Source organism: Pseudomonas sp. NFPP24, from assembly GCF_900112095.1.
GTDB lineage: Bacteria > Pseudomonadota > Gammaproteobacteria > Pseudomonadales > Pseudomonadaceae > Aquipseudomonas > Aquipseudomonas extremorientalis.
In genome coordinates, this window is record NZ_FOKD01000005.1 from 204,692 (window position 1) to 320,034 (window position 115,343).

Genomic DNA, 115,343 nt, shown 5'->3' on the forward strand with positions numbered 1-115,343 from the left:
AGCCAACTCATCAGTGACTGACCCACTGCCATCGGGGGCAAGCCCCCTCCCACACTTTGACCGAGTACCGGCCATACAATCCGGTCGGCTCTAAGGCCGCCGCGCTCTTGCTTTTGATCTGGGATCGCCCCGTCAAACACGCTGGCCGAACCTAGGCGAGGTGCCGAGTGTTGGGGTGAAGGCCTTTTGCTTACTTTTGGCTGGGCCGGCTTCCGGCCTTTCCAAAAGTGAGCCGCTGTAAGAGCGGAACCATAAGTAGCCGTTACCGAAGAAACGGATATGTACTCAACTCCGAGAACAAAACCCAACCCCCTGCAACGGCAACTCATAAGACTTCTTAACCGTCCTAACCACCAACGTAGAAGAATAAGTCCGAATCGGAATATCCCGATAAGTCTCCAGAAACCGATAGATATACTCGGTGTACTCCGCAGCATCCCGAAACTTCGCCACCATCACAAAATCAAACTCCCCCGTCATCAGGTAACAATCCTGAATCTCCGGATGAGTCGAAAGGATGTGCTGCATCTTGCGGTCAATATCCTGGCTATCCCTGTCCAGCTTGATCAGGAAAAACGCCGTCACCTGAATACCCAATTTGCGTTCATCCAGCACCGCTACCTTGGCCTTGATGATCCCCACGCTCTCCATGCGGCGAATCCGCCGATAACAACTGGTGGAAGACAGCCCCACGCTGTCGCTCAACAACTCCAGGCTCTGGTCGCAATCCTTCTGCAACTTGCCCAGGATCTTCAAATCCATGGCGTCTGTCATCGGTTCCGAATCGTCCTTGAAAAAATGCAATGAATACGTCGCAAAGACGGGCCAATTTGCACAAATCCTGCGCAGTGGCTAGTTAACATCGTTCCAGCTTAGCAGCCCGGCCAACACCTGGCCTGAAGGCGGCATGAGAGGGATCTTATGATAGTCGCGAAACCGACATGGACCGGTGATATCAAGGCGCTGTTCAGCGCCCCCTACTGGATACCCGCCCCCCAGCGCGCCGCCGTCGCCGCCACCTGGGTCGGTTGCATGAACGCCTACGAGGTGTTCCTGGAAGACCCGGCCTCGGTCAAGACCTGGTCGCAAACCATCTACCAGCACCTGGCCTCGCGCAACATGCCGCTGACCACCGATCAGCAACAGTTCTGGCCGATGGATGCCCTGGAAACCTTCCGCCTTTGGGTCAACCAGGGTTGGCGCCTGGACAGCATCTCGCCGTTTGACCTGGCCGAGCGCATTCCGCCACCGGCATTGCCACACCCGGTCAAGCGTGTGCGCCAGGACATCCGCTCCCTGAGCGCCGAAGCACTGAACCTGTACCGCGCCAAGCTGGATGACGTAATGCACATCGGCGACCCCGACAGCGGCTCGCCCTGGCAGCGCTATGCCTACATCCACACCAACTGGTGCCTGCATTACCAGGAAGCCTTCGCCCTGTGGCACCGCGCTTACCTGCTGTACCTGGAAGCGCTGATCGACTGCGCGATCCCCTACTGGGACTGGATGGCCGCAGACGCCAGTGTCGACGGCAGCCCCCAGGCCGGCTTGCCCCAGGCGTTCCTCGATGAAACCTACGTGCACCCGCATACCGGTGAGGTGCGGCGTAACCCGTTGCGTTATGCGGCGGCCAAGGATGGCTGCTCCAAGGTCTGCGCCACCGCGCCGGTCGAAGGTGTCGACTGCCTGTACGTGCAGCGCAATCCGCTGTTCTACACCCAGGGCGAAGACTTTCGGTTCGAGCGCACCCAACTGTATGGCATGAGCCGGATCTTCCAGCAGCAGGTGGTCGATGCGCTGGCGTTCACCACCTTCAGCCAGCCCCAGGGTGTGCCAGGCTATCCGTGGGCCAACATCACGGCCTTCGACCCGCCGCAACCGGACAACCTCTACCCCAACCGTGCGCTGAATTTCGACGGGCTCTACGAGCAGCCCCACGACAACTATCACGGCTGGATCGGCGGCGACATGGCCGACAACGCCTACACCGCCTTCGACCCGGTGTTCTGCTCCTATCACGCCAACATCGACCGCATGCTGGAGGTCTGGATCCGCGCCAACCCGGCGGCGCAGTACACCACCCAATGCCTGTTGCAACCCTTCGCCGGGCATCAGGCCGATGACGTGACCTTCACCAGCGCCGACGCCTGGCGCTACACCACCCTCGGCGACATGGCCCAGGACAGCCGGCACATCGGCTACGACTATGGCACGCCAGTCGCCCCGCAGTTCGGCGCGGCCAAGGCAGCGTGCTGCCGTCAGTCGCAGGCGGCAGGCAGCGGTCCGTGGGTGGTGTTCGACCATGTGCGCTGCACCCACGACACCTACCTGATCGACGTCTTCCTCAACCAGCCCGACGCCACCGCGCAACACGCCCGCGCCGATAACCCGCATTACGTCGGGCGCTTCAGCCGCATCGGCATGGGCCTGGTCGACGACAAGGGCCGCTGCGTCACCCAGGGCGTGTCGCGGGCGCTGAACGCTGCGCGCAATGCCCGGGTACTCAAGCTCAAACCGACCGACACAGCGCAGTTATCGCTGGTCGTGACCCACTCCGATAGTGGCCAGGTATTGACGGCCGATGCATACGCGCCGCTGCCTGGCTTTATCGCCGAACTGGTGTGGGACGACCCGCGCCAAACCTCTGCCGGCCCCGCTCCGGGCGCCGGTTGCTGCTCCACCAACACTGATGCTGGAGAACCGACATGAGCACACCCTTCACCCAATTCACCTCCCCCGCCGAACAAGCGCCCAAGGACTACAACAAGCTGGGCCTGGAGGACCAGCTGCCGACGTTCGAAACCGACTGGAACAACAACGTCACCGGCTGGACCCAGATGTCGATCATCGGCAACCCCTGGTCCAACCTCAACGATGCACCGCGCTCGGGCTATTACAACCCGCTGGAGAGCGGCTACGGCACGCTGACGCCAAAGACCATCACCTGGCAGCCCTTCCCCAATCGGCTGTGGACGTTTTTCTATAACGAGGGCGCTGCCGTGGTCCCGCAACTGGGCGGCAAGGCCATGACCCTGGACCAGGTGATGCAACTGACCGACCACGGCCAGATCACCCTCAACGACACCCTCTATTCGCTGTACCCGGACCCCAAGGCCACCCAATTGCAGATCCCCAGCGTGCTGTGCAAATCCATCAACTGGAACGGCCCCTACGCCGACTTTTCGCCCTCGGGCCCACGGGGCTGGCTGGACGAATACTGCGAATGGTCGATCACCCGCGACCCCGACGGCAACATGCGCAGCATCATGTTCACCAGCGAGAACCCGGCGTATTTCCTGACCATGTGGAACATCGACCCGGGTGCCGTGCTGGGCCTGTACCAGGCGTATGTCGACCCGCAGGTGAAACTCGAAGACCTGTACCTGCGCTACACCGCCGACGGCCCGACCGGCAAGGCCGGCGAACCGGTACTCGACCCCACCACCGGCCAGCCCGCCTACGACACCGTGAACAAATGGAATAGCGGCACCGTGCGCATACCGGGCGTGTCGGGCGGCGCGATGCACCTGACTTCCGGCCCCAATACCCTGAGTGCCGAGATCTACCTGGCGGCGGCGGCCACCATCCTGCGGCCACTCACCAGCAGCCAGAACCAGCAGAGCCTGATCTGCTGCGCGCAATACGGGCAGAACTACCGCAACTCCGACCCGCATATCGGGTTCTCCGCGAACCAGGCGGCGGTCAACAACCTGATCTCGTTGACCAACCCTATCGGCCTGTACCTGCAGCAACCCAAGTCCTTCAGCACCTGGAAAGGCCCGCAAGGCCAGGATGTCAGCAGCTACTGGCGCGTTACCCGTGGCACCGCCGGCACCGGCCCGAACAACTCCGACCAGATTCTCCAGGCGGTCTTCGAGGTGCCGGCCAGCGCGGGGTTCTCGATCAATGAGATCACCATCAACGGCACGCCGATCGACTACGTGTGGGTGATCGCCAACGAACTGAACGTGGCCCTCAGCGTGACCCCTGCGCCGCTCACGGCCCAGCCCAAGGAGTGTGCCTGCGTGGCGGCCAACACCACCGATGCGCAACCCTGGCCCGTGCAGTTGCTGCCGATTGACCTGTTCTACGGCCAATCCCCCAGCGACTTGCCGGCCAGCTTTGCCCCCGGCAGCTCAGGCCAGTTCGTATTGGTGGTACAAGGCGCCGACCCGAACACCGCGGCGGCGGATGCACGGGTGCAGTTCTCCAACCCGGGCATCACGGCCCAGGTCACGCAGTTCCTGCCGGATGCCTCGGCGATTCCCGGCCAGACCGACGGCGGCGGCACCCAGGGCTACATCATGACCATCACCGTCAGCAGCAACGCGGCGCCGGGGCTGGTCAGTGTGCGTGCGCTGAACCCCAGCGAAGCGGCCAACCCGAGTGCCTCCGAGCACCCCTGGGAAAGCGGCCTGGCCCTGGTGCCCAGCGCCTGAGTGCCTCCCGGCCGCCCATGCCTGGCCTGGGCGGCCGCCCCTTGAGTCTTGAGCAAGGAATGCGATCATGAACGGATGGCTTCGCCCGCTGCGCCGGGCACGCTTGCGTATTGCCTGCGCAATCACCTGCACCCTTCTCCCACTGCTGGCCCCCACACCGGCCAATGCCGCCTCGGACGCCCAGAGCTGCGTCAGCCAGCTGGTGTTCGATCCCACCAGCGGCGGCTTCCTGCCGGTGAACAATTTCGGCACCGAGCAGGCTTTTCTCAATTGTTTCGGCTGGCAGTTGTTCATCGCCATGAACTGGCCGGTCAATCCCGGCTGGCCGGCCAACCCAAGCCTGGCCGGTGAGCCGGACACCCAAAGCAGCGCGGCCCAGTTCGGCGTGCCGCCAACCCCCGGCCAACCGATGAGCAATGCCCCGGTGTGGGCCAGCTACAAGGATGCCAGCGAAATCTTCCTGCCCGGCGCGGCCAAGCCGTCCGGCTGGGGCGTGGAAACCCTGGTGCCGTCCCATTGCACCGCCACCGGCAACCTCAAGGCGTTTGCCACGGGGGCGCGTAAATTCATCACCGCCACCTCGGAAAGCGCGATCAACCGCAAGCACCGCTTCCACCTGTCCAGCGGCACCCAGGTGACCCTGCCGGATTCGATCATGGAAGCGTCCGGCGGCTGGCTCACGGACCAGTCGGGCAACCTGGTGTTTTTCGAGCGCAAGGTGGGCAAGGCCGAGTTCGACTACATCGTCGACAACGGTTTGTACGACGCCGCCAACCAGCTGATCGTGGCGCAAAACAGCGACAACCGACACCCCGCCGGCCTGTCACTGCCGGCCGGCAAGCCGGTGCGCGAGCTGCCGGCCAAGGCGCTGCCCCAGGAGGAACTGGGTGCCCTGGAACTCAAGGCGGCCTGGCGCGTGCTCACCAACAAGCCCGACCTGTACGGGCGCTACCTGACCACCGTGGCCTGGCTGCAACGCCCGGACACGCTGCAATGCACCCAGGAAGTGATAGGCCTGGTAGGGCTGCATATCATCAACAAGACCCAGACCCAGCCGAACTTCATCTGGACCACCTTCGAGCAGATCGACAACGTGCCCGATGGCGGCGCCGCCCCACCCCAGGGCTACAGCTTCAACAACCCCGAGTGCACCGGCAATGCCTGCGCGCCAAACGTCGCCCGCGTGCAGTGCGACGCCACCCACACGCCGCCCGACTGCACGCCCCTGGACCAGCCGGTGCAGGCCACCCGGCTCAACGCCACGCCCCAGGACATGCAGGCGCTGAACACGGCGGTGCAGCAGACCTTCGCCCAGCAGACCCAGGGCCAGTCGGTGTTCCAGTACTACAAACTGGTGAACGTGCTGTGGTCCAAGACGCCCAACGCCCCCAACGATCCAGGCCCTGGGCCGAACGTGAAGGTGCCGCTGTCCTATGGGCCGTTTGTCAGCGACCAGAGTGTCGTGGTCGCCAACACTACGATGGAAACCTACGTGCAGACAGACAACTGCAATGACTGCCACCAGTACGCGGCGATTGCCGGCAAATCCGGGCTGGCGTCGGACTTCTCGTTCCTGTTCGGCAATGCCGACTCGGCGAAAAATACGCGGCTGATCAAACGCATCGAGTCGTTCAAGACCCTCAAGGACAACCCGTAACCGGCGCAAAAAAAGGGGCGATCATTGATCGCCCCGAACGGTACATCGAGAGGTCCCTTCCAAAGCCTTACAAACTGATCTGCTTGCGCTCCTCATCCGTCAGCCGCGCTCGCGCCTGTTCGCTCAGCGGCCCGGCGCCCAGCACCTGCACCGGGCTGTTGGGGTTGTAGCCGGAGGTTTTCTGCGCCGGCGCAGGCTCCTGCGGCAACGGTTCGGTGCCCAGGCTCAACACTTCCACGGTCATGATCGACGGCCTGCCCTGTTTGGCGGCCGCCTGCTGGCTGCGCGCCGCGTCTTGCGCGGCCTGGGACGCCGCCGCACCGGCCGCGCTGGCCGACGTCATGGCGTTGGTGTTGACCGCAGCAGACACCGGCACCCCGGACGACTTGCCCTGGCTCTGGATATTCGCCGCGTTCACCACGCGCAAGGCGGCAATGTTGACGTTGCCGGACACACGAATGCCCGCCTCGCCGGCATCGATGGTGCCCAGCGGTGCGATCAGGTCGATGTCCCCCGCCGGCACTTCCGGGATCGGGTTGAGCGTGGCGATCCCCGCACCGGTACTCGGCACCGACGGCGACAGGCCGACGTTGCCCCAGTTGTCATACACACGCTTGGGCGGCGTGTACACCACGGTGGTCTTGGAACCGCGCCCGGCGTTGATGTCGCCTTCGCTGGTCCAGCCCATGATCGAGCCGCCGAAGGTGGTCATGATGCGGCTCTGGCCCAGCAGGATGCTGCCCAGGGAATACAGCTGGATATCCCCCGCGCCCTGGGTGATCACCCCCGCCGTCGACGGTGGCGCCGCGCCTTCGATACCGAAGGTCTGGCTGCCGCCCGGCGTGAGCATCTGGATGGAACCCCCGAAGTTGGTGTGCACACCCGCGCCACCGAACATCGTGATGTCGCCTTTGTAGGTGATCGGGTTGCCGGCCACGTCCTTGTCCGGGAACAGCGCCGCAATCGCCGCGCGGCCACGCAGGTAGCTGCCCTGGCGCACGCTGCCAGCGGTGTTGTACTCACGGCCGGCGGCCTTGAGCTCGGCGAAGTACACGTCGCGGGCGAACACCCGTTGTTGCTCGGCGGGGAGCGCCGCGTAGTAAGTGCGGGCCTGTTCGGCGTCTCCGGTAAACCCGAAGCGCTCGACCAGCCAGGCGAGCAATTCACTCTCGTAGGTCTTGGCGACCTTGCTGCCCTGGATCGACTCACCCGGCAGCGCCAGGTTGGCGGGGTTCAAGTAAGCCTCGACAAACCGACGGTAGTCCGGCCCCTTGGGCCCGACACCGGCTTGCAGGGCGATGCTGGCACCCGCTCGGTTGTCGCCGGCCGCCACGGCGCCCAGACTGTTCACGCCCACCTGATCGTCCATCTGGATAGTGCGCCCGGCCGTCAGCTCAAGGGTCCCGGGGCCCGCGACATTGAAACTGCTGTAGAGGATGTCGCGCCCGGCGCTGGCAATGGAGATATCAGTCGCCCCCGTGTGCACGAACAGGTTACCGGTGAACGTGTATTCACCGGTGCTCACGTCCCCGCCAAGGGCACCATTCAAGCGGGTGCCGCTGCTGACGATATCGCGCCCGGCGAGCATCCAGACCGGGCCTGCACCTTCGTAGTAGGTCTGACCGAAGCGTGGATCGTTTGCCCCATAGAGACTGAGCGCCCGTCCACTGTTGACCCCCAGCAGGTCACCGCTGAGCGCATAGAAACGCGCCGGTTCCAAGGCGCCGCCCCATGCCATGCTCGCGGTGTCAGGGCCAAACGCGAACAGCGGGTGAAGCCCCAGGCGTGCGATGTTGCCATCACTGGAAAGATTGCCGCTGCCTGCGACCGGCAAGCTGTTGATGAAGCCCAGGAACGCCGGACGCTGGATCGTCGCCAGGCTTTGCGGACTTGCGCTGGAACGGCTGATGGTCAAGTCGCCGCCGTAGATCGAATCGCCCGCCAGCAATTCCAGTTGACCGTTGGCCGACGGTGCCAGCACCAGCGCCTGCAATGGCTGCGGCACATTCGGGTTACTCGTCGACGCACGGCCGTAGTACAGGCTGCCGCTGGCGGCGACCGCACGCAATGTGGCGGGGTAGACCGCCGCCATATCGGTTTCCAGCGTCTGGGTCAGTGGTGTGAGGTTACCGCCGGAGGAGAACAGATCGACTGCCGTACGGTCGGTCCACAGGCTGAACCAGCTCTGTCCTACCCCGTTGACGCCTTCCTTTGCGTAGGCCAAGGCATTCATCTGCGGTACGCGGCCTGGATCGGCGACATCCTGGAGGACCAGGTCGCCCCGGGTAGCCAGGCTGAAGGTCGAATCCCCTGGCAGCAGGCTCAAGCCGCCGGCCGCCATGGCCGAGGTGGAGCGCAGCGGGTCGTAGGCGCGCACTTCGCTGGGGCTCTGGTCCCTGGACTGGTTGCCGTAACGCAAGGTCAGGCTGCCCAGGCTGCCGCCCGTCACCTGTACGTGGCCGCGCAGGTTCACCAACGAGCCATTGAGGTGATCGACGGTGACATGACTGGCGGGGTTCAGCGCATCGCCCACCCGCAGGTTCAAGTCGCCACCACCGCTCAGTTGCACACTGCCATCGGCCGCGACCCGCCCTGTACCGCCGACCGCCAGAACGAGGCCTTGGCTGCGTGGGCTGACGTTCTGGGCGGTTGACGGCAGCGCACTGATGATTCCCGCATTGCCCCCCACATCAACCGTGAGGTTGCCGCCACCCAGGGTGCCGAACCCGGTAAAACCGACCATCTGGTCCGAACGCACGTTAGCAACGTAAGAACCGAAATTAATCCACCAGGCGGTCGCTTGTGCCTGGCTACCCTCCAGGTTATTACCCTGTCGCCACAGCCAATTGCCGACATTGGCTGAATCCAGCCCCAGGTCGACAGGCACAGGACGCGCAACGCCATTCTGCGCAGGGCTGGTGATATTGCCTGTCAGGTCGCCCCCCACTTTGACCAGCACATTGCCGCCCGTGTCCGGGTACCAGGCGCGGTACAGGCTGTCGGGGCCACCGTTGACCCACTTTTCGTTACCGCCGACGTTACCCAGGACCTTGCCATTGCCGCCAAGGGCACGCTTGAGGTTATACGGGTCGCCAGCCGAGGTGCCCGTGGAGGAGCTGCCGGCGGTGTAGACACCGTACAACGACTCCATGCTCAGGTTGCCGGCTGCCAGCAAATCCAAGTCCGCAGCGCCGGTGCGGATCACACTGAAACGCGTACTGCCGCCCGCCAGCAAGGTGTAGGCATCGCCCTCGGACGAGCAGTATTCCGGCATATCGTCACAAATGCCGGGGTAGGCGTAGCCATCATTCACATCGATGGGCTTGCCCACCATGCTGTTGTCGCCATAGACATCCAAAGAGCCCTGCTCGGTCCAGACCAGCGCACCCTGCCCGTACATCCCATAGTGACTGTCGGCCAACCGAAGGTTGCCGGTGACCGGGTGCGGTTGCAGCAGGCGACTGTCCGCCGCGCCGGTGTCCGCGCCGGCCAACAGCCGAATCGACCACGCTTGCGAGCCTTCCTCCAGCATCGGCGCAATCGCCCAGTTCTTGCCCTGGCGACCGGCATCGGCGACACGCAGCTGTACCGACGCCGCACCGTCCGGCAACTTGACATCGGTACCCGACGGCAACAGCGCGCCACGGGGCAAGACTTTACTGCCTGCCAGCTTGAGGCTGGTAGCCAAAGGCACTCCCTTGGGCCAGATCAGCCCGTTGACGTTGGCCGCACTGCCCAACAAGGTGCCGGCGTCCAGCGTGCTGCCGGCGGCGAGGGTCTGGCTCTGAACCAGCAGCGTGCCCGCAGCGAACAGCACATTGCCCGATGCGTCCCGCACGTCGGCGGCCAACACCGTCCCGGCAGGCAGCACCAAGGACTGGCTGAGCGTTGCCGCGACGGGCAACCGCGTGCCAGCAGGCAGGAACAGCGGCTGCGTCGGCACATCGAAATTGAGCGTCACGCCGCCTGGAAACAGGGTGCCATCCGCCAGGGTCACACCACTGCCCGGCACCACCACCGTGCCGCCGGTGTAGTCGATACCTGCCCGCAGGACCCAGCCATTGTCATCATCGGTTTGCGGCGGCGGCGCAAAGCCGTCGTTGATGCTGCCGTAGATATTCAAGTCGCCACCGGCGCGCAGGGTCAGGCTGCCGGCCTCGGTAGGTTGGGTCGACTTGAGGCTGGCGTAGCGATAGCCGGACAAATCCAGGTCGCCCTGTACCACCAGGTCGCCGTCGGGCGTCTTGCTGATAATCTCCACACCAGGCCGCAGGTGGAAAACATCGCCGTAGGTGGCGTTATTCAGGCCTGCCAGTTTGTTCTGCAGCAGGTTGGTATTGCCGAGCGCAGCATTGATGAACGCCGTGCTCAGTGCGTGCTTGCCGTCGAGGTAGGCTTGGTCGATCGCCTGGTACGGACGTCCGTTCGGGGTGGCATCGGTCCTGGTCGGGGCATCGTCGTAGGTGACCATGCCATTGAGCGCGATGGAACGTGCGCCGGTGATGGTCAGGCGCCCACTGGCATCGATGGCAATGTCATTGCCGCCCAGACGGGGCGCGTTGAGCTCCAGGGTGCCGAGACTGCGTCCGTCATTACCGGCCCCTGCCCCCGTGCCATGGCGCAGGTCGATGCGCACGCCATCGGCCAGGGTCAACTGGCCCTGGCCGGAGCCGAGCACAACGGTGGCGCGGTTCGGCGCGTCGATGACCTTGCCATAACTGTCCACGCGCACTTGCGTGCCATGGGCATCGAGCACCGCCGTACCGTCCAGGACCAGGCCGTTCCTGGCGGCCAGGTTGATGCTGCCGACGCGCTCGCCGCTGGCGTCTACCAGGCCGGTAACGCGCAGGCTGCCATTGTCTAGCGAAACGTTGACGCTGTTGGCCTTCACATCGCTGCCGATGATCAGATCGCCTTGCTTGAGCTGAAAGCTGCGCGAGCCATACACCTGGCCTTGATTGAGGCGTTGATTGAGGGCGGCGAACTGTTCATTCAATGTGCCGCTTGTGCCCAGCCGCTGGGCCTGGATCTCCACCGCGCCCGCCAGGTAAGGCACCCGCGTACCGCCGGCATCGTAGTCGCCGCTGCTGCCAGCGACGATCCTGCCCGCCAGGTCGACGGTGCCCGCCGCGCCCTCTACGGCCACCACCCGCAGCCGGCCCGCCTGGTTGTGCTGCGCCGACAGGTCGATGGTCGAACCGACCGCCTGCAGCACGTTGCCCGCACGGCTTTCCAGCAGGACCTCGCCGCCAGCGCTGTATTTAGTCAGGTCGTTGAAAGCAATGGCCCGGCCGGCCACATCGATCAATGCCGCATCAGTCAACACCACGTCGCCACGGGCGCCCAGGGTGAGCTTGCCGCTGGGCAATACCACCGCGCTGGCCAGGCGGATGCTGTCGCCCTGCAAAGACAACTCGCCGCCAATGCCCTTCGCCTCGCCCACCGGACCCGCCGAGGCGCGCACATTAATCGCGCCACCGGCTGTGATCCGGTTGACTGAGCCGGCTTCACCGCTCATCAACGGTGTGAGGATATTCAGGTTGCCGCCGTTGTAGGCAAAGCCCTTGATCGCGTCATAGGCGCCCTGACGCTGATACACCGAGAGGCTGCCCTTATGGTTGGCGGTGATGCGCTGGCTGGCGTTCAGGTTGACGTTGGCAAAGCCCAGGGCCAGGCGGTCAAAGGACTGGGTGGTGCTTGGCTGGGCAAAATCCCCATAGCCGAACTCGATGCGCTCGGCATGGATATCCAGGCGCCCGCTGCCGCTGCCGGCACCGTCAGTCACTGCCGCTACGGGCGGTGTCGCGGCCCCCTGCCAGATCAGGTTGGCGGTACGGATGGTGGCTACATCGTTGGCGCCGCCCGCACCATAAATAGCCGGCGTGGACAGCATCAGGTTGCTCAGCATCGACTTGCCAGTCGCCGAGTCATAAGTGTCCAGGGTCGTGGTGCCATAGAAGTTGAAGCTGTCGCGTGCCGACAGTTGCAGGGTTTCCAGGGCCGGCGCGCCAAATTGAGTGTCCCCCCGCAGCAGGCGCTCCAGGACTTGCTGGGTGAGGGTCATGCCCGCCGGCAGGCGATTGCCGGCAGCGGCGGCGGCCAAGGCTTCGGGGCTGCCGACGTTGATGCTGGATACGCCCAGGTTCAGGTGACGGGTGCCATAACGCACGTCCGCCCCCATCTGCAGGGTGCTGTCGGTCAAGGCAACGAGTGTGCCTTCGGAATACAAAGCGGTCTGGCCGCTGCACAGCGTGCCAGTGCAAGCCCCCAGCTCGATCCCGCCGCTGGTCACACCTGCCATCGGCGTTGCTGCGACCACGTTGAGCAGGCCGTTGGACACCGCCAGCATATTGGGCATGTTGTACACAAAGCCGTCACGTGCGTCATAACTGGCCTTGCCGCGACCGATGGTGTTGATCGAGGCCCCCTGTTCGACGGTTACCTTGCCGGTAGAGGACACCAGCAACACTTCCGGCGCCGCCAGGTTCGCGCCTTCGCGCAGGTTGATGTTGCTCAAGGCTCCGTTGGCCAGGTTGATGTAGTTGCCGCCCTGACCGTAGGTCACCACGGTCAGGCCACCGATCAACAGACGCGCCGCGCCGAGCGCGTTGAGGCTCTCGGCCTCGACGCTGATGCCGCTGAAACCCGGGGTTGCGCCCTTGCCTGCCGCGACGATCTCAATGTCCTTGCCCGTGCTCCTGTTGCCATTGGTCAACGCCACGGTGCCACCGTAACCGCCGTCGGCGGCCTCGAAGCGACCGATACCCTTGAACGAAAAGGCATTGGCACCCGCCCCCGGGCTGAGGTTCAGTTGCAGGGTCTTGGCATCCACCGGCAACAGCGCACGCGGCACCCCGAGGCGGGCCGCGTCGGCCACGGCGAATTGCGCATAACGGGTCTCGTTGTATTGGGAATATCGGCGCAGGGTGTCGGCGGCGGTGAGGATCACCTGGCTCGCCGTACTGTTGCCGATGCCGGTATTGGCGATGGACAAGCGCCCCGCAGTGGACCATGAGCCGTTGCGCAGCAACTGGGTCGTGCCTTCGCTGCCGAGCCCCGCCAAGCCGTTGATTTCCAGGCGGAAGGCCCCCGGCATCAGGGCATAAGTGGACGGCATCAAGGTGTAGGTGCCCGCTGTCAGCCCCGGCACACCGGCACCGATCGTGATCTGCTGGCCAATCAACGGGTCGGTCGCCCCGCCCTCCGGCCCCACCGGGGCATAGCCCGGTTGCGCGCCCGGCACAATCGCGTAGACCGGGTTGGTGCCCAGCCCCGGCAACACAAAACCGCCGGTTGCCCCGAATTGCACCAGGGGGTTGTAGCGCGCATCGGTAGATCCGCCGCGCCCGGAAATAAACCCGGCCCCAAGCAGCTCGCCGCCACCGGAAAGGTCCACGGTAGCGTCAGGCTGCACCACCACCGATTCGCCACCCAGGACCATCCCGACATTCAGGCTGCCGTTCGCGTTAGGCAACGCCCCCTGCCCAAGGAACGTCACAGTCTTGCCGTTGTATTTGTAGACCTGGCCGTCTACCGTGCCGCCGTAGGGCAACACCAGTCCCTTGCCACTCACCGAGGTCAGGCTGCCGGGCAGCAACTCGACGCGGCTGGCCCCGAGGTTGCCGATTTCGATCAGGCCCAGGGGCGCACGCACCACCCCGCCCTGCTTGATCGTCGGGCCGCCCAGTTGCAAGCGGCCAAACGCCGAGTACGGCATGGCGGCATCAGCAGTCCCCGTGCGCGCGATCGTCAAGGTACGGGTCGGGTCGTACTTGAAGCCAGAGAAGGCATCGATAAAACCGGCCAGCACCCGTGCGCCAACGTCCGTCGCCGGGTACAACTGCGCGGCGCGCAGCGTCATATCGCCTTTGGTCATCAACTGAGTACTGATGCCCTGCGCGATCACGTCCGCCCCGGCACCGGCCAGGAAGCGCAGGTCACCCTGGCTGCTCAACTGCACATCATCGAAGCCACGGCGATCGATGCTCTGCTTGCTGGCATCGCTCAGCGTCAGGTCACTCTGGTTGCCGAACAGCACATTGCCGCGCACGTCGATCAGATTGCCACTGGCCTGGAACAGCGCCTGGCTGGCACGTTGCGACAGGTTGGACGCCAGCACCGGATGCAGGTACTGGTCCTTGCTGGGGTCCAGCGGCGCAAGGATGCCGGCCAGCAGCAGATAAGGCGCAGACAGGTTGATGCGAGCGTTGGCGGCGGCGTTTTCGGCAAGGCCCATGGCGCCGCTGTACAGGCGCAGGCTTTGCCCCATGTTCAGCGACACATCTCCGTCGAAGCTCAACACGCCGTTGCTGAGCAAGGCCAGGTTATCAAAGCCGCCGGTGGTGACCTGGTCCACACCGAGGCGGCCATGGCCGTACTCGAGGGTGTCCGGGAGGGGGCTGGCTTGATGGGACTGGCTGAGCACCAGTTCACGCACCTTGAGCATCGGGTCGGTGACCGCCGCCTTGAGGTAGTAAGGCGTTTCCAGTGCCAGCGATAAACTGCCGCCCGCCGCCGCGGCACCGCCGGCCCGGGCGACCAAGCTGCCATCCAGATACAGGCCATTGTTGGACGCAACGCTGATGCTGCCGCCATTGCTGGCCACCTGCACCCGGCCCTGGCCCGGAATGTCGAGCATCGCCTGGGCACCGGAAGCGTCCAGGCGCGCGCCGTCGCGCACCACCACAAACAGGTCGCTGGCCTTGGCAATGCCGGTGGCCAGGTCAATTTCGCCGCCGAGGCTGATCCTGCCACCCTGGCCGACCTGGCCGTAGAGGCGCCCGCGATTGTCCGCGGCACTGATCGCACGGGCTGCCACATCGATCACCGCGTGGTCGCCGACCCAGATCGAGCGGTTATGCCCGGCGGCATTGGCCACCTCGGAACCGACAGCGGTCAGGCCTCCCAGATTGACGCTGCCGCCCCAGGCATTGAGCGTGCCGTTGACCGTCAACTGGCCGACGCTGCGCAGGTTGATGCTCTGGCCCGGGTCGACGTTGATCACCGCGCCCCGGCCCACTGTCAGGGCCGTGGTAGCCAGTTCGGCCGCCGTGGATTCCTGCCGACCGGCAGTCAGGGTCAGGCTGGCGCCACGGCGCTGGGTCAGCACGCCTTTAGCAGCGTCTTGCTGATACAGCGCAGGGGTCCAGCGCTCCAATACCGTGGCAGGGTCGCCTCCCGTTGGCGCAGCGGACGTCTGCTCGCCAAGGCGATACACCGGCGTGGTGACATCCACCTGGGTGCCGTCAGTGACCAGCAGGCCCTCGTTGCCGGTGATGTCATAGGCCGAGAAGCCCTTGTTGAAGAAGTCTTGCGCCAGTTGCACGGTGCCGGCGTCAGGCGCCCCGGTGCTGTTGCCGATCTGTACCTTGCGGGCCTGCAACGCCAGGGTGCCGCCGCCATTGACACCATAACCGCGAATCTCGCCCTCCAGCCCCAGGCTGCCCAGTGCCCCCAAGGTCACGTCACCGCCCTTGCCGCCGATGAGCTTGCCATCCACGCCGAGCGTGGCGCCGGAAGACGCCTCCACCACGCTGCCTGACGCCAGGTTCAGGTTGCCGGTGCTGCGCAGCGACACCTTGCCGCCGTTCACATAGGCCACGCCTTCACCAAGGCTCGGGTCCAGCGCCAGGTTGTTCCAGCGCCCGGCGGCGTCCAGCTTGACGCCGGTCGCCACATCGACCCGTCCGCTGCCCGCGAGGATCACATCGCCGACGGTGTTGCCCGCGTTGAGGTTGACCTGAGTGAGGATGTTGCCCGCGTTGATACTGCCCCCCCGGGCGGTGAGATTGGCGTTGATATCGACCCCCGGCCCGAACAAGGTGATGTCGCCGCCGTCTGCCACCTTGAGCGCACCATTCACCGTGATCTGCTGCTTGGCGCCCACCTTGATCGCGCCCAGTTGGTAACCGTTGAGCGGGTCGCTGTCGAGCACCATCTGGCCCTGGCGATCGGCTGGCAGCGCCGTGGTGAGGTCCAGGCCATCGGCGATTTTCCGGGTATTGCTATCGATCAGCACCTGGTCGGCGGTGCCGCTCAGGGCATAGCGCAGCGTGCCGGTGGTCTTGTTGTAGATCGGAATGTACTGGCCGATGATCAACTGCGCCCGCTGGGCCATGGCCTTCTTGGATTGCTGGTAGCCATCGAGGTTGATGTTGGGCGCCTGGGTCTGCCGATCGCCCTGGAACACATCACTGATCAACTGACCTTCCAACACCGCACTGGTGGTGCCGACCACCAGTTTGCCGGCGTCGCGGCCTACGGTGTAGCCGGCCTCGTAGCGGCGTTGCGGCGCGATCAGCGGGTTGTAGTAATACTCGGTCTGGCCCCAGCGCGCGCTGGTGTCTTCATAGCCCTTGTAGAACCCCGAATAGAGAATGTCGCCGGGCGCCTTGGACAATTCATACAAGCGGCCATTGGGCCCCTTGAGCCAGGTCTGCTGGATGTAACCGGCCTGCACGTCCACGGTGCCGCCGGACAGGTTGATCTGCGCGCCCGTCTGAGTGACCACATCCTTGCCGGTAAAGGTCACCGTGCCGCCCTGGGCCATCCATTCGCCGACCGAATGTCCTTGAGTACCGAGGTAACCGCCCACTTCCAGCAAGCCGCCGGCGGTGTACCAGCGATCCGTCGCGTAACCGTTGGTGCCTGCCGGTACAAACACCAGCTCGCGCAGGTCGACCCACACATCGTTGTTGATCAGTTGCCCGCCGTCACGGTTCACCGGAGCATCGCGCTGCTCGTTACCCTGCACGTTGATCTTGATCGTGTTGGATGCCATCGACACCTTGACGCCGACCGCGCCTGAGACGTCGATCATCGCGCCATCGCGCACCAGGCTGCGCCCGGTAGCGCTGACCGCCACCTGGCCGCCGGTGGCCAGGGTGATCGAACCCTTCTGGAAGTCCACGGAGCCACCGCTGACGATCTCGACGCGTGATTGGTCGGTACGGTCAGCCACGGCGCTGAGGTGGTTGAACCGGCCGGTGATCAGGTTGGCGGGTGTTCCGTCGAGTTTGACCAGCCCGTTGTCTTTCTGGCTGTTGAGGGCGGTGCTGCCACTGGCGTCCAGCAAGATCGCGGTGATGCTGCCCTCGCCCAGGGTCACGCTACCGGTGCTGTCGCTGGCAGCGTTGAGCAGATGAATCGTGCCGCGAGTGTCCACCGAGGTGCTGGCCAGCGCCACGCCGTTTTGCTGCACCTGGTGGCCGGTGAGGGTGATATCGCCGGTGGAGGCCATGATCAGGCCGCTGTTGGTGACTTTACCTGCGCTGCTGCCAGGGTTGAGGCTGGTCGCCACCTCATTGCCACGCGTGGTGGAGCGGTCGTTGCCCGTGGTGCCGACACCCTTGCGGATGTAGAAACTGTCGCCGGCGGCCAGGGTGGTCTGGCCCTTGGCGGTGATGACGGTGCCGGCGTTTTCCACTTCGGTACCGAGCAGCAAGGCATAGCCGCCGGCGTCGGTGGAGGTGGCCGGATTGTGGGTCTGGATCAACGCACCGCGCTGCACCTGAACCTTGCCTGCCGCATCGGTGAAGGTCGGCTGGGTGCCGTTGGCATCGACGTAGAGGCCGCGTTGGGTGAACTGCTCGTCGGTGATGTTCGCGGCGGCCGCCACCAGGTTGCGCACGTTGACCTGGCTGGTGCCGCCGAACACCACGCCGTTGCGGTTCATGATCATCACCGTACCGGCGCCATTGATCTGGCCCTGGATCTCACTGGGGCGCGCATTGGGATCGTTGACGCGGTTGAGCACCGCCCAACTGGCCTGCTGCTGGAAGTCCACGGTGGTGTTGCGCCCGACGTTGAACGTCTCCCAGTTGAGGATCGCCTTGTCGGCGGTCTGCTCGATGGTCACCGTGGTCTTGCCGCCGGACTGGCTCTGGGTCGGGTTCTTGGCGTGGGTCCAACCCTGGGTCAGGCTGTTGTCGACCTGCAGGCCGCCCTTGCCCAGGCCATCGGGAATCGCCGAGACCTGACCGAACGCCGCCTGGCGCCCTGCCGCTTGCGCGGCCTGCTGGGCCGCAATGGCCGCGACACTGGTGTTCAAGGTACTGATGGAGCGCGCCAACTGCTGCTTGACCCGCGCCTGCTGGTTCAATGAAGGAATCCCCGGCACCTGGCCGGCACCGGTACGCGCTGCCGTGGCCGCCTGGGACGCGCCCTTGTCGGCAAACCAGCCGGAACTGAACGCCGTGGCTGCCTGGGCGTTACCCGCCACCATCAATAAGGCAATGGCATGGGCCAAAGGCTTGAGACAAAGAACGGTCTCGGGGGCTTTCAGGTTGACCGGCGATTTGCAGCGGACCATCGGGAATCTTCCTTCTTTGTTATTACGCAGGGAGCAGGACAGGCTCACGTATGAGGATTAGGCGGTTGGCGAGGGACACGACTGAACTTCTGTCATGCAAAGTTCACATGACGCTGTCGGCGCGGCGGTGAACAGCACAAACGCAAAAATCAGCAACGGCGCAGGCCGTTGCTGATCAGGTGTTGCGGGTCTTTGAAAGCGTGGGTTACAGCGGACGACCGATGCCGTTGCAGACGTTGGTGTTGCCGATGCTCAGGGCATTGGTGGCGGTCAGGAAGCTACCGCGAATAGCGATTTTCCAGTTGTTTGGCAGTGGCACGAACGCGTTGGCTTCGATCGCTGCGTCGTTGTTGGCAGACGAACCGTAGTGCTTGGTGAAGAAGTCACGCACTTGGGTGGTCTGGGTGGCATCGGCGTAGCACTGGCTGAAGATCACGTTGGTGAAGCCCAGGATCGGGTAGCCCGACGTTGGGTAAGGCACCACACCCGCGGTGTTGGCTTTGCCGAACACGGGAACCCAAGCGTCAGGGTTGCCACGGTCAGCGACAGCAGGCAACGGCACGGCATTGATGGCAGCGGATACGTTGCTCGCTTTCGGCGATACACCCTGGACCGCCACACCGTTGACCACGTCCTTGCCCACGCGAGCGACTTTAGTTGCGTCATCCAGACCGGCCAGGGTCGGGGCGGCGAAGTCAGGGCTCATATAGGTGATACCGCCGTCGGTACCGGCCAGGGTGGTCATCACGCCTTGGCTGCCAGTTGCGGAAACCGCGCCGGCAGGCAAACCACCGGTGTAGCTGGTGCCGAAGGTGGTGGTGACATTGAAGGTGCCGGTTTCAGCGCACTTGGCATTCAGGAAGCGCGTGAACAGTTCGGTGGTGCCACTGCTTTCGCTGCGGTAAACCACTTTGATGGCGCCACTGCGACCCGAACCTGTGATACCGCTCCAGTCGGCGATACGGCCGGAGAACACACCGCACAGCTCGTTGATGCTCAAGTCAACGGCCGCAGTCCCGCTTTTGTTGAACGGGATGGCAACCGAAGTACCCACCGATGGCACTTGGATCAGCTTGCCCCAGGCAGGTTGCTTGGCCGACGCATACGTCGACAGTTCAGTAGCGCTCAGCTTGGAATCGCTGCCCGCCCAGTGCACGTTCAGGTTGGAAACGCCAGCCTTCAACTTGGTGTAGTCGTTGGTCAGGAAAGCTGCCTTGCCATTGCCGCTGCCCACACCGATGTACGGGGCAAAACCTGCGGTCAACACGCCAGACGTCTGGTACAGCGCTTGTGGCAGGGTTGCGCCGCCGCCGTTGATGTCAGCCATTGCAGCCTGGGCCGAGCACAGTGCAGCGAGGGTCATGGATACCGCGAGAACGTTGCGCTTAAACATGAAGAATCTCCTTTCGTCGTGTTTGTACGTTTGGGGTAGAGGGCTCTTGCATGACGCCATGGCTTCGGTCCCGAGCCGTGTTCAGGGGGGTGGCCAGGGGTTAAAACCATGGGACAGAAATTCGCAGTTTCCGATGACGTTTATAGGAAAAAACCTCGGGAGGAACACCTTGATTTTTAAAAAGATTCTCGGGTGTTCCGGTCATGATTCCGAGCGCTTTGGGCGCAGGTGACAGTCAGGTTTCAGCGCGTATGGCTGGAGGCGGCATGGGCTGTCGGAATGTGACGGAACGAGGAACCCGAGGTTGGACGGGAGCAGGTGCGGTCAGGTGACCAGTTGGTTGATCTCGATGATCGGCAGCAACACCGCCATGACGATCACCAGCACCACGGCCCCCATCACCACGATCATCAGCGGCTCCAGCAACGCGGTCATGCCCATGGCACGCCGTTCGATATCCCGCGACAGTGTCTGCGCCGCGCGCTCCAGCATGGGCGGCAGCGAGCCGGTTTTCTCGCCGCTGGCGATCAGGTGGATCAGCACCGGCGGGAAGACCTTTTCCACCGCCAGCGCCGGGGCCAGGTTGACGCCCTCGCGCACCTTGGCGGTGGCATCGCTGACGCACTGGTCGAGCCGGTCGTTGGACAAGGTTTGCCGCGCGGCCTCCAGGGCACGCAGCAACGGCACCCCGGCACCGCCGAGAATCGCCAGGGTCGAGGCGAATCGTGCCGTGTTCAGGCCCAGCACGAAGCGCCCGATCAGCGGCAAACGCAGTACGCGACTGTGCCAATTCAAGCGCGCCACGGAATTGCGCAGGTACAGGCGCCAGCTCCAGAAACCACCGACGATCCCGGCAAGACACAGCCAGCCCCAGGCGCGGATGAAGTCACTTGCGTTGAGCATCGCCAGGGTCAGCCCCGGCAGGTCCTGGCGGGCCTGGGAGAACGCGCTGACCACCTGGGGCACCACGTAGCTCAGCAAGAAAATCACAATGCCGATGGACACCAGCCCCACCACACCGGGGTAGATAAACGCGGTGAGGATTTTGCCACGCAGGTTGTTGCGCTCCTCGATGTAGTCGGCCAAACGCTCCATCACCTGGGCCAGGTCACCGGACTCCTCCCCCGCCGCAATCAGCGCGCGGTAGATCGACGGAAAATCCCGAGGTCGCGCCGCCAACGCATCCGCCAGGCGCATGCCGCCCCGCACATCGGCGCGCACGGCGGCCAGGGTCTGGGCGATATGCTTTTTCTCGGCCTGCTCCACCGTGGCACTCAGCGCGGCTTCCAACGGCAGGCTCGCACCCAGCAGGCTCGCCAGTTGCCGCGTGGCCCAGGCCAGGTCGTTGTCCGACAGTTTGGCGCTGAACAGGCTGCTGCCCGTCGCGGCCTGCTGATTGCCTTCGATCTGCACCAGCAACGCGGTCAAACCGCGACTGCGCAGGTTGGCAAAGGCTGCGCTCTGGCTGTCGGCCTCCACATGCCCGGCCTCGACTTTGCCGCTGCTATCGGCGGCTTCATAGCGATAGCGATTCATCAGGCGTCCCGTGTCACACGCAGGATTTCTTCGGGGGCGGTGGCACCGCTGCGCACCCAGCGTTCACCGTCTTCACGCATGCTCAACATCCCGGCGCGGCGCGCGGCCAGGCGCAGGTCCTGCTCGTTGGCGCCCTCATGAATCAGGCTGCGTACCGCATCGTCGACACAGAACAACTCATGGATCCCGGTACGTCCGCTGTAGCCGACCTGGTTGCATTGCGCGCAGCCGACCGGGCGCCAGGTGCCGGGCGCGGCGGGGTCTTCCTGCTTGCAGTGCGGGCACAGGCGCCGTACCAGGCGCTGGGCCAACACCCCCAACAGGGACGACGCCAGCAGGAACGGCTCCACGCCCATATCGATCAGGCGGTTGACCGCCGACACCGCATCGTTGGTGTGCAGGGTCGCCAGCACCAGGTGACCGGTGAGCGAAGCCTGCACGGCGATTTGTGCGGTCTCCAGGTCACGGATTTCGCCGATCATGATGATGTCCGGGTCCTGGCGCAGGATCGCACGCAGGGCCAGGCCGAAGGTCATGTCGATCTTGGCGTTGACCTGGATCTGGCTGATACCCGGCAGGTCGTATTCCACCGGGTCTTCCACGGTGAGGATATTGCTGGTGCTCGCATCCAGCCGCGCCAGGGCGGCGTACAGGCTGGTGGTCTTGCCACTGCCGGTGGGCCCGGTGACCAGCACGATGCCGTGGGGCTGGCGGATCAGCGTATCCAGGCGCGCCAGCAGCTGCGGCTCCATGCCCAGGGTTTCCAACTGCAGGCGCCCGGCCTGTTTGTCCAGCAGGCGCATGACCACCCTTTCGCCATGGCCGGTGGGCACCGTGGACACGCGAATATCGATGGGCCGCCCGGCCACGCGCAGGGCGATACGGCCGTCCTGGGGCAGGCGTTTTTCGGCGATATCGAGTTGGGCCATGATCTTGATCCGCGAGACCAGCGCGCCATGCAGTGCCTTGCGTGGCGAGACCACGTCACGCAGGGTGCCGTCGACACGGTAGCGCACCACGGAATGGGTTTCGTAGGGCTCGATGTGGATGTCGCTGGCTTCGTCGCGGGCAGCCTGGGTGAGCAAGGCGTTGATCATGCGGATTACCGGGGCGCCGTCCTGGGTGTCCAGCAGGTCGGTGATTTCGGGCATGTCTTGCATCAGGCGGTCGAGGTCGACCTCGTTTTCGGCGGCGCCGACGACGGCAGCGGCGCTGCCGGTGTCGGCGTACGCGCTGGTGAGCAGGCCGTCGAGTTCGTCGTCGCGGACCTGTTCGAGGTGGGTTTGGCCGAATTGGCGGTGGACTTCGCTGATGGACCAGCCGGGGGTCGAGGGGCAGACCGTCAGCAGGTGGCCTGCTTCGGTGGGGCGCAGGAGAATGCGTTGGGATTTGGCCCAGGCGTAGGGCAATAGGCTCATTGGGTTGGACCTGTTTTTAGGTGTACATATCCGTTTTTTGGGTAACGGCGGCTTATGGTTCCGCCCTTACGGCGGCTCACTTTTGAAGAGCGCAAAAGTAAGCAAAACGCTCTTGCCCCAACACTCGGCACCTCGCTCAGGCTCGGTGTGCCCGTAATCCGACAGTGATTTGGGGGGCCGCCGCCACGCGCCATCCATGGCGCGGGGCGGCTAAACCGGCATCCCTGCCGGTTTACCCCCCAAATCCCTGCCGAATTCCGGCCAGCGTGTTTGACGGGGCGCCTCAGATCAAAATCAAAAGCAAAGCGCGGCGGCCTGGTAGCCGACCGGATCGTTGAGGCGTGCGCGTTCCCCCTGAGCCGGGCTTGCCCGCGATGGTTGTTAACGATGACGTGGGAAACCAGAATGCACACGGCGCGCTCACTGGTATTAGGGCTGCTTCGCAGCCCAACGCGGGGCAAGCCCGCTCGCCACAGTAAGGCGGCGACACAGAACAAAAAACGTATCCACGATGCGCAGCGAGTCGCTCTTGATCTTGCTCTTCGGCGCCCCGTAAAACCACGCTGGCCGAACGCAGGCTTGAATCCGTGGGTAACCCGGCAGGACGCCGGGTTAGCCGCACTGGGCCATGGATGGCCCATTGCGGCGGCCCACGGATTCAAGCCTTCGTTACGGCACACCGAGCCTAGGCGAGGTGCCGAGTGGTGGGGCGAGGACCTTTTGGTTACTTTTGGGTCCTTCCAAAAGTGACCCGCTGTAAGAGCGGAACCATAAGCCGCCGTTACCGCAGCAACGGATATGTACTCAATCACCGTCTCCCCCCAGAACCAGGAATCGCCTTGTCCACAGAAGGCAACTGCGGCGCCTGCACATCCGGCATCGCCCAACTGTGCTCCGGCTGCAACCCCCCTTGCGCCCTGCGCATAAACTCATACCGATTCAACGTAATACTGCGCCCCGCCCCACTGTCCCGAATAATGTAGGGCCGCAAAAACACCATCAGGTTAGTCTTGTTCACACTGCGCTTCTCATTGCGAAACAACGCCCCCAACCCCGGAATATCCGATAACCACGGCACCGCATCATTGCTCTGGCTATACCCATCCTGCAGCAACCCACCGAGCACCATGATTTGCCCGTCATCCAGCAAAATACTGGTATCGATCGCGCGCTTGTTGGTCACCGTACCCGCCTCCACCGACGCCCGCGCATCCACGGTGCTGACCTCCTGGTAGATATCCAGCTTCACGGTGCCGCCTTCGGAAATCTGCGGCCGCACGTTCAACTTGAGCCCCACCTCTTCACGCTGCACGGTCTGGAACGGGTTGTTGCTGGTGCCCCCGCCGCCGGTCACATAACTGCCGGTGACAAACGGAATGGTCTGGCCCACGAAAATGCTCGCCGCTTCGTTGTCCAGGGTCAGCAGGTTGGGCGTGGACAATATGTTGGTGCCGCCCTTGCTCTTCAACGCACGGGCCAACACCTTGAGGTCGAGCACCTTGCCGATGCCGGGAATATCAACCGTGCCGTTGACCACCCCCACATTCAGCCCCTTGGGCAGCACATCAATACTGGTGGGGCTATTGGGCTTACCATTCACGCCGCTACCGCCGAGGTTCACGCCACCAAACCCACCCTTGCCCCCCAGGTTGCCGGCCTGCCACTGCACGCCAAACTCGGTGGCATCGTCCTCGCCGACTTCCACGATCAGGCTTTCGATCACCACCTGGGCACGGCGCTGGTCGAGCATGTCGATGACTTCGCGCAGGTTGCGGTACAACGGGTCCGGCGCGGAGATCAGCAGGGTGTTGGTGGTGGCGTCGGCCTGGATCGTCACGCCGCCGGCACTGAACGCGGTGTCCTGGTCCTTGGGGGTGCCGTTGGTGCCGGTGGTCGAGCCGGTGGCCTGGCCATAACCCGACTGCACGCCGCTGCCGGTGGTCGTGCCGCTGCTGTTTTGCGCATTGCTCGCGCCTTGGGCGGTGTTCTTGCCATTGCCGCCCATGGCGCTGAGCTTGCCCCGGGCATCGTCGCTCACGCCGGAATCGCTCTCGCCGGTGAGCAAGCCGCGCAGTGACTGGGCCAACTTGCCCGCCTGGGCGTTGCGCAGGTACACCACGTGCATATTGCTGGGGTTGCTCTGGGCGTTGTCGAGTTTATAGATGAGGTTGCGCGCCAGTTCCGTGCGCTCCGGGCTGCCGGAGCGGATGATGATCGAGTTGGAGCGCGGGTCGCCGACCACGTTGATTTTCTGGGTCTGGTCGGCGCCCTGGGTGTCCAGCAGCTCGGAGACCATGGCGGCGATGTCCACGGCGATGCCGTTCTGCACCATCACCACATCGGTGTCGATGGCACTGGGGGTGTCGATACCGTTGATGATCTGCGCCACCCGCGCCAGGTTTTCCGCGTAGTCGGTGATGACGATGCTGTTGTTGCCGGGGTAGGCATTGATCGGGTTGTTCGGCGACACGATGGGGCGCAGCACCGGGATCAGGTTGACGGCGTTTTCGTATTGCAGACGGAAGGTGCGGGTCTGCATGCCACTGCTGCCAGCGCTGTAGATCGGCCCGCCGAGCAGCTTGGCATCGGCCTCGGGCACCACCTGGGCGACGCCGCCCACATCGACCACGCTGAAGCCCTGCATGCGCAACGCCGCCAGCAGCATGTCGTAGGCCTGATGCGCCGGCACCTGGCCTTCGCTGACCAGGGTGAGGTTGCCCTTCACACGCGGGTCGACCAGGAATTGTTGGCCGGTGGCGCGGGAGAGTGCGCGCACCACGGCCTGGATGTCGGCGTCGACAAAGTTGAGCTGCACCGGTTGGTCACCCAGCGGGTTGCGGGCGTTGACGGTTGCCGGGGCATGGCCGCGAGCACTGTTGGTGACGCGGTGCTGTACCGGCGCTTTGGGGGCGGGTTGGCTCTGGCGGTCGAGAACGGTCTCGCCACTGCGACGGGTGTCCGCCAGGGGCTGGCCGAGTTCGCTGTCCACCAGCAGCGGCTTGGACGCGTCCTGGTTGCTGCACGCACTCAGGGCCAGCACCAGCAACGGCGCGACCATACGGAAAGGGGGGACTGACCACTTCATGAAGCTTCCTTAGCGCCAAGCGCCTGATCCATGCGAACGGTCCCGGACACAGTGCCGGCCGAGTTGTCGACGGTATCGAGCACGCGCTGCAAATGCGCCTCGGACACCTCCAGGGAAAACGAACGGGCATTGCCCAGCAGCCAGCCCACCACCGCATCGGCCGGGGCGTTGTCCAAGGTCAGGCGCCACCCAGTGGGTTCGAGCGCCTGCAACTGGTAATGCCCCTGCAGACCGGCACTGTCCAGGGCCTGGCGCAGCGCGGCTTCGTCGCCCGGACTGGGCGCGGCGACGTCCTGCAACAACACTTGCAAGGCGGCGGCCTGAGCGCGCAGCTTGGGGGTTTCGGTCTGCCAGTAATCGATCTTCTTCAACGCGGGTTGCACCAGCACCAGCCAGGTCAACAGGCTGGCCAGGACCAGGCCGGCGCCGCCGAGCATGCGCTTTTCGTGCAGGGCCAGGCCGCTCCAGAACACCCGGGCCTGGCTGCGCAGTCGCTGGACTTTATTCATCGCCAGCTCCGGCTTTTTCTGCGGCTTGCGCGGGAGCAATGGTCCAGGCCTGGCCATCGCGGCTGGCGGTGAAACCGGCCTGGGCCAACGCCGCCTGCCATTCACCTTCGGCGGTCGGGTGACGGCTGTCGGCGAGCAGCTCGACACGCAAGCGTCCCTGTTCAAACGTCAGGTTGTCGACACTGCCGACCATGAACGGCAGGTTGCTGCCCACCAGTTGCAGCAGGCCGGGGAAGCGTTGGCCCGGGTCGGCGGCCGCGCCGGTCTGGCGTGCGGCCAATTGCTGGCGGGCCTGTTGCAAGGGGTTGAGCACCACCGGCAACGCCGGAAACGCCTGGCGCACCTGCTGGCTCATCAGTGCCTTGAGTCGCTGGCCTTGCTCCACCTGACGCGCGGCATACAGGTTGAGGCCCAGGGTCCAGATGGCGATGGCCAGCGCCACGCAGGCCAGTGCCCTGCCCCATCCGCCGGTCGAGGGCTGTGTGAGGCGACCCTGCAACCCCCATGTGGGCACCGGCCCACTCCAACGCTGCGCCGCTGCCACCAATGGCAGGTCCAGCGCCTGCAAACCCAGCGGGTGCACCGTGCCTTGTTGCAGGCTGTCACGGGTCAGCAGGTAGCCGTCATCCAACGCAGCGGCGCCCACCGGCAACGCATAGGGTGCCGGGTACAGGCCGCGCAGCTTGAGCGGCAACTGCGCCAACCGCTCCAGCCCGGCCTTGGGCACCCAGGCCACCTGCACGCGCCCATCGCTTTCACGCGGGCCGTGGGCCACCTGCATCTGTTCAACCGGGCCGAGGATCAACGCTTGTGCGGCACAGGCCACGGCGGCGGCGGTCTTCGCCGCCGGCAATGGCGGCAGTTCCAGGCTGGTCAGCAGGCTGTCCCGCGGATGCAGGAAACAGTCCGCTGCCTGGCGTGACTGGCCCAACTGCGCCAGGCTGGCGTCGCCCTCTTCAATGACCACGCCACGCTCCACCCAGGCAAACCGGACCTGGCTCTGCGCGCTCAATTGATCCAGTGGCGGCAAGCCAATGCGCAAGCGTTTCATACGCCCACCCGCGCCCAGGTCACCCGGGGCTGCCGGTCTTCGGGGCGGTGCAACAAGGCGTCGAGGCTGACCCGCCGCTGCTCGCGCCGCGCCTGGCCCCGCACGCGGAACCACTCGCTGGTGATGCCCACCTGCACCGAATCCACCGCCACTTGCGGCAAGTGCAGGCGGTTGACGAAATCACCCCGGTTGATAAACCACTGCCCGCTGTCACGCTCGGCCACCAGCCCTCGGGCCTGGGACAGACTGAGCTGGGGCACCACCGCACTGAGCACTTCGGCGCTGGCGGTGTTGCCGTTGACCCAGGTCGGGCCGGGCAGCACGCTGATATAGGCCTGCATGCGCTGCAACACCAGGGGATCAAGGCCTTCGATCCCGCTCAGCTCATCCAGGCTGCGCAGCATCGGGGATCTGGCGGGCGGCTCATAAGAGGCAATCACCCGCCGACTGATGCGTTGACTTACCGCAGGGTCGACGCCGATCAGGCGGCACAGCCGTTCAAAACTCTGCAATTGCTCGGTGTCCACCTGCTGGCGGTTGACCAGGTTGCGCAGGTTGAACTTGCCCTGTTCGTCCTCGATCCGCCCCTCGAAGGCCCCCCCTTGGGCACGCGCCCAGGGTTGGTCGAGACGGGTCAGCACGTCCTTCTGGCGAGCGTCCCAGAGCATCTGCCGGCTGCGCTCCAGGCCGCCCTGCAACAACCATTGGCCCTGGATGCGCAACTGCTCGGCTTCGAGGCTGCGGGTAAATACGGTCTGGCGCGTGAGCATGGCGCCGGCCAATACCGCCACCACCGCTGCGATCAGCAAGGCGCTGATAATCGCCATGCCGCGCTGCTTCGCCACTGGGGGCGAACACCGTTTCATGGCGGGCCTTAGAGCTGCCAGGAGCCGATATCGGCATTCACGCCATCGCCATCCGGTTGGCCGTCGGCGCCGAGGGAAAACACATCCACCTCACCATTGGCGCCCGGGTTGAGGTAGTGATACGGGTGGCCCCAGGGGTCGTTGGGCAGGCGATCCAGGTAGGCGCGCCAGTTGCTGTTCTTGGCGTCGGCCGGGCGTTCCACCAACACCTTGAGGCCCTGGTTCATGCTCGGGTAAGTGCCGTGGTCGAGGCGATAGAGTTTCAGCGCCTGCATCAACCCGCCGATGTCCTGCCTGGCCGCCGTGGCCCGCGCCTGGTCCGGCCGGTCAAGCACCTTGGGCACCACCATTGCGGCGAGGATCCCGAGGATGACCACCACCACCATGATCTCGATCAAGGTGAAGCCACGCTGCCTGTGAGGGCCTGGCAATGGGGACGTTAGGCGCGCGATATCCATCTCGACATTCCTTGGCTTGAGTGCAGTTCGTGGCGCAGTGTTGCAAGAACACATGTCAGTCGTATTGAAATTCCTCGGGAGTTTCAGTCGCCAATCGGTCAACTCCCGGCGCTAGTCTGCGGGCCTGTTTCCCGGCTTTGAGAGCGCCATGTACGGCCGTCGCAAGGAGCAAGGTTTCACCCTGATCGAAGTGCTGGTGGCGCTGGCGATCATCGCCGTGGCCATGGCCGCCGCCGTGCGCGTGGCCGGGTTGATGACCCAGAGCAACGGCCTGCTGCGGGACAAATCCATCGCGTTGCTGGCGGCGCAGAGTCGCCTCGCCGAACTGCGCCTGGAAGGCCACCTGCGCAGCGGCAAGAAGACATTCACCTGCGATCAAGGCCGCCTGAAACTGCGCTGCGAACAAACCATCAACGCCGACGGCCGTCTGTTCCAGGTCAACCTGCAAGTGCTCGACGCCAGCCGCGAAGCGCCGCCCCTGGCGCGGCTGGACACCCAGGTCATGGCCGAGTGAGCAGCGGCAACGCAGGCCCCGGCGGCAACTTGTCGAGGTTGACGCGCTGCTTCTCGCCGCCGCGCTCGATCTCCACCCCGTCGCCTTCAATGGCCGTCAGCCGCACACCGGGGCTGAGGCGTTCACCCACTAGAAAGCTGCGCGGCGGGCCATCGTTGAGACTCAGGATCGCCACCGCACCACGGGCACCTGCCAACACGCCAGTGACTTTGACTTGCAGCGCTGTCGGCGCATTGGAAAACCATTGCAGCGCCGGGTTATCGCTGCGCGCCGCCAGTGCCTGGGGCGTGGCTTGCGGCGTGTGGGATTCGGCGCTGGTGAGCAGCAGCGGCGTCCATACCGCCACGCCCGCCAGGGCACCCAGCACACCCAGCGCCTGCACGCCGTGGGCCAGGGTGAAACGAGGGGCAAATGTCATGGGGAGGACCTCCTGTTTGTCCGTCGCACCAGCCTACAGGTCAATTCGCACGCTTTTATTTCACACACTCCCCAGTTCTCCAGGTAGCCCGCGATGAAACAGCAAGGCTTCACCCTGATCGAGCTGATGGTGGTGCTGGTGATCATCGGCATCGCCAGCGCCGCCATCAGCCTCACCATCAAGCCCGATCCGCTGCACCTGTTGCGCAAAGACGCCGAACGCCTGAGCCAACTGCTGCAAGTCGCCCAGGCCGAAGCCCACGCCGACGGCCGCCCCATCACCTGGCGCGCGGATGCCAAGGGGTTTCGCTTCAACCGCCAGCGGGACGACGGCCAGGGCCTCGATACCTTTGAAAACGACGACCCGTTGCGCCCACGCCTGTGGGAAAGCACGCCGATGCAGATCAGTCTCGAGCCCCGGCAAACCCTGGTGCTCAACGCTGAATGGATCAACCCACCGCTGCGCATGGTGCTGTCCGACGGCCAACACAGCGTCAGCCTGCAACGCGACGCCGCCGGGTTGATGCGCGTAGTGAGTCAACCATGAAGCCGTCACAGCAAGGCTTCACGCTGATCGAAGTGATGGTGGCGATCATGCTCATGGCCGTGGTCAGCCTGATCGCCTGGCGCGGGCTGGACAGCGTCACCCGCGCCGATCAGCATTTGCAGGCAAGCACCGAACAGACCGAAGTGTTGCTGCGCGCGCTGAACCAGATGCAACGGGATATCAGCCTGCGTGCCAGCGTCGAACTGACGCCCCCTGAAGCCACACAAACGGAGGGATTGGCCGCCGTGACCGTGCGCAGCTCCGACAGCAAGGGCTTTCGCCTCGACGTGATCCGCAGCGCCCCAATGGCAGGCGACGGCCTGCAACGGGTACGTTGGTGGCTCAAGGGCGACGCACTCTACCGCGCCGCCGCCCCCGCACGGGACCGCTACCCCCTGCCGGCGGCAAAGGACGGCGTGGTGGTACTGACCGGCGTCAGTGACCTGCAGGTACGCGTATGGGAAGCGGAAAAAGGCTGGCGGCAACTGAGCGGCAATCGCCGCGAAGACCCGTTGGGACTGGAGATCAGCCTGGTGCGGCAGACACCGCAGGGGGTGGAAAAATACCGGCAGGTGGTGGGACCCTTGAAATAGAGGCGGCCCTTTGACCGCCCCACCACTGTCATCATCCGCGCTCGCCGGTCTCAAGCCACACTTTGCTGACGCTCAAGGTTGTCGCCAGCTTTTCCACGCGATCCACTGGCAGCCCCCGTGAAAACCAATTGTTGAGGCACTGCGGGCTGACGTGCATCCATTCGGCAAAGGCCGTGGGCGGGATGCCGTAGGTGTTGAGCACCAGACGCAGGCGCTGGCCGGAATGAAGGGTCGGGGGTTGTGGTGGGGTGTGGCGCCGGGGGGATTTTTTCCGGGTATGCATGAGGGGGCGGCTCCCTGCCGTGGTGGATTGCTCCGTGAACTATAAAACAGCGCAGGCATGAAACAGCAGGTGTCTGGGAGGGCTGGAAAAGCATAAAACGAAATGACCTACATATTGCAGGGAGCAATTCCTACGGCTCGATAGGAAGCTGAACGCCGGTCACGGCTGATCGACGTTCGGGTTGAACTGACTTGACCGCGCATTACAACAATCGGCGTTGCACCGCTTCTTCCAGGGTACTGCGGGTCAAGGCATGCACCACGTCCTGCGTGTTCTTCTGGAAAGGAATGGCGACGATCAACACCGCATGCATCCAGGTACGTACCGACTCGCTCTTGCGCACGCGTCCCAATTCCTTGCCGTCCTTGCTCTTGAACACAGTCTCCAGGGTGAAGGTGTTTTTCGCCGTCGAAGGGATGATGAAAAACGTCACCCCGGTGATGAATGCCGACGCCAGGCTGAACTGTTCGTTGTTATACAAGGTGGCTTCGGCATAGATGTCCGACTCGAGCTTATCGGTACTGACCCGCGCAAAGCGCTCGGACTGTCGAAAACCCTCTGCCACCGCCGTCTCACTGGCAACCGCCATCGCCCCCGTCGCCGCACTGGCCGGGCCTCCATTGACCTGATTCAATACCGTGGTTCGCACAACAACCGTTGGCTTTTGCAACGGCGTATGGGCCGTTGGCGGCCAGGACTGCACAACGGGTAGTTCGTTCTGGGAATAGGACACGCACCCCGCTAGCAAGACGATAGCAAGGGTCACAACGGATTTGACAGAACGTTTCATCTTCACTCTCCCTTGGGTGGCACTTGCGCCAAACGCGCGGTCGCGCTGTCCAGCAGGCTTGAAACCAATACATTCAACTTCTTGGCCCCCATCACCGGCGACCAATACTCACGCCCGTACAGGCCCACATTGTGCTCAAACTTGATCTGGTCCTTCGCCGCTGCCAGTTGTTTACCGTCGCGATCGACAATCACGAGATCCCCGGCCAAATCGAAACTGTCCACATAGATCGGACCGTTCACCCAGATCCACAGCGTCAGGGTCAATAACGCGCCGGGTATATAACCTGGGTGCGGAGCGCGATGGCCCTTGAGAGAGGTCATCGTGAACTTGAGCATCACGTCCCTTTCCCCCAAACGCGTGGGGTACTCCGTCACCGTCTTGAAGTAGCCCCCCGCCTTGACGTACTCGTTGAGCTGGGCAGTGAGCGAACGACTGATGGCTGTGCGCGTGGCGTCATCCGTGCCAGGGATATCAATGGCAACATCAGCGATCTGCGCGGCATGAGGATGACTAGCCTCAGCAACATGCAGCGGCTTGCCCAGCGGGCCGGTGACGGTATAAGAGACGCAGCCGGTTATTGACAGTATTGTGACGAGGACAACTAGCGAGAATAGCTTTTTTAGCATGGTAGATCCTTGAGTACGGAAGATTCCCGATTGAGTTGGCGGGGTGTTGAAAAGGGGCAGAATGCGCACCCGGCTTCAAGCCCCGGCTGTTGTTGTTTACTTTATTTAGAGCGCAGCGATTCGCTGCGATGTATTAATCACATAGGTTTACTCGTACACGTTAATCGATGGGAAGCATTCACTTACCGCAAATGAAGCCACTAATTATCTGGAACAGCCTATTAAATAAGTCATTCCAGATAATTTTGTACTTTTATCAAACCTGCTGGATTCGGTTTACCCACCAGCTAAACTTCTATTTCACGTAGAAACATTTCGCCATCCAAATATTGCATCGCGCCCTCTACAATCGACAGGCATTCATTAGACTCAAGAAGGCTAAGTCCATAACCGCCAAAATCCAGATATACCCCAACGCAACCTTCATCGACGCTCTCAATTCTGTATTCGTACACGGCTAAAATCTTCTCCCCTAAAAACTTATCTAGACCATTTAAGGACCTAATCGGGTAGGCGAAATCATCACCAATCTCTGACAACTCGAGCAACATTGGCTCTGAATTGAGCACTTTAAACTTCGATACCCCCTCGCTAATCGTTAGCGACACCCACCCTGTGATAGACAGTTTAAAAAACAGCGCCAAAAACTCACAAACCAAATCTTCACTCATAAAAAAAGAACGAAATCTGATATCGCACAAAACCTCATTAATCAGCATTGACTCTAACCTCCCGACTTAAAACTTCGATGACTTCTCTGGAATTAGTGTATCAAACTCCTATTTTCCGTCCGGCAGCACCCTTAAGCTTGCAGTGTTATTAGTCTTGGAGCTTTGTACATGGACAAGATCGTAATTACCTCGAACGGTTGAACTGGGGATTAATGGGCTCACAAATGTAGCGATCTATAGAGTTACCTTAACCATTGCCTTAGCCTGTTCTACACCAATCTTACTTGCCTCATAGGGTAAGCACCCCTCACCATTTTTTGATCCCAGATCTTTATTGAGGTTAGTCGATTGCAGTCCCTCAGGGTCTGACCCCGTTTTCCTCCCCCCCTTTTCCGCCCAACAAAACAAACGTCAACCCTTCGCTGGCAATTATTTCATCTGGCACCCTATCACAAAAAAAGAGCTCATCCCCTAAATTCAAAATTGATAGAAACGAGTCATATTCAAACAACAACAAAACGCCTATCACTTTACGTTCTACCGAGGACTTTATAGCCGAGACCGAAAGCAATCTAAGCCCGACAACATCAAAAAAATAACCTCCACTAGAAACACAAAAATCAATCAATTTTCCGTACTCACCCAAATCGCATTCAGCAATAGTCGTTTCAGAAAAACATAGCGACACACCATCACTCCCGCAATATAGCCTCCCACTCTCCAAATCTTCAAATCGAAGAGAAACCTCTTGAGGAATCGAGCCTCTATAAGACTCGAACACATGAAGCAATGCATTTACTGAAAGCAGCTTACGTCCTAACGCCCTCACTAACCAAGCATTCATAAGACATGAAAGACTCATTACCTTACACCCCCCTTCAAAGCACTTTTTACAGATGTATTCTGAGTCACCCCATCTTTCAAGATAGTCACAAACGTTCCGTCAGGCTTGGTAACAACAACATCATTACCTTTGATCCTGAAGAATACATCTCCACGCGTACCATTTGTTCCTTGTCCGGAAAAAGTTCCAGGGATAACTTTATCTGGGTTATTCCCAATATCATTAATTTGATCAAGCACCATTTTCCGATCGGCTGAATTGGCCGCATTCCCACCATAGTCTTTAACATGTTTACCGAGTTTTGTACCTAGCTGGTTCGAGTCCACCTTAAAATCGGCATCAGCCCCGAAGCTATTGACGGGTAGAGATGTGCTTCCAGGCTTTGGTAGTAACCCAGCAGCTTCACCTTTCGCCCCCACACCCGCCACAGCCCGCCTATAAGCCACCACCCCCGCCGCAGTCCCCACCCCAACCGCCAGCGCGATCTTCAGGTTGTCCGCAATGTCCTGCGCCTGGGCATCGCTCAGTGCCCACTTCGACTTGAGCGACTCGACCATCGCGCCCACCGAGTGCTCGGTCGTGGCGGTCGCCAGCATTTCCTGAAATTCGTAATTGCCGTTGATCAGGCTCTGTACCGCCTCCCGTGCATCGGGCGAGGCGTAGTCGGCGATGTCGCGGATGGCATTCAGGTCCGCCAGGGTGTTGGCGACTTCTTTGGAGCTTGCCGCGCAGGAGCTGGGGTCGGCCTGGCAGCTGACGATGGCGTCAATGTCCTGCTGGAGGCTCAGTTCCTGGAATTTGCGCGTGGCGTCCTGGATACAGGAGGCGTCGGTGCATCGGGCTATCTGTTTGGCGGCCCGTTCCAGTTGGTTGTGTGACAGGTAGTTGTATTGCGTGGCGTTCTTCGCCACCCAGCTGCCGGTCTCCAGCTTGGCGGCGTCGGTGTCGCTTTGTGCCGCAGCCGCCAGCACGCCGACGATCTGCGAACTCATGGTGAGCAGGGTGTCGTTGCCTTTGACCAACGTATCCAGGTGGCCAACCAGTGCTTCGCTTGCCGCCGCCGCCAATGCGCCGGTCTTGAAGTCGCCGCCGGTGGCTTCGGCCAGCAAGCCACCGACCATGGCGTGGATCGCCACCTTGGGTAACGAGCCGTCCGCCAGGACGTTTTTCGTGTAGTCCCCTACCAGGTTGAAACTGGCCGCCGCCAAGGTGTTGAACAAGGCATTTTTCAGCGCGTCACTGACACTGCCGCCCTGCCCCAGGGCTTTGTTCAGCAACACAGAGGTGCCGTTCTGCAGCGCCTGGTTGGCCGCGAATTGGCCGACGCCGCTCCAGGTGCCCAGCGAGCCGGAGGTGGCCACTTTGCTGATGGTGGTATTGGTCTGCGCTCCGGTCCATGGGTCGAAGTAACCCACCGTCAGGCCGGCAGTGATCGCCGAAACCCCGTAGCCCTTCAGGGCATCGGACGACGTCACGTCCTTGAACACGGCACCGAGATTGCCCCGGTTGTTGACCACGCTGACACTGGCATTGGTCGAGGCGCCGGTCGCAACCGCACCGACCATGGCGCCGCCGACACCGCCGCCTGCTGCGGCCGTCGCCATGGGCCCGATGACCGCCGACATCACGATGGCAATGATCAGTTGCGAGGCCGGCCCCAGCCCGGAGTGGCTGTACTTGAAGCTGTCGTGGACCTCCCTGACCTGGCGCCAGTCCACATCCCCGCGCTGTTCTGCATCCTTGAGCCAAGCCAATTGCGGGTCGGCCTTGACCATCGCATCAATGGACTGGCTGACGCTCTGCTGATTGACCTGCTTGATGTCGATCTGCAAACCGTCGACGGCCTGGATCGCAATGGTGCCCCCGGCAACCAACTGGCTCTGGCGCAGCGTTTCGTCAGTGCTGCCCTTGCCCTTGGATGCCACCCAGAATGCGTTGTTGTTGGTCTTCTCGTGGCTCTCCTGATGCAGGTCTTTCACCGCTTCGAAGGTCACCGCCCCACCACTGGTGATGGCGATATCCGCCGCGCTTTCCAGCCTTGCCCCTTGATACAACTGAGCGCCGCCGCTGATCAGGTCGAGGTTGCCGCCTGTGGTGATCTGGCTGCCCACCGCACGCACGTCGGTGACTTCGTCGCGTTGGGTCTTGAGGGCGCCGAAGCTGCCTTTTTTCTTGTAGTCATACAGGCTGTAGTCGCTGTCATTGGCACTCAGCAGTTGCAACTGCCCACCCGCCACCAGATACGCATCCTTGCCGCTGCTGACCTGGCTGGCGTGCAGCACGATGTCTTGCCCCGCGCTGGCGTTCAGTTTGCCGCCGGCGGTGAGCTGGCTGCCCACGTGACGCACCTGGGTAGTTTGCTCATGCACCTTGGCGCCGCCGCGTTTGCTGTTGACCGCGTGATCGGTTTCGTTGGCGGCGGCCAACAGGTGAAGGTTGCCACCGGCGGCGACGGTCAGGTCTTTGCCGGCGTTGGCGTGGCTGGCCAATAGGGTGATGTCGCGCCCGGCATGCAGGCTCAGGCTGCCGCCGGCGTTGAGATTGGCGCCAAGCTGTTCGGTGCGGCTGTGTTGGGTGACCCGGTGGCCGCCGTTTTCCGTGGTGCGTACCTGTTGGGTGTCGGTGACGGCGATGAGGTTGATGTCGCGCCCGGCGCTCAGGCTGGCATCGCCAGCGCTGTTGATGTCGCCTCGGTTGGTGATGTCGCGCCCGGCGTTGAGCGTGAGCCGCTGTGCGGCGCTGATCTGGCCCGCCTGGTCGAGATGGGTGACAAGGGTGCCGTCCCCCTGGTGCTTGGCATGGGCGGTGCGGTCGTTGACGATGTCGCCGGTGACGCTGGTAAGTTCGATATGGCTGCCACGGATCTCGCCGGCCATCGCGTTGCGGATACTGTCGGTGGCCAGCAGGCTGATGCGTTCACCGGCGCTGAGCGTACCGCCATTGAGCAGGCGGCCGTCGGCGATGGCGGTCAGCTCCTGTGCCGCTTTCAAGGTACCGACATTGACGATGTCGCCACCGCTGACCAGGTTGATGTCCCGGCCTTGCACCAGGCTGCCCCCGCGCAGGTTATTGGCGTCGACCGTCGCCAGGTACAGCACCGGCACCAGCACGTCTTCACCCTGCACCTGGCGTTTTTCCATCCATACGATGTCGTGGGTCAGGGCCGCCACCTGCTGCGCGGTGAGGCCGACGCCGACGCTCAATTGCAGGCTGTCGCGGGCGCTGAGGCCGTTGTCCATCAGGTAGCGGAACTGTTCCTCGTCGCTCTCCAGCCCGGCGAGGAAGCGTTGCCCGGTCTTCGCCAGCACGGCGTCACGGATCAGGCGGCTTTCGTAGTAGCCGTCGCCCAGGCGTCGCCAGGCCACGTCGGTGCTGTAGCCGATCTTGTCGAGCAAGTACTGGGAACTGAGGAAGTTGGCCAGGTGGGTGAATAGAGGATTGGTTTCAATCAGGTAGGGGCTGCCCGGATTCTTGCTGGGGATAAACAGCCCGTATTTACCGCTGGGGAGTTGGAATTCCGGCGGTTGGGTCAGGTCATCGCTGAGGCGATCCGGGCTAAGTTCGAGGTCGTTGGGGTTGTGGCCAATGTCGCCGGTCAGTTGCGCCAGGGTGTTTTCCCGCAGGGTGCCGTTTTGCAGGTACTCGGTGGCCTGCAGGTTGAGGCGGCCGCCGGCTTGCAGCGTGGCGGCATAGACTTCGCGGCCATCCTCGCGCCAGGTGGTGAGGGTGCCGGGGTTGCTGAACCCCTCTCCGGTCGAGCGGGCCTTGAGTTCGGCAAAACGCACGGGGTCGAAGGGTGCGTTATTGAAGGCCGGCAGGTCGTGGAATTCCATCTGGTCCCACAGGGCTTTATCGATGCGACCGGGGGTGCCGATGATGGTGCTGGAGATGCCGGTCTGGGAGGCCGCGCCCTGGTTGATAAGGCGGTTGGCGGAAAGGTGCACGTCGCCATTGGCGGCGAGCAGGCTGTAGCGGTTCTCCAGGGTCTGCGCGTCGATGCGCAGGTCTTTGCCGGCCACCAGTCGCGCCGCCCTGGTGGAGTTGGGCGCGGCGGTTTCGCGCCAGATTTCGCTGATGTAGATAGTGCCGCGCTTGTAGCTGTCGTTGCCGTGGCAGTGCTGGCCGCAGACCCATTGGATACTGCCGCCGACCAGCTCGCGTTCGAGGACAAGGTGGGTGCGGGCGTTTTCAAACTCGCGGGCGTTGATGTGCAGGTTGCCTTCGGTTTCCACGCTGCCGGAGAGGTTGCTGAAGCGCGTGCCGGCGAAACTGAAGTCACCGACGCTGTAGAGGTCACCTTCAAGATTGCTGAAATGCTCGCCACGCACATGCAGGTCGCCGCCGCTGAACAGCAGGCCGCTGTTGGTGACGTTGGCAGTGAGCAGGAGGTTGCCTTGGCTGCCGAGCGTGCCGGGGTTATTCAGTTGAGCCGCATTGATCTGCATATGCCGCGCTGCGCTGAGCACGCCGAGGTTATGCAGTACATCGCGCACGCGCAGTTGGATGTCTTGGCCGCTGAGAATCTGGCCGTGGTCTTGGGTAAGGTTTGATGCGCTGATATGGGCATCGCCTTTGGCGGCGATCAGGCCGCTGTTGTTCAGGTCGCCATCGACCTGCAGGTGCAGGTGGTTGTCGCCGAGCAGTTCGCCCGCGTTGGTGAACGTGCCGGCCGCAATACTCAGCGCAGTGCCTGCCCCCACGATCTTGCCGCTGTTGTCGACGCTGTCGGCGACCAGGCTCAAATCGCCTTCGGCATGCAGCGTCCCGGCATGGTTGATGGCCTGTCCGGCGGCAATTTCAAGTTGGCCGGCGGTGACCACCTGGCCAGTGTTTCTCAGGTCCTGGCGGGCTTCGATCCTGGCGCTGTCGGCGGCGATCTGGCCGCTGTTATCGAGGCTGCCGCTGGTGATTTCCAGGTGGCCACTGGCATTGAGTTCACCCGGGTTATCCAGGCGCTGGGCCTTGATGCTCAGCTGTTTGCCCGCGATACGCCGGTCTTCCAGGATGCCGCTGACGACCTTGCCCTGGTTGCTCACCGTACTGCCTTCGAGGCTGACATTCCCGGCGCTGGCCAGGGTCTGCCGCACCACCAGATCGCCCTGGGCCTGCAGGTCGATATCAGCCATCGCAAAGGTCGGGCCTTGCAAGTCAATCGACGCGGCCTTGGCCGTGAGGGCGCCGACGCTGGTGGTGTGGGACAGGCTCAAGCCGCCATTGGCATTGATCACGATGTCGCCGGCGGTGCTGGCCATATCGCCCGCCAGCCTTACGCCGACGCCCTGCTCAGTGCCCACCAGGCGAATCGTCCCGGCGTACATGCCGCCGAGGGCGCTGGCATCAATGGCCAGTTGCGGTTTGTCCCGGCCATCTTCGGCATGGGCACGGGCCTGCAAGGTGTCGGCACTGACATCGTTACGGCCGGTGATAATGTTGAGCTGGTCGGCATGCAGTTGCGCGTTGAGCTTGGCCGTGCGGGTGATCAGATCGAACTGGCTGACATTGCGGGCATTGAGCCCGGCGCCCTCCAGCGCAATATCGCCGCCGTCTACGCGAAAGTGATCCAGCCGCCCACCTTCGATCACGGGCTTGCCGGTGGTCAGCGTCGCGCGCGGCGTATTGATAAACCCGCAGCCATTGCAGGTGATGCCGTGAGGATTGGCGACGATCACCCGCGCGGCATGCCCCGCCACTTCGGTGTAGCCCCCCAAGTGGCTGCGGTTGCCACCGGTGACTTCGTTGAGGATCACGCTGGCAGGCCGCCCTTGCAGGCCTGGGTTGCCGAGGATCACACCGCCCAGTTGAGTGTTTTGCGTGGCCTGGGTGGCGTTATTGAGGATCAGCCCGTTGCTGCCGACGTTGTAGTCGGTGAACAGGTTATGGGACAGCCCGCTGCCATTGGGCCCGGCGATATTCACCACCGGCACGCCGTTGGGCGCATGGCCGAGGCTGGTGCCGGGGCTGGCCGGGTCCACGCTCAGCTCGGCGGCGGCCGCGACAATCGGGTTGAGGAAGATGATGCCTGCGAGGCTCAGGGCCAGGCACTGGTAAAACGGGCGGCGCACGTCCATAGGCTAGGTTCCTTGTTGTTATTCAGAAAAACAGGTCGATTCGGGCGTAGATCGGGTGTTCGCGACGTTCAACGATGGCCGGGCGCTCCAGGGAGCGGGCGAGCACCAGCGAAGCGGCAAGGTGAGTACCGCGTGCGCTGAGCTCCCAGGCATGGCCGGTAAGGCGCCCGGCAACGTCAGGGTTGTGCGGGCCACGGCGGATCACTCCGACGTCGTAGCCAAAGCCCACGCCCACTTCGTGCACCCAGGGCCGCAGCGCGTCCCAGGCCACCGGTTGGCGCCAGCGCACCTGGCTGCGCCAGTAGCCGCCGCTATTGCCCGAAAGGTTCTGTTGCTGGAACCCGCGCACCGCACCGAGGCCGCCGACGCTCAGGCGTTGTGGCCCATAGAGTTCGTCTTCGGCGTGTTGGCCGGTGGCAAGGCTGTCGACACTCCAGTGCTGGCCCAGCCAGCGAAAGGCCTGCAAATAGCTGAGGGTCAGGGTGTATTTCTGATAGCGCGAGGTCGGCGCGCCGCGCTGTGTAGAGAGATCGCGCTGGGCGTCCAGGGCGCCGATGCCCTGTTGCCAGCCGGCATCGAGGTTGAGAAAGGCGTTGCCGATGCGGCGGCCATGGTTGAAGCCCAGTTGACGCTCCGTGATGCGATGGCTGGAGGTGCGCAGCAACGCGTCTTCCAGGTAGTTGCGGGTCCGCAGGTGGCTCAGGCCAAAGCTGAACGCCGTCTTGCCCAGGTTATCGCGGTGCAGCACGCGCTCGGCGCGCAACTGCTGGCTGGACGTCTCGCCTGACAGTGCGAAGGCAAACCCGGAAAGGTCGTTGCGCGTGCGGTAGAAGCTTTGGCTGTGGCTGACATTGAACGTCCACCAACCATACGGCAGGCTGTAGAACAGGTTCTGGCTGTGGGAATGGCGCCAGCGGTCGCTGACGGTGTCGCGGCTGGCCCGCAGGTTCAATTGATCCGCCAGGCCCAGGGGGCTGTCCCAATCCAGGCCGATACCGGCCTGCTGGCGACCGGTGCTGGCATCGCCATGGTTGTTGCGGTTGGCCGAGACACGCCAGGGTTCGCGGCGCTCACCTTTGAGCGTCACGCGGCTGCCCCCCACTGCCTGCCCCGGCAACACCTCAAGCTGCGGCTGGCGCGAGGGCAAGCGCGACAGTTGATCCACCCACTGCTCCAGCTCGCGCAGGTCGAGCACCTCCCCTACGGTGCCGGGAAAGGTCATGGCGGACTCCAGCGGGCTGGCCAGCGATGAGCTGTCGAGCCCTTCAAGGCGCCCTTCGACCACGATGATGTTCAGTTCGCCATGTTTCAGGTCCTGCTGTGGCAGGTAGGCGCGGGTGGTGACGTAGCCGCGATGCAGGTAGTGATCGGTGAGGCTTTTGAGCACGGCGTTGAGTTGAGGCACCCCCAGGCAACGCCCCTGCCAGGGTTGCAGCAGCGCCTCTCGCTGGCCTTCGGGCAGCAATGTCGCGCCTTCAATGTTGATACGCGTGACGGTGATGCACTGGCCGTCTTCCAGCAGCGCGGGAGCCGTTGGCACAGCGATTTGGCCGGGCAGGTTCTGCAGGTCTTCAAGGCGACGACGCTGCTCTTCCAACACTTGCTGCTGACGCTCACGGGCCAATTCGCGGTCGCCGGGCGACACGGGGGACGCGGCAAGAAGCGGACCTGAAAACAGCGCTATCCCCAGCAGCGCAGGTCGAAAAACAGCCGGCATCCTTTCACCCTCACACAGGTACTCAAATGGAAAGAGCACCCATGCTGCCGAGGCTGAAACGCTTAAGGAAAACAGGAAAGGTTACAAAAAATTCGGCGTTCCTGAGGGCGTCGCCCTGTCTGTCACACAGCCTCTGGAGGGCTGTCAGATGCTTCCGAACAATGTCAGTCGAAGGAAGAAACCGGATAGGAAGTGAGACTTGAAACGTACATTTCCTGGTTTTTTCTTACGCTGAAAGTCCTTTCCCCTACAAACGAGAAAGACAATTCAGAGAGGATAAGAAAGGAGATCTGTCAGAGGAAAAAGACCGGTCGCTCAACCCATGAGCACACAGGCATACCTGAAAGCGACAGGCGTAGATTAGCGTTCTGGCCCGGTCCATTTACATCGTAAAAATTGGAGTTACCCGACGAGCGGCAGCCCCTCAACTCAACAACACCACCCCACCCGGCAACTCCGTGCACTTGGCCCCATACGCATCGCGGATCAACAACGCCACGCCCGCCAACTGCTGCAAACTGAAGCGCGCCTGAACCCGACGCTGGCCCAGTTCCTTGTTCAACAGCAGCAGCATGCCCGGGCGATAACGGTTGATCTCGTCCACCACCGTCGCCAGCGTGGCGTTGTTGAACACCAGCACCTGTTCACGCCAGGCCACCACTGCCTGGGTGTCCACCATTGTCACCTCGCTGACGCCGGACGCGCCGTAGGTGAGTTGCCGGCCGCTGTCCAGGCGCACGCTGCGCCCGGCGATGGCCACCGCGAGTGAACCGTCGATGCAGGTGACGCATACCCGGTGGTCGGTATTGCGCACATTGAAGCGTGCCTGCGCCGCGCTGACCGAGCCCTCGCCAGCCTGGACCAGCAGCGGTTGCGCAACGTGGGTGACCACCTCGACTTCGCCTTCGAGCAGTTCGATGCCCTCGCCCACCCGGCTGATGCGGGTCTGGGTGTTGAGTTCCAGGCTGATGCCTTGGCTCAACAGCACTTGGCGCTGCTCGCCGACTTCGGTGCGATAGTCCGCTGTGAGCCCGGCGAAGCCGCCCGGCACACCGACGCGCACCATCACCACGGCTGCCGAGGCGGCGATGGCCCCGCCGAGGAAGGCACGGCGGCCAAAGCTGCGCGGTTGCGACATTTGATCAAGGGCCGGGGACAGTTGCTGCCACAGCGCCTTGGCCTGTTCGAAAGCCTGGGCGTGTTCCGGGCTCTGCGCGCACCAGGCTTTGAGGGCCTTGGCATCGGCCACGGTGGCGCGGCCCGAGGTCAGCAGGAGCAGCCAGTCGCGGGCTTCATCGTGCAGGGGGCTGGCGGCGGACTGCCGGGCGGTGGAGAGGCTAAAAATATTCAAGCGCGCACGTACTCACGGATTTATCAGGGACTCGACACTAAGACGGTTTTCCGGCCCCGGGACCGAACCGCTGAATCACTTTTCTTTCCAGGCGCTTGGCACAGTGGCCCAGGGCGGCCTTGATTTCCTTTTCGACCATGCGCGTGGAAATGCCAAAACGCTGGGAGATTTCCAGGTGCGGCGCCTCTTCCAGGCGCGCGGCGATAAGGATCTTGCGCCGACGCGCCGGCAGTTCGTAGAGGGCCTTGACCAGGGATTGGATTTCTTTCTGGCCGCCCACCACTCGCGACGGGTCCTGGGCTTCGTCGGCGCTTTGCAGCAGCTCTTCCACCTCGCTGCCGGTGAGCAGGCGCGCATCGGCCTGGCGGCGGTCGGCGGCGATGTTCAGGGCCATGCGGTACAGGTAGGCATTGGGCTGTTGCAGGTTCGGCGGCACGTCCATGCGGTCGACGCGCAGGTAGGTCTCGTGCAGCACGTCGTTGGCCAGGTCCTCCGAGCCCAGGCGCTTGCGCAACCGCACCTTGAAGTCTTCGTAAGAGGCCAGGAACAGGCTGACCATCGTACTGTGCCCGGTATTTTTCATCCCTCCGAGGCTCCTTTTGCGGCTGTGCATTCCATGCGCGTTCCTGTTGTGTCAGGCATCAAAAGTAAAGTCACCGGTTGGCGCAGCGAGCTTGGCGCCGGGCGTTCGACCCGCGCCGCTGCCAGGCTGCGCACCAGTGCTTCATCGCGTTGTTCGTCGCCGGTGGAACTCACCAACCGGCTGTGTTCGACCCGCCCCTCCGGGTTGACCCACACCTGCACCAGCGCGCGAAAACTGCCGGGCCGGGTCAACGGCGAGCGGCACAGGCTGGTCTCGATGGCTTGCTGCAACGCCGTCGCGTAGCTGTTGTTGATCCGCGCAGCGTTGCGTGCCGCCGCACCCCGCGTAGTAGGCGGCGGGCTGACTTGCGGGGTCTGCAAGGTAAACGCATCGCTGCGTGCATAACGGGCCATCAGGCCACTCCCTGTCAGCAACATCGCCAGTGCCTCTTGCGCCGTGAAGCGCCCGCGCACTGCGATGGAGCGCCGCCCGCGCGTCAACTCACGGTCCACCAGCACCGCCATCCCGGTGGCACGGCTGTAGGCTTGCAGTGCATGTTCCAGGTCCTGCGCCGGCAGGTTCAACGGCAGCAGCGGTGACTCTGCCTGCGCCGCGCGACCAGCGGCCAGCAGCAACAGCAAGACCAGGGCGCGCATGACGCGCCTCCAGGCTCCCTGTTCACCCCCTGTTCTGCATCGCTGCACGGCCGACGCGCCCTAGAAAACCGTCATCCTGAGGCCAGTTTATGAACCTGATGTTACGGTGATAGCAAAAAAAACATCACGGTGATGAGAGGCCCGCTGCACTAGACTTCCAAGCCTTACCGGCCCACTCCTTCGGGCCTGCCAGGAGGCCCGATGAAGCAGTTACCGACCCTCGCCAGCCTGTTGCTGTGCGCTGCCCTGCCCCTGTTCGCCCATGCCGAAAACGCTGCCGGCACGTGTGCCGAAGTCAGCGTGGATGGCTACAAGGCGCCCGACTATGGCTGCCTGAGCCAGCAGATGGGCAACCACACGAACGCAACCAAGGCGGCCAAAAAGAACCGCGAGGCGCAGAACCTCCCCATCGAAAAACGCCCGCCGAACGCGGTAGGCCTATCCACCCCGGCGGCGACCAGCGTGCGCATGGGCAATACCTTCGGGACGTCGGTGAAACCGCAGCGGCCCTGAGGGCCAACCCTTTCAAAACGGGCGATAAGTCCCCTGTGGCGAGCGGGCTTGCCCCGCGTTGGGCTGCGCAGCAGCCCCAAAACCAGCGCCCGGAGCATGCCTGATTCACCGCATTCCTCCTTCCAGGGTCGCTTCGCAACCCAACGCGGGGCAAGCCCGCTCGCCACAGTTGCAGTGTTCGCTCTTAACGGGAGGGTTTCAGCCAGAGACTGGGAGCACTGGATCGCGTTTACCCTGCTGGTCGGGCTGGGGCTGCACATGATCTGGTGGGCAAGTGTGCGCAGATGGTCGGTGGTGTGGTGTTGATGTTGGTAGGGGCGACGATTCTGTACGAGCACCTCTCGGTCCAGGCACACCACAAAATAATGTGGGAGGGGGCTTGCCCCGATAACGGCGGGTCAGTCAATTATGCGGTGACTGGCCGACTGCTATCGGGGTGTAAGCCCCCTCCCACAAGGGTTCTACAGCGGTTCAGGGAATGCGTTTCACGCCGCTTGGCTTTCCTTTTTCAAGCTGTCCATATCGATCACGAACCGATACTTCACATCGCCCTTGAGCATCCGCTCATACGCCTCGTTGATACCCTGGATATCGATCATCTCGATGTCCGAGACAATCCCGTGCCTGGCGCAGAAGTCGAGCATGTCCTGGGGCTGCTGGATGCCACCGTTCAACCATGACCAGCATGGACGCTGAATCGTTCAACCGAGCACGTCCGTACAATCCGCCGGTCGGCCCCGTCCCTAAGATCGAGACTTTCTCAAAACGCGGGAGAGTGGGTATGTGTAGAAAAGTCAGGACGGTATCGCTGGCAGTCACCTTGCTGGCCGGGGCCATGATGAACAGCGCCTTCGCCGCTACACCGGCGGTCGCCGTGGCCCCGCAATACGACACCAGCCACGTCTATGTGGCACCGGCCGATGTGGAGCGTTTTACCCAGAGCTTCCTGGCCACATTCGGCGGCACAAGCACGCCCCAAGTGGTGGTGAACGTGTTGCCGGTGCCCAGCAGCACCACGTCGCAACTGCTGCAGACCCCGGCAGGCACAGTGTCGCTGTTCGGTTTCACCACGCCGATCCCGCACCCGTTCGGCCAGGAGCGCAACGGTTACCTGGTCAAGGACATGGACGTCGCCCTCAAGGCCGCCCGGGAGAACGGCGCGGCGGTGATCGTCAGCGACTTTCCCGACCCGATCGGGCGTGACGCGGTGGTGCAGTGGCCGGGCGGTGTGAACATGCAGCTTTACTGGCACACCAAGACCCCGGATTACGCCGCGTTCCAGACCGTGCCGGAAAACCGCGTGTACCTCAGTGCCGAGCGTGCCGACACCTTTATCAAATCGTTTATCGGCTTCTCCCACGGCAAAGTCCTGGCCGATGACAAACATGCCCCTGGCGTGGATATCGGCCAAGCCAACGGCAACTACCGTCGCGTCGACATCGAATCGCCATTCGGGCGCATGGCGGTACTGGTCACCAACGGCCAACTGCCCTACCCGTTCGGCCACGAGACCACCGGGTATCAAGTGGCTGACCTGACGGCCACCCTGGGCAAGGCCACCGGCTCCGGCGCGAAAGTGTTAGTGCCTGCGTTCGACAGCAGAGGCCGTCGCAGTGCGTTGGTGGAATTTCCTGGCGGCTACGTCGCGGAGATCCATCAACTCAACGCCGCAAAATGATGCGCCGCACAGGCTGGGGCCTGGCCGTGCTGTGGCCGGTGCTCGTCGGCAGCGTCCACGCGGACGAGCAAGCGACACGCCCGGCCATCAAGGCCAACCGCTGGCAGGAAGACTGGTCGGTTTTGCAGGACCCGGCGCTGCGCACGCAGCCGCTGGACAGCTTGAAGTACATCCCGCTGTCCAGCGCGAACCCCTACACCTACCTGTCCCTGGGCGCGACGTTGCGCGAGCGTTTCGAGATGAACGATGCCAGTGGCTTCGGCGTGCGGGATGTGAAGCGTGATCGCTACCTGATCCAACGCTTCCAGGTCCACGCCGACCTGCATCTGAACGAGCACTGGCGGGTGTTCACCCAATTGGAAGATGTGCGGGCGTACGACAAGACCACGATCGGCGGCGCCGACCAGAATCGCGTCGATCTGCGCCTGGCCTTCGCCGAGTACGTGAATACCTTCAGCAGTGGGACTCTCAAGGCCCGTGTCGGGCGCCAGGATTTCGCCTTCGACCTGCAACGCTTCATCTCATCGCGGGACGGCCCGAATGTGCGGCAGTCCTTCGATGCGCTGTGGGCCGACTGGGAGACCTCCAACTGGCGTTTTATCGGGATCGCCAGCCAGCCGGTGCAGTATCAGGACGGGCGTCACTTCGACGACAAATCCAACAGCGATGCGCGCTTCCACATGGTGCGTGTGGAGCGACTGGTGGGCGGCAAGAACGAGTTGTCCGCCTACTATGGCGTGTATGAGCGCACCGGCGCCCACTACCTGGACGCCGACGGCGACGAGACCCGCCACCTGTTCGACGCACGCCTGGGCGGCGCGGCCATGGGCTTTGACTGGGACATCGAAGCGATGCTGCAAAGCGGCTCGGTCGGCAACAAGGACATTCGCGCCTGGGCCGGTGGCAGCCGTACCGGCTACACCTTCGACAGCCTGGCCTGGAAACCGCGCATCGGCCTGCAACTGGACATCGCCTCGGGCGACCGCAAAACCGGGGATGGCACCGTCGGCACCTTCAACCCGCTGTTCCCCAACGGCTACTATTTTTCCCTGGCGGGCTACACCGGCTACAGCAACCTGATTCACGTCAAGCCGTCGATCACGGTCAAGCCGATCGACAGGCTCAGCGTGCAAACCGCCATCGGCCTGCTGTGGCGCCAAACCACCAGCGACGCGGTCTACACCCAGCCCAACCTGCCGGTGGCCGGCACCGCAGGCCAGGGCGATCGCTGGACCGGCGCCTATGCGCAAGTGCGCACCGATTATGTGTTCAGCCCCAACCTCACCGGCGCCGTCGAGGCCGTGCACTACGACGTGGGCCAGACCCTGCGCGATGCCGGCGGTGACGACAGCAATTACCTGGGGGTCGAGCTCAAGTTCAGCTGGTAACCCCAAGCAAGCACACCCGTACAAGCCCTCGAGCCGGTTAACGGCAATAGTGATCCTGCGTTTTATCCCCCCCTCGATAAGGAGATGTTCATGAGCACATTCGTCGCCAAAGACGGTACCCAGATCTATTTCAAAGACTGGGGCAGCGGTAAACCCGTGCTGTTCAGCCACGGCTGGCCGCTGGACGCCGACATGTGGGAATACCAGATGGAATACCTGAGCAGCCGCGGCTTTCGCACCATCGCGTTTGACCGCCGTGGGTTCGGCCGCTCGGATCAGCCCTGGACCGGCAACGACTACAACACCTTCGCCGACGATATCGCCCAGTTGATCGAACACCTGGACCTCAAGGACGTGACCCTGGTGGGCTTCTCCATGGGCGGTGGCGACGTCGCCCGCTACATCGCACGCCACGGCAGCGCACGCGTGGCCGGCCTGGTACTGCTGGGCGCGGTCACACCACTGTTCGGCCAGAAAGCGGACTACCCGCAGGGCGTGCCGACTGAAGTGTTCGATGGCATCAAGGCCGGCCTGTTGAAAGACCGTGCGCAATTTATCAGCGACTTCAACACGCCGTTCTTCGGCATCAACCAGGGCCAGAAGATCTCTGAAGGCGTGCTGACCCAGACCCTGCAGGTGGCGATGCTGGCATCCCTCAAGTCGACGGTGGATTGCGTGACCGCGTTCTCCGAAACCGACTTCCGCCCGGACATGACCAAAATCGACGTGCCGACCCTGGTGATCCACGGCGATGGCGACCAGATCGTACCGTTCGAAACCACCGGCAAAGTGGCGGCCGCCTCGATCAAGGGCGCCGAACTGAAAGTCTACAAGGACGCGCCACACGGCTTCGCCGTGACCCACGCGCAGCAGTTGAACGAAGACCTGCTGGCGTTCCTGCAACGCTGAAACACCTGCACCACCCTCTCCTTATTTTGGCCGGGCTTGCCCGGCCTTTTTTTGCTCAGGAGAAACGCTGGCCCAGGACCAGGCGACCGGGCCCGCTGATCAGCAAGGTGGTGAAGATGATCAACAGCAGCCAGCCGAACTGCCCTTCGAACAACGTCCACTCCGGGTGCACCACCAACAAAGCGATCAACAGCACCGCCAGGATCGGCAGGCACGCCAGGCGCACCAGCACCCCGGCAATGATCAGCAGCGGGCACAGCACTTCAGCGAAAATCGCCAGCAACAACGTGATGTTCGCCCCCAGGTGAAACGGGTCTTCGATCAGTTGCAATTGCTCGCTGTAGTTGAGCAACTTGGGCAAGCCATGCACCCACAGCAGGAACAGCGCCCCGCTGATCCGCAGAAACAATAGTCCCAGGTCCTGACGCGTCGATTCGTTCATACGTGCTCTCGGTTGATTGCCACAAACAACGATTGTGTCGACCGAGCCACCGCCGCGCTTGCAAGCCTGTGCTGACCTCACTCCCCGGTGCCGGCAAACGCCGCCACGATCTCATCGATCACCGCCCGCACCCGTGCGGTGTGGCGCAGATCGGCGTGGGTCACCAGCCACACGTCATATGGCAGGGGTCGGGTGCGCTCCGGCCACAGGCGCACCAGCCCGTCGCGCTCACCGGTGCACACCGGGATTTCGCCGATGCCGATGCCGGCAGCGATGGAGCGGCGCACCAGCAGGCTGGAACTCAAGGCAGCAACGATGCGCCCGCGACCGAGGGGCTCGGAGACCAGGGTCATGTCCTTCTGGCTTTGCAGGTGAGGTTGGTAGACCACCAGGTCATGGCCTTCGAACAGGCTGCCCGGCTCAGGTACGCCGTGACGCTCGAGGTAACCCTGGGACGCAAACAACCCCAGCGGCCAGCGCGCAATACGCCGGGCGATCAGGTCGGGGTTATCCGGGCGCTGGTTGCGCACGGCGATATCGGCTTCGCGCTTGGCCAGGCTGAGGATCTGCGTGGAGGCGTCCAGTTGCACGCGCACGTCGGGGTGTTTGTCGTGCAGGCAGGCGATGGCCGGGATCAGGAAGTCGATGGCCAGGGAGTCGGTGGTACTGACCCGCACAGTGCCGGTCAGGCGGTCATCCAGGCCCTGGATCTGGCGCTCCAGGTCGAGGGCCGAGCGCTCCATTTTCTCCACCGAAAGCAACGCCGCTTCGCCGACCGCCGTGAGCGCGTAGCCTTCGGAGGTGCGCAGGAACAAGGTTGCGTTCAAGGACTTTTCCAAGGCGTTAACGCGGCGCCCTACGGTGGCCTGGTCCACGCCCAGTACCCGTGCGGCGCCGCGCAACGTGGATTCGCGGCACACCGCCAGGAATACCCGTGCATCGTCCCAATTCATGCGGCCTCCCATTGATGCAGATATGCATCATCATGACGCTAATTCGCTGCATTATTGCATCGAAAAAGCCCGATATGCTGACCGCCGCAGAAAAAACTTCAGGACAGCCATCATGCTCGACTCCCACGCACCATCCCGCAGCGCGGTCTGGCTGCCGATCTTTGCCGGCCTGTGTGCCAGCCTGGTCAGTATCGGCCTGGCACGCTTTGCCTACACACCGCTGATCCCCAGCCTGATCCAGGCCCAGTGGTTTTCCGCCAATGACGTGGTCTACCTCGGCGCCGCCAACCTGGTGGGTTACCTGATCGGTGCGCTGATCGGCCGGCCCATCGCCCAGCGCACCTCCAATACGACCGCCCTGCGCATCATGATGGTAGCGGTGACCCTGGCCTTCTTCGCCTGTGCCTTCCCGTTGTCGGTGGTGTGGTTCTTCGCCTGGCGCCTGCTCTCGGGGATTGCCGGCGGCGCAATCATGGTGCTGGTGGCCGCGACCGTATTGCCCCACGTACCGGCCGCACGCCGGGGCCTGGCCAGTGGCGCGATCTTCCTCGGCATCGGCCTGGGCATTGCAGGCTCCGGCACACTGGTGCCGCCGCTGTTGAGCCTGGGCTTGCAGCAGACGTGGCTGGGCCTGGGCCTGCTGGCGTTGCTGTTGACGGCGGCCAGCTGGTTCGCCTGGCCCGGCGTTACGCTGCATGAAGCAGCAGCACCAATGGCCACTTCAGCGCGGATGCCGTCCGGCGTGTACCTGCTGTTCGCCCAGTACGCCTTCATGGCCGCAGGCCTGGTGCCGGCGATGGTGTTCCTGGTGGATTACGTGGCCCGTGGCCTGGGTGATGGTGCGCACATCGGCGCGATGGTCTGGGTGACGTACGGCCTGGGCGCGATTGTGGGGCCGGTAAGCTACGGGTTCCTCGCCGATAAACTCGGTGCACGCCTGAGTATCCGTGTGGTGCTGGTGGTGCAGGCGGTTGCCGTCGGCCTGTTGCCGCTGGCCAGTTCGTTCACTGCCCTTGCCGTACTGGCGGTGATCCTCGGTTCGTTCCCGCCAGGCATCGTGCCATTGGCCTTGGCGCGGGTGCATGAATTGCTGCCCAACCATCATCAGCAGCAGGTAGCGTGGAGCCGCGCCACCGTCTCCTTTGCTACCTTCCAGGCACTGTCCGGGTTTGCCTACTCGGCACTGTTCAACAGCAGCGGTGGCCAGCATGCGCTGTTGTTCGTGATTGCCGCTGGCGCCATCGTGGTCGCCCTGGCCCTGGAACTGGGCATGATTGTGCTGAACCGTCGACCGCTCGACACGGTCCCAACCCATACGCTCCCCCTTACAGGATTTGCCAAATGACCCTGCCTACCGACATGACCCTGATTGAAATCACCACGCCCGGGGGCCCCGAGGTGCTCAAGCCGCGCCAGGAACCGGTGCCCTCCCCGGCCTCCGGCGAGATCCTGATCCGCGTGCACGCCGCCGGGGTCAACCGCCCCGACGCCTTGCAACGTGCCGGCAAGTACCCGATGAAACCCGGCTTCAGCCCGATCCCCGGCCTGGAAGTGGCCGGCGAAGTGGTCGCGCTGGGCGAAGGCGTCAGCGAATACGCGATTGGCGACAGGGTCTGTGCCCTGACCAATGGCGGCGGCTACGCCCAATACTGCACGGTGCCCGCCAGCCAGGCGTTGCCGGTTCCCGAAGGCATGGAGTGGATTCAAGCCGCCGCCATCCCGGAAACCTTTTTCACCGTGTGGGCCAACCTGTTCGGCATCGGCGGCGCGCACAAGGGCCAGCGCGTGCTGATCCACGGCGGTACCAGCGGGATCGGCACCACCGCCCTGATGCTGTGCCGCGAATTCGGTATCCAGGCGTTCGCCACCGCTGGCAGCGAAGAGAAATGTGCGGCCATCCGTGCCTTGGGCGCTGAAGCCATCAATTATCGCGAGCAGGATTTTGCCGAGGTGATCGGGGCTCAAGGTGTCGATGTGATCCTCGACATCATGGGCGGCTCCTACCTCAACAACAACCTCAAGGCCCTGGCCATGGACGGGCGCCTGGTGATGCTGGGCTTCCTCGGCGGCGCCAAGGCCAATGACGTGGACCTGCTGACCATCCTCGGCAAACGCGCCGTCGTCACCGGCTCCTTGCTGCGCGCCCGTACCAGGGACGAGAAAGCCGCCATCGCCGATCAACTGCGCGAGCACGTATGGCCGGTGCTGGCAGCCGGGCGCTGCCTGCCGATGATCGACCAGGTGTTCGATTACACCCAGGCCGATCAGGCGCATGCGCGGATGGAAGGTGGCGATCACATTGGCAAGATTGTGTTGCGGGTGGTTTGATTACCCGGCGAACACCGGGTAGTCGACATAACCCGCTTCGCCTCCCCCATACATCCCTTCCGCCCGCAGCGGGTTCAACGGCCAGTCGTTGAAAATCCGCTGCGGCAAGTCCGGATTGGCGATAAACGGCCGCCCGAATGCGATCAGATCCGCCAGCCCCGCTTCAACCAGTGCTGCACCGCGTTCAGCGGTGTAGCGACCGGCATAGATGATCCGCCCGCTGAAGGTGTCGCGTACCGCTCGGCGAAATGATTCGGGCAATACCGGGGCGTTATCCCAGTCGGCTTCGGCAATGGACACATAGGCGATGCCCGACGCTTCCAATACCTTGATCGCTTCAATGTAGGTGTGGTGCGGGTCGTCTTCCACCAGGCCGATGTACACCCGGTCCTGGTCGGTGCCGCTGAACAATGGTGAGAAGCGCACGCCCAGGCGCTCGGGCCCGACCACGGCGGTCACTGCTTCGACGATCTCGCGCAGGAAGCGCAGGCGGTTGTGCAGCGAGCCACCGTACTCGTCGTCACGCTGGTTGGCGTGGGCCGAGATGAACTGGTTGACCAGGTAGCCATTGGCCGAATGGATTTCCACCCCATCAAACCCGGCATCCAGTGCATTGCGCGCTGCCTGGGCGTAGTGCCCGACCAGGTCCTTGACCTCCTGCGTGGTCAACGCACGCGGTACAGGCGGCTGCATCAATTGCCCCTCGCCCGGCGCCGTTTCGATAAAGGCCTTGGCCTGAATTGCCTGGATAGCAGAAGGTGCGACCGGTGCGGCACCCTCAGGCTGCAACGCGCTGTGGGACACCCGACCGACATGCCACAACTGGGCGAAGATCACCCCGCCTTCGGCATGCACCGCCTCGGTGACCTTGCGCCAGCCGTCGATCTGCGCCGGCGTATAAATGCCCGGCGTCCACGCGTAACCCTGGCCACGCGGTTCAATCTGCGTGCCCTCACTGACCATGAAGCCGGCACTGGCGCGCTGGCGGTAATACTCGGCCATCAAGTCAGTGGCGATATCGCCCGGCTGGGCGCTGCGCTGGCGCGTCAACGGTGGCAGCACAATACGGTTGTTCAGTGTGTGGTGACCCAGTTTCACCGGGGTACTTAAAACGGTCATCTCATTCTTCCAGATTACGAGCGCGCGAAAGCATTGGCGACTTATTCAAGTCGCCAATGCATCAAGCGGTTTATTGAGTCAGGCAGTGAGTTTCAGCAGGGCCTTGGCGACATCGCTGGAACTGCCGGGGTTTTGCCCGGTGACGAGCAAGCCATCGGTAATGACAAAGGACTGCCAGTCAGCGCCTTTCTCATACAGGCCACCCAGCTTCTTGAACTCGTCTTCCACCAGGAACGGCACTACATCGGTCAATTCAACGGCGGCTTCTTCCGAGTTGGAGAAACCGGTGACACGCCGGCCCTTGACCAACGGCTCGCCGTTGACCGCCTTGACATGACGCAAGGCACCCGGTGCATGGCAGACAAAGCCGATCGGCTTGCCGGCACGCTCGAAGGACTCGATCAACGCAATGGAAACCGGCGATTCCGCCAGGTCCCACAGCGGGCCGTGGCCGCCTGGGTAGAACACGGTGTCGAAGGCATCGGCGTTGACCGAATCCAGCTTCAGCGTGGTCGCCAGGGCCTGTTGCGCGGCCGGGTCGGCGGCGAAGCGGCGGGTCTGTTCGGTCTGGAAGTCCGGCTGATCGCTCACCGGATCCAACGGCGGCTGGCCGCCGGCCGGGGATGCCAGCACCACCTCGGCGCCGGCGTCCTTGAACGCGTAATAAGGTGCGGCAAATTCTTCGAGCCAGAAGCCGGTCTTGCGGCCGGTGTTGCCCAACTGATCGTGAGAGGTCAATACCATCAATACTTTCATTGTCGAGTGCCTCGGGATGACTGTGGGTTGAAGCTTAGGAGCCCGGGCGTCGCCTCACAACGTCATATCCGCAAGGTTTTCGGACATCGCTCGACGGCAGTTGCCGTTTCTCGCCCAGCCACCGACAATCGCGTCTCCCCTACCCCCTGGAGAAACACGATGCACAGCGTTGCGCTGCTGGTCTACCCGAATTTCGAATGCCTGAGCCTCAGCGTGGGCTCGGTGTTCGAGTGCGCGAACCTGTTGCGCGGCGAGCCGGCCTATGCGTTTCACCTGGTCTCGGAGACCGGCGGCGCGGTGATGACATCCCAGGGCTTTTCGGTGAACACCACACCCATTCGGGCCGAGGGCTATGACACCTTGATCGTCGGCGGCTACATGGAGTTCCGCCTGCCGGAAGCCAACCTGCTGGAACAGGTCAAGGCCGCCTCTGCCCAGTCGCGGCGCGTCGCCTCATTGTGCATGGGCATCTTCGTGCTGGCCGAAGCCGGCCTGCTGGAAGGCAAGCGCACCACCACCCACTGGATTCACGCGCCGGCCTTTCGCAAGCGCTACCCGCACATCCAGCTGGAAGAAGACAAGTTGTTCGTGGTGGACGGCCAAGTGTGGACCGGTGCCGGCATGAGCGCCGGGGTGGACCTGGCGTTGGCCATGGTGGAGAACGACCTGGGCAGCGACCTCGCCCGGCGTATTGCGCGCAAACTGGTGATTGCCCAACGTCGCGGCAGTGAACAATCGCAACTGTCGGCGCTGTTGGAGCTGGACCCCAAGTCAGACCGCGTGCAACTGGCCCTGGCCTACGCCCGTGAGAACCTGACCCACGACCTCACGGTGGAGACCTTGGCCGATGTCGCCCGGCTGAGCCCGCGCCAGTTCAGCCGGGTGTTCCGTGAGGAAACCGGGCAGACACCGGCCAAAGCCATCGAAGCCCTGCGCGTGGAAGCCGCCCGGGCACTGATGGAAACCAGCCGTCACCCGGTGGAGGTGGTGGCCCGCGAAACCGGCTTTGGCGATCGCGAGCGCATGCGCCAGGCGTTCCTGAGGGCGTTCGGGCAGCCGCCGGCGGTGATGCAACAGGCCTTTAATGCAGGGCCGCCCGCGTAACCAGGTAACTGACCAACTGCGGGTCATCCTCCAGCTCTATCGTCTGTACCGGGCGCGGCAGGTTATCCAGCACCGTGCGCCAGAACGCCTGGGACACTTCGTCCTGGTCATAGAACCGCACCAGCCAATTGGCCTGGCCGCTGCACAGCACCTGGCTGGCGATGGCACGGCCGATGCCTTTGCGGCGGTAGCGCTTGAGGATGAACAGATCGGCCAGCTCCAGGGCATCGATGCCTGGCAATTCGCTGCCTTCGATCAGCAGGAAGCCGGCAATGTAGCCATCCACCAGCAGCAGGTTGGCGCTCCATTGCGGGTCTTGCCAGTAGCGGGCCAGGTGTTCGTCATGGATGTAGAAACGGCCGTCCGCCTCCACATCTTCCTGTTCCCAGTCGGACGACTCATAGGCGTAGTACTGGTAGAGATTACGGATCAGCTCGGCGGCTTCGGGGCCGGTCTGGATCAATTCGACGGTGACTTCGGGCATGGGGCTCTCGGTGAAAAAACGCAGGGCGCCATTGTTCACAAAACGCGAGGAGAGGCCAACCTTTCTACTTGCTGAACCGATTGCAAATAGGTGTTGCCTCGCCCAAAACCTTGAAACATTTCGAATAAACTTCGTGAAATTTGCCCCTGCTCTTCAAGGACACCTATTTTGACCAACATGTGTACCGCCGGCCTGGATGTGGGTTTTGCCTCCCTCGATTACCTACAGATCTTCATCCTTGGCGTGATCCAGGGCATTACCGAACTGCTGCCGGTGTCGTCCACCGCCCACATGCGCGTGGTGCCCGCCCTGCTCGGCTGGCAAGACCCCGGCTCGGCGTTTTCTGCGGCCATGCAACTGGCGGCGCTGGCAGCGGTGGTCAGTTACTTCTGGCGCGATGTGCGCCAGGTCACCACCGGCAGCATCGGCGCGGTGCGTCGGGGTGACTACAACGACCGTTGGTTCAAGTTGGCGGTGGCGATTGTGCTGGCGACCCTTCCCATCGGGATTGCCGGCCTGGCGTTGTCGTCGACCTTGAATGCCTGCAACTCGCCGCTGCGTGGGCTGATGGTGATCGGTATTTCCTGCGTGGTGATGGCGGTGCTGCTGGCTGTGGCGGAAGTGCGCGCACGCCACACCCGTGAGGTGAGCGAAATGCGCCTGCGCGATGCGTTGATCGTCGGGATCGCGCAAATTGGCGCGTTGATTCCGGGGGTATCGCGGTCCGGCTCTACGCTGACCGCTGCGTTGTTTCTCAATTTCAAGCGTGAGGAAGCTGCACGCTTCTCCTTCCTGCTGGGCCTGCCGGCCATCGCCCTCGCCGGGCTGAAGGAGTTGTGGGTGTTGCTCCACGCCGACATGCCGGCCCATGCCTGGCCGCATCTGCTGTTCGGTCTGGTGGTGGCGAGCGTCTCGGCGTTCTTTGCGATCTGGGGCCTGATGAAGTTCCTGGAGCGGTTCTCCACCTGGCCGTTCGTGATCTACCGCGCGCTGTTGGGGGTGTTCCTGATTGTGGCGGTCAGCACTGGGTGGCTGAGCTGATCTGACATTAATCTCAAACCACCATTAATCCAATGTGGAAGGGGGCAAGCCCTCTCCCACCTTTGTACCGTGTTGCCTTACAGACTGTCGGTTCGGTCGGCCAGTTCTTCCAGCAGGTCGGCCGAGGGCACGAAAAACAGGCCGCCGGTGACCGCCGTGCTGAAATCCAGCAGGCGGTCATAATTGCCCACCGGACGGCCGACGAACATGTTTTCCAGCATCAATTCCAGGGGCTGCGGCGAGCGGGCATAGCCGATGAAGTAGGTGCCGAACTCCCCGGCACCTGGCCGGCCAAAGGGCATGTTATCGCGCAGGATCTTCACTTCTTCACCGTGCTCGTCGGTGATGACGGTCAAGGCGCTGTGGGAGTTGCTCGGCTTGGCTTCTTCGTCCAACTCGATATCCGACAACTTGGTGCGCCCGATCACTTTCTCCTGGGCCTCCACCGTCAAGCCATTCCACGCCGTCATGTTGTGCAGGTACTTCTGCACCAGCACGTAGCTGCCGCCACGGAATTCGCTGTCTTCGTCGCCGACGATGGTGAAGCCCTCGGCCTTGCGCCCTACCGGGTTCTCGGTACCGTCGACAAAGCCGATGATGCTGCGCATGTCGAAATAGCGGAAACCCTGGACCTCATCCACCACCTTCACGCTGTCGCCCAGGGCCGCCATGAGATGGGTGGCCAGTTCGAAGCACAGGTCCATCTGTTCGGCGCGGATATGCAGCAGGATATCCCCCGGTGTCGACACGGCCATGCGCCCCTCCACGCCGAACTCGCGGAACGGGTGCAGCGCCGCCGGGCGTGGCGCGCCGAACAGGCGGTCCCAGGCGTCCGAGCCAAACCCGCAGACGCAGGTCAGGTTGCCGGCCGGCACGCGCTTGCCCACCGAGCGCACCAGCCCGGCGATATCGGCGCACCAGGCGCGTACCGTGTCCTCGCTGCCGGGGGTAACAGTGGCGACCATGAAAATCGCGCTGCTGGTGATCGGGTGGCACACGGACTGCGGTTCCAGGGGCGGCTGAACGGAAGATGGGGTCATGGTGAAAGTCCAGGCTAAAGGGCGAGATTGAACCCGCGCAGATTAGCAGATCATTTCTGACAACTGCGCCACACCTCACGAATCAGCGCCTGCATCTTCAGCGCTTCGGACCAGCGATCGCTGATTTCGCACCCGTCCGCGCCGGTGATCGCATAAGGCGGCGGGCCGAGTTCGCAGGTAAAGGACAGGCTCTGCGGCGTCTGCGGGCGCGCCAGCCAGTCTTCGATCCCGTAGCGCCACCACTCGGTAAAGCGCCGGACCCAGGCTTGGTGCTGGGGAAACGCCAACGAGACTTGCACCTGCTCGCTGCTGGCTACCCGACCGTGGAAACCCCAGCTGTGGCGCAGGATGCTGCGTATCTGCGCATCGTCCTCGGCGGCGCCCGGCTCCGGCAGTTCGTGCCCGACCACGTAGTGGGACAGGTCGGCCAGCAGCTTCAAGTCGGGCATCTGTGCCAGCAGGTCAAGGGTGAACAGCAGATCATTGGTGAGGCGATAACGGTGGGTTTCCAGCAGCACCGGAAACTCCACCTGTTCGGCCAAGCGCTGCCAGCCTTCGACCAATCGCGCCGCTTCGCTTTGCGTGCGTGGGCGCACGTCGGCTTGCAGGGTGAGGTGGTGGCAGCCGTAGCCACTGATCACCTCCAGCGCGGCGGCCAGGTCACCCACCGACTGCGGGAATAACTGGCCTTCGATCTGCAAGCCTTGCGCCGTGGCGGCGGCGTGCAGGCGGGCGACATCGGCGGGCTTGAAGTAATGATCGGTAATGCCGTCGAACCCGGCGGCCTTGATGCGCTCGAGTTGAGCCTCGAGTGGGCCGGGTTCGGTTTGCATGGCCCACAGGGATTGGAACACCAGGAATTGGCGCATATCAGCCTCGCAGCAGGTGTTTGAGGGACAGCTCGGGGTTGGCCAGGCTGGCGGGATCGAGTGAGCGTCGCGCGCTGATCAGGCGCTCGCAGAGTTTGATGTCCTTGGCCACGCTGTTGCCTGGCGCCCATCCGCACGCGCCTTGCAACTGGTGATCGGCATCGAGATGGAACAGCAACATGCCGCCGCCCGGCAAAGGCCGGCTGACCGTCGAGGGCGTGAGCACGCCGACGGTCTGCAAGCCCCAGTCGTACTGGTCGGACCAGAACCCGGGGAGCGCCTCGAACGGCACATCGCGGCCCAGCAGGTTCAATGCCGCATGCCGGCCCTGGACCTCGGCGTTGCGCCAGGTTTCCTGGCGCTGATAGAGGCCATCCAGGCGAAACTCACACACGTCACCGGCCGCAAAAATATCCGGCGCACTGGTACGCAGGTGCGTATCCACGCGTATGCCCTGGCCCACGTCCAACCCCGCTGCGGCGGCCAATTCGATATTGGGTTGCATGCCGATGCCGACCACCACCAGGTCGCAGGGCAAGCGTTGCCCGTCCACCAGCAGCACGGCGTCGGCCTGGCTCGATTCCAAGGCCACATTCAGGCGAACGTCGACCCCGTGCTGGCGATGCAGGGCCAACAGCGCCTCAGAGATAACGGCCGGCAACACCCGGCCCGCCAATCGCGGCCCGGCTTCGAGCAGGGTGACCTCACAGCCAAGGCCACGTGCCGTGGCCGCCACTTCCAGGCCAATAAAGCCGCCACCGACCACCACCAACCGCGTGCCGGGCTTCAGCGCATCGCGCAGGGCCAGCGCTTCATCGTGAGTACGCAGGTAGAGCACGTTGGCCTGCTCCTGAGGCAAGCGGCGCGCCCGCCCACCGATGGCCAGCAGCAGGCCGGCGTACCGCAGCCATTGGCCATCGGCCAGTTGCAGGCGATGCTGTTGCGGCTGCAACTGCGTCACCGGGTTAGCGGCGATGTGCTCGATACCCAGCTCGGCCAGTCGCGCGCTGTCGCACAGGCTGCAGCCGGCCAGGTCCGCCGTGCCCTGCAACACGCCTTTGGACAGCGGCGGCCGCTCGTAGGGCAAGTGCGGCTCATCGCCAATCAGGATCAGCCGCCCGGTGTAGCCTTCTTCACGCAAGGTCAGCGCCGCACGGCCGCCGGCATGACCGGCGCCGACGATGATCAAGGGATCGTGCATGATCAGGCCGTGACAGCGAGCAACACCCGCCCCGCTTCGACCCGCACCGGGTAGGTCTTGAGGTTGACGCACACCGGCGCGCCGAGGGCCTTGCCGGTGCGGTAATCGAAGCGCCCGTTGTGCTTGGGGCACTCGATCACGTGGTCCATCACCAGGCCATCGGCCAGGTGGATTTTCTCGTGGGTGCACAGCCCGGCGGTGGCGAAGAATTCATTCTCGGCCGAGCGATACACCGCATAGGTGTGCGGCCCATGGTCGAAGCGCAGCACGTCTTCTTCGTCTATTTCGCCCACGGCGCAGACGTCGATCCATTGATCGTTCATGGCGTTTTTCTCTTGTTCTTGGGTGGGGTTCAACCGGCAGCGGTTTCTGCATGCACCGGCGCATGGGCAGCCGGAGGCGTATTCGGGTGAATCGGGCGCTGGACGAAATAGGTGGGATCGCTGCGCTGCTTCCAGATGGTCGGCAGGATCTCCTTGAATGCCTCGAACAGGTTGGCGTACGGCGGCGGGCAGTCGCTGCGGATTTCGTCGTGCAGTTGCGCGAGGGCGTGGTACGGCACCATCGGGTACATGTGGTGTTCGAGGTGGTAGTTCATGTCCATGTAGATAAAGCGCAGCACGCGGTTCATGTAAATGGTGCGGCAGTTGCTGCGGTGGTCGAGTACATCTTCGGCCAGGCCGACATGCTGCGTGAGGCCAAACAGATAGCCGAGCCACGCGCCATAAATACTCGGCAGGCCCACCAGCATCAGCGGCAACCAGCTATGCAGGTACAACGCGGTGCCGATCACCACGGCATAAATGCCGACCCAGATACGCGCGGCACGGAACACCTTGGGCCATTCGGATTCGGGGATGAAGTCCGCTTCCTGGGCACTCATCTTGCCCATGGCATGGCGCGCCACGCCGCTGAAGGTTTTCCAGGCCAGGGGCAGGTTGAACAGGCTCAGGCACATCATCCAGAAGCTCGGCGGACGCGGTTCGACGATCTCCGGGTCACGGCCGACCACGATGGTGTCGGTATGGTGCCGGGCATGGCTCCAGCGCCACACGTGGGGTTCGAAGATGCACATGAAGCTGGCGACCTGATACAGCACATCGTTCATCCAGCGGGTCTTGAAGGCGGTGCCGTGGCCGGTTTCGTGCCAGCGCGGGTTGGAAGCAGTGCCATACAGCACGCCATAGACCAGGAAGAACGGCACGCAGGCCCAGGTGCCCCAGAACCAGTAGCCGCCAAAACCGCTGGCAAACAGTGCGATCACCCAGATCGCGGTGTCGAGCAGTGCCGGGCCGTCACGGCGTTGCATCAGTTCTTTCATGCGTTTACGCGAGATCGGCGATTGGTACCAACTGGCCGAGACCAGGCCTTTTTCAGCGGCGCGGGCGGCTTCGGGGCCGGTTAGGCTGTAGTCGCGGCGGCCGATAGGAGCGGTGTGTTCAGGCATTGTTATTGTTCTCCACAAGCGGGTGGTTTCTGGTGCTGTGTGAAACCCACCTTAGAGAACGGGTTATTCACCCTCAAGGCCTTGAATCCATTCCCTATCAAGCTATCATCCAGGCCCAGCGGGGCTTGATAGTTTTCTATCAAGACGCACAAGGGGCCAGTCATGAACAACAACAAACGCCCAACCATCGCCAGCGTGGCCGCCCATGCCGGGCTGAGTGTGGCCACGGTCGACCGCGTATTGAATGCGCGGGCACCGGTCAATCCCGAGACTGCCGAGCAGGTATTCCAGGCGGCCGAAGCCGTGGGGTATTTTGCGGCGCGGCTGATCGGCCAGCGCATTCGCGAGCGTCGGCCGACCTATCGCTTCGGCATCCTGTTGCTGGCCACCGCCCAGGCGTTCTATGCCAGCCTGGCGCAGGCCATCAGCACCGCCGCGGAACAGCATGCCAACGCCAACCTGACGTGCCAGTTCGAGTACATCGTGGACCGCTCGCCCAACGCCATCGTCGCGCAGATCGAACAGTTGGCCGTGCAGTGCGATGGCCTGGCGGTGGTCAGCTTTGCCCATCCGTCGATCAACGCCTGCCTGGCGCAAATCCGCGCAGCCGGCGTGCCCGTGGTCGCCCTGCTCTCGGATATCCACGAACAGGCGGAGGAACCCTACGTAGGCCAGGACAATAATGTGGTCGGCCGCACCATGGGCTGGCTGCTCGCCCGCACCTGCGGCGCGCGCAAAGGCAGCGTGGGCATCCTGCTCGGCGGCCATCGTTTCCTCGGCCACCAGGCACGGGTCGAAGGCCTGCACAGCTACCTGGCCGAGCACGCGCCGGGGCTCAAGCCGCTGGAGCCGTTGATCAACCTCGACAACTGCGACATTACCGAAGAAGCCACCCTCGACCTGATCAGCCGCCACAGCGATCTGCGCGGTCTATGCGTGGTGGGTGGCGGCGGCGACGGCATCATCAGCGCCCTGGCGCAGTTGCCCAGGCGGCCGGCGTTGTGCTGCATCCTGCAGGAGTCCACCGAGCTGTCGCGCCAGGCGCTGCGCCAGGGTTTGATCGATGTGGTGATGGACTCGCAGCCGGGGCAGACGGCGACGGCGTTGGTGCAGTTGATGGTGGAGTTGCAGACTGCCGAAGGGTTCGATCCGGTGCGGCAGCGGGTGTATATACCGCCGCAGATTGTGACGTCGGAGAACCTCTAGCGGGCACGGCACTGGATGATCAAACCGCCCTCCTCCCGCACGTGACTCTCAATCAGCACGGGCAGGAAGTGTTGGATCACCTGCATGTTGCTGTGCAGATGGTCGCTCATATGCGGTGTGGTGAAACGACCACCGCCGGCCAATGCCATCGGCAACAACAATTGATCGGCCAGATGTTCGCCCACAGCCGTGTCGGTGCCCTTCCATTCCATGACCTGCTCGATCGCCTGGTCAGCCACCGTCTCGGCGCGCACGTTGACCTGGCCAAAAGCGCTGAACACTTCGGTGACGTGCTCATGGACATACTCCAACATCAGCATGTTGCCCGGACCTCGTTCCGGGTCGATCTCAATCGGGCACAACTGGGAGTCATCGAACGACAAGCGCTGGCGCACGCGCTTGAACTCGCGTTCGCTGACCTGCGCAGGCAACCCGGCGTTAAGCGTTATCGCCCGGGCTTCGAGCAGTTTTCCGCGCTGCATCAACTGCAACGGTGCCAGTTGCGCCGGCTGAATAAACGCCTCCAACTCACCACCACCGGCAGGCACAAACCCATACCGGTTCAAGCTCAATTCGATAACCGCGCCCATGCGCCGTAACAGCGGAAGCCAGGCCCGCTGCAAAAAGTCCACCGGCGGCGCCAGCGGATTGTGGGTGCCGCCGCAGATCGTCACGCGACTGGCCGTGGGCGCGCGCAGCAAGGCCGGCAACAGGGTCTGCAACACCAGGGTGCAACTGCCGGCGGTGCCGATGCTGAAGCGGTATTCGCCGCCTTGAATCGGCCCCGGCTCGAACACCAGGGATTGCGAGCCCAATTGCGCACCGTGTACCTGGGCCCCACAGACTCGCGCCGCCGCCAGCACAGCGGTCAGGTGTTGACGCATCAACCCTGGCCGGCTGCGCTTGGCGCGAATATTTTTAATCCGCAGGGTCAGTCCGGTCACCATCGACAAGCTCAGGCCACTGCGCAGTACCTGGCCACCGCCGATGGCGCCGTCGAGTTCAATCACGTCCTGTTTCATCGTCATCCTTAAGCAAAGCGTTTGACCGTGTCCCGCAGGTACTGGTCCAGTTGTTGTGAATCCGCATGAGTTCGTGGCAATCCAGGCACGCTGCGTTCTAATTCAGCTTGTATGTACGCGTGCAGCGCCGGACGCCGAGGCCCGTAGGCCGCTTCCCCGGCATTGCGTTTCAACGCCAGCAGGGTTGCCACTTCATCGAGCAGTTGCGCGTCATCCACGGTGCTCAACAAATCGGCGAACGTCATCGGCGGCCGGCCCAGCCCGAGGTCGATCCAACGCACCGCGAGTAATGGCCGCAGCACGTAGAAGTACTTCTTGAACCGCACCGTGTCGCCTTGCAGGTAACCACGGAAGTTTTTCTTGGCCATTGACAGATAATGACTGCGCGCCGCCGACGGGCTGTAGAACGTCTCTGCCAAGGCGCGCAACGGTTGTGTGGCCTCGACGTGCTGGCGATACACCAGCGGCGAGTCCAACCATTCCAGCAACGTGGGATTGGATTTGCGCAGCAGGCCCAGGGTCTTGCGCAACTCCCAGCCACTGACATCCAATTCGTCATCCAACGGACGCTCGATCACATCGCGCGGCGCATCTACCTGCATGAACCAGTCGGGTTTTTCCACGTAGACAAAGCGCACGTCATAGTCGCTGTCGGTGGACGCAAACCCCCAGGCCCGGCTGCCGGACTCACAGGCATACAACACCGTGACATTGCGTTCGCGCTCTATGCGGTCAAGCTCCTGTAGCACCCGCGCGCGCATGGCGTCGCTCAATGGGTGGCGTTCATCCTTTTGCATCTTGCTTCCCCTCTCAGCCTTTGACGCACACTACCTGGCGCAAGGTGTGCAGCACTTCCACCAGCTCGCGCTGAGCGTGCATAACCTGGTCGATGTCCTTGTAGGCCATCGGAATTTCGTCGATCACATCGGCATCCTTGCGGCACTCGACATGGGCGGTGGCGCGGATCTGGTCGGCCACGGTGAAGGTGTTCTTCGCCTTGGTGCGACTCATGGTGCGCCCGGCGCCGTGGCTGCAGGAGCAGAACGACTCTTCGTTACCCAGCCCACGCACAATGAAGCTTTTGGCGCCCATGGAGCCCGGGATAATCCCCAGTTCACCTTTCTTCGCCGACACCGCACCTTTGCGCGTGACCAGGATTTCTTCGCCGAAGTGCCGCTCTTTCTGCACGTAGTTGTGATGACAGTTCACGGCCTCCAGCGCCACTTCAAACGGTTTGCTGATCACCTGGCGCGTGGACTGGACCACCGCACGCATCATCAACTCACGGTTCTGCCGGGCAAAATCCTGGGCCCAGCCTACGGCTTCCACGTAGTCATCGAAGTGCTGGCTGCCCTCTTCGAAGTACGCCAGATCGCGGTCCGGCAAGTTGGCCAGGTGTTGACGCATATCCGCCTGGGCCAGTTGGATAAACAAGTTGCCGATGGCGTTACCCACTCCACGGGAGCCGCTGTGCAACATGAACCACACACGGTTGGCTTCATCCAGGCACACCTCGACGAAATGGTTACCGGTGCCCAGGGTGCCCAAGTGGTGGCGGTTGTTGCTGCGCTCCAGTTGCGGGTACTTGTCGGTGATCGCCTTGAAGCGCGGGTGCAGCGCCGACCACACCTGATCGGCCTGGGTCGGTACATTTTCCCACGCACCTTTGTCGCGACCTTTACGGCTATGGGTCCGACCATGCGGCACTGCGGCCTCGATGGCGCAACGCAGGCCGTGGAGGTTGTCGGGCAAGTCGCCGGCCATCAACGTGGTACGCGCAGCGATCATGCCGCAGCCGATATCCACGCCCACCGCCGCCGGGATGATCGCGCCCACGGTGGGGATCACGCTACCGATGGTCGAGCCCTTGCCCAGGTGCACATCGGGCATCACCGCGAGGTGCTTGAAAATGAACGGCATCTGGGCGGTGTTCATCAGTTGCGCGCGCGCTTCAGGCTCCACAGGCACACCCTGGGTCCAGAGTTTGATCGGCTTGCCGTTGGCGACTTCCAGCAGTTGGTAGGTGGTCTCTTGCATGATCTCGATTCTTTAATGTGCAGGCCGACACTGCGGCGTTGGCTGAGTGACTGCAGCGGGCGTGCCACGTTTTTCCCCACCTCTAAAATAATTTATAAGCAATTGTTTTATATAGATAATTTAAATAACTGCAGCTTTCGCTTTTGAAAAACGATGACAACTTCGCAGCCAAATTCATATCCTTCCATATCGTCATTTATCTTTTGGTCTAGTCATGAAACACAAGCGCACGGTCGCCATCGGATTTATCGGATCCAAGCTGGATCGCGTCGGCAAGGGCGCCAACCGCTGGAATCACTGGCGCCCCAGCGTCGGTCTGTGCCAGCAGGAAAACTTGCAGGTCGATCGCCTTGAGCTGATCCACGATGTCGACGCCCGTGACGTCAGCCTCGCCGAGCGGGTACGTGCCGACATCCAGCAGATCTCGCCGAATACCGAGGTGCGCCTGCACCCCATGCCGCTGCACAACCCCTGGGATTTCGAAGAGGTCTACGGCGCGCTGCACGATTTTACCGCCGCCTACACCTTCGACACCGACCACGAGGACTACCTGGTCCACATCACCACCGGTACCCACGTGGCACAGATTTGCTGGTTCCTGCTCACCGAGGCACGCAACCTGCCGGCGCGCCTGATCCAGACAGCCCCCAGTCGCCGCCGGGACGACACCGCTCCCGCCACCGGCACCCACACCCTGATCGATCTCGACCTGTCGCGCTACGACCGCATCGCCTCGCGCTTCGCCCACCAACGCCTGGAAGGCCTGGACTTCCTCAAGTCCGGGATCGCCACGCGCAGCAGTGCGTTCAATGCTTCCATCGAACAGATCGAGCGCGTGGCCGTGCGCTCCACCGCGCCCATGCTGCTGATCGGCCCCACTGGCGCAGGCAAATCCTTTCTCGCCCGGCGTATTTACGAACTCAAGCGCAGCCGCCACCAGGTCCAGGGCCGCTTCGTGGAAGTCAACTGCGCCACCCTGCGCGGCGATAGCGCGATGTCGGCACTGTTCGGACATACCAAGGGCGCCTTCACCGGCGCGCAGAACTCCCGCGACGGCCTGCTGCGCGCAGCGCACGGCGGCATGTTGTTCCTAGATGAAATCGGCGAGCTGGGCCTGGATGAGCAGGCGATGCTACTCAAGGCTATCGAAGAAAAACGCTTCTATCCCATGGGCGCCGACCGTGAGGTGGCCAGCGACTTCCTGATCATCGCCGGCACCCACCGCGACCTGCGCGGGCGCGTGGCTGAAGGGCTGTTTCGCGAAGACCTGTATGCGCGCATCAACCTGTGGACCTTCGACCTGCCAGGCCTGGCGGGAAGGCGCGAAGATATCGAGCCCAATATCGACTTCGAACTGGAGCGCCATGCCCGCGAGCAAGGCCGCCGCGTGCGTTTCAACCTGGAAGCGCGCCGCCACTACCTGGCGTTCGCCTGCTCCAGCGAAGCGGCGTGGCCAGGTAATTTTCGCGAGCTATCAGCCTCCATCACGCGCATGGCCACCCTGGCCGACAGCGGGCGTATTGATGAAGTCCTGGCCGGAGAGGAGATCCAGCGCCTGCGCTGCGCCTGGGGGCTGACCGAAACCCATGCACTGCTGCCGCCTGATCTGGACCTGTTCGACCAGCTGCAACTCAAGGCGGTGATCGACGTGTGCCTGCAATCCGACAGCCTTTCCGACGCCGGCCGACGACTGTTCGGGGTTTCGCGCCAGGCCAAGGCGCAACCCAATGATGCTGACCGCCTGCGAAAGTACCTGGCGCGCTTTGCCATTGATTGGAAGCAGTTGAAACCTTAGGCCTTATCCGCGGCGAAAATCGCTGGCACTCAGCCCGAACCGGCTCATTTTGTTGTACAGCCCGCCCCGCGACACATTCAGTTGCCGGGCGGCCAGGCGGATGTTGCCGCCGGTGTTCTGGAGTGCGGCGACGATGGCGTGCATTTCGTGGCTGCTCAGGTCCTGGGCGGGTTGCGGCTCATAGGCGCGCAGCGGCGTGTGCTGCCTGGTTTCCATCGGCAGATCGGCAGGCTGAATCAGCTCACCCATCGCCAGGTTGGTCGCCCGCTCAATACTGTTTTCCAACTCCCGCACATTGCCCGGCCAGCCATAGGCCGACAGCAATGCCATCGCCTCCGGCGAAAAACCCTGCACCGACTTGCGCAACGAGCGTGCACAGCGGGCCAGGAAGTGCCGCGCCAGCAGCGGAATGTCTTCGCGGCGCATGCGCAGGGGCGGCACGGTGAGGTTCAGGACGTTGAGGCGGTAGTAGAGGTCCTCGCGAAACGCGCCTTGCGCCACGGCCTGGCTGAGGTTGCGGTGGGTGGCGGCAATGATGCGCACGTCCACTTGTCGCGAGTTCTTCGCGCCCACCCGGGTGATTTCACCCTCCTGCAACACCCGCAACAGGCTGACCTGAGCATCGAAGGACATGTCGCCGATCTCATCCAGAAAGATGGTGCCGCCATCCGCCAGTTCGAACTTGCCCGCCGAACCGCCACGGGTGGCGCCGGTGAACGCGCCCTCGACATGGCCGAACAGTTCGCTTTGCACCAGGTCACGGGGGATCGCCCCGCAGTTGACCGCCACGAAGGGGCCTTTGTGGCGATCGCTGCCGTTGTGGATGGCCTGGGCGAACAGCTCTTTGCCGGTGCCACTTTCGCCGAGGATCAGCGTGGTGGAGTCGCTGCGACTGGCGATACGCCCCAGGTGCACGGCGTCCTGGATGGCTCGGGAGCTGCCCTGGATGGTTTCAAATGTGTAGCTGGCCTGGGTGCCGATCAGGCGCCGGGTGATTTCGCGGATGCGGCGGTTTTCACGCAGTGACACGATCACCCCGCCCTGCTCCAGCGGGCACACCGACACCAGGCAGGCGAGTTGGCCCCGGTCAGCCAAGTGGAAGGTGCAATCGAGGTCGCGCACGGGCTCGCCAAGGACGTCGCTCAACTCGCTACGGCCCAGTTGCTGGAACGGCCGCCCGATCAGCTCCAGCCCTACGCCGAACAACTGCCGGGCATAACGGTTGAGCGCCTTGATGCAGCCGCGCTCGTCCAGTACCACCAGGCCTTCGTTGAGGACTTCGAGCACCGCTTGCTGCTCCTCCAGCAACACCTGCAACGCCATCTGCCGCGACACCGCCTCGGCGGCCGCCTGCACCGTACCGAGGGTATGGAAGTGAAACCAGCCAGGCTCGGCGGTGAGGGTCAGCATCGCCACAGTGTGGCCCTGGGCATTCCTGATCGGCGCGGCGGCGCAGTGCATGCGGCGCTGGCGCAGGCCGATGCCGAAGTTTTCCTCGGCCAGCACGTACACCAGGCGGTCTTCGGCCAGGGCCAGGCCGGTGCAGTTGGTGCCTTGCACCGACTCCAGCAGGCGGCTGCCGACCGGAGTGATGTCCAGGCCACAGAAATACAGGGTGGTGCCATCGGCATCGGTGAGGTTGATATGGCCGCGCGGGTTGTAGGCCAGCAAGCCGTGCATGACTTGCGCGGCAGCGGCGATCAGCACGCGGTGGGTGGTCAGGGTGGCGGTCAGCGTGTCGGCTGCGACAAAGCGGTACGCGTTGTCGGCTGGATCGATGCCCGCCTCGACGCTGCGCCGCCACGAATCCCAGATCACTTGGCGCACGGACGCCGGCCGGTCGACCTGGCCGGCCAGGCAATCGCGCCAGGCCTGCTCCAGCGCGGCCACCGGGCCGTCATTCAGCGCCGCAGGCCCCAGGGTCGTCAGGTAGTCGAGGTCTTGCACACTGAAGGCCATGCTCATTGGGTGATATCCATGTTCATGTTTTTGACATGTCAGTATAGGCATGTCATCAGAATGAACACTTATTGTTTGTAGATATTAATTAACCCTTATTAATCAATAGGTTAAAAACTGGCACACGCCTTGCTCCCACCCCCTTGCCCATCAGGACTGTCCTGAGGCCAATAACAACAAGGGGTCATTGCATGAGTACACAAAACATCCGCCTGGGTTTGATCGGTGCCGGTCGCATGGGCAGCTTCCACGGCCTGACCGCCGCACGGCACATGCCCGGTGCCAGCCTGGCAGCGATTGCCGACCCGACGCCAGGCCAGGCCGCCCGCCTCGCCGCCGAACTGGGGGTGAGCAAGGTCTACACCGACCCTCAGCAGCTGCTCGACGACCCGGCTATCGACGGCGTGATCATCGCCGCCCCGGCCCGCAGTCATGCCGAACTGGTGATCAGCGCCGCCCGCGCCGGCAAGGGCATCTTCTGCGAAAAACCCATGGCCATCACCCTCGATGAGGCCGACCGCGCCATCGCCGCTGCCGCCGATGCGCGAGTGCCGTTGCAGGTGGGCTTCAACCGGCGTTTCGCCAAGAGCTTTCGCACCGCGCACCTCGACGTCGCCGCCGGCCGCATCGGCACGCCGCAGTTGCTGCGCTCGCTGACCCGCGACCCGGCGCTGAACAACCCGGCCAACTCGCCGCAATGGGTGATCTTCCTCGAAACCCTGATCCACGACTTCGACACCCTGCGCTACCTCAACCCCGGTGCCGAGGCGAAGCAGGTGTATGTGATGGCCGACGCACTGATCGCTCCGCAATTCAAAAGCAAAGGCTTCCTCGACACCGCAGTGGTCGCGATCCGCTTCGACAACGGCGCCATCGCCACCGCCGAAGCCAACTTCCAGGCCGTGTACGGCTACGATGTGCGCGGCGAAGTGTTCGGCAGCGCCGGTATGCTGAGCATGGGCAGTCTCAACGACAGCGACCTGGTGCGCTATCTGGCCCAGGGCATCCAGGCCGACACCCAGCGCCTGGACACCGACCTGTTGCGCGACGCCTACATTGCCGAGCTCAACCACTTTGTCGACTGCCTGCGCAGCGGTGCCAAGCCGATGGCCAGCGGCGAGGATGCGCGCGCGGCCCTGGCGATTGCCCGTGCGTGCATCGAGTCGTTCGAAACCGGCAAGGCGGTGGCGGTATGAGCCCGTTCAAGCTGGCGGTCAGCGCCGAGATGGTGTTTCTCGACCTGCCGTTTGTCGAGCGTGTAAAGCGCATTCACGCACTGGGGTTCAGCGCCGAAATCTGGAACTGGACAGACAAGGACATCACCGCCCTGGCCGCCACCGGCGCCGATTTCACCTCCATGACCGGCTACATCAGCGGCACCCTCACCGACCCCGATGGCATCCGCCAGTTACTCGACAGCGCCCGCGAATCCTTAGGGGTAGCCGCACACCTGAATTGCCCCAGCCTCAACCTGCACGGCACCGGCCTGGGTGAAGGCGGCCTGCCCGTTCAACCGGTGAGCCTGGCCACCGGGCGCATGTGGCTGAGCGCCTGCAGGACCCTGGAAAAAATCGCCCGCCTGGGGGAAGACGCCGGCCGTGTGTTCCTGCTGGAAAACCTCAACACCGAAGTCGACCACCCCGGTACGCCATTCGCCCGCGCCGACGATACCCTGGCGCTGATCGAGGCCGTGGGCAGCCCGTACCTGAAGATGAATCTGGACCTGTACCACGCGCAGATCGGCGAAGGAAATTTGATCGAACTGATCCAGCGCGCCGGCAGCGCCATCGGTGAAATCCAAGTGGCCGATGTACCAGGTCGCAAGGAGCCTGGCACCGGTGAAATCCACTACCCGGCCATTGCCAAAGCCTTGCACGCCATAGGCTACAGCGGGGTGGTCGGTCTGGAAGGCTGGGCCAGCGGCGACAGCGAGCTGGCCCTGGAGCGTTTCCGCCAGGCGTTCACCCTATAACAATAAAAGGATCACCCTTATGAATCGCTATTCGTTGTTTGCTGCCACCTTGTTGCTGCTGTTCAGCCAATGGACCTTCGCGGCTTATCGCATCGGCGTGAGCATTGCCCGGGTCGACGACAACTTCATGACGTACGTGCGCACCGGCCTGGAAGCGGCCGCCAAGCAGCAGGATGTGCAGATCCAGTTCGAAGACGCCCAGGGCGATGTGGTGCGCCAGCTCAATCAGGTCGAAGGTTTTCTCAACCAGAAGGTCGACGCGGTGATCGTGCTGCCGGTGGACACCGCCGCCACCGCCAACATGACCCGCGCCGCCGTCTCCGCCAAGACGCCGCTGGTGTACGTCAACCGCCACCCGGACGAACGCACCCTGCCCAAGGGCGTGGTCACCGTGGCCTCCAACGACATCGAGGCCGGCCAGTTGCAGATGCGCTACCTGGCGGAAAAACTCGGCGGCAAGGGCAACGTGGCGATCATCATGGGCGACCTCGCACAGAACGCCACCCACGACCGCACCGAGGGCGCCAAACAGGTGCTCAAGGACTTTCCCGGGATCAAGGTGGTCGAGCAGCAAAGTGCTGAATGGCAACGCAGCAAGGGCATGGACCTGACCAGCAACTGGCTGCTGGCGGGCACGCCGTTCGATGCCATCGTGGCCAACAACGATGAAATGGCGATTGGCGCGGCCATGGCCTTGCAGCAGGCGGGCAAAGCCAAGGGTGAGGTGGCGATTGTGGGCATTGATGGCTTGCCCGACGGGCTGGCGGCGATCAAACGCGGCCTGCTGACGGCGTCGGTGTTCCAGGACCCGAAGGCCCAGGCGACCCAGGCCTTGCAGGCGGCGGTGCGAATGATCAAGGGCGAGGCGATTGAGCCGCAGGTGTGGGTGCCGTTCGAACTGATCAAGCCCGAGCAGGTGGCGGTGTTCGAGCAGCGCTACCAATAAACTGGAGTATGTTGATCCAAATGTGGGAGGGAGCAAGCTCCCTCCCACATTTTTAGTCCAAGTCGCGAGCGCTATGGCGTTCGGCCAACTGCTCATGGGGCTCGCCGGACACCCGGTTGACCCGCCGCCCACGCTGCACCGCCGGCCGCGCTTCAATCGCGTCCGCCCAGCGCAACACATGCTGGTACTCATGCACCGAGAGGAACTCCGCCGCGCCATACAAACGCCCTTTGACCAACCCGCCATACCAGGGCCAGATGGCGATATCGGCTATGGTGTACTCATCACCCGCGATGTATTCGCTCACCGCCAGGCGCTGGTCGAGCACATCGAGCTGACGCTTGGTCTCCATGGCAAAGCGGTTGATCGCATATTCCATCTTGCTCGGCGCATACGCATAGAAGTGGCCGAAACCACCGCCCAGGTAGGGCGCGCTGCCCATCTGCCAGAACAACCACGACAGGCATTCGGCGCGGGCGGCGGGTTCGGTGGGCAAGAACGCGCCGAACTTCTCCGCCAGGTATTGCAGGATCGCGCCCGACTCGAACACCCGAATCGGCGTGGCGCCGCTGCGGTCCAGCAGTGCCGGGATCTTGGAGTTGGGGTTCACCCCCACGAAGCCGCTGCCGAACTGGTCGCCGTCACCGATCTTGATCAGCCAGGCATCGTACTCCGCACCGCTGTGCCCGAGGGCCAACAGCTCTTCCAGCAGGATCGTGACCTTCTGCCCGTTGGGCGTGGCCAGGGAGTACAACTGCAGTGGATGCTTGCCCACCGGCAATTCCTTTTCATGGGTCGCGCCGGCCACAGGGCGGTTGATGCTGGCGAAAGTGCCGCCATTCTCGGTGTCCCAGGTCCACACTTTCGGGGGTACGTAATCGGTCATGCTTACTGCTCCAAATGTGCTTGCGTTCAACGAAGCGTTCCAGACTAAACCAAAGGTCGATGGCTCGTCACACCGTGAATGCGGCCAATCTCCAGGCTGACGTCAAAGATGCAGCGGTGCACCCACGGCGTCATTGCCGGGCACCGTTACCCGCAGCGCAATCAACAAGGCGGCCAACAGCATCAACACACCGGCGCCGAGAAACACCCCGCTGATGCCACTGAGACTGAACATCGCGCCCCCACCGGCCGCGCCCGCCGCAATGGCCGACTGCACGGACGCCACCACCATGCCGCCGGCACTTTCAGCTTGATCCGGCACGCTGCGGGCTACCCAGTTCGACCACGCCACCGGCACGCCGCCAAACGCCATGCCCCACAGCGCCAGCAGCAACGCCTGGCCTGGCAGCGAGGCCGGCAGCAACACCAGCGCCAGCGCCGCGACGCCCACTAACACAGGCATCAGCACCAAGGTGCCGCGGGGATAACGCACCAGCATCCAACCGGCCAACAGCGTGCCGACGAAGTTGGCCGCACCGAAGCCCAGCAGCATCAAGGCCAGCCCTTCAGTGCCCACGCCCGTGGTGCTTTCCAGGAACGGCCGGATATAGGTGAACAGCGCAAAGTGCCCGGTGTGCACCAACACGCAGCCCAACATGCCGATGGCGATGCCTGGACGCAGCAGCACATCCAGTACCGTGCGCAAGCGTGCAGTCCCCGAGGGCGCCAGGCGGGGCAGCGTGAACAGTTGGAACGCCAGCGTCACTGCACCGACGGCGGCGGCGGCAACGAACGCACTGCGCCAGCCATACAGACCACCGAGGTAGCTGCCCAGCGGCACAGCGACCACCGTGCCCACCGCAATACCACTGAAGATGATCGACAGCGCGCGGGGCAGCAGCGCCGCTGGCACCAGGCGCATCGCCACGGCGGCGGCCATGCTCCAGAAACCGCCCAGGGCAACGCCCAGCAGGATACGCATCAGCAGTAATACCGTCAGGCTTGAAGAGAACGCCACCAACAGGTTGGACGCAATCATCAGCAGGGAGAAACCCAGTAGCACCACGCGTCGGTCGATCCCACGCGTGAGGCCGGGCACCAGCAGCCCGGCAAACAACGCCACCACTGCCGTCACCGTCACGGCTTGGCCGGCCAGCGCCTCGGACACTCCCAGGTCCATCGCCATTGGCGTCAACAAGCTTGCCGGCAGGTATTCCGCCGTCAACAAGCCGAATACCCCCATGGCCAGGGAAAACACCGCCATCCAGGCGGGCGCATCGGGCTCAACTTGGGCAGAGTGAGCGGCTTGGGCTACACAATCATTCATCACACGACATCCTCGGTCATTAGCACGACGGCCAGTCTAGGTTTGCCAACCCGGATGATCTATGATGCAAACCCTTGAGTTTTTGACCGAAACCCCGAACATGGCTGCAGCGGCGCCCTTCAACCTGTCCTCCGACCTTATCGACGAACTGCTGCGCGGCATGCGCCTGCGCGGCGTGCAGTACCGACGCATCCAGGCCGGACCGAGCTTCGGCATGGGCTTTGACGCCAGACCGGGGCATGCCTACTTCCACCTCCTCGCCGCAGGAACGGCCACCCTGCGCACCGATGACGGCAGCCTGTTCGAATTGTCGGCGGGCAATGCCGTGTTCATCTCCCACGGCGGTGCCCATGCGCTGCTGTCCAGTGCGGACAGGCCGGTGCAGGCCATCGGCGGCTTTGACACGACACCACTGGGCGAGACCGTCTGCGCCGTGGACGCATCACCGGACTCACCGCCGAGCACGTTGCTGTTCAGCGCCTGCATGGAGTTCGAACTCGGCAGTCTCCAGGGGCTCGGCAGCCTGATGCCAGCCTTGATGCTGATCGATGCCCAGGGCCAGCGTTACCCCGGCCTGATGCCGATCCTGGCGGTGATGGAGCGCGAAGTCGCCGCGGCTCGCGTCGGCTACCCCGGCATCCTCACGCGTCTGGCCGATGTGGTGGCTGCCATGATTGTGCGGGGTTGGGTGGAATGCGCCTGCGGCAATGCGTCGGGTTTGGTCGCAGCGTTGCGCGACCCACGCCTGGCGGGCGCCCTGCTCGTGCTGCACCAGCAACCCGGGCGCGATTGGAGCGTGGCCGAACTGGCCGCGCAGTGTCACACCTCCCGCTCGGTATTCGCCGAGCGCTTCCAGGCCACCCTGGGTCTCCCGCCACTGCGCTACATGACGGAACTGCGCATGCGCCTGGCCAGCCAGTGGCTGACCCTGGAACGTTTACCCATCGAAGAAGTGGCGCTGCGCCTGGGCTACACCTCCCAGGCGGCGTTCAGCCGTGCATTCAAGCGCATTACCGGCCAGCCACCGGGGGCCAGCCGGCAGAACATCAGGCGTCCTGCCTGAATGACCGCAGCCTGACCTTGGCAGGCAACATTCAGTCATTGCGCATGCCGATCCTGTGCCCTTACTCTCTGGAGCCATCACCTTGAGAGCAACGGAGGCTTCATGAAACTGATCGGCATGCTGGACTCGCCCTACGTACGCCGCGTGGCCATTTCCCTGGACCTTTACGGCGTCGATTTTGTGCATGAACCGCTGTCGGTGTTCAGCACGTTCACCGAGTTTTCCCAGATCAACCCGGTGGTCAAGGCGCCGACCCTGGTGCTGGATGACGGCACGGTGCTGATGGATTCCAGCCTGATCCTCGACTATCTGGAAACCCTGGCCCCGGCCGATAAAAAGCTGCTGCCCCCCTCCCCCGCAGGTCGTGCCCATGACCTGCATATCCTTGGCCTGGCCCTGGCGGCCTGCGAGAAAAGCGTGCAGATCGTTTACGAACACAACCTGCGCCCGGCCGAAAAGCTGCATGCGCCCTGGCTGGATCGCGTCAGCGGGCAATTGCTGGCGGCGTACTCGCTGCTGGAAAAACAACTGCCTGACAGTCAGGAGTTGACCCAGGCTTCCCTGACAGTGGCAGTCGCCTGGTCGTTCAGCCAGTTCACCGTGGCGTCGGTGGTCAAGGCCGATGCGTTCCCCAACCTCAAACGCCACGCCGAGCGGCTGGAACAGCACTCGGCTTTCAAGCGTTATCCAATCGAGTAGGCAAGCCAGTTCTAATGTGGGGGGGGGGGCGGCGTGACGATTCGAATTGCTGCCGATGACTATGTTTCAGCAACAGGTGTGCAGACTGACACGCCGCGATCTCGTAGCGTCAGTGATTAAGGCCGAAGCGTTTCCCAATGGTCGACGCTATTGCGAATGAATAGAACCGCCTCCGGTATCCAAACGTCATGCCATCGAATACACGCCCTGGAGTTCAAGCGCCCTGATCCTGAGGTAATCGGCGGCAATCACTTCAGGGTCAGCATGTACCAGATACACCGTGCCTGGCTGGCTGAACACATCCTGAGTCACACTTAGTGCGTGCCCATCGTCAACGTAAAACACCGCATCAAAGAAGGACTCAAGCTTAAGCAATTCATTCAGAAAAAAGCCCTGTTTGAAACGTCCCTTCGCACGGTTGATCAAGCAAACGTTGTAGGTGTGTTGCATCAGCCTATAATCGGTGTTTCCTGCCACTAATCGGGCAAACAGTTCAGGTGCAGTGATCGATAAAACAGTTGCTTCGATTTGGCCGAGACCTGTCGTTTGCCTAGACACGTCGGGCCGTAAAATACCATCGGTTCGTGCAGCGATCTCCACCAGTTTCGGGCCATCGTCAGTGAACATAACTTCGGCGTGGCTGGGGCCGTTACGGATGCCGAGCGTGCGCACCACTGCCCGAGTGTAATCCACCAAGCTCGAATACTCCGGTGAATCGGCGTCAATCAACTCATCAATGTCATAGAGGACCCCACCGCTTTCAGTACGCTGTTTCTGATAGCGAACTACTTCAGTGACAAGCTGCTGGCCGTTGAGCGAAACCATATTCACCACATATTCCACCCCTGCCAAATACTCCTGGATCAGCACCTGGTGATTGGGAATGCTCAATTTGTTAGTCGCGCCCAATAGCTTGCCGACTGCAACCTCACAAGCACGCAAGTCCTCACAAATGAATACGCCATCAGCGCCAGCGCTTTCGAGGGGTTTAACCACCACGGGAAAACGACCATGATCATTAATCCAGGTCTCAGCACGCTCCCACGTGTCCGCGGTGAACTGCTGCGCTGCCAATAGCTGCGCTTGGGTAATGCGATGAATCATGTCGTATTTATTTCTGCGGGCGGTGCTCTTCTCGATGTCATTGCGATAAGGCAGTTGAAGGTGCTCATTCAATTCATCCGCCAGCCGTACACCGGTTTCGGCGCCGGCAATAATGAATTGTGGCTTGAACTGCTCGACACTCGCCAACGTGGTGGCAAACCCCGTATTCACAATGACGTTGTCATAAATGGAATAATCGAAGCCTCGATAGTAATAACCGTCCAAGGTGTTGGATGAGGCCACATGCATCAGTACACACCCTGCTTCAGCAAGGCGCTTTGATATAAATTTTCCGGATGAGAAACCATCGACGACAATCACCCTGCTCATGTTGTTTCCCTCCGCAGTGCATATAACGCCCTTCCCAACAGCAAAAACACAATGAGGCTGACCGCAGTAACACTCGCGATAGAGAATTCGACTCTGTCGTCGAGGTACTGCAACAACAAGACAAATACCGGAAGCGTCAACAACACCAAAGAAACATGGATGGGCGTGAGATAGAAGATTGTTTTCTGGATCAAGTAGATGGGCAACAGATGCCCTATCACAACCAGCAGTACCATTGGCAGAATCAACTCGGCATTCAGCCTGAAACTCTCCCCCAAAGCAGTCATTGCAAGGACGCATGCACCGACCATTACCACGCTCCTGACCGCCAGAATTTCATAGACGGACCATTGCCGCCGGTAAAGCTCCTTGGAAAACACCGTGTACATAACCGTACCCAGTGCACACACCACCACGCTGGCGATTCCCATCAGCCGCTCTTCCAGCGTCGTAGTGGCTATACCACTGTCTCCTGCGAAGGAGTTAAACAGCATGATTCCCACGGAAACAAGCACCAGACACGACACCACCGCATCTACGAAAGCGACTTTGGCATTACGCTTGTTGGCCATTAAGATAACTAACGTGAGCGCCGGGCCACAGGCGACCGAAGCGACTCCGACCACGGCAGGCTCCAGGTATTTCAAGGCGTAAAACAGGCCACCCCAATTAAGCAATACTGAAACATTCACGACAACAACTATTACCCAGTGCATCCTTATCTTTGAAAGTAACGAGTCAGCGTTATCAAACAGGGCACACACGACAAAAAAAATGGCAGACGTTGTAAAACAATAAAAAACAACAAGCAGCGTATTGATCGTTTGCGTGACGAATGCTACGTACACATCGAACGCAGCGCTGATCAGGCAAAAAATCAAACCTACAACTACGCCAGAACGCACCATGGATACACCTGTCAAGTTGAGCCAGCAAAGCAATTCAAACCACGCTCACTCCGCTTTCGTTTACCTTGATTTTCAAGACGGACTTAACAGAAAGGCCTGTCATCTTTCGAACCTTTTCGAAACCACCATTTCCAACTTTTTCAACCGCACAGACCACATCGAGCAACTCCCCTCCCGCCGACCTTATCGCTTCAGTTAAAGCAACAATTGCCCCCCCGGCACTCAATGTATCGTCAATAATTGCAACACGATCGCCTGCCTCAATCCCGTTGAGATACATTTCGCCTTGAAAATATTCAGAGTCGATGGAAACTACTTGTTCATTAATAGTGCCAAGACTGTAGGGATACCATCTGGCCACAGCCATGGGAATGCCGGTAAGCAAGGATACCGTGGTAGCTAGCGCAGCTCCCTTATCTTCTTCAGTCACAATTTTTGAAACATTCAGATCCATCAACCTTACTATTCGTTGAGCCACCTCCACCAATACCGCAGGGCGCAACGCGGGAATCTGGTCGGTAAACTCATTCACCGTAGTGTACGCCCCCCCAGAGTTAACAACTTTCGCATCCTTATAGACTTGTTCAAGTAGCATCATCCACCCCACCATACTCAGGATAAAAACCGTCCCAGCGACTCGCATACTTCCAAGAACTGTCAAAAAACACAGTAACAATATTTTTCTTCTGATGCGTTAGAGCGACCTCTTCGCAAACTAATAAATTCGCGCCACACGTAGGCCCGACAGGCACCCTTTCATGTTCAATAAACTGCTTCATCCGAACCCATGCTTCATTGCCATCAACCACTCGCACTTCGTCGACAAGCGCAGAGACCGTATTAGTCGACAGCACCCCTCCCCCTAACCCCATCAAATTATGAGGGCGGTGCTCAAATGTTAAATTATTTCTTTCTGAATACAGTGGAGCAGATTTATTGACTTCAATCGCCACTGTCCTTATCTCTCTATACTCACACTTCAACACCTCAGCTATACCCGAAAAAGCTCCTCCCGTGCCAATTGAGCACACAAAAAAATCCGGTACCACATGCTGATGACGTAACGCTTCTACTATTTCTTCTCCACAGTCAGCCCAAGCGGCCTTATTTAATAGGTTATTGGACTGATCAAGAAAAAAAACCTGTTCATTCAACTGTTCAGCTTGATAGCGCCTAGCTGCAAGTACCGCACCCGACAAGAAACCTTCCTTAGGCGTCTCGATTATCTCCGCACCCAATGAGCGTATCTGGACTTTTCTCTCTTGCGTCATGCCTTCAGGCATAAAAATTTTTATCTTGTATCCCTTCAGACGTCCAATCCATGCAAGTGCCGCACCGCCATTCCCTGTGGAGCTATCTACTAGGGTCATACCGGGTTGGATAGCACCAATCTTTTCCAACCCATTAATAATACTTAAATATGTTCTGTCCTTATGGCTTCCCGACGGGTTCAAGAACTCGCACTTAGAAAAGCACCTACCGCCATTAATAGACAGACTTGCCAACTCTATGAGCGGTGTCCTACCAATATCAGTCAGCTTCATGAAAAATAATCTCAATACCTGATAGCCACTTCAAGACATTATCAGATCATTCTCATGGCAAACAACTAGCCGAACGGCTAGGTATTAAAGCCCTCGAAGAGCGCTATACCCCCGCCTCATTACTTGAAAAACGCTTCGAAAAAACCAGCGATGGTGACACATGCCAACCACCGTAAAATGCAAAAAATGTCATAACAGCGGTGGTATGGGCAATGAATCTATCGCCTGTGCCACCGCCATCGGCGCTTGAGTTGGGTGACTCTCTACACCCAACCGCCATCCACAATAAAGTTCTGCGCCGAACACATCGCCGAGGCATCGGAGGCGAGAAACAACGCCATGTTGGCGATGTGTTCCGGCAAAACGCTCCCCGGCAAACACTGACTGCGGCTGATCAGTTCCTTGGCGGCATCGTCGACCCACATCGCCAATTGTTTTTCCGTCATCACCCAACCCGGCACCAGCGTATTCACGCGGATCCGGCTCGGCCCCAGTTCCCGGGCCAGGGCGCGGGTCATGCCGTGGGCGGCGGCCTTGCTGGCGGCGTACACCGGGTAGCCGGCCGAAGCCATCATCCAGCCTACCGAACCGAGGTTGATGATCGCCCCGCCGCCCGCGTTTTTCATCATCGGCACCACGGCCTTGGCGGCGAAGAAGGCGTGCTTGAGGTTGACGGAGATGAGCCGGTCGAACATTTCCGAGTCGACTTCTTCCAAGCTGTGGCGTACGTCATTAGCGGCATTGTTCACCAGCACGGTGATCGGCCCCAGCGAGTGTTCGAAACGAGTGATGGCGGCTTTATAGGCTATCTCGTCGGTGATGTCGCAATTGACGAATTCCACGGTGTGCCCGCGCGAACTCAACAGAGCCGCCAGGCGTTCGCCCTGGCTTTGCGCGCGGTCGACAAAGCCGACCTTGGCGCCTTGGGCCGCGAAGGCGCGCACCATGAATTCGCCAATGCCTGAGGCGCCTCCAGAGATCAGGACAGTCTTGCCTTCAAGGTCGGGATAAACGGCGTGATGAGTGGTCATAAAAGGTTGCCTCGCTTAATTAGTCTTATTTTATTTTGCAAAAATGCGGTTTAAGGCTATAAATTCGCTGTCATATCGACAAAATATCGCACATTAGTAGAACTATTCCACTCAAAACAACAAAAGGAAGTTCGACCATGAAGCACCCTCGTTACCTGCTTTCGGGCCTCGCCCTGTCCATGCTGGTCGCCAGCGGCGGCGCCCAGGCGGCGGGCCTTACCAGCGAACACAAACCGTTCGGTAAAACCAATGACGGCACCGCCGTCGAGCAGTACATCCTGCGTAACAGCCATGGCATGCAAGCCACGGTGATCACCTACGGCGGCGTGTTGCAGTCGCTGAAAGTACCGGACAAACACGGCAAGCTCGACGACGTGGTGCTGGGCTTTGACGACGTGCAAGGCTATCAGAGCGGTACGGCGTTCTTCGGCGCGACCATCGGCCGTTTCGGCAACCGCCTGGCCGGCGGCGCCTTCGAACTCGACGGCAAGCGCTACCAGGTGCCACTCAACGACGGCCCCAACTCGCTGCATGGCGGCGCCCAGGGCTTCGACAAGCGGGTGTGGAAAGCCACGCCGGTCAAGGCCAAGGACTCGGTCGGCGTGACCCTCACCTACCTGTCCAAGGACGGCGAGATGGGCTTCCCCGGCAACCTGAAGACCGAAGTCACCTACCGCCTCAACGACAACAACGAACTGCACATCGACTACAGCGCCACCACCGACAAACCGACGGTGCTCAACCTCACCAACCACAGCTACTTCAACCTGGCCGGCGCGGGCAATGGCGATATCCTCAAGCAGGTCGCCACCTTGCATGCCAGCCATTACACGCCGGTGAATGCGACGCTGATTCCCACCGGCGAACTGGCGCCGGTCAAGGGCACACCGATGGACTTCCTCACGCCGACGCCGATCGGCCAGCACATCAAGGACGATCACCCGCAGCTCAAATTCGCCGAGCCGAAACAGGGTGGGTTCGACTTCAACTGGGCGCTGGATACCCAGGGTGACGTGAAGCAGGTGGCGGCCGAGGTGCATGATCCTGCGTCCGGGCGGCGCTTGCAGCTGTTTACCACCGAGCCTGGGGTGCAGTTCTATACCAGCAACTTCCTCGATGGGTCGGTGAAGGGCAAGGCTGGCAAGACCTATCAGCACTGGAGTGGGTTTACGTTGGAGACCCAGCATTTTCCGGATGCGCCTAATCAGCCTGAGTTTGCGTCGACCCGCCTGAACCCAGGGCAGACCTACACCCAGAACACTGTCTTCAAATTCTCCGCGGACTAAACTTGTGGGAGGGGGCTTGCCCCCGATAGCAGAGTGTCATAGACAGAGATGCACACTGACACACCGCTATCGGGGGCAAGCCCCCTCGCACATTTGGAACTACATTTGGCTTGGGATCAGCGTTGTTTCATGCGGTCGATGACCACTGCCAGCAGCAGGATCGAGCCGCGGATCACGTACTGGTAGAAGGTGTCGATGTTCTTCAGGTTCATCGCATTCTCGATGATCGCCAAAATCAACACGCCGGCAATCACATGACGGATCATGCCTACCCCGCCGCTCAGCGACACCCCGCCCAGCACGCACGCCGAGATCACGGTCAGCTCGAAGCCCTGTCCGATCATCGGCTGGCCGGAGGTCATGCGCGAGGCGAGGATCACCCCGGCCAACGCGCCGATCAGGCCGTGCACGGCAAAGATCAGGATCTTGGTGCGGTCCACATTGACGCCCGCCAGCAACGCCGCTTCCGGGTTGCCGCCGATGGCCATGGTGTTGCGTCCGTAAGTGGTGTAGTTGAGCAGCCAGCCGAAGAACAGGAAGCACAGGATCGTGATCAGGATCGGCACCGGCACCCCCAGCAACTGGCCGTTGCCGAAGATGAAGAACTGCTCCTGGGACACCCCCACCGCCTTGCCGTTGGCGAAGATGTACGCCAGGCCACGCACGATCTGCATGGTCGCCAAGGTAGTGATCAGCGCGTTGACCCGCAGCTTGGCGATCACGATGCCGTTGATCAGGCCCACCACCAGGCCCATCAGCAAGGCGGCGCCAATGCCCAACAGGACGCTGTCGGTGTCGCGCATCACAATCGCCGCCACCACCCCGGCGCAGGCGATCACCGAGCCCACCGACAGGTCGAAATGCCCCGACGCCAGGCAGAACAGCATGGTGCAGGCGGCGATGCCCACGGTGGAAATCGCCAGGCCCAGGCCACGCATGTTCAGCGGTGACAGGAAGTTGTCGATGAGCAAGGCGCACAGCAGGAAAATGCTCACCGCCGCCAGCAGCATCGCCCAGTTGTCCAGCAGTGCACGCAGGTCCAGAGGCTTGCGCGCCGTGGGCAGCACGTTGTGTTGAGTGGTCATAGTCGTCTCTCAGTTCGCCACGCTGCGCGGCAGGGCCAATTGCAGCAGGTTGGATTCGGTAGCGTCTTCGCGGGTTTGTTCGCCGCGCATCGCGCCTTCGCACAGCACCAGGATGCGGTCGGAGATGCCCATCACTTCCATCAGGTCGCTGGACACCACAATCACCGCAATGCCCTGGGCCGCCAGCTTATGGATGATCTGGTAGATCTCGGCCTTGGCGCCGATATCGATGCCACGGGTCGGTTCGTCCAGCAGCAGCACCTTCATCGGCATCGACAGCCAGCGACCGAGAATGGCCTTCTGCTGGTTACCGCCGGACAGGTACATGATCTTCTGCGCGGCGTTCGGCGTCTTGACCTTCATGGCCTGGATCTGCTGGTCGGCGTTGCCCTTTTCCCAGCCCTCGCGCAGCAGCCAGCCGAACGTGGAGTGGGCACCGCGTGCGCTGATATTGATGTTCTCGGCGACGCTGGACAGCGGGATGATGCCTTCCTTCTTGCGGTCCTCCGGGCACAGCAGCACGCCGGCGGCGATGGCATCCCTGGGCGAGCGCAGTTGCAGCGCCTGCCCGCACAAATGCAGGCTGCCGGCACTGGCGCGCTCCAGGCCGCTGAGCAGCCGGAACAGCTCGGTGCGCCCAGCCCCGACCAGCCCGAACAGGCCAAGGATCTCGCCCTTGCGCACACTGAAACTGATCGGCTCACGCAGGCCGGGACCGAGCAGGCCATCGACCTTGAGCGCGACTTCGCCGTGCTCACGCGGGCGGTAGTCGTAAATGTCCTGGATATCGCGCCCCACCATGCACGTCACCAGTTGGTCGTGGGTCAGCGCGCTCATGTCCTCGAAGGTGCGCACGTAGCGGCCGTCCTTGAACACCGTGACGGCGTTGCAGATGCGGAACACTTCTTCCATGCGGTGCGACACATAGAGCACCACTTTGCCCTCATCGCGCAGGCGCGTGATGATCGCCATCAGGCGGTCGATCTCCCGCGCCGACAGGCTGCTGGTCGGCTCGTCAAAGGCAATCACATGGGCGCCACGGGACAGCGCCTTGGCGATTTCCACCAGTTGGCGCTGGCCAAGGGACAAGCGCCCGAGTTTCTCGGCCGGGTCGATTTCATCCGCCAGCCCCTTGAGGCACGCGAGGGCCTGCTTGCGCAGGAGCCCCCGGTTGACCACGCCGAAACGCGACGGCAAGTGGCCGAGGAACAGGTTCTCGGCCACCGTCATTTCCGGCACCAGATGCAGTTCCTGGTGGATCACCGCCACGCCGCTGGCAATGCTGTCGGCGGCGCATTTGAAGGCCATGGTCTGCGCGCCGATGTGCAGCGAGCCGCTGTTGGGAATGTAGGCGCCGCCGAGGATCTTCAACAGCGTCGACTTGCCCGCGCCGTTCTCGCCCATCAGGGCGTGCACCTGCCCGGGTTGGGCGGTAAAGCTGATGCCATCCAGCGCCTTGACCCCGGGGAAGGTCTTGCCGATGCCGTCAAAGCGCAGGGCCGCAGCGGTCATTGCCACAACCCGATCTTGGTCAGTTCGTCCTTGAAATTGGCGCGGGTGATCAGCGTCACTTCGTCCATGGCCGTGTATTTCGCAGGCTCGGTGCCTTTAGTGACCCAATCGAACATCATCTTCGCAGTGTTGTAGCCCTCGATATGCGGGCTGGGCAGCATGGAGCCAAAGAAGCCGCTTTCAGGCTTTTTCAGTTCGCCAATGGCGTCGGTGCCATTGATGCCGATACCGATCACATTGGCGGCCTTGAAGCCGGCGCTTTCGGTGGCGCGTACGCCGCCCAGCACGGTGTTGTCGTTCATGCCGCCGATGATCAGGTTTTTCGCGCCGCTGGGCAGCTTGACCAGCGCCGAGTTGGTGGCGTCCATGCTGCCGGGTACGTCGAGAGTCTTGGCGGCGGTGAACAGGATGTGGTCCTTGGGCATGCCGGCTTCTTCCAGGGATTTGACCGAGCCGTCGGTGCGTTTCTTGCCGGTGTCGAGTTCGTTGAAGGTGTTGATCACCGCGTAGGTGTCCTTCCAGTCCCAGCCGCGTTTTTTCGCTTCGGCCGCCATCGCGGCGCCCTGCTTCTGGCCCACTTCAAAGGCCGCCATGCCCAGGTACGGCACGTCCTCCATGAAGTTGCCCTTGGCGTCGACAAAGCGGTCATCCACGGCAATGACTTTCAAACCGTTGGCCTTGGCTTTGGCCACGATGGCCGGGCCGAGGGACACGTCCGGCGGGCAGATCACAAAGCCCTTGGCACCGTTGGCGGCCAGGCTGTCGATGGCCGACAGGGTCTTCTCGCCATCGGGCACGGCGATCTTGATCACGGTGAAGCCATGCTCCTTGCCGGCTTTCTCGGCGAAGGCCCATTCGGTCTGGAACCACGGTTCCTCGGCCTGCTTGACCAGGAAGCCGATCTTCACTTCTTCAGCGGCCAGCAACAGCCCGCTCAAGCTCATGGCCGAGACCGCCACAGCGGCGCAGCACAGGGAACGCAAACCACGACGACGATTCATACGGGTGACTCCTTGTTGTTGTTTTTAAAGGGGGGACTTATCCGGCAAAGCGATGACAGGGTTTTCCAGGCACATCGACCTCGATGGCCAATACCGCGCCATCCAAGGGGTGTTCCAACGGGCTGGCCGCGCTGGTGATGTACAGGGTGGTGAGGTTCGGGCCACCGAACACGCAACTGGTGGGGCGGCTGACGGGCAGCTCGATGATGCGGTCGACGGTGCCGTCGGGCGTGAGGCGCAGCAGGCAACTGCCATCCCAGCGGGCGTTCCAGATGTAGCCTTGCACATCCATGGCCGAACCGTCCGGCCCGCCACGTTCGTGGGGACCGAACCACGCCTGCGCGGATTCGAGTTGGCCGTCTGGCTGGATAGCGTGGCGGTACAGCGTGCCGTCCAGGCTGTCGCCGAAATGCACCTGCCGACCGTCATCACTCCACAGCAAGGTGTTGGGAATGCCCAGGCCGCTGAGCAACGGTGTGACCTGCGCATCGGCATCGATACGAAACAGGCCGCCGGAGCGTCGTGTGATGGGCAGGTCTTCACCCTGCTCGCCAATATTGTTCTGCATGGTGCCCAGCCACAGCCGGCCCTGGGCATCGCAGCGTGCTTCATTGCCACGGTTGCCGGGTTGCGGGTCGGCCACGCACAGCAGGGTCAGGGCCTCGGTGGCCAGGTCGAGGCGGTACACGCCGCTGCTCAGGGTCACCAGGGCATCGCCGCCCTCACACGGGATGAACGCCGAGACATGCTCGGGCAACTGCCACACCCGCAACTGCCCGCCCATCAGGCGCAGTGCCTGTTTGCCGGCAATATTCACCCAGTACAGTGCCTGGGTGGGCGCGTCCCAGAACGGTCCCTCGCCCAATTGCGCACGGTGCGGGGTAACGGCGATACACGACATGATGCCTCCTGGATTGTTGTTGTTCTCAGGTGTGCGTTACAGCGGTTCGCGAGATGGCGTGCCATCCACCAGCCGCTGGATGCGCAACGGATTGGCGTTTTTCAACGCGTCGGGCAGCAGGCTATCAGGGTAATTCTGGAAGCACACGGGGCGCAGGAAACGCTCGATGGCCAAGGTGCCAACCGAGGTGCCACGGGCATCCGAAGTGGCCGGGTACGGCCCGCCATGCACCATCGAATCGCAGACTTCCACGCCGGTCGGGTAGCCGTTGAGCAGGATGCGCCCGACTTTCTGCTCCAGCAGCGGCGTGAGTTCGGCGAACTGTTGCAGGTCGGCGGGCTCGCCAATGATCGTCGCCGTAAGTTGACCGTGCAGACCGTGCAAGGCGGCGTTGAGTTGGGCCTGGTCGGCGACTTCGACGAACACGGTGGTGGGGCCGAAGACTTCTTCCTGCAGCACTTCATCGCCGTCGATCAACAGGCTCGCATCGGCCTTGAACAGCTGTGGTTGCGCCTGATTGCCGGCCTGCTGGTTGCCCGCCAGATGCTGGATGCCCGGGTGCGCCAGGAGTTTTTCCAGGCCTTTGCCGTAGCTGCCCAGGGTGCCGGCGTTGAGCATGGTCTGGGCCGGTTGCTCGCCGATCAGTTGCGCGACTTGCTGGGTGAACGCGGTGAATGCAGGCGACGCGACACCGATGACCAGGCCAGGGTTGGTGCAGAACTGGCCGCAGCCTTGTACCACCGAGGCGGTCAGGTCACGCGCGACGCTGTCGGCGCGCACGGTCAGGGCCTGGGGCAATACGATCACCGGGTTGATGCTCGACATCTCGGCAAACACCGGGATCGGCTGCGGGCGCGCCGCCGCCATGTCGCACAAGGCACGCCCGCCCTTGAGCGAGCCGGTAAAGCCCACCGCCTGGATCGCCGGGTGCTTGACCAGCGCCTCACCCACGCCACCGCCGAAGATCATGTTGAACACACCCGCCGGCATCTCGGTGGCCTCGGCCGCGCGGATGATCGCATCGGCCACGCGTTCGGCGGTCGCCATATGCCCGCTGTGGGCCTTGAACACCACTGGGCAGCCTGCCGCCAAAGCAGCCGCTGTATCACCGCCCGCCGTAGAAAACGCCAGGGGGAAGTTGCTCGCGCCAAACACCGCGACCGGCCCCAGGCCGATGCGGTATTGACGCAGGTCCGGGCGTGGCAGCGGTTGGCGGTCGGGTAGTGCCTTGTCGATGCGCGCACCGTAGAAATCACCGCGACGCAGCACCGTGGCGAACAGGCGCATCTGGCCGCTGGTACGCCCGCGCTCGCCCTTGATGCGTGCGGCTGGCAGTGCCGTTTCGCGACAGACCAGTTCGACAAAATCATCCCCCAACGCGTCCAGCTCATCGGCCACCGCATCCAGGAACTGTGCGCGGCGCGATGCGCTCAAGGCGCGGTACGCAGGGTAGGCCTGCGCGGCAGCCTTGGCGGCGGCGTCGACTTCCTGCGGCGTGGCCTGGAAAAAGGCCTGGGGCAAGGCTTCGCCGGTGGTGGCGTCGACGCTGTGCAAGGTCACGCTGCCGTTGGCGCTGCGCTGGCCGCCGATGTAGTTGTGGCCGAGAAACTGAGTCATGGGGTTCTCCATTAAAGGGTGATGACATTGCCGGGTTCGAACGCCGCAGCGCTGCTGCCGACACGGTTGACCAGCGGCGCACCGAACTCGGCCTGGCTGATCTCGAACACATCGCCGACCTGGGTCCGTATACCGTCGGCGAATGACAGCGTGGCGGTGCCGAAAAAGTGGATGTGCACATCGCCCGGCTTAAGGAACTGACGGTATTTGAAGTGGTGGTATTCGAGGTTCTCCAGGCTGTGACACATATTGGCCTCGCCGCTGAGGAACTCGTTCTGCCAGATCACTTCGCCGTTGCGCAGAATGCGGCTGGTGCCCGCCAGGTGCTGGGGCAACTCGCCCACGCGCAACTCAGGGCCGTAGCTGCAACTGCGCAGTTTGGAATGGGCCAGGTACAGGTAGTTCTTGCGCTCCATGATGTGGTCGGAGAATTCGTTGCCCACCGCAAAACCGACACGATAGGGCTTGCTGTCCGGGCCGATCACATACAGGCCGCCGATCTCCGGCTCTTCACCGGCATCCTCGGCAAACGGTGGCACCGGGAAGGCTGCGCCGGGGCGCACCACGATGCTGCCGTCGCCCTTGTAGAACCACTCGGGTTGCACACCCGCCTGGCCAGCCGGTGGACGGCCGCCCTCCACGCCCCATTTGAAGATGCGCATGGTGTCGGTCAATGCGCTGTCGTCGCCGGCCTGGTGCATCTTGTCCCGCGCCGAGGCACTGCCCAGGTGAGTCAGGCCGGTGCCGCTGATCAGCATATGGGCCGGGTCCGGGTGGTCCAGCGGCGGCATAATTTTCAAGTCGGCCAGCAGCGCGGCGTAGTCATAGCTGTCGCCCAGGCCCAGGCTGTCCACGTGTTGCGCCAGGCCTACGCCGGCGTCGATGGCAGCCAGGGCCAATTCGCGCACGCTGTGGGCTGTCTGTACTTCGCGCACCTTGGTGGCGTCGACCACGCCGACACGGCGGTCTCCGTTACGCAACTCGAACTGAACTAAACGCATGACTGTTCTCCTGGATTAAGGTCGGGTGGCGCCACGGGCACTGGCGGCAAATTGGTCGGCAGGCAGCACGTGCCTGCGTTCGAGCAGGCGGTAGACCACAACGGTCAGGACCAGCCCGAACAGCATCACCCCGGACAAGAAGTACAGGCCTGAGGCGAGGTTGCCGGTGTATTCCTTGAGCGCGCCGATCACGAACGGGCCGATATAGCCGCCGAGGTTGCCCACCGAGTTGATCAACGCAATGCCCGCCGCCGCACTGGCGCCCGCGAAGAAGCGCCCGGGCAAGGTCCAGAACACTGCCGTGCAGGAGAACATCGCGAATGCCGCCAGGCACAGCGCCGCCATTTGCAGCACCGGCACACTGAGCGCGGCACTGAAGAACAGGCCAATGGCGCCCAGCACGTAGAGCACCGCAAGGTGGCCGTAGCGGTCGTTCAAACGGTCGGAACTGCGCGGGATGATCAGCAGGCCGATGATGCCGAAGAGATACGGCACCGCAGAGATAAAGCCGGTGACCAGATCAGTGCCGCCGAACTGCTTGATCAGGGTCGGCAGCCACAGGCCCAGGCCGTAGATGCTCAGGGTCACCGGCAGGTAGAACAGCGCCAGCAGCAACACGCGTTGGTCTTTCAAGGCATGCAGCGGGTTGCCGTGACGGGTCTGGCCGTAGGTTTGCAGGTCTTTGGCGAGTTCGCCGGTGAGCCAGGCCTTTTCGTCGTCGCTCATCCAACTGACCTGTTCAGGGCCATCTGGCAGGAAGCGCAGCACCGGCCAGGTCAGCAGGATCGCCGGGGTGCCAATCACGATGAACAGCCATTGCCAGCCGTGCAGGCCAAGGATGCCGTCCATGCCCAGCAAACCGCCGGACACCGGACCGGTGATCATCATCGCGATGGGTTGCGACAGGATGAACAGCCCGAGGATCTTGCCGCGATGGCGCACCGGGAACCACTGGGTAATGTAGTAGAGAACGCCGGGAAAGAACCCCGCCTCCGCCGCGCCGAGCAGAAAGCGCATCACATAGAAGCTGTGCGGGCCCTGCACAAAGGCCATGCCGATGGTGATGGCGCCCCAGGTGATCATGATCCGCGCAAACCAACGGCGTGCGCCAAAGCGGTCGAGCATCAGGTTGCTGGGGATCTCGAACAGGAAGTAGCCAATGAAGAACAACCCCGCACCCAGGCCATAGGCAGCATCGCCAATGCCGACGTCGGCGCCCATGTGCAACTTGGCGAAGCCCACGGCGGAACGGTCCACGTAGGCGATCAGGTACAGCAGGATCAGGAAGGGAATCAGTTTCAGCGTGATGCGCCGAATAAGCCGCAGTTCCTGGCTCATGGGGGTCGATCTCCGATTGTTGTTTTTATAGAAGCTCGGGGGACGCCTCTCGCGAAAATCCGCCAGGGTCATACCTCAGTTGAGATCGACTATATAGTAGGACTATTTACAAAACAACTCTTCCAAAGCAGCGTTTTTGCGCTTATGTTTAAGCACACATAGAACATATAGTCATACAATAAGAGAATCGATCATGCCTGATAAAAAGCCCGGCCTCCGCTCCGCCCAGTGGTTCGGTACCGCCGACAAGAACGGCTTCATGTACCGCAGCTGGATGAAGAACCAGGGCATTGCCGACCATCAGTTCCATGGCAAGCCGATCATCGGCATCTGCAATACCTGGTCGGAGCTGACCCCGTGCAATGCGCATTTCCGCCAGATCGCCGAGCACGTCAAACGCGGCGTGATCGAGGCCGGTGGCTTCCCGGTGGAGTTTCCGGTGTTCTCCAATGGCGAGTCGAACCTGCGTCCCACCGCCATGCTCACCCGCAACCTGGCGAGCATGGACGTGGAAGAGGCGATTCGCGGCAACCCGATTGACGGCGTGGTGTTGCTCACCGGTTGTGACAAGACCACCCCGGCCCTGCTGATGGGCGCCGCCAGTTGCGACGTGCCGGCCATCGTGGTCACCGGCGGGCCGATGCTCAACGGCAAGCACAAAGGCCAGGACATTGGCTCGGGCACCGTGGTGTGGCAGCTCAGCGAACAAGTGAAAGCCGGCACCATCACCCTGGACGATTTCCTTGCAGCCGAAGGCGGCATGTCGCGCTCGGCGGGCACCTGCAACACCATGGGCACCGCGTCGACCATGGCCTGCATGGCCGAGGCACTCGGCACTTCCCTGCCCCATAACGCGGCGATTCCGGCGGTGGATGCGCGGCGTTATGTGCTGGCGCATATGTCGGGCATGCGTGCCGTGGAGATGGTGCGCGAAGACTTGAAGCTGTCGAAGATCCTCACCAAAGAGGCGTTTGAAAACGCGATCCGTGTGAACGCGGCCATCGGCGGCTCGACCAATGCGGTGATCCACCTCAAGGCCATCGCCGGGCGCATCGGCGTCGAACTCGACCTGGACGACTGGACACGCATGGGCCGTGGCATGCCGACCATCGTCGACCTGCAACCTTCGGGGCGCTTCCTGATGGAAGAGTTCTACTACGCCGGCGGCCTGCCCGCCGTGCTGCGCCGCCTGGGTGAAGCCAACCTGATCCCGCACCCGAACGCCCTGACCGTCAACGGCAAGTCCCTGGGCGAGAACACCAAGGACTCGCCGATCTACGGCCAGGACGAGGTGATCCGCACACTCGACAACCCGATCCGCGCCGACGGCGGCATCTGCGTGCTGCGCGGCAACCTGGCGCCGCTGGGCGCGGTGCTCAAGCCCTCCGCCGCCAGCCCGGAACTGATGCAGCACCGTGGCCGTGCGGTGGTGTTCGAAAACTTCGACATGTACAAGGCGCGCATCAATGACCCGGAGCTGGACGTGGACGCCAACTCGATCCTGGTCATGAAAAACTGCGGCCCCAAGGGCTACCCGGGCATGGCCGAGGTCGGCAACATGGGCCTGCCGGCCAAGCTGCTGGCCCAGGGCGTGACCGATATGGTGCGAATCTCCGATGCACGCATGAGCGGCACGGCGTACGGCACAGTGGTGTTGCACGTGGCGCCGGAAGCCGCTGCCGGCGGACCATTGGCCACGGTCAAGGAAGGCGACTGGATCGAACTGGACTGCGCCAACGGCCGCCTGCACCTGGACATCCCCGACGCAGAGCTGGCGGCACGTATGGCAGACCTGGCGCCTCCGCAGAACCTCATCGTCGGCGGCTACCGCCAGCTGTACATCGACCATGTGCTGCAGGCCGACCAGGGCTGCGACTTTGACTTTCTGGTGGGTTGCCGTGGGGCGCAAGTCCCACGGCATTCCCACTAATTGGGATGCTATGATGCCGCGTCTTTAAGTCAGAGCCTCCCCGTCGTTATGGATCACCAGCCGCCAAAGCCGCGCAAGAGCCAGCATGCCCAGATCGTTCAGGACTTGGGCATGCACATCGTTTCCGGCCGCTTCAAGCCGGAAGAACGCCTGCCCATGGAGGCCACGCTCTGCGAGGAGTACCAGGTCAGCCGCTCGGTGTTGCGTGAAGCCACGCGGGTGCTCAGTGCCAAAGGCCTGGTGTACTCCAAACCACGGGTGGGCGCGGTGGTGCGGCCTCGCGTGAAGTGGCACCTGCTCGACCCGGACGTGTTGTCCTGGTTGATGCAGTCCACGCCCCACAGCGAGTTCTTCAACACCCTGGCCGGTGTGCGGCGCATCCTCGAACCGGAAATCGCCGCCATGGCCGCGACCACCGCCACCGACGAAGACATTGCCACCATCGAAAAAGCCTACCTGGGCATGGAAACCGCACAGACCCACGAACAACTGCTGCAGGCCGACCTGGACTTCCACCGCGCCATCGCCGATGCCACCCGCAACGACCTGCTCGCCTACATGTGCAACATGCTGTCGCTGCCGTTGCGCGAGTCGATCAACATCACCAACCGCCGCCCGGACATCCAGGGCCTGAGCCTGCCCCGGCACAAGGCGATCCTCACCGCGATCCAGAACCGCGACGCCCTCGGCGCCCGGCATGCATCGCTGGTGCAGCTGGATGACACGCGGGTGGCGTTGGATACGGTGATGAACGTGCTTACGCCGCTCTGACTTCAAGGGGTACACAGAACCAAATGTGGGAGGGGGCTTGCCCTCTCCCACATTGAAACTGTGCTAGGCATTAGAGGGTGTAGGCGATGCCCACCTGCACCGTGCGTGGCGCGCCTGGGTAGGCGTAGAAGTTGCCGAACGCGCCTTCCTCGAAATCACGGTTGAACAGGTTCTTCACATCCAGGTTCAGGCGCACCTTGTCGTTGACCTTGTAGTAGCCCAGCAGGTCGACCACGGTGTAGGCGTCCATCGAGAAGGCGGTGTTGGAGGTCTGGCCGACCCGTTCATCGACGTATTTGGCGCCCGCGCCCAGCCCGAGCCCCTTGAGGCGACCGTCCTGGAATTCGTAGACGTTGAGCAGGCTGAAGCTGTTGCGCGGGATGTTGGCCAGGGGTGAGCCGACGCGGATGGTGTTGTCTTTGGTGACTTCGGCGTCGACGTAGGCGTAGCCGCCGATCACGCGCCATTCAGGGGTGAGGTTGCCGGCGACGTTGAGGTCGAAGCCGCGGCTGCGTACCTGGCCGGCGGCGACACTGAAGGTCGAGTCCAGGGGGTCGGTGGTGAGCACGTTTTTCTTCTCGATCTGGTAAACCGCAGCATCGACGCTCAGTTGACGATCCAGCGCTTCCCATTTGATGCCCATTTCGTAGGACTTGCCCTTCTCCGGCTCAAACCCACCCCCCTGACGGCTGGCACCTGTATTCGGCTTGAACGAGCGAGCGGCATCGGCGTACACCGCGACGGTGTCGGTGAGGTCGTAGGTCACGCCTACGCGCGGGGTGACCGCGTTATCGCTGGCCTCCCAGCTTTTACCGCCTGGCACATAGGTGTGGTAGTCGTGCTCGAAGCGCTCGAAGCGTGCGCCGGCGAGTAATTTCAGGCGCTCGGTCAGGGCCACTTGGTCCTGGACGAAGGCGGCGTAAGTCTTGAGGTTTTCCTTGTCGTGGGTCGGCGTGCGCGTGAGCGTCGGGCGTGGTTGGCCGTAGACCGGGTTGAAGATGTCGATGGGATAGGCACCCACCGCCCCGCTGGAGCGCTGGATGATCGACTTGTAGTCGTAGTCTTCGAACTCGACGCCGGTGAGCAGGGTGTGGTCAAAACCGCCGGCGGAGAAATGCCCGGTGAGGTTGAGTTGGGTGTCCTTGTCGGTCCACTCCAGCTTGCGGTAGTTGAAGTTGCGACCCAGGGTACGACCGTCAGCGGCCAGACCGTTGGCTTCGATGGCGTTGCCTTGCAGGGTGCCATCGAGCCATTGAAAACCACCGCCCAGGGTCCAGTTGTCATTGAGCAGATGCTCGAAACGCAACTGGGCCATGCTGTTGTCGTTGTGCAGCTTGCCGACGTCTTTGTCGCCCCAGAAGGTATCGCGCGAAGGCGTGCCTTTCTGATTGGCAAAGCGTGTCAGCCCTCGGTCCAGCGGGTGGTTGTTGCGCATGAAGTCGCCTTCGAAGATCACCTTGGTGTCGTCGCTGGCCTGCCAGGTGAGCACCGGGGTGACGCCGTAGCGCTCGGTCTCCACATGGTCGCGGAAGGTGTCGCCGCCCTCGCCCACCACGTTCAGGCGATAGGCCAGGCGACCCTCCTCGTCCAACGGGCCGGAGGCATCCAGGGTGCCGCGCTTCATGCCCTGGTCATTCAATTGGCTGCCGAGGGTGACCGTGCGTTCGGCCAACGGTTGCTTGGTCACCACGTTGAAGGTGCCGCCGGGATCGCCACGGCCATAGAGCATGGTCGCCGGGCCGCGCAGCACTTCCAGGCGTTCGATGGTGTTGGCGTCCGGCATGTTCGGGTAGCCACGGTTGATCGGGAAACCGTTGCGGTAGAACTCGCCGGTGGTAAAGCCGCGCACGGTGAAGGTCGTGAGGCCCTGCCCGCCGAAGTTGTTGGCGCGTCCGACACCGCCAGCGTAATCCAGCGCATCCTGCAGGCGAGTGGCGCCGATGTCTTCGACCACCGCCCTGGACACCACGCTGATGGACTGCGGGGTTTCATGGATCGAGGTGTCGGTGCGCGTCGCACTGGCTGAACGTGTGGCGTGGTAGCCCTGCACCGGCCCTTGGGCGGTCTCGTAATCCGCCTCGCCGGTGACATTGGTCGCTTGCAACTCAAGGCTGGCTTTCTCGGTAGCAGCAACCTCTGCCCAGGTGAACGGGGAAAACGCCTGAAGCACGCAGAGGGAAATCAGGGTACGACGCATGGGTGTGGAACCTAGTGAATGAGCCAGATGGGACGGCAGACCTGCCAAGAATTCGCGAGGGATGGTATATCAAGTCATTCGCGGTTGACATCTATTCTCATTCGCTATTTTTCGCGCATCGACTGTGTATCAGCGCTGACGCAGGCAAAAAAAAGCCACTCAATCGAGTGGCTCATCGTTGACGCGTGATCTCAGCGATAACGTTCCAACCAATGCGCGTAGGGCGCTGGCAAGGTCCACGAGGACTTCTCGACACCCAGTTCCTTGGCCGCGAAGTACGCCCAATGCGGGTCGGCCAGATGCGCACGCCCTACCGACACCAGGTCCAGGTGCCCGGCCTGCAACGCGCCTTCGGCCAGTTGCGGGGTGCCGAAGCCCCAGGCCGAAGTCACCGGGATACCGGCTTCGCGACGCACGCGCTCGGCAATCGGCCCCAGGAACGCAGGCCCCCACGGGATGTTGGTGTCGGGGATGGTGAAACCGACGCTGACGCTCAGCAGGTCCAGGCCACCGGCCTTGAAACGGCGGGCCAGTTCGATGGACTCGGTGAGGGTCTGCTCGTCGCGACCGTCGTACTCGATCACACCGAAACGTGCGGTGAGCGGCAGGTTTTCCGGCCAGACTTCGCGCACGGCAGCCAGGGTTTCCAGGAGGAAACGACTGCGGTTGTCGAAGCTGCCGCCGTAGGCGTCGATGCGCTGGTTGGAGTGCTCGGAGAAGAAGCTCTGGCCCAGGTAGCCGTGGGCGAAGTGCAGCTCGATCCATTCAAAACCGGCGTCGCGGGCACGGCGGGCGGCATCGACGAAGTCCTGGCGCACCCGGGCGATGTCGTCCAGGGTCATGGCGCGAGGCACCTGTGGCAGGTTGGCACCGAAGGCGATGGCCGAGGGTGCGATGGTTTCCCAACGGCGGGCGTCGGAGGCGGCGATATGGTCGTCCCCTTCCCACGGGCGGTTGGCACTGGCCTTGCGGCCGGCGTGGCCGATCTGGATGCCCGGCACGGAACCGGCGGCCTTGATCGCCTGGACCATCGGTACGAACGCCTCGGCATGCGCATCACTCCACAGGCCCGCGCAACCGGGGGTGATACGGCCTTCCGGCGCGACAGCAGTGGCTTCGACCACCACCAGGCCAGCACCGCCACGGGCCATGCTGGCCAGGTGCACGAGGTGCCAGTCGTTGACGATGCCGTCATCGGCCATGTATTGGCACATCGGCGGGATAGCGATGCGATTACGCAGGGTGACATCTTTTAGTTGGAACGGTTCGAACAATGCGGCCATGGGGCGACTCCAGTGAGCAGGTGGTTGATTCGATAGTTCGATGGTAATCGAACTATGGTATTCAACGATAGCCCCCTGTTATGATTCGTTTCATGCGAGCCTTCAAACACCCTCCCCTGCAAGACCTGACCCTTGAGCGCGTGCTATACGCCCTGAGTGATCCGGTGCGCCTGGAAATCGTGCGCTGCCTGGCCGGCGTGCCCGAGGCTACCTGCGGCGAATTGGACGGTGGGCGACCGAAGTCGAGCATGTCCCATCACTTTCGGGTGTTGCGCGACGCCGGGCTGGTGCAGACCCGAAGCGTGGGGACCACGCACATGAATGCATTGCGCGCGGACGACCTGGAAAGCCGCTTCCCCGGCTTGCTCGCGAGCATTCTGGCCCAGCACTGAGGCCCGTCTGTCCGTTTCATCTGGAAGCGGTCAATGGCTCGCCATCCAGATACACACAGTCCTTGCCATTGTGCTTGGCGGCATACAGGTTGCGGTCGGCGCACTTGAGTACCACTGACATATCGGCACCCACCGAGAAATGCGTCATACCCGCGCTGCACGTGTAGTGATGGGGCGGCGGGACACTGCCACGGATCGCTTGCAGCAGCCGCACGGCAAAATCAGTGGCCGCCCCAGGGTCATCTCCCACCAGCAACACGCCGAACTCCTCTCCCCCTATCCTGCCGAAGCTGTCGCTGCCCGGCGTGGCTTTCAGGCAGTGCGCCATCGCACAGAGAATCTTGTCACCGACATCATGGCCAAACTGGTCATTTTTCAACTTGAAGCTATCAATATCCAACATCATGAAATAGCCGCACTGCCCCTCGGCGATCACCTTGGCGAAACGTTCGATAAAGGCCCTGCGGTTCAGGATGGAGGTCAAGTAATCCGTTTCTGCCAGTTCCCGGAACTCACTCTCGACCAGCAACACAGAGCGCAGGTTCTTCACGTATGAATAATTCAGGATAAAGCCGATCGACACCGACGCCAGGCAGAACATCACCAGGTAAACCTCAACCCCGACGTAGATCGACATATGAACAGCTGGCCACAGCATCGACCAGATCAATGCAGCGCCTATCAAGAAATCCTGGACTGCGATAAAGAGCAAGGCACTGCTCAGCACCAGAATCACCGCCAGCGGTAGAGCAAATACCTGCAACGCCTGATCGGTCTGCATCACCAACGCAAAGCCGCCGGCCAACACCGCCATATAGACCACACCGAACGCCCGCCAGGCCAGGAAATTGGTCAACCGCCGGTGAAATCGACACAACGCTGTCAAACATACGGTAATGAGCACGGTGTACCACCCGAACTCCAGCACCGGATCCACCAAGAGCACCCACCACCAGACAATCAGGCCTATCCATTCCGCCTGGGCAACAGCGGGCGACAATAACCTCTGCATCCTTGGCCTGAGCTTTAAGTCAGCCGGCATCTCAACACTCCCTGCGCATAAGTTGCCTATATTTTGCTGGCTTGGCCCAATTCGATACTCTGCAGGGTGATTGCAAATGAATACGCCATGAAACGGCGCACCAACTTTACAAAGGGCGGCAATACTTCCAACTGCGTCTTGGAATGCACTTTAAAGCAACCTTTTTCAACACCCTCCTGAACCAGACGAATCACATGGGTCTTGGACACTGAAAGTTGCGTCGCCAGTGAAAGATAAGAAGACGTCCTGAAACTTGCGCCCTGACAGTCCAAGGAACAGGCATCGTTATAAATCGCCAACATCAGCATATGTCCGGCATCGCGGTTAACCAGCCAGTCACATTCAGGCAGCAATACATCGATGGTCAGCTTATTTGAAAGAAGGGTGGCAAAACCTTTGAAATAAAGTGCCAGGAAGGCTCGGTCGTCCAACTCACTCATCCGCTGGACCTGCGCTTCACTGGGGCACATTGGTCCCAGCGGCTGCACCACGGAATTGAGCATCGACCTGACTTCATGGCAGGCTTGGGCCGATGGGCTGAACACTCGGAAACGGCTGTCGTCAGGGTGGCCGGCGACCTTCATGAACCCCAGTGCCCGGAACAGCAGGAAGATCGACTCCAGGCTGTTCCTGGAACAGAAGCCGCGAGCCACGCAGAACGCTTTCACGTCGGACAACAATGGCGCGGGCTTGGAGAAATATTCACTCAGCAGCGTGAAAGACACCATCAAACGGTTGAACTTCAGCGCTGTCTTGTAGAAAAACGGTCGTTTTGAATAGGGACCCAGCAGAATGGCGTAGTGCGCGCGAATACTGCATTCAAATTCCCCGTGACGTTCCAACACCCGCGCGGAATGATCCAACGCCCACTTCAACGAACTGACGCACATGAGAAAGAGCCCTGATCAACCTACTGGAATTCACTGATCGATGGCGCAGCACTTCTGCAACCAGGTCTCACAACAACTCACGTCGTAAACACCACCAGTGATGGCGTTTTGCCTCGAGCGCAATGTATCGCGATTAACCCGACAGACATCATCGCTACCAAAATTGTTCCAAAACGTATTGGCGTCCCTAAAACAACCCACTCATACACGCCCATGACAGCTGCGGTGCTTCGCTGCTTTTAAATATATCCAAGCGTTGTGATGAAACTGTTCAATCGACCTGTTCGCCGATGCCATTGAATCCTGGCGGCACTGGAAGAATTGCGACGACTCTCACGGGAACCGGTGAGCGCTACTTAAACGATTCAGGCCCTGGGGCGAACCTTTCACCGCGACCCGCGTCCGAGCTAAGGCACCGTTGCCTGCCACTCACCGCGAGGTCTCCGTTTGAAAGCCGCCATCCTCAAAAAGTACCGCCTGATCATCAAAACCATGGGCTACGTTGGCTGGGCGCTGTTCTGGCTGCTGCTGTGGGACGTCGCCGTCACCGTGGACTTCATGCTGTTTCTCACCTACAAGATCAATCTGCCGCTGATGCCCCTGACCCTGCTGGGTTCTGCGCTGGTGGTGCTGATCAGTTTCCGTAACAGCAGCGCCTACAACCGCTGGTGGGAAGCCCGCACACTGTGGGGCGCGATGGTCAACAACTCGCGCAGTTTTGCCCGTCAGGTGCTGACCCTGCTGGACGACCCCGACGACGAAGTGAACCCGGTCAAGGCCACCCTGCTGCGTCGTCATGTGGCCTATGTGAATTGCCTGGCCGCGCACCTCAAGGGCCAGCCGTGCCCCGAAGAAGTCCGCGCGTTTATCCCTGGTGACGAGTTTGCGCGCAACGGCGCCACCAACAACTTTGCCAACGATATCCTTACCGGCTCGGCGGCGTTATTGGCCCGGGAGTACAAGGTCGGTCACCTCGACAGCATCCGTCTGGCGCGGCTGGAGTCGACCCTGGTGGACCTGTCCAACGCCCAGGGCGGCATGGAGCGGATCGCCAACACCCCGCTGCCCTACCCTTACGTGTACTTCCCGCGGCTGTTTATCTCGCTGTTCTGCTTGATCGTGCCGGTGGGCCTGGTGGAGTCCCTGGGTTGGTTCACCCCGCTGGCCTCGACGGTGGTGGGGTTCATGCTGCTGGCCATCGAGCGCATCGGCACCGACCTGCAAAGCCCGTTCAACTCCAGCGAACACCAGATCCAGATGGACACCATCTGCGAAACCATCGAAAAAAACCTGCAGTCGATGCAGCGTGATGCGCTGGGTGGCGAGCGCATCGGTTAAACCCTCCCTCAGCCCTCAAGTGCGTGCCCGCGCAGTCGATATACAGAGGGTACGCATGGGCCACACCCCTTAAAACAACACATGCGACGCTCGACGCTACTGTTTTCTCCTTGCCAAAATTATAAATACCCGCGGGTGAAGTCATGAATATCAAGCAAAAGCTGACCTGGGCGTTTGCCGCCATCGCGTGCGTCCCGGTTATTTTGGTCGCTGTATTGGTTGTACTGAATCTGCGCGAGGGGGCCCAGGCCAATTTCCTCGACAGCAGCGGCCGCGAGATCCGCCAGATCGACAATGGCATGAAGCAGTTCTTCGACGGCATCAGCCAGAACGTCGAGTATGTGGCCAAGGACCCGCGCGTTGTCGCGGCCAAGGACCTCAAGAGCTACGCCGGCGCCGATGCCGCGCAAATCCCCCTCACCCCCACCAACACAGCGCTGCTGGAGATTTTCGACCAGTTCGCCAAGAGCCATCCGAGCACCGCCTACCTGTCCCTGGGCCTCGCCGACGGCGGCTACGCCAGCTGGCCCGACGACACCAAGCTGAACAACTACGACCCGCGCGTACGCCCCTGGTACCAGGCCGCCATCGCCGCGCCGGGTAAAACCGTGCGCACCGGGGCCTACTATTGGGCGCCGGACGACGTGACGCTGATCGGCACCGTGCACACCGTCACCGACGCCGCCGGCAAGATCCTCGGCGTGGTAGGCCTGGACGTGTCGCTCAAGCAGCTCACCGAGTTGGTGCGCAACATCAAGCTCGGCGACAGCGGCTACCTGATGCTGGTGGAAGGCAACGGCAACGTGCTGGTCGACCCCAGCGACGCCAAGCACAATTTCAAGCCCCTGGCCGATCTGGGCCCCAACTACGCCGAGCTGGCCAAGCGCGGCGACGGCGTGAGCCAGATCGATATCGATGGCGTGGCGTACATGGCCAACATGGTCAGCTCCAAAGACCTGGGCTGGCGCTTTATCGGCCTGATCAAGCGCGACGAAGTGATGGCCGGCGCGACCCGCCTTACCTGGTTGATCGCGGCGATTGCCGCCGCGCTGGCCGTGGTCTTCGCGATTGTCGGCGCCAGTTTCGCCAGCGTCATCGTACGTCCAATTCGCGGCGTGGCCGACGGCCTGCAAGAGATCGCCGAAGGTGAAGGCGACCTGACCCGCCAGCTCAAGGTGCAGGGCAAGGACGAAACCGCCAGCCTGGCCGGCTGGTTCAACCAGTTCCTGAGCATGATCGCCCAGTTGGTGCAGCGCATCGGCAACGCCTCGTCCGACCTGCAAACCGCCGCCGCCGACACCAGCGAAGTCGCGCACAACATGAACCAGGCCGCCGGTCGCCAGCGTGAAGCGGTGGAACTGGTCAGCACCGCGTTCAACGAAATGGTGGCCACCGCCAACGAAGTCGCGCGCTCCTGCAGTGCCGCCGCCACCAGTGCCGACGAAGGCTACCGCGATGTGCACGACGGCCAGCAGCACATCGGCGAAGCCACCGGCAGCGTGCTTCAGCTCAGCGAAGACCTGCAACGCTCGACCCAGACCATGCAGCAGTTGGAGCAGGACAGCAAAAACATCAACACCATCCTCGACACCATCCGCTCGATTGCCGAACAGACCAACCTGCTGGCGCTCAACGCGGCCATCGAGGCCGCCCGTGCCGGTGACCAGGGCCGTGGCTTTGCGGTGGTCGCCGACGAAGTCCGCGCCCTCGCCCGTCGCACCGCCGACTCCACCGGCGAGATCGACAGCCTGCTCGGCAACCTCGCCCGTCGCACCCAGGAAGTGACGCAGCAGATGCAAGGCAGCCTGCTGGTGTCCCACACCAGCGTGGAGCGCATCCAGCAGGCCCGCGACAGCTTCGACAAGATCCGTGGCTCGGTGGACTCGATCCGCGACCAGAACACCCAGATCGCCACCGCCGCCGAAGAACAGCACCAGGTGGCCGAAGAGATCAACCGGCACATCGCGCAGATCCATGCCGATGCGCAACTGGTCGAGGGGTTTGCCCATTCGGCGCAGACCGGGTCGGGTCGGCTGACGGATATTTCGGGTCAGCTCAAAGGGTTGGTGGGACGCTTCAAGTTCTGATCCATCCTCCGCAGGGGCCGGCTTGCCGGCTCCACAGGATCGGTCACCCCACCTGAAGCTCCGTGGAGCGCCCGGTGGCCTTGAAGAACACCAACACGACAATCCCCAGCGCAAGCCAGCACGTGCCGCCGACTTTGGCATAGATATCAGAATTGACCAGCACATAGCTGATGATCACAAAGCCGATCAATGGCACCAGCCCATGCACCAACCGACGACCGGCGCCGCGGTAGTGCCAGGCCACGGCGACATGAAGCAGCAGGAACGCACTCAGCGCACCAAAGTTGCACATCGACGCCAGCAGGTTGATCTGTCCCACGAAGAACAAGCCCAGCACCAGGCTCAAGCCCGCGACCAATAGGGTGGCGCGCTGCGGCACGCCGGTGACCGGGTGCACCTGGCTGAGAAACTGCGGCAGTTGGCGATCGCGGGCCATGGCAAACAGCAGGCGCGAGGTGGCGGCCTGGGCCACCAGGGAATTGGCGATGGCGGCGCCGATGGCCACGGCCAGGGCGATCACCACTTGCAACCACGGGCCGGCCACCAGGCGGCCGATCTCGTAGAACGCGTTGTTCGACGCATCGGCATCCGGGTAATGCACCAGGTTGGGCTGCAACAGCGCGGCCAACCAGGTTTGCACCATGAACAATGCCGCTACCAGGGCCAGTGCCCACAAGGTCGCACGCCCCACCGCCCGGCTACCGCCACGGGTCTCCTCCGACAGCGTGGAAATCGCATCGAAGCCCAGGAACGACAGGACCGCCACCGACAATGCGCTGAAGATCAGCGGCAGGGAAAACTCAGCCGGGTTGTACAGTGGCTTCAGGGTCCAACTGGCACCATTCACGCCGTTGCTGATCGCGATACTGGCCAGCACCACAAACACCACCAGCACCACCAGTTGCCCATAAAGGAACAAGCGATTGGCGCGCGCAGTGGTCTGGATACCGCGCAGGTTCACCAGAGTGTTCAGTACCACGAAAAACACGATCCACAATGGCTGAGGCACCGAGGGGATCACATTGGCCATGGCATTGGCACCGATCACATACAGCAACGTCGGCACCAGCAGATAATCGAGCAGGATCGCCCAGCCCGCAAGAAACCCCAGCTGGCTGTTCAGCCCACGCCCCACATAGGCATACACCGAACCGGCGACCGGAAACGCATGGGACATCTGCTGGTAGCTGATCGCAGTGAACAGCATGGCGACGAAGCCGATCAGGTACGTCAGCGGCACCATGCCGTGGCTGGCGTCGAACACCCCGCCAAAGATGGAGAATGGCGCCAGCGGCACCATGAACACCATGCCGTAGATCAGCAGGTCGCCCAGGCTCAGCTGGCGCTTGAGTTGTTGGGTATATCCGAAACGCGCAAGCTCCGCGCTGTCACCGGGGGTGGAAGGATCGATCATGATGACGCTCCGCAAGGGTTGGACAGAAGCTTCACTCTAGGGCGTTACAGGCCGGCAGCTGTATCCTGAAAAATACTAGGTTTTGGCCTTGGCAGATTGTTTGCTTGGAAAACCGCGCAACCCAACGCCCGGAGGCGCCATGCACACCGACCTGATGCGATTCAGCGAGCAACTCGCCCACACCACGACGCTGGACGCGTGCCTGGCCGAGGTTCAGGCCGCCACCGACCAACTGGGTTTCAAGACGCTGATCTACGATTACGCCCCCGTGCCGGTGAGCCACGAGGGGGCGCTGATCACCCCGTCGGTGTTCAAGACCCTGAATGCCCCGACCGACATGCACACGTTGTGGTGTGAGCGCGGCTATTACCAGATCGACCCGGTGCAGCAATGCGCAGCCCGCCGGACTACGCCATTTGTCTGGTCATTCAGCGCGGACACGCACTGGAACGGCGCCCTCACCGACGCCCATCGCCCGGTGGCTCACTATATTCGCGACTATGGCTTGAGCACCGGACTGACCGTGCCGCTGCACTTGCCCGATGGCGGCTTTGCCACACTGACCGCCATTGTCGACGGCACGCCCGACGGCGCCGAACGACAAGCCCAGCACAACCTGGGCGAGATGCTGGTACTGGCCCATGCCTTCCAGTCCAGGGCCAGCGAGTTGCTGGCGCCGGCCGAACGCTGCTGCACCCACATCCACCTCACCCGCCGCGAACGCGAGTGCCTGCAACATTCGGCCAAGGGGCTTACGGCCAAGGGCATCGCCGCCACCCTCAACCGGTCCCAGGCCACGGTCAACCTGCACCTGGTGGGTGCGGCGCGCAAACTGGGCGCGCGCAACCGCGTGGAAGCGGTGGTCCGTGGCCTGCATTACCGGCTGGTGGAGATCTGAGAACCTATAACTTTTGCCAGTGCCCCTGACGGCACGCTTTGACTAGCCTGTACCTTATTGATCCCCAGGAGGTACACAGCATGCAGGTTCGCGAAGGTTATGCCGAGTTCCGTGGGCACCGGACATGGTTCCGGGTCACGGGCGATCCGGACTCGGGGCGCCTGCCCCTGATCGTTGCCCACGGCGGCCCCGGTTGCACCCACGACTACGTCGACAGCTTCAAGGACCTGGCCGCCACGGGTCGGGCGGTGGTGCACTACGACCAGCTCGGCAATGGCCGCTCGACCCATCTGCCGGATGCGCCCCGCGAATACTGGGTGGTGGACCTGTTTCTCGCCGAACTGAACAACCTGATCGCTCATCTGGGTATCCGTGATTACGCGCTGCTCGGCCAATCCTGGGGCGGCATTCTGGGGGCCGAGCATGCGGTACGCCAGCCGGTCGGCCTCAAGGCACTGATCATCGCCAACTCACCGGCGTCCATGGCGCTGTGGTCCGAGGCCGCGAATGAGCTACGCCAGGCACTCCCTGCGGATGTGCAGGCGACGCTGCAACGCCACGAAGCAGCAGGCACCACCTCCAGCGCCGAGTACCGCGCAGCATCGGACGTGTTCTATGCGCGCCATGTATGCCGCATCCAGCCGATGCCCGCCGAAGTGGCGCGCACCTTCGCTGCCATCGATGCGGACCCCACGGTCTACCACGCCATGAACGGCCCCACCGAATTCCACGTGATCGGCAGCATGCGCGATTGGACGATCATTGATCGCTTGCCTCGCATCCAGGTGCCGACGCTGTTGATTTCCGGTCGCTACGATGAAGCCACCCCCGCAACGGTGCAGCCATTCGCCGACGGAATCGCCAACGTGCAGTGGCAGATATTCGAGGCGTCCAGTCATATGCCCCACGTGGAAGAACGAGAAGCGTGCATGGCCTGTGTGGCGGCATTTCTGGAACAGCAACCGAGCTAGCATGCCGGGTCAAGCCGTGGGCCGTGCGGGGGTGTTCTCACCCGCGCGCGCGGCTGATCCGCCAACTCGCCAACTGATAAAGCCCCAGTAAACCGCCCGCCAGCAGCAGTGTCCATTGCACACTCAGCGCCGCCGCCAACAAGCCTGCAACTAACCCGCCGATGGCTTCAAAGCCGAAGCGCATGGCGATATAGAACGCGATCACCCTGCCCCGCAACGCTTCGGGCGCGGCGCTTTGTAGAGTCATGTTGCTGCTGACATTGCTCGCCGTGATGCCAAAGCCCAACCCCGCCAGCGCAACCAGCGTGAGCCACAGCGGTGGGTCGGCCGCCACCGCGCATAACGAAACCGCACAGACCACCGCGCCCATGGCGATGATGCGGCCCAATCGTGAGGTGCTGCCAGCGAAAGCGAGAAAGATCGTGGCCACAAAAGCCCCCGCGCCCGCAGCGCCCCATAGCCAGCCCAGGGTCTGCGCGTCGCCGCTGAACGTGTGCTTGGCCAGAATCGGCAGCAGCACCGTGTAGCAGGAGGCGAGCAGATTCACCATCACCACACTGATCAGCAAGCGCCGAATGGACAGTGTGCCCCACAGGTAGCGCAGGCCTTCGCGGAAAATCTCCCCGGTCGACCCCTTTGCCCGCACGGGCGCACGACTCTGCACCTTGCCCAGCCCGATCAGCAACATACCGAAGGCGATAGCGGTGAGAAGGAAGCAACCGGCCTCACCGCTCCAGTTGATCAGCAAACCGGCCAGCGGTGGGCCGATAAAGCGCGCGGCGTTGATCAGCATTGCATTGAGCACGAGGGCATTGGGCAGGTCGTTGGGGTCATCGACGAAGCTGGCGATCAAGGCCTGGCGCAGAGGCGTTTCCAGGGCGTTGAGCAAACCCAGCAGAAGCGCCATGGCGATGATCACCTCACGGCCCATCCACTGCTGCCAGGTCAGCACGGCCAGGGCCAGCGATTGCAGGGCCAGGGCGGCCTGCACCGCCATCAACAGGCGACGCTTGTCGTGGCGGTCGGACCAGGCGCCCGCCAGCGGCCCGACCAACAGCTGCGGCAACAGCGTCAAAAACGCAATGGCCCCCAGCAGTACGGCCGAGCCCGTCAGGTGGTAGGCCAGCCATGACAGCGCGACCTGTTGCACCCACTTGCCCAGGGTCGAGAGACCCTGACCGACAAAGTAGATCTGGAAATTGCGATGGCGCAGCGCGCGCATGGGCGTGGGCCATCGGGAGGTAGACGCAGGATTCAAATAAACTCACAGCCCTTTTGTTTCAGGGATTCAAGGACCCAGGAGCGGTCGTTTTCGCCCAGTGCAATCTGTTCCAACTGCTTCTGTTCGGCGGCATGTTTGGCACTGGCGCGATCATACACCTCACCGACCTGCTCGAACGGCACGCAGAGCAATCCATCTTCATCACCGATCACCAGATCGCCCGGTTCGATCACCATACCGGCCAGGGCAATCGGCACATTCACCTCGCCAGGTCCGTCCTTGTAAGGGCCGCGATGGGTGATACCGGCGGCGAACACCGGGAAATCCCCGGTGCCGATGCTGGCTGCGTCGCGAATCGCGCCGTTGATCACAATACCCGCCACACCTTTCTTGATCGCATAAGCCACCATCATCTCGCCAATCAGCGCGTTGCTCAGGTCACCGCCGGCATCCACCACGATCACGTCGCCGGGCTCAGCGATGTCCAGCGCGTGATGCAGCATCAGGTTATCCCCCGGCCGCGCCTTTACGGTGAGCGCCGGCCCGACCAATACGCCCGTGCGATGCATCGGTTGCAGGCTTGCGCCGCCGGCGGTAAGGCGGTGCATGGAGTCACTGATATTGGCGACAGGCACGCTCCGGTAACGCTCGACCCACTCAACGGCGACCTTGCGTTGCTGCTTGAGCACTCTGAATCCGATGGACATGGGGTATTCCTCTGATGATTTTTGTTTGTTTTGAAACGCCATTTCGAAATTAACACCACAAATTCAAATCAACAAGACTCAAGCCCAACCCAGGCATCAAATGACCAGCGGTACCACTCCTGAAAAACCAGCAGAAAACCCTACCTGGCAAGGTTGGGTACTGTATTTGGCCGATTTTAAAGCGACGATAAAAAAATTATTTATTGCAACACCGTTTCATTATGATAATTTCCAGTCACTACCGCACACCGACAAAAACACCAAGGTGCACAGAAATGACCCGAACCCTCCTGCTGACCGGCCCGGAATTGACCGCCGACGCCATGACCCACGCCGCCTCCCACGGCGTGCGCGTCATCCCTACCACCCCCTACGCACCGGCCGATGAACTCATCGCGATCATTGCCCGCGAACAACCGGACGCAATCATCGTGCGCCAGGGCCAACTGACCCGGGAGATGATCAACGCATCGGCCGCACTGAAGATCATCGCCAAGCACGGCGTCGGCTACGACAGCATCGACATCGCCGCCGCCGCCGAACGCCAGATCCCGGTGACTATCGCCCTGGGCGCCAACGCGCAATCGGTGGCCGAACACGCCTTGGCATTGATGTTCAGCGTGGCGCGCCAGACCGCCCTGCTCGACGCACGGATGCGTGACGGGCATTGGGACAAAGCCACTTCAGTGGGCATCGAGCTGTCCGGCAAGACCCTGGGCTTGGTGGGCCTGGGAAGCATCGGACGAATCCTGATGGAACTGGTGGCGCCGCTGCGCATGACCATCAAGGTGTTCGACCCGTACTTGCCGGAACTGCCGAATGTGGAGCGCGTCGACGACATTGATGACCTGCTGACAAGCTGCGATATCATCAGCCTGCATTGCCCACTGACCGAACATAACCGCAACCTGTTTGGCGCGGCGCAGTTCAAGCGCATGCGCCCCGGCAGCCTCCTGATCAATACGGCGCGCGGTGAACTGATCGACACCGAAGCCTTGGTCCACGCCCTGAGCACCGGGCAGATTGCCGGCGCCGGACTCGACACGTTCAACCCCGAACCCCCTCCCGCCGATTCGGCGCTATGGGGCCTGCCTACCCTGGTAGCCACACCGCATGTGGGGGCCAATACCGCCGAAGCGCGGGACCGAGTGGGCCTGCTGGCCCTGCAACAAATCATCGATTTCTGGGACGGCATCGCGCCGCCGCCGCGTGCTGTGGTCAACCGCCACCTCTACGCACACTGACATCTCCCGCCGGTTACATGCGGGCTCATCACGCATCTCCAAAAAAAAACAATACGGGAGAGAGTCATGCCTATCAGTTCTACCGACATCAGCGCCATCGAGCGCTCAACCATGCGCAAGGTGGCGTGGCGACTGCTGCCGTTCCTGATCCTTTGCTACCTGCTGGCGATCATCGACCGCGGCAACATCGGCATGGCCTCGCTGCAAATGAACCAGGACCTGGGGCTGACCCCGGCGATCTTCGGCTTTGCCAGCAGCCTGTTCTTTGTCTCGTACTTCCTGGTGGAAGTGCCGAGCAACCTGGCCTTGCAGCGCTTCGGCGCACGGGTGTGGATTGCGCGGATCATGATTACCTGGGGCCTGATTTCCGCCGGCACAGCGTTTGTCACCGGCGCCAACTCGCTGTATGTGATGCGCTTCCTGCTGGGCGCGGCCGAGGCAGGATTCTTCCCGGGCGTGCTGCTGTACCTCACTTACTGGCTGCCAGCGGCATACCGTGGGCGCATGGTCGCGATTTTCATGGTGGCGATTCCCGGCGCCAACTTCATCGGCTCACCACTGTCCGGCTTGTTGTTGAGCCTGGACGGCTGGTTCGGCATGCGTGGCTGGCACTGGCTGTTCATCATCGAAGGCATTCCCGCTGTACTGCTGGGCATCGCCTGCCTGTTCGTGCTGACTGATCGCCCGGAACAAGCCAAATGGCTGAACCACGAGCAGCGCCACTGGCTCACTGGCCGCCTCGACGAAGAGCGCAACCGCAAGACCGCCATCGGGCATATCTCCCTGTGGAAACTACTGCGCCACAAGCACATCTGGGTGCTGGCACTGATCTATTCCGGCGCATCGGCGGCCGGCAGCACAATGAGTGTATGGGCGCCGCAACTGCTCAAGACGTTTGGCCTGGACAACCTGGAAATCGGCATGGTCAACGCCATCCCCTACGGGCTCGCGTCCATCCTGATGATTGTGTGGGGCCGCAGCTCCGACAAGACCGGTGAACGCCGCTGGCATACCGCACTCACCCTGTTGCTGATCACCGGCGGGTTGCTGCTGGCGCTGGTGACCTCTTCGCTGGTCGCCACGGTGTTCATGTTGTCAATGGTGCTGATCGGTGCGTACTCCATGAAAGGACCGTTCTGGGCGCTGGTCTCGACCTGGCTTTCATCCTCCACCGCAGCCGCTGGCCTGGCCGCCGTAGGCGCGATGGCCAACCTGATAGGCGGCGGCATCATGGTCAACGTGTATGGAACCATTCATCACGCCACAGGCAGCTACGCCCTTGCATTGCTGCCGCTGGCGGCGCTGTGTGCCGCTGGTGCGATCATGGTCTTGTTGATGGGGCGCAAGCAGATGAGCGAAACGGCGCAACTCAACAAACCTGCCAGCGCGACCTGAAAAAGCGGGAGGGGCAGCACGATGATTCGACTGCCCTTCTCCCCACCGCTTTGACCGCGCCGACCAATGGCAGTATTTTGCAGCCTACCCGCCCACCCCCTCACAAGGAGCAACCCATGGTAAAAACCCGCCCACGCCCCGCAGTCACCGGGGTGGCCTCGGCTGATCGGGTGCTCACCGTGCTGACTGCCTTCCGCATGGGGGATACCGCCCTGGAACTGGCCGAACTCGCCGCACGCACCGGACTGATCAAAAGCACCATCATGCGTTTGATGGTTTCGCTTGAGAATCACGGCCTGATCACCCGCCTGGCCGATGGTCGCTATCAGCTGGCCACCGAAATCATGCGCTTGAACACGGTGTATCAGGACGGCCTCGATCTTGAACGCCACATCACTCCGCTGCTGCACCGCCTGACTCAGGAAACCGGCGAAACCGCTTCCTTCTACGTACGCCACGGCGCTTATCGGATGTGCCTGTACCGCGTGAACTCCCCTCACCATCTGCGCCTGCACCTGCAACCCGGGGACACTCGCCCCATGGACGGCGCCGCCGGAGCCGAGGCGTTGCGCACACCCTATGCGCTGGCCGCGAAAATGATCAAACCGATTTTCTCCCATGGCGCCACCGACCCCCATGCCTCGTCCATGGCCCTGCCCATCTTCGGTCCAGGGGAAAACCTGATCGGCGCACTGGTACTGTCCGGCCCCGCCAGCCGCCTGACCGCCGAACAGGCGCAGACGCTGCACCCGCTGTTCCAGCAAGCCGCCGTCGAACTGACCCGCAGCCTGGGCGGCGATGCACTTGCCAGCACCGAGGCCCCGCAAAAAAAGCTGCGCGGCAAGAAATCCGACTAAAACGCCGGCCTGCCAGGTGCGAGACGCATCGCACCTCGAGCGACATTCGACCACATGCCATCATCGCAGCACCTGTAATAGTCTATTGCAGGACTCCAATGTACTAACCAGTTACTTATCTTGCTAAAATCGCGTCTTTGCCCTCTCACATTCGAGTCCTATCGACATGAAACGAGCATCGCGCGCCACTGGCGTCTCTAGAATCCTACTGCTGGGCCTGGGCGTGATCATCGCCCTGCTCGGCCTCGCGCTGGCCATTGGCGGCGGCAAACTGGTGAGCCTGGGAGGCTCCTGGTACTTCTTGATCGGCGGTGCGGCCATGGCCGTTTCCGGCTTGCTGATTGCCCGACGCAAGCCGGCGGGCGCGTGGCTGTTCGCGGCCTTCCTGGTCGGCACGGCTCTCTGGGCGGTGGCGGATGTGGGGCTGGTGTTCTGGCCGCTGTTCTCCCGCCTGTTCATGTTTACGGTGATCGGCCTGGTGGTAGCGCTGCTGTACCCGCTGCTGGTCAACCGGCCTGCACGTGGCGCCTATGGCGTGGCGGCGGTATTGGCGGTGGCCGTGGCCGTGGCGGCGGGCAACATGTTTGTCGCCCACCCGAGCGTGGCACCCACCGGCACTGGCCCAGGCATCACGCCGGTGGCCGCGGCCGACGCACAGAAAGACTGGGCGCACTACGGCAACACCGAAGGCGGCAGCCGCTTCGCCGCGCTGGACCAAATCAATCGCGACAATATCAATAAGCTCAAAGTGGCCTGGACCTACCACACCGGTGACGTCGCCCTCAGCGACGGCAACGGTGCCGAAGACCAGCTCACCCCGCTGCAGATCGGCAACAAAGTGTTCATCTGCACGCCGCACAACAACCTGATCGCCCTCGACGCCGACACCGGCAAAGAGCTGTGGAAGAACGAGATCAACGCCAAATCGGCGGTGTGGCAGCGTTGCCGTGGCATGGCCTACTTCGACGCCACTGCGCCGATTGCACAGCCTACCCAACCGAACAGCTCACCGATCATCGCCGCCAGCGTGCCCGCCGGCGCGCAGTGCCAGCGCCGCTTGCTGACCAACACCATCGATGCACGCCTGATCGCCGTGGACGCCGACACCGGCCAGTTCTGCGAAGACTTCGGCACCCACGGCCAGGTGGATTTGAAAGCCGGCCTGGGCAACGTGCCGGACAGCTACTACCAACTGTCCTCGGCACCGCTGATCGCCGGCACCACCGTGGTGGTCGGCGGCCGCGTGGCCGACAACGTGCAGACCGACATGCCCGGCGGCGTGATCCGTGGCTTCGACGTAATCACCGGCCAGATGCGCTGGGCGTTCGACCCGGGCAACCCGGAAGACAAAAAAGCCCCGGCCGACGGTAGCACCTACGTGCGCAGCACGCCGAACAGCTGGGCGCCTATGTCCTATGACCCGCTGATGAACACCGTGTTCTTGCCGATGGGCAGCTCGTCCACCGACATCTACGGTGTCGAGCGCACCCAGCTCAACCACAAATACGGCGCGTCGGTACTGGCACTGGACGCCTCCACCGGCACGGAAAAATGGGTGTACCAGACCGTCCACAATGACCTGTGGGACTTCGACCTGCCGATGCAGCCGAGCCTGATCGACTTCACCCCGCCTGGCAGCGACAAGGCTGTGCCTGCGGTGGTGATCGGCACCAAGGCCGGGCAGATCTACGTGCTCGACCGTGCCACCGGCAAGCCGCTGACCGAGGTGAAGGAAGTGCCGGTCAAGGCCGCCAACATCCCTGACGAGCCCTACTCGCCCACCCAGCCAAAATCGGTCGGCATGCCACAGATCGGCGCGCAGACCCTGACCGAATCGGACATGTGGGGCGCCACACCGTTTGACCAGTTGCTGTGCCGCATCGACTTCAAGGGCATGCGCTACGACGGCCTGTACACCGCGCCGGGCACCGATAAATCCCTGAGTTTCCCGGGCTCGCTGGGTGGCATGAACTGGGGCAGCATTTCCACCGACCCGGTGCACGGTTTTATCTTCGTCAACGACATGCGCCTGGGCCTGTGGATCCAGATGATACCCTCGCAGAACAAGGCCCAGGCCGCGTCGGGTGGCGAAGCGCTGAATACCGGCATGGGCGCCGTGCCACTCAAGGGCACGCCGTATGCGGTGAACAAAAACCGCTTCCTGTCGGTGGCGGGTATTCCGTGCCAGGCGCCGCCGTTCGGCACCCTGACTGCGATCGACATGAAGACCCAGAAAGTCGCCTGGCAAGTACCGGTCGGCACCGTCGAGGACACCGGCCCCCTCGGCATCCGCATGCACCTGCCGATCAAGATCGGCCTGCCGACCCTCGGCGGCACCCTGTCGACCCAGGGCGGCCTGATCTTTATCGCCGGCACCCAGGACTTCTACCTGCGCGCCTTCAACAGCGGCAATGGCGAGGAAATCTGGAAGGCCCGCCTGCCCGTCGGCAGCCAGGGCGGCCCGATGACCTACGTATCGCCGAAAACCGGCAAGCAGTACATCGTCATCACCGCCGGTGGCGCACGCCAGTCCACTGACCGTGGCGACTACGTGATCGCCTACGCCCTGCCTTAACCCCCCTGTTCGCGCGGCGCCTCCCCGGCGCCGCGCCTTGTACCTGGAAAAACCCGCATGACCCCCACTTCTCATATTGCCCTTGGGCGCCTGTTGCTGGGCCTCGCCCTGGGTGCCGCCCTGCCCGTACAAGCCGATGACACCACCCTGACCGGCGACTGGGGCGGCCTGCGCCGTGAACTCGACGCACAAGGCATTCGCTTCACCGGCGACTACAGCGGCGAGACCGCCTACAACGCCCACGGCGGCCAGCACCGCTCGGCGCGCTACTCGCAGAACCTAAAGCTCGGCGTGCAGTTCGACCTGGGCAAGCTCTACGGCTTGAACAATGGCGACCGCATCCAGCTCACGATCAATGACCGGCGCGGCAACAGTGCGTCCGAGGACCTGGTGGGCAACCGCCTGCCGATCCAGGAAAACTACGGCGGTCTCTACACCCGCCTCACCGAGTTGAGCTACGAACGCACGCTGTTCACCCCGGCGCTGAACGTCAAGCTCGGCTACATGGCCATGGGCAATGACCTCGGCGGCCTCGACAGCGGGATCTTGTGCAACTTCATGAACGCCGGGTTCTGCGGGCACCCGCTGAACATGTCCGGCGGCAGCGGCTGGACCAACTACCCGAATGCACGCCTGGGTGCGCGGGTGAAATATGACTTCTCGCCGGCCTGGCAATTGCGCGTTGCCGCCTTCAACGTCGACCCGCAAAGCAACGGCAACTCCAGCCGCGCCTGGCGCCTGGACCCCAAGCACACCACTGGCACCGTAGTGCCCATCGAATTGATCTACAAACACGCCGGCAGCCTGCCGGGTGAATACAAGCTGGGCTATTACTACGACAGCTCCGACGTGAAACGCATCGGCAGCACCAGGAAGGTCAGCGGCCGCGGTGGTCACTACCTGC

General features: G+C 62.5%; 89 protein-coding genes and 4 pseudogenes (1 of these 93 cut by a window edge). 36 read left to right on the top strand and 57 right to left on the bottom strand.

The genetic code is table 11. The features are described from left to right. Nucleotides 1-285 precede the first annotated feature (285 nt). On the bottom strand, nt 286-762 hold the full coding sequence (locus BM026_RS12620) for an Lrp/AsnC family transcriptional regulator (RefSeq protein ID WP_071491274.1): 477 nt from the start codon (nt 760-762) through the stop codon (nt 286-288). A gap of 159 nt (nt 763-921) precedes the next feature. Between BM026_RS12620 and BM026_RS12625 the strand changes: the two genes are divergently transcribed. From BM026_RS12625 to BM026_RS12635, 3 genes are all read left to right on the top strand, one after another. Beyond that, the gene (locus tag BM026_RS12625) at nt 922-2,709 is read left to right on the top strand and encodes a tyrosinase family protein (RefSeq protein ID WP_093528779.1); all 1,788 of its coding nucleotides are present in this window, start codon (nt 922-924) and stop codon (nt 2,707-2,709) included. Next, on the top strand, nt 2,706-4,439 hold the full coding sequence (locus BM026_RS12630; RefSeq protein WP_093528782.1) for a hypothetical protein: 1,734 nt from the start codon (nt 2,706-2,708) through the stop codon (nt 4,437-4,439). The genes BM026_RS12625 and BM026_RS12630 overlap by 4 nt, the downstream gene beginning before the upstream one ends. A gap of 67 nt (nt 4,440-4,506) precedes the next feature. Further along, nucleotides 4,507-6,096, top strand: coding sequence for a hypothetical protein (locus tag BM026_RS12635; RefSeq protein ID WP_092245879.1), 1,590 nt, complete (start codon nt 4,507-4,509; stop codon nt 6,094-6,096). A gap of 67 nt (nt 6,097-6,163) precedes the next feature. Here BM026_RS12635 and BM026_RS12640 read toward each other — a convergent pair whose 3' ends face one another. The 9 genes from BM026_RS12640 to gspG form a co-directional block, all read right to left on the bottom strand. Then, nucleotides 6,164-18,406: a filamentous haemagglutinin family protein gene (locus tag BM026_RS12640; protein ID WP_093528786.1), complete on the bottom strand. Its 12,243-nt coding sequence runs from the start codon at nt 18,404-18,406 to the stop codon at nt 6,164-6,166. A 205-nt stretch (nt 18,407-18,611) separates the two neighbouring features. Beyond that, nucleotides 18,612-19,799: a substrate-binding domain-containing protein gene (locus BM026_RS12645; RefSeq protein ID WP_071491222.1), complete on the bottom strand. Its 1,188-nt coding sequence runs from the start codon at nt 19,797-19,799 to the stop codon at nt 18,612-18,614. Between the two features lie 324 nt (nt 19,800-20,123). Further along, nucleotides 20,124-21,335 (bottom strand): type II secretion system inner membrane protein GspF, encoded by a 1,212-nt coding sequence (gene gspF / locus BM026_RS12650; protein ID WP_093528789.1) that lies wholly within the window; start codon nt 21,333-21,335, stop codon nt 20,124-20,126. Next, nucleotides 21,335-22,753, bottom strand: coding sequence for a type II secretion system ATPase GspE (gene gspE / locus BM026_RS12655; RefSeq protein WP_093126624.1), 1,419 nt, complete (start codon nt 22,751-22,753; stop codon nt 21,335-21,337). Before gspE ends, gspF begins: the two co-directional genes overlap by 1 nt. Nucleotides 22,754-23,561: 808 nt before the next feature. Further along, nucleotides 23,562-25,838 (bottom strand): type II secretion system secretin GspD, encoded by a 2,277-nt coding sequence (gene gspD / locus BM026_RS12665; protein ID WP_093528792.1) that lies wholly within the window; start codon nt 25,836-25,838, stop codon nt 23,562-23,564. Beyond that, complete coding sequence (gene gspM / locus BM026_RS12670) at nt 25,835-26,347, bottom strand: type II secretion system protein GspM (RefSeq protein WP_093126618.1); 513 nt, start codon at nt 26,345-26,347, stop codon at nt 25,835-25,837. Before gspM ends, gspD begins: the two co-directional genes overlap by 4 nt. Beyond that, complete coding sequence (gspL, locus tag BM026_RS12675; RefSeq protein WP_093528795.1) at nt 26,340-27,398, bottom strand: type II secretion system protein GspL; 1,059 nt, start codon at nt 27,396-27,398, stop codon at nt 26,340-26,342. The genes gspM and gspL overlap by 8 nt, the downstream gene beginning before the upstream one ends. After that, the gene (gene gspK, locus BM026_RS12680; protein WP_175507945.1) at nt 27,395-28,264 is read right to left on the bottom strand and encodes a type II secretion system minor pseudopilin GspK; all 870 of its coding nucleotides are present in this window, start codon (nt 28,262-28,264) and stop codon (nt 27,395-27,397) included. Before gspK ends, gspL begins: the two co-directional genes overlap by 4 nt. Nucleotides 28,265-28,272: 8 nt before the next feature. Next, nucleotides 28,273-28,722 carry a type II secretion system major pseudopilin GspG gene (gene gspG, locus BM026_RS12685; RefSeq protein WP_093126609.1) on the bottom strand — a complete coding sequence of 150 codons (450 nt, stop codon included), beginning with the start codon at nt 28,720-28,722 and terminating at the stop codon, nt 28,273-28,275. Between the two features lie 148 nt (nt 28,723-28,870). Between gspG and gspI the strand changes: the two genes are divergently transcribed. Continuing rightward, nucleotides 28,871-29,236 (top strand): type II secretion system minor pseudopilin GspI, encoded by a 366-nt coding sequence (gspI, locus tag BM026_RS12690; protein ID WP_058427240.1) that lies wholly within the window; start codon nt 28,871-28,873, stop codon nt 29,234-29,236. Here the strand turns inward: gspI and BM026_RS12695 are convergent. After that, nucleotides 29,223-29,654, bottom strand: coding sequence for a type II secretion system protein N (locus BM026_RS12695; RefSeq protein ID WP_093528801.1), 432 nt, complete (start codon nt 29,652-29,654; stop codon nt 29,223-29,225). The genes gspI and BM026_RS12695 overlap by 14 nt on opposite strands. A gap of 93 nt (nt 29,655-29,747) precedes the next feature. Here BM026_RS12695 and gspH point away from each other — a divergent pair, with 93 nt between their 5' ends. Both gspH and BM026_RS12705 read left to right on the top strand, forming a co-directional pair. Then, complete coding sequence (gene gspH, locus BM026_RS12700; protein ID WP_093528804.1) at nt 29,748-30,200, top strand: type II secretion system minor pseudopilin GspH; 453 nt, start codon at nt 29,748-29,750, stop codon at nt 30,198-30,200. After that, complete coding sequence (locus BM026_RS12705) at nt 30,197-30,793, top strand: prepilin-type N-terminal cleavage/methylation domain-containing protein (RefSeq protein ID WP_093528807.1); 597 nt, start codon at nt 30,197-30,199, stop codon at nt 30,791-30,793. Before gspH ends, BM026_RS12705 begins: the two co-directional genes overlap by 4 nt. Nucleotides 30,794-30,824: 31 nt before the next feature. On the opposite strand, the gene BM026_RS12710 is transcribed toward BM026_RS12705, so the two are convergent. From BM026_RS12710 to BM026_RS12755, 10 genes are all read right to left on the bottom strand, one after another. Further along, the gene (locus tag BM026_RS12710) at nt 30,825-31,076 is read right to left on the bottom strand and encodes a helix-turn-helix domain-containing protein (protein WP_093528810.1); all 252 of its coding nucleotides are present in this window, start codon (nt 31,074-31,076) and stop codon (nt 30,825-30,827) included. Between the two features lie 202 nt (nt 31,077-31,278). After that, on the bottom strand, nt 31,279-31,866 hold the full coding sequence (locus tag BM026_RS12715) for a hypothetical protein (RefSeq protein WP_093528813.1): 588 nt from the start codon (nt 31,864-31,866) through the stop codon (nt 31,279-31,281). 2 nt (nt 31,867-31,868) lie between these two features. Further along, a complete protein-coding gene (locus BM026_RS12720; RefSeq protein ID WP_093528816.1) occupies nt 31,869-32,495 on the bottom strand; it encodes a hypothetical protein in 627 nt (208 codons plus the stop codon). Nucleotides 32,496-32,782: 287 nt separating this feature from the next. Next, nucleotides 32,783-33,214, bottom strand: a complete 432-nt coding sequence (locus BM026_RS12725) for a hypothetical protein (protein ID WP_093528819.1) — start codon at nt 33,212-33,214, stop codon at nt 32,783-32,785. A gap of 310 nt (nt 33,215-33,524) precedes the next feature. Continuing rightward, nucleotides 33,525-34,010 carry a hypothetical protein gene (locus BM026_RS12730; protein WP_256575520.1) on the bottom strand — a complete coding sequence of 162 codons (486 nt, stop codon included), beginning with the start codon at nt 34,008-34,010 and terminating at the stop codon, nt 33,525-33,527. 17 nt (nt 34,011-34,027) lie between these two features. Further along, nucleotides 34,028-40,078 carry a two-partner secretion domain-containing protein gene (locus tag BM026_RS12735; RefSeq protein WP_093528825.1) on the bottom strand — a complete coding sequence of 2,017 codons (6,051 nt, stop codon included), beginning with the start codon at nt 40,076-40,078 and terminating at the stop codon, nt 34,028-34,030. 22 nt (nt 40,079-40,100) lie between these two features. Continuing rightward, nucleotides 40,101-41,795 carry a ShlB/FhaC/HecB family hemolysin secretion/activation protein gene (locus BM026_RS12740; RefSeq protein WP_093513716.1) on the bottom strand — a complete coding sequence of 565 codons (1,695 nt, stop codon included), beginning with the start codon at nt 41,793-41,795 and terminating at the stop codon, nt 40,101-40,103. Between the two features lie 424 nt (nt 41,796-42,219). After that, on the bottom strand, nt 42,220-43,146 hold the full coding sequence (locus BM026_RS12745; RefSeq protein ID WP_071487878.1) for a FecR family protein: 927 nt from the start codon (nt 43,144-43,146) through the stop codon (nt 42,220-42,222). 37 nt (nt 43,147-43,183) lie between these two features. Continuing rightward, a complete protein-coding gene (locus tag BM026_RS12750; protein ID WP_016980117.1) occupies nt 43,184-43,729 on the bottom strand; it encodes an RNA polymerase sigma factor in 546 nt (181 codons plus the stop codon). Then, the gene (locus BM026_RS12755) at nt 43,726-44,385 is read right to left on the bottom strand and encodes a TonB family protein (protein WP_175507946.1); all 660 of its coding nucleotides are present in this window, start codon (nt 44,383-44,385) and stop codon (nt 43,726-43,728) included. The genes BM026_RS12750 and BM026_RS12755 overlap by 4 nt, the downstream gene beginning before the upstream one ends. 201 nt (nt 44,386-44,586) lie before the next feature. Between BM026_RS12755 and BM026_RS12760 the strand changes: the two genes are divergently transcribed. Further along, nucleotides 44,587-44,898 carry a hypothetical protein gene (locus BM026_RS12760; protein ID WP_093528828.1) on the top strand — a complete coding sequence of 104 codons (312 nt, stop codon included), beginning with the start codon at nt 44,587-44,589 and terminating at the stop codon, nt 44,896-44,898. Between the two features lie 239 nt (nt 44,899-45,137). Continuing rightward, nucleotides 45,138-45,242, top strand: a pseudogene (locus tag BM026_RS29370) (hypothetical protein); the annotation flags it as partial. Between the two features lie 141 nt (nt 45,243-45,383). Here the strand turns inward: BM026_RS29370 and BM026_RS12765 are convergent. Continuing rightward, nucleotides 45,384-45,572 (bottom strand): annotated as a pseudogene (locus BM026_RS12765) (NAD(P)-dependent alcohol dehydrogenase); the annotation flags it as partial. Between the two features lie 107 nt (nt 45,573-45,679). On the opposite strand from BM026_RS12765, the gene BM026_RS12770 reads away from it, so the two are divergent. From BM026_RS12770 to BM026_RS12780, 3 genes are all read left to right on the top strand, one after another. Beyond that, on the top strand, nt 45,680-46,576 hold the full coding sequence (locus BM026_RS12770; protein WP_092245935.1) for a VOC family protein: 897 nt from the start codon (nt 45,680-45,682) through the stop codon (nt 46,574-46,576). Next, on the top strand, nt 46,573-47,964 hold the full coding sequence (locus BM026_RS12775) for an alginate export family protein (RefSeq protein WP_093528831.1): 1,392 nt from the start codon (nt 46,573-46,575) through the stop codon (nt 47,962-47,964). Before BM026_RS12770 ends, BM026_RS12775 begins: the two co-directional genes overlap by 4 nt. Before the next feature lie 90 nt (nt 47,965-48,054). Then, on the top strand, nt 48,055-48,873 hold the full coding sequence (locus tag BM026_RS12780; RefSeq protein WP_093528834.1) for an alpha/beta fold hydrolase: 819 nt from the start codon (nt 48,055-48,057) through the stop codon (nt 48,871-48,873). Between the two features lie 55 nt (nt 48,874-48,928). On the opposite strand, the gene BM026_RS12785 is transcribed toward BM026_RS12780, so the two are convergent. Further along, a complete protein-coding gene (locus tag BM026_RS12785; protein ID WP_071488263.1) occupies nt 48,929-49,315 on the bottom strand; it encodes a DoxX family protein in 387 nt (128 codons plus the stop codon). Nucleotides 49,316-49,392: 77 nt separating this feature from the next. Continuing rightward, the gene (locus tag BM026_RS12790) at nt 49,393-50,268 is read right to left on the bottom strand and encodes a LysR family transcriptional regulator (RefSeq protein WP_071488262.1); all 876 of its coding nucleotides are present in this window, start codon (nt 50,266-50,268) and stop codon (nt 49,393-49,395) included. 112 nt (nt 50,269-50,380) lie between these two features. On the opposite strand from BM026_RS12790, the gene BM026_RS12795 reads away from it, so the two are divergent. Both BM026_RS12795 and BM026_RS12800 read left to right on the top strand, forming a co-directional pair. Further along, a complete protein-coding gene (locus BM026_RS12795; RefSeq protein ID WP_092245942.1) occupies nt 50,381-51,613 on the top strand; it encodes a YbfB/YjiJ family MFS transporter in 1,233 nt (410 codons plus the stop codon). After that, nucleotides 51,610-52,596, top strand: a complete 987-nt coding sequence (locus BM026_RS12800; protein WP_093528837.1) for an NAD(P)H-quinone oxidoreductase — start codon at nt 51,610-51,612, stop codon at nt 52,594-52,596. The genes BM026_RS12795 and BM026_RS12800 overlap by 4 nt, the downstream gene beginning before the upstream one ends. Here the strand turns inward: BM026_RS12800 and BM026_RS12805 are convergent, their stop codons facing one another. Further along, on the bottom strand, nt 52,597-53,715 hold the full coding sequence (locus tag BM026_RS12805; RefSeq protein WP_093128055.1) for an alkene reductase: 1,119 nt from the start codon (nt 53,713-53,715) through the stop codon (nt 52,597-52,599). Nucleotides 53,716-53,793: 78 nt separating this feature from the next. Continuing rightward, nucleotides 53,794-54,471, bottom strand: coding sequence for a type 1 glutamine amidotransferase domain-containing protein (locus BM026_RS12810; protein WP_092245952.1), 678 nt, complete (start codon nt 54,469-54,471; stop codon nt 53,794-53,796). A gap of 159 nt (nt 54,472-54,630) precedes the next feature. Between BM026_RS12810 and BM026_RS12815 the strand changes: the two genes are divergently transcribed. Then, nucleotides 54,631-55,575, top strand: coding sequence for a GlxA family transcriptional regulator (locus tag BM026_RS12815; protein ID WP_071488257.1), 945 nt, complete (start codon nt 54,631-54,633; stop codon nt 55,573-55,575). On the opposite strand, the gene BM026_RS12820 is transcribed toward BM026_RS12815, so the two are convergent. Further along, complete coding sequence (locus BM026_RS12820; RefSeq protein ID WP_092246184.1) at nt 55,553-56,059, bottom strand: GNAT family N-acetyltransferase; 507 nt, start codon at nt 56,057-56,059, stop codon at nt 55,553-55,555. The two genes, BM026_RS12815 and BM026_RS12820, sit on opposite strands and share 23 nt — an antisense overlap. A 168-nt stretch (nt 56,060-56,227) precedes the next feature. On the opposite strand from BM026_RS12820, the gene BM026_RS12825 reads away from it, so the two are divergent. Further along, nucleotides 56,228-57,100 (top strand): undecaprenyl-diphosphate phosphatase, encoded by an 873-nt coding sequence (locus BM026_RS12825; protein WP_092245958.1) that lies wholly within the window; start codon nt 56,228-56,230, stop codon nt 57,098-57,100. A gap of 77 nt (nt 57,101-57,177) precedes the next feature. On the opposite strand, the gene BM026_RS12830 is transcribed toward BM026_RS12825, so the two are convergent. Genes BM026_RS12830 through BM026_RS12850 form a run of 5 tightly spaced genes read right to left on the bottom strand, consistent with a single transcriptional unit; the run spans nt 57,178 to nt 61,657 of the window. Beyond that, on the bottom strand, nt 57,178-58,140 hold the full coding sequence (locus tag BM026_RS12830; RefSeq protein ID WP_093513722.1) for a Dyp-type peroxidase: 963 nt from the start codon (nt 58,138-58,140) through the stop codon (nt 57,178-57,180). Between the two features lie 50 nt (nt 58,141-58,190). Continuing rightward, nucleotides 58,191-59,009 (bottom strand): sugar phosphate isomerase/epimerase family protein, encoded by an 819-nt coding sequence (locus BM026_RS12835; RefSeq protein ID WP_093528840.1) that lies wholly within the window; start codon nt 59,007-59,009, stop codon nt 58,191-58,193. Nucleotide 59,010: 1 nt separating this feature from the next. After that, entirely contained in the window at nt 59,011-60,210 is a 1,200-nt protein-coding gene (locus tag BM026_RS12840) for an NAD(P)/FAD-dependent oxidoreductase (protein WP_093528843.1), read from the bottom strand. Nucleotides 60,211-60,212: 2 nt separating this feature from the next. Next, nucleotides 60,213-60,533 (bottom strand): MocE family 2Fe-2S type ferredoxin, encoded by a 321-nt coding sequence (locus BM026_RS12845; protein WP_058426960.1) that lies wholly within the window; start codon nt 60,531-60,533, stop codon nt 60,213-60,215. Nucleotides 60,534-60,562: 29 nt separating this feature from the next. Next, the gene (locus tag BM026_RS12850) at nt 60,563-61,657 is read right to left on the bottom strand and encodes a fatty acid desaturase family protein (protein WP_092245966.1); all 1,095 of its coding nucleotides are present in this window, start codon (nt 61,655-61,657) and stop codon (nt 60,563-60,565) included. A 162-nt stretch (nt 61,658-61,819) separates the two neighbouring features. Here BM026_RS12850 and BM026_RS12855 point away from each other — a divergent pair, with 162 nt between their 5' ends. Beyond that, nucleotides 61,820-62,863, top strand: a complete 1,044-nt coding sequence (locus BM026_RS12855; RefSeq protein WP_092245969.1) for a LacI family DNA-binding transcriptional regulator — start codon at nt 61,820-61,822, stop codon at nt 62,861-62,863. Here BM026_RS12855 and rtcA read toward each other — a convergent pair. From rtcA to BM026_RS12870, 3 genes are read right to left on the bottom strand one after another with little or no spacing between them, the layout of a single operon-like run. Next, a complete protein-coding gene (gene rtcA, locus BM026_RS12860) occupies nt 62,860-63,885 on the bottom strand; it encodes an RNA 3'-terminal phosphate cyclase (RefSeq protein ID WP_093128045.1) in 1,026 nt (341 codons plus the stop codon). The genes BM026_RS12855 and rtcA overlap by 4 nt on opposite strands. 8 nt (nt 63,886-63,893) lie before the next feature. Beyond that, complete coding sequence (locus BM026_RS12865) at nt 63,894-64,682, bottom strand: nucleotidyltransferase domain-containing protein (RefSeq protein ID WP_093128042.1); 789 nt, start codon at nt 64,680-64,682, stop codon at nt 63,894-63,896. Nucleotides 64,683-64,695: 13 nt separating this feature from the next. Continuing rightward, nucleotides 64,696-65,922, bottom strand: coding sequence for an RtcB family protein (locus BM026_RS12870; protein ID WP_093528846.1), 1,227 nt, complete (start codon nt 65,920-65,922; stop codon nt 64,696-64,698). A 214-nt stretch (nt 65,923-66,136) separates the two neighbouring features. Between BM026_RS12870 and rtcR the strand changes: the two genes are divergently transcribed. Continuing rightward, nucleotides 66,137-67,717 (top strand): RNA repair transcriptional activator RtcR, encoded by a 1,581-nt coding sequence (gene rtcR / locus BM026_RS12875; RefSeq protein WP_093513726.1) that lies wholly within the window; start codon nt 66,137-66,139, stop codon nt 67,715-67,717. 3 nt (nt 67,718-67,720) lie between these two features. Here the strand turns inward: rtcR and BM026_RS12880 are convergent, their stop codons facing one another. Further along, the gene (locus BM026_RS12880) at nt 67,721-69,682 is read right to left on the bottom strand and encodes a sigma-54 interaction domain-containing protein (protein ID WP_093513727.1); all 1,962 of its coding nucleotides are present in this window, start codon (nt 69,680-69,682) and stop codon (nt 67,721-67,723) included. A 185-nt stretch (nt 69,683-69,867) separates the two neighbouring features. Between BM026_RS12880 and BM026_RS12885 the strand changes: the two genes are divergently transcribed. The 3 genes from BM026_RS12885 to BM026_RS12895 are packed head-to-tail and all read left to right on the top strand — an operon-like array spanning nt 69,868 to nt 72,594. After that, nucleotides 69,868-70,872 (top strand): Gfo/Idh/MocA family oxidoreductase, encoded by a 1,005-nt coding sequence (locus BM026_RS12885; protein WP_093528849.1) that lies wholly within the window; start codon nt 69,868-69,870, stop codon nt 70,870-70,872. Beyond that, a complete protein-coding gene (locus BM026_RS12890; RefSeq protein ID WP_093528852.1) occupies nt 70,869-71,648 on the top strand; it encodes a TIM barrel protein in 780 nt (259 codons plus the stop codon). The genes BM026_RS12885 and BM026_RS12890 overlap by 4 nt, the downstream gene beginning before the upstream one ends. 19 nt (nt 71,649-71,667) lie before the next feature. Next, complete coding sequence (locus BM026_RS12895) at nt 71,668-72,594, top strand: sugar ABC transporter substrate-binding protein (RefSeq protein WP_092245983.1); 927 nt, start codon at nt 71,668-71,670, stop codon at nt 72,592-72,594. A 52-nt stretch (nt 72,595-72,646) separates the two neighbouring features. Here the strand turns inward: BM026_RS12895 and yghU are convergent, their stop codons facing one another. Continuing rightward, nucleotides 72,647-73,480, bottom strand: coding sequence for a glutathione-dependent disulfide-bond oxidoreductase (yghU, locus tag BM026_RS12900; protein ID WP_092245986.1), 834 nt, complete (start codon nt 73,478-73,480; stop codon nt 72,647-72,649). Nucleotides 73,481-73,582: 102 nt separating this feature from the next. Further along, a complete protein-coding gene (locus BM026_RS12905; protein ID WP_092245989.1) occupies nt 73,583-74,806 on the bottom strand; it encodes an MFS transporter in 1,224 nt (407 codons plus the stop codon). A gap of 64 nt (nt 74,807-74,870) precedes the next feature. Here BM026_RS12905 and BM026_RS12910 point away from each other — a divergent pair, with 64 nt between their 5' ends. Together BM026_RS12910 and BM026_RS12915 are read left to right on the top strand one after the other, a co-directional pair. Beyond that, nucleotides 74,871-75,869: an AraC family transcriptional regulator gene (locus BM026_RS12910; RefSeq protein WP_093128072.1), complete on the top strand. Its 999-nt coding sequence runs from the start codon at nt 74,871-74,873 to the stop codon at nt 75,867-75,869. Nucleotides 75,870-75,971: 102 nt separating this feature from the next. After that, nucleotides 75,972-76,568 (top strand): glutathione S-transferase, encoded by a 597-nt coding sequence (locus BM026_RS12915; RefSeq protein ID WP_093528855.1) that lies wholly within the window; start codon nt 75,972-75,974, stop codon nt 76,566-76,568. 186 nt (nt 76,569-76,754) lie between these two features. On the opposite strand, the gene BM026_RS12920 is transcribed toward BM026_RS12915, so the two are convergent. The 5 genes from BM026_RS12920 to BM026_RS12940 form a co-directional block, all read right to left on the bottom strand. Beyond that, on the bottom strand, nt 76,755-78,002 hold the full coding sequence (locus BM026_RS12920) for an ATP-grasp domain-containing protein (RefSeq protein WP_093513733.1): 1,248 nt from the start codon (nt 78,000-78,002) through the stop codon (nt 76,755-76,757). Beyond that, nucleotides 77,999-78,910, bottom strand: a complete 912-nt coding sequence (locus tag BM026_RS12925) for an EamA family transporter (protein WP_093528858.1) — start codon at nt 78,908-78,910, stop codon at nt 77,999-78,001. The genes BM026_RS12920 and BM026_RS12925 overlap by 4 nt, the downstream gene beginning before the upstream one ends. Nucleotides 78,911-78,944: 34 nt before the next feature. Further along, nucleotides 78,945-79,508, bottom strand: a complete 564-nt coding sequence (locus BM026_RS12930) for a type I phosphoribosyltransferase (RefSeq protein ID WP_175507947.1) — start codon at nt 79,506-79,508, stop codon at nt 78,945-78,947. Continuing rightward, nucleotides 79,495-80,454 (bottom strand): cysteine synthase family protein, encoded by a 960-nt coding sequence (locus BM026_RS12935; protein ID WP_093528861.1) that lies wholly within the window; start codon nt 80,452-80,454, stop codon nt 79,495-79,497. Before BM026_RS12935 ends, BM026_RS12930 begins: the two co-directional genes overlap by 14 nt. Nucleotides 80,455-80,717: 263 nt before the next feature. Then, on the bottom strand, nt 80,718-81,485 hold the full coding sequence (locus tag BM026_RS12940; RefSeq protein WP_093513735.1) for an SDR family NAD(P)-dependent oxidoreductase: 768 nt from the start codon (nt 81,483-81,485) through the stop codon (nt 80,718-80,720). Nucleotides 81,486-81,622: 137 nt separating this feature from the next. On the opposite strand from BM026_RS12940, the gene BM026_RS12945 reads away from it, so the two are divergent. Continuing rightward, the gene (locus BM026_RS12945) at nt 81,623-82,771 is read left to right on the top strand and encodes an aldose epimerase family protein (protein ID WP_093528864.1); all 1,149 of its coding nucleotides are present in this window, start codon (nt 81,623-81,625) and stop codon (nt 82,769-82,771) included. Nucleotides 82,772-82,887: 116 nt separating this feature from the next. Here the strand turns inward: BM026_RS12945 and araH are convergent, their stop codons facing one another. The 7 genes from araH to BM026_RS12980 are packed head-to-tail and all read right to left on the bottom strand — an operon-like array spanning nt 82,888 to nt 91,226. Continuing rightward, the gene (araH, locus tag BM026_RS12950; RefSeq protein ID WP_093528867.1) at nt 82,888-83,856 is read right to left on the bottom strand and encodes an L-arabinose ABC transporter permease AraH; all 969 of its coding nucleotides are present in this window, start codon (nt 83,854-83,856) and stop codon (nt 82,888-82,890) included. Nucleotides 83,857-83,865: 9 nt separating this feature from the next. Then, nucleotides 83,866-85,368 (bottom strand): L-arabinose ABC transporter ATP-binding protein AraG, encoded by a 1,503-nt coding sequence (gene araG / locus BM026_RS12955; RefSeq protein ID WP_093528870.1) that lies wholly within the window; start codon nt 85,366-85,368, stop codon nt 83,866-83,868. Then, on the bottom strand, nt 85,365-86,369 hold the full coding sequence (locus tag BM026_RS12960) for a substrate-binding domain-containing protein (RefSeq protein ID WP_093528873.1): 1,005 nt from the start codon (nt 86,367-86,369) through the stop codon (nt 85,365-85,367). Before BM026_RS12960 ends, araG begins: the two co-directional genes overlap by 4 nt. Before the next feature lie 37 nt (nt 86,370-86,406). Continuing rightward, complete coding sequence (locus BM026_RS12965) at nt 86,407-87,270, bottom strand: SMP-30/gluconolactonase/LRE family protein (RefSeq protein ID WP_093513738.1); 864 nt, start codon at nt 87,268-87,270, stop codon at nt 86,407-86,409. 36 nt (nt 87,271-87,306) lie between these two features. Further along, complete coding sequence (locus BM026_RS12970) at nt 87,307-88,887, bottom strand: aldehyde dehydrogenase (NADP(+)) (RefSeq protein WP_093528876.1); 1,581 nt, start codon at nt 88,885-88,887, stop codon at nt 87,307-87,309. Nucleotides 88,888-88,898: 11 nt separating this feature from the next. After that, on the bottom strand, nt 88,899-89,888 hold the full coding sequence (gene araD1, locus BM026_RS12975; RefSeq protein WP_093528879.1) for an AraD1 family protein: 990 nt from the start codon (nt 89,886-89,888) through the stop codon (nt 88,899-88,901). A gap of 15 nt (nt 89,889-89,903) precedes the next feature. Then, a complete protein-coding gene (locus BM026_RS12980) occupies nt 89,904-91,226 on the bottom strand; it encodes an MFS transporter (RefSeq protein ID WP_071491459.1) in 1,323 nt (440 codons plus the stop codon). Nucleotides 91,227-91,419: 193 nt separating this feature from the next. Here BM026_RS12980 and BM026_RS12985 point away from each other — a divergent pair, with 193 nt between their 5' ends. Continuing rightward, a complete protein-coding gene (locus tag BM026_RS12985) occupies nt 91,420-93,156 on the top strand; it encodes an IlvD/Edd family dehydratase (RefSeq protein ID WP_093128018.1) in 1,737 nt (578 codons plus the stop codon). A gap of 48 nt (nt 93,157-93,204) precedes the next feature. Next, nucleotides 93,205-93,927, top strand: coding sequence for a FadR/GntR family transcriptional regulator (locus tag BM026_RS12990; RefSeq protein WP_093513742.1), 723 nt, complete (start codon nt 93,205-93,207; stop codon nt 93,925-93,927). A 70-nt stretch (nt 93,928-93,997) separates the two neighbouring features. Here the strand turns inward: BM026_RS12990 and BM026_RS12995 are convergent, their stop codons facing one another. Then, nucleotides 93,998-96,124 (bottom strand): TonB-dependent siderophore receptor, encoded by a 2,127-nt coding sequence (locus tag BM026_RS12995; RefSeq protein ID WP_093528882.1) that lies wholly within the window; start codon nt 96,122-96,124, stop codon nt 93,998-94,000. Between the two features lie 191 nt (nt 96,125-96,315). Further along, on the bottom strand, nt 96,316-97,407 hold the full coding sequence (locus BM026_RS13000) for an NADH:flavin oxidoreductase/NADH oxidase (RefSeq protein ID WP_093528885.1): 1,092 nt from the start codon (nt 97,405-97,407) through the stop codon (nt 96,316-96,318). A 92-nt stretch (nt 97,408-97,499) separates the two neighbouring features. On the opposite strand from BM026_RS13000, the gene BM026_RS13005 reads away from it, so the two are divergent. Beyond that, on the top strand, nt 97,500-97,799 hold the full coding sequence (locus tag BM026_RS13005) for an ArsR/SmtB family transcription factor (RefSeq protein WP_170856087.1): 300 nt from the start codon (nt 97,500-97,502) through the stop codon (nt 97,797-97,799). 16 nt (nt 97,800-97,815) lie between these two features. Here BM026_RS13005 and BM026_RS13010 read toward each other — a convergent pair whose 3' ends face one another. Together BM026_RS13010 and BM026_RS13015 are read right to left on the bottom strand one after the other, a co-directional pair. Continuing rightward, nucleotides 97,816-98,841, bottom strand: coding sequence for a GGDEF domain-containing protein (locus BM026_RS13010; protein ID WP_093528888.1), 1,026 nt, complete (start codon nt 98,839-98,841; stop codon nt 97,816-97,818). A 26-nt stretch (nt 98,842-98,867) separates the two neighbouring features. After that, the gene (locus BM026_RS13015; RefSeq protein WP_093528891.1) at nt 98,868-99,731 is read right to left on the bottom strand and encodes a hypothetical protein; all 864 of its coding nucleotides are present in this window, start codon (nt 99,729-99,731) and stop codon (nt 98,868-98,870) included. A 447-nt stretch (nt 99,732-100,178) separates the two neighbouring features. Between BM026_RS13015 and BM026_RS13020 the strand changes: the two genes are divergently transcribed. From BM026_RS13020 to BM026_RS29575, 3 genes and pseudogenes are all read left to right on the top strand, one after another. Continuing rightward, nucleotides 100,179-101,069 carry a bestrophin family protein gene (locus BM026_RS13020; protein ID WP_092246044.1) on the top strand — a complete coding sequence of 297 codons (891 nt, stop codon included), beginning with the start codon at nt 100,179-100,181 and terminating at the stop codon, nt 101,067-101,069. A 143-nt stretch (nt 101,070-101,212) separates the two neighbouring features. Continuing rightward, nucleotides 101,213-102,292: pseudogene (locus tag BM026_RS29570) on the top strand (cache domain-containing protein); the annotation flags it as partial. A gap of 321 nt (nt 102,293-102,613) precedes the next feature. After that, nucleotides 102,614-103,156 (top strand): annotated as a pseudogene (locus BM026_RS29575) (methyl-accepting chemotaxis protein); the annotation flags it as partial. Between the two features lie 43 nt (nt 103,157-103,199). On the opposite strand, the gene BM026_RS13030 reads toward BM026_RS29575, so the two are convergent. Then, nucleotides 103,200-104,570: an APC family permease gene (locus tag BM026_RS13030; protein ID WP_093528893.1), complete on the bottom strand. Its 1,371-nt coding sequence runs from the start codon at nt 104,568-104,570 to the stop codon at nt 103,200-103,202. A gap of 139 nt (nt 104,571-104,709) precedes the next feature. Here BM026_RS13030 and BM026_RS13035 point away from each other — a divergent pair, with 139 nt between their 5' ends. Next, nucleotides 104,710-105,468, top strand: coding sequence for a helix-turn-helix transcriptional regulator (locus tag BM026_RS13035; RefSeq protein ID WP_071491469.1), 759 nt, complete (start codon nt 104,710-104,712; stop codon nt 105,466-105,468). A gap of 80 nt (nt 105,469-105,548) precedes the next feature. Continuing rightward, on the top strand, nt 105,549-106,439 hold the full coding sequence (locus BM026_RS13040; RefSeq protein ID WP_092246050.1) for a proline iminopeptidase-family hydrolase: 891 nt from the start codon (nt 105,549-105,551) through the stop codon (nt 106,437-106,439). Between the two features lie 37 nt (nt 106,440-106,476). Here the strand turns inward: BM026_RS13040 and BM026_RS13045 are convergent, their stop codons facing one another. Both BM026_RS13045 and BM026_RS13050 read right to left on the bottom strand, forming a co-directional pair. Next, nucleotides 106,477-107,661: an MFS transporter gene (locus BM026_RS13045; RefSeq protein WP_093513747.1), complete on the bottom strand. Its 1,185-nt coding sequence runs from the start codon at nt 107,659-107,661 to the stop codon at nt 106,477-106,479. Nucleotides 107,662-107,693: 32 nt separating this feature from the next. After that, on the bottom strand, nt 107,694-108,368 hold the full coding sequence (locus BM026_RS13050; RefSeq protein ID WP_071491471.1) for an RraA family protein: 675 nt from the start codon (nt 108,366-108,368) through the stop codon (nt 107,694-107,696). 275 nt (nt 108,369-108,643) lie between these two features. Between BM026_RS13050 and BM026_RS13055 the strand changes: the two genes are divergently transcribed. The 5 genes from BM026_RS13055 to BM026_RS13075 all read left to right on the top strand — a co-directional run. Then, nucleotides 108,644-109,612, top strand: a complete 969-nt coding sequence (locus BM026_RS13055) for a hydroxyacid dehydrogenase (RefSeq protein WP_071491472.1) — start codon at nt 108,644-108,646, stop codon at nt 109,610-109,612. Between the two features lie 66 nt (nt 109,613-109,678). Then, on the top strand, nt 109,679-111,007 hold the full coding sequence (locus BM026_RS13060) for an MFS transporter (protein ID WP_093513748.1): 1,329 nt from the start codon (nt 109,679-109,681) through the stop codon (nt 111,005-111,007). A gap of 116 nt (nt 111,008-111,123) precedes the next feature. After that, on the top strand, nt 111,124-111,864 hold the full coding sequence (locus tag BM026_RS13065; RefSeq protein WP_071491474.1) for an IclR family transcriptional regulator: 741 nt from the start codon (nt 111,124-111,126) through the stop codon (nt 111,862-111,864). A gap of 166 nt (nt 111,865-112,030) precedes the next feature. After that, complete coding sequence (locus BM026_RS13070; protein ID WP_093513749.1) at nt 112,031-114,439, top strand: glucose/quinate/shikimate family membrane-bound PQQ-dependent dehydrogenase; 2,409 nt, start codon at nt 112,031-112,033, stop codon at nt 114,437-114,439. A gap of 57 nt (nt 114,440-114,496) precedes the next feature. Next, nucleotides 114,497-115,343 carry the 5' portion of a carbohydrate porin gene (locus BM026_RS13075; protein ID WP_092246063.1) on the top strand. It continues 419 nt past the right edge of the window, so 847 of the gene's 1,266 nt are visible here — the first part of the coding sequence; the start codon lies at nt 114,497-114,499; its stop codon lies beyond the right edge, outside the window.

Bases quoted from the DNA above. Each gene is read 5' to 3' on its own strand.
- BM026_RS12620 (WP_071491274.1), bottom strand. From the start codon at position 762: ATGGATTTGAAGATCCTGGGCAAGTTGCAGAAGGATTGCGACCAGAGC.
- BM026_RS12625 (WP_093528779.1), top strand. From the start codon at position 922: ATGATAGTCGCGAAACCGACATGGACCGGTGATATCAAGGCGCTGTTC.
- BM026_RS12630 (WP_093528782.1), top strand. From the start codon at position 2,706: ATGAGCACACCCTTCACCCAATTCACCTCCCCCGCCGAACAAGCGCCC.
- BM026_RS12635 (WP_092245879.1), top strand. From the start codon at position 4,507: ATGAACGGATGGCTTCGCCCGCTGCGCCGGGCACGCTTGCGTATTGCC.
- BM026_RS12640 (WP_093528786.1), bottom strand. From the start codon at position 18,406: ATGGTCCGCTGCAAATCGCCGGTCAACCTGAAAGCCCCCGAGACCGTT.
- BM026_RS12645 (WP_071491222.1), bottom strand. From the start codon at position 19,799: ATGTTTAAGCGCAACGTTCTCGCGGTATCCATGACCCTCGCTGCACTG.
- gspF (WP_093528789.1), bottom strand. From the start codon at position 21,335: ATGAATCGCTATCGCTATGAAGCCGCCGATAGCAGCGGCAAAGTCGAG.
- gspE (WP_093126624.1), bottom strand. From the start codon at position 22,753: ATGAGCCTATTGCCCTACGCCTGGGCCAAATCCCAACGCATTCTCCTG.
- gspD (WP_093528792.1), bottom strand. From the start codon at position 25,838: ATGAAGTGGTCAGTCCCCCCTTTCCGTATGGTCGCGCCGTTGCTGGTG.
- gspM (WP_093126618.1), bottom strand. From the start codon at position 26,347: ATGAATAAAGTCCAGCGACTGCGCAGCCAGGCCCGGGTGTTCTGGAGC.
- gspL (WP_093528795.1), bottom strand. From the start codon at position 27,398: ATGAAACGCTTGCGCATTGGCTTGCCGCCACTGGATCAATTGAGCGCG.
- gspK (WP_175507945.1), bottom strand. From the start codon at position 28,264: ATGAAACGGTGTTCGCCCCCAGTGGCGAAGCAGCGCGGCATGGCGATT.
- gspG (WP_093126609.1), bottom strand. From the start codon at position 28,722: ATGGATATCGCGCGCCTAACGTCCCCATTGCCAGGCCCTCACAGGCAG.
- gspI (WP_058427240.1), top strand. From the start codon at position 28,871: ATGTACGGCCGTCGCAAGGAGCAAGGTTTCACCCTGATCGAAGTGCTG.
- BM026_RS12695 (WP_093528801.1), bottom strand. From the start codon at position 29,654: ATGACATTTGCCCCTCGTTTCACCCTGGCCCACGGCGTGCAGGCGCTG.
- gspH (WP_093528804.1), top strand. From the start codon at position 29,748: ATGAAACAGCAAGGCTTCACCCTGATCGAGCTGATGGTGGTGCTGGTG.
- BM026_RS12705 (WP_093528807.1), top strand. From the start codon at position 30,197: ATGAAGCCGTCACAGCAAGGCTTCACGCTGATCGAAGTGATGGTGGCG.
- BM026_RS12710 (WP_093528810.1), bottom strand. From the start codon at position 31,076: ATGCATACCCGGAAAAAATCCCCCCGGCGCCACACCCCACCACAACCC.
- BM026_RS12715 (WP_093528813.1), bottom strand. From the start codon at position 31,866: ATGAAACGTTCTGTCAAATCCGTTGTGACCCTTGCTATCGTCTTGCTA.
- BM026_RS12720 (WP_093528816.1), bottom strand. From the start codon at position 32,495: ATGCTAAAAAAGCTATTCTCGCTAGTTGTCCTCGTCACAATACTGTCA.
- BM026_RS12725 (WP_093528819.1), bottom strand. From the start codon at position 33,214: ATGCTGATTAATGAGGTTTTGTGCGATATCAGATTTCGTTCTTTTTTT.
- BM026_RS12730 (WP_256575520.1), bottom strand. From the start codon at position 34,010: ATGAATGCTTGGTTAGTGAGGGCGTTAGGACGTAAGCTGCTTTCAGTA.
- BM026_RS12735 (WP_093528825.1), bottom strand. From the start codon at position 40,078: ATGGACGTGCGCCGCCCGTTTTACCAGTGCCTGGCCCTGAGCCTCGCA.
- BM026_RS12740 (WP_093513716.1), bottom strand. From the start codon at position 41,795: ATGCCGGCTGTTTTTCGACCTGCGCTGCTGGGGATAGCGCTGTTTTCA.
- BM026_RS12750 (WP_016980117.1), bottom strand. From the start codon at position 43,729: ATGAAAAATACCGGGCACAGTACGATGGTCAGCCTGTTCCTGGCCTCT.
- BM026_RS12755 (WP_175507946.1), bottom strand. From the start codon at position 44,385: ATGCGCGCCCTGGTCTTGCTGTTGCTGCTGGCCGCTGGTCGCGCGGCG.
- BM026_RS12760 (WP_093528828.1), top strand. From the start codon at position 44,587: ATGAAGCAGTTACCGACCCTCGCCAGCCTGTTGCTGTGCGCTGCCCTG.
- BM026_RS12770 (WP_092245935.1), top strand. From the start codon at position 45,680: ATGTGTAGAAAAGTCAGGACGGTATCGCTGGCAGTCACCTTGCTGGCC.
- BM026_RS12775 (WP_093528831.1), top strand. From the start codon at position 46,573: ATGATGCGCCGCACAGGCTGGGGCCTGGCCGTGCTGTGGCCGGTGCTC.
- BM026_RS12780 (WP_093528834.1), top strand. From the start codon at position 48,055: ATGAGCACATTCGTCGCCAAAGACGGTACCCAGATCTATTTCAAAGAC.
- BM026_RS12785 (WP_071488263.1), bottom strand. From the start codon at position 49,315: ATGAACGAATCGACGCGTCAGGACCTGGGACTATTGTTTCTGCGGATC.
- BM026_RS12790 (WP_071488262.1), bottom strand. From the start codon at position 50,268: ATGAATTGGGACGATGCACGGGTATTCCTGGCGGTGTGCCGCGAATCC.
- BM026_RS12795 (WP_092245942.1), top strand. From the start codon at position 50,381: ATGCTCGACTCCCACGCACCATCCCGCAGCGCGGTCTGGCTGCCGATC.
- BM026_RS12800 (WP_093528837.1), top strand. From the start codon at position 51,610: ATGACCCTGCCTACCGACATGACCCTGATTGAAATCACCACGCCCGGG.
- BM026_RS12805 (WP_093128055.1), bottom strand. From the start codon at position 53,715: ATGACCGTTTTAAGTACCCCGGTGAAACTGGGTCACCACACACTGAAC.
- BM026_RS12810 (WP_092245952.1), bottom strand. From the start codon at position 54,471: ATGAAAGTATTGATGGTATTGACCTCTCACGATCAGTTGGGCAACACC.
- BM026_RS12815 (WP_071488257.1), top strand. From the start codon at position 54,631: ATGCACAGCGTTGCGCTGCTGGTCTACCCGAATTTCGAATGCCTGAGC.
- BM026_RS12820 (WP_092246184.1), bottom strand. From the start codon at position 56,059: ATGCCCGAAGTCACCGTCGAATTGATCCAGACCGGCCCCGAAGCCGCC.
- BM026_RS12830 (WP_093513722.1), bottom strand. From the start codon at position 58,140: ATGACCCCATCTTCCGTTCAGCCGCCCCTGGAACCGCAGTCCGTGTGC.
- BM026_RS12835 (WP_093528840.1), bottom strand. From the start codon at position 59,009: ATGCGCCAATTCCTGGTGTTCCAATCCCTGTGGGCCATGCAAACCGAA.
- BM026_RS12840 (WP_093528843.1), bottom strand. From the start codon at position 60,210: ATGCACGATCCCTTGATCATCGTCGGCGCCGGTCATGCCGGCGGCCGT.
- BM026_RS12845 (WP_058426960.1), bottom strand. From the start codon at position 60,533: ATGAACGATCAATGGATCGACGTCTGCGCCGTGGGCGAAATAGACGAA.
- BM026_RS12850 (WP_092245966.1), bottom strand. From the start codon at position 61,657: ATGCCTGAACACACCGCTCCTATCGGCCGCCGCGACTACAGCCTAACC.
- BM026_RS12855 (WP_092245969.1), top strand. From the start codon at position 61,820: ATGAACAACAACAAACGCCCAACCATCGCCAGCGTGGCCGCCCATGCC.
- rtcA (WP_093128045.1), bottom strand. From the start codon at position 63,885: ATGAAACAGGACGTGATTGAACTCGACGGCGCCATCGGCGGTGGCCAG.
- BM026_RS12865 (WP_093128042.1), bottom strand. From the start codon at position 64,682: ATGCAAAAGGATGAACGCCACCCATTGAGCGACGCCATGCGCGCGCGG.
- BM026_RS12870 (WP_093528846.1), bottom strand. From the start codon at position 65,922: ATGCAAGAGACCACCTACCAACTGCTGGAAGTCGCCAACGGCAAGCCG.
- rtcR (WP_093513726.1), top strand. From the start codon at position 66,137: ATGAAACACAAGCGCACGGTCGCCATCGGATTTATCGGATCCAAGCTG.
- BM026_RS12880 (WP_093513727.1), bottom strand. From the start codon at position 69,682: ATGAGCATGGCCTTCAGTGTGCAAGACCTCGACTACCTGACGACCCTG.
- BM026_RS12885 (WP_093528849.1), top strand. From the start codon at position 69,868: ATGAGTACACAAAACATCCGCCTGGGTTTGATCGGTGCCGGTCGCATG.
- BM026_RS12890 (WP_093528852.1), top strand. From the start codon at position 70,869: ATGAGCCCGTTCAAGCTGGCGGTCAGCGCCGAGATGGTGTTTCTCGAC.
- BM026_RS12895 (WP_092245983.1), top strand. From the start codon at position 71,668: ATGAATCGCTATTCGTTGTTTGCTGCCACCTTGTTGCTGCTGTTCAGC.
- yghU (WP_092245986.1), bottom strand. From the start codon at position 73,480: ATGACCGATTACGTACCCCCGAAAGTGTGGACCTGGGACACCGAGAAT.
- BM026_RS12905 (WP_092245989.1), bottom strand. From the start codon at position 74,806: ATGAATGATTGTGTAGCCCAAGCCGCTCACTCTGCCCAAGTTGAGCCC.
- BM026_RS12910 (WP_093128072.1), top strand. From the start codon at position 74,871: ATGCAAACCCTTGAGTTTTTGACCGAAACCCCGAACATGGCTGCAGCG.
- BM026_RS12915 (WP_093528855.1), top strand. From the start codon at position 75,972: ATGAAACTGATCGGCATGCTGGACTCGCCCTACGTACGCCGCGTGGCC.
- BM026_RS12920 (WP_093513733.1), bottom strand. From the start codon at position 78,002: ATGAGCAGGGTGATTGTCGTCGATGGTTTCTCATCCGGAAAATTTATA.
- BM026_RS12925 (WP_093528858.1), bottom strand. From the start codon at position 78,910: ATGGTGCGTTCTGGCGTAGTTGTAGGTTTGATTTTTTGCCTGATCAGC.
- BM026_RS12930 (WP_175507947.1), bottom strand. From the start codon at position 79,508: ATGATGCTACTTGAACAAGTCTATAAGGATGCGAAAGTTGTTAACTCT.
- BM026_RS12935 (WP_093528861.1), bottom strand. From the start codon at position 80,454: ATGAAGCTGACTGATATTGGTAGGACACCGCTCATAGAGTTGGCAAGT.
- BM026_RS12940 (WP_093513735.1), bottom strand. From the start codon at position 81,485: ATGACCACTCATCACGCCGTTTATCCCGACCTTGAAGGCAAGACTGTC.
- BM026_RS12945 (WP_093528864.1), top strand. From the start codon at position 81,623: ATGAAGCACCCTCGTTACCTGCTTTCGGGCCTCGCCCTGTCCATGCTG.
- araH (WP_093528867.1), bottom strand. From the start codon at position 83,856: ATGACCACTCAACACAACGTGCTGCCCACGGCGCGCAAGCCTCTGGAC.
- araG (WP_093528870.1), bottom strand. From the start codon at position 85,368: ATGACCGCTGCGGCCCTGCGCTTTGACGGCATCGGCAAGACCTTCCCC.
- BM026_RS12960 (WP_093528873.1), bottom strand. From the start codon at position 86,369: ATGAATCGTCGTCGTGGTTTGCGTTCCCTGTGCTGCGCCGCTGTGGCG.
- BM026_RS12965 (WP_093513738.1), bottom strand. From the start codon at position 87,270: ATGTCGTGTATCGCCGTTACCCCGCACCGTGCGCAATTGGGCGAGGGA.
- BM026_RS12970 (WP_093528876.1), bottom strand. From the start codon at position 88,887: ATGACTCAGTTTCTCGGCCACAACTACATCGGCGGCCAGCGCAGCGCC.
- araD1 (WP_093528879.1), bottom strand. From the start codon at position 89,888: ATGCGTTTAGTTCAGTTCGAGTTGCGTAACGGAGACCGCCGTGTCGGC.
- BM026_RS12980 (WP_071491459.1), bottom strand. From the start codon at position 91,226: ATGAGCCAGGAACTGCGGCTTATTCGGCGCATCACGCTGAAACTGATT.
- BM026_RS12985 (WP_093128018.1), top strand. From the start codon at position 91,420: ATGCCTGATAAAAAGCCCGGCCTCCGCTCCGCCCAGTGGTTCGGTACC.
- BM026_RS12990 (WP_093513742.1), top strand. From the start codon at position 93,205: ATGGATCACCAGCCGCCAAAGCCGCGCAAGAGCCAGCATGCCCAGATC.
- BM026_RS12995 (WP_093528882.1), bottom strand. From the start codon at position 96,124: ATGCGTCGTACCCTGATTTCCCTCTGCGTGCTTCAGGCGTTTTCCCCG.
- BM026_RS13000 (WP_093528885.1), bottom strand. From the start codon at position 97,407: ATGGCCGCATTGTTCGAACCGTTCCAACTAAAAGATGTCACCCTGCGT.
- BM026_RS13005 (WP_170856087.1), top strand. From the start codon at position 97,500: ATGCGAGCCTTCAAACACCCTCCCCTGCAAGACCTGACCCTTGAGCGC.
- BM026_RS13010 (WP_093528888.1), bottom strand. From the start codon at position 98,841: ATGCCGGCTGACTTAAAGCTCAGGCCAAGGATGCAGAGGTTATTGTCG.
- BM026_RS13015 (WP_093528891.1), bottom strand. From the start codon at position 99,731: ATGTGCGTCAGTTCGTTGAAGTGGGCGTTGGATCATTCCGCGCGGGTG.
- BM026_RS13030 (WP_093528893.1), bottom strand. From the start codon at position 104,570: ATGATCGATCCTTCCACCCCCGGTGACAGCGCGGAGCTTGCGCGTTTC.
- BM026_RS13035 (WP_071491469.1), top strand. From the start codon at position 104,710: ATGCACACCGACCTGATGCGATTCAGCGAGCAACTCGCCCACACCACG.
- BM026_RS13040 (WP_092246050.1), top strand. From the start codon at position 105,549: ATGCAGGTTCGCGAAGGTTATGCCGAGTTCCGTGGGCACCGGACATGG.
- BM026_RS13045 (WP_093513747.1), bottom strand. From the start codon at position 107,661: ATGCGCGCGCTGCGCCATCGCAATTTCCAGATCTACTTTGTCGGTCAG.
- BM026_RS13050 (WP_071491471.1), bottom strand. From the start codon at position 108,368: ATGTCCATCGGATTCAGAGTGCTCAAGCAGCAACGCAAGGTCGCCGTT.
- BM026_RS13055 (WP_071491472.1), top strand. From the start codon at position 108,644: ATGACCCGAACCCTCCTGCTGACCGGCCCGGAATTGACCGCCGACGCC.
- BM026_RS13060 (WP_093513748.1), top strand. From the start codon at position 109,679: ATGCCTATCAGTTCTACCGACATCAGCGCCATCGAGCGCTCAACCATG.
- BM026_RS13065 (WP_071491474.1), top strand. From the start codon at position 111,124: ATGGTAAAAACCCGCCCACGCCCCGCAGTCACCGGGGTGGCCTCGGCT.
- BM026_RS13070 (WP_093513749.1), top strand. From the start codon at position 112,031: ATGAAACGAGCATCGCGCGCCACTGGCGTCTCTAGAATCCTACTGCTG.